The organism is Nitratireductor mangrovi, from assembly GCF_007922615.2.
Taxonomy (GTDB): Bacteria; Pseudomonadota; Alphaproteobacteria; order Rhizobiales; family Rhizobiaceae; genus Mangrovimarina; species Mangrovimarina mangrovi.
This window is the reverse complement of the sequence record NZ_CP042301.2, coordinates 4,605,647-4,718,567: the sequence shown is the minus strand read 5'-3', so window position 1 is coordinate 4,718,567 and position 112,921 is coordinate 4,605,647. Positions and strand designations below refer to the sequence as shown.

At 64.8% G+C, this 112,921-nt stretch carries 106 protein-coding genes, 1 tRNA gene and 1 other RNA gene (2 of these 108 cut by a window edge); 56 read left to right on the top strand and 52 right to left on the bottom strand.

The features are described 5' to 3' along the window. The 6 genes from lpdA to FQ775_RS23115 all read left to right on the top strand — a co-directional run. Nucleotides 1-650: the final stretch of a dihydrolipoyl dehydrogenase gene (gene lpdA, locus FQ775_RS23140; RefSeq protein ID WP_146297687.1), read on the top strand. Its footprint begins 748 nt before the window's first position; 650 of the gene's 1,398 nt are visible here — the last part of the coding sequence; its start codon lies off the left edge, out of view; its stop codon occupies nt 648-650. A gap of 336 nt (nt 651-986) precedes the next feature. Beyond that, on the top strand, nt 987-2,522 hold the full coding sequence (locus FQ775_RS23135; protein WP_246730413.1) for an ABC transporter substrate-binding protein: 1,536 nt from the start codon (nt 987-989) through the stop codon (nt 2,520-2,522). 74 nt (nt 2,523-2,596) lie between these two features. Next, nucleotides 2,597-3,577: an ABC transporter permease gene (locus FQ775_RS23130; protein WP_146297691.1), complete on the top strand. Its 981-nt coding sequence runs from the start codon at nt 2,597-2,599 to the stop codon at nt 3,575-3,577. Nucleotides 3,578-3,611: 34 nt separating this feature from the next. Beyond that, nucleotides 3,612-4,556 (top strand): ABC transporter permease, encoded by a 945-nt coding sequence (locus FQ775_RS23125; RefSeq protein WP_146297693.1) that lies wholly within the window; start codon nt 3,612-3,614, stop codon nt 4,554-4,556. Beyond that, complete coding sequence (locus FQ775_RS23120; RefSeq protein WP_146297695.1) at nt 4,553-5,608, top strand: ABC transporter ATP-binding protein; 1,056 nt, start codon at nt 4,553-4,555, stop codon at nt 5,606-5,608. The genes FQ775_RS23125 and FQ775_RS23120 overlap by 4 nt, the downstream gene beginning before the upstream one ends. Before the next feature lie 119 nt (nt 5,609-5,727). Further along, the gene (locus tag FQ775_RS23115; RefSeq protein ID WP_246730412.1) at nt 5,728-6,660 is read left to right on the top strand and encodes an ABC transporter ATP-binding protein; all 933 of its coding nucleotides are present in this window, start codon (nt 5,728-5,730) and stop codon (nt 6,658-6,660) included. A gap of 171 nt (nt 6,661-6,831) precedes the next feature. On the opposite strand, the gene FQ775_RS23110 is transcribed toward FQ775_RS23115, so the two are convergent. Further along, entirely contained in the window at nt 6,832-7,893 is a 1,062-nt protein-coding gene (locus FQ775_RS23110; protein WP_146297698.1) for an LLM class flavin-dependent oxidoreductase, read from the bottom strand. A gap of 500 nt (nt 7,894-8,393) precedes the next feature. Here FQ775_RS23110 and FQ775_RS23105 point away from each other — a divergent pair, with 500 nt between their 5' ends. The 4 genes from FQ775_RS23105 to FQ775_RS23090 all read left to right on the top strand — a co-directional run bounded on the left by FQ775_RS23105 (nt 8,394) and on the right by FQ775_RS23090 (nt 21,722). Further along, nucleotides 8,394-10,613: a FecR domain-containing protein gene (locus tag FQ775_RS23105; protein WP_146297699.1), complete on the top strand. Its 2,220-nt coding sequence runs from the start codon at nt 8,394-8,396 to the stop codon at nt 10,611-10,613. Nucleotides 10,614-10,636: 23 nt separating this feature from the next. Beyond that, nucleotides 10,637-13,477 (top strand): PKD domain-containing protein, encoded by a 2,841-nt coding sequence (locus tag FQ775_RS23100; protein ID WP_167813137.1) that lies wholly within the window; start codon nt 10,637-10,639, stop codon nt 13,475-13,477. Then, nucleotides 13,474-19,848 carry a PKD domain-containing protein gene (locus tag FQ775_RS23095; protein WP_167813134.1) on the top strand — a complete coding sequence of 2,125 codons (6,375 nt, stop codon included), beginning with the start codon at nt 13,474-13,476 and terminating at the stop codon, nt 19,846-19,848. The genes FQ775_RS23100 and FQ775_RS23095 overlap by 4 nt, the downstream gene beginning before the upstream one ends. Before the next feature lie 104 nt (nt 19,849-19,952). Further along, nucleotides 19,953-21,722, top strand: a complete 1,770-nt coding sequence (locus FQ775_RS23090; protein ID WP_146299813.1) for an adenylate/guanylate cyclase domain-containing protein — start codon at nt 19,953-19,955, stop codon at nt 21,720-21,722. On the opposite strand, the gene FQ775_RS23085 is transcribed toward FQ775_RS23090, so the two are convergent. Continuing rightward, nucleotides 21,719-22,204, bottom strand: a complete 486-nt coding sequence (locus FQ775_RS23085) for an OmpA family protein (RefSeq protein WP_246730218.1) — start codon at nt 22,202-22,204, stop codon at nt 21,719-21,721. The genes FQ775_RS23090 and FQ775_RS23085 overlap by 4 nt on opposite strands. Before the next feature lie 44 nt (nt 22,205-22,248). Next, nucleotides 22,249-22,890 (bottom strand): L,D-transpeptidase, encoded by a 642-nt coding sequence (locus FQ775_RS23080; RefSeq protein WP_146299815.1) that lies wholly within the window; start codon nt 22,888-22,890, stop codon nt 22,249-22,251. A 158-nt stretch (nt 22,891-23,048) separates the two neighbouring features. Here FQ775_RS23080 and FQ775_RS23075 point away from each other — a divergent pair, with 158 nt between their 5' ends. Next, nucleotides 23,049-25,730: a bifunctional acetate--CoA ligase family protein/GNAT family N-acetyltransferase gene (locus FQ775_RS23075; protein WP_146299816.1), complete on the top strand. Its 2,682-nt coding sequence runs from the start codon at nt 23,049-23,051 to the stop codon at nt 25,728-25,730. A gap of 57 nt (nt 25,731-25,787) precedes the next feature. On the opposite strand, the gene FQ775_RS23070 is transcribed toward FQ775_RS23075, so the two are convergent. The 6 genes from FQ775_RS23070 to FQ775_RS23045 all read right to left on the bottom strand — a co-directional run bounded on the left by FQ775_RS23070 (nt 25,788) and on the right by FQ775_RS23045 (nt 35,530). Beyond that, the gene (locus FQ775_RS23070; RefSeq protein WP_206064800.1) at nt 25,788-28,166 is read right to left on the bottom strand and encodes a TRAP transporter permease; all 2,379 of its coding nucleotides are present in this window, start codon (nt 28,164-28,166) and stop codon (nt 25,788-25,790) included. Between the two features lie 61 nt (nt 28,167-28,227). Next, nucleotides 28,228-29,280 (bottom strand): TAXI family TRAP transporter solute-binding subunit, encoded by a 1,053-nt coding sequence (locus FQ775_RS23065; RefSeq protein ID WP_146299817.1) that lies wholly within the window; start codon nt 29,278-29,280, stop codon nt 28,228-28,230. Between the two features lie 46 nt (nt 29,281-29,326). Next, nucleotides 29,327-31,009, bottom strand: a complete 1,683-nt coding sequence (locus FQ775_RS23060) for a sulfatase-like hydrolase/transferase (protein ID WP_146299818.1) — start codon at nt 31,007-31,009, stop codon at nt 29,327-29,329. A gap of 88 nt (nt 31,010-31,097) precedes the next feature. Beyond that, nucleotides 31,098-32,012 (bottom strand): LysR substrate-binding domain-containing protein, encoded by a 915-nt coding sequence (locus FQ775_RS23055; protein ID WP_206064799.1) that lies wholly within the window; start codon nt 32,010-32,012, stop codon nt 31,098-31,100. Nucleotides 32,013-32,120: 108 nt separating this feature from the next. After that, entirely contained in the window at nt 32,121-33,422 is a 1,302-nt protein-coding gene (locus FQ775_RS23050; RefSeq protein WP_146299819.1) for an FAD binding domain-containing protein, read from the bottom strand. Beyond that, nucleotides 33,419-35,530 (bottom strand): xanthine dehydrogenase family protein molybdopterin-binding subunit, encoded by a 2,112-nt coding sequence (locus FQ775_RS23045; RefSeq protein ID WP_146299820.1) that lies wholly within the window; start codon nt 35,528-35,530, stop codon nt 33,419-33,421. The genes FQ775_RS23050 and FQ775_RS23045 overlap by 4 nt, the downstream gene beginning before the upstream one ends. A gap of 269 nt (nt 35,531-35,799) precedes the next feature. On the opposite strand from FQ775_RS23045, the gene FQ775_RS23040 reads away from it, so the two are divergent. Continuing rightward, nucleotides 35,800-36,351, top strand: a complete 552-nt coding sequence (locus FQ775_RS23040) for a TetR/AcrR family transcriptional regulator (RefSeq protein WP_206064798.1) — start codon at nt 35,800-35,802, stop codon at nt 36,349-36,351. Between the two features lie 80 nt (nt 36,352-36,431). Here the strand turns inward: FQ775_RS23040 and FQ775_RS23035 are convergent. The 5 genes from FQ775_RS23035 to FQ775_RS23015 form a co-directional block, all read right to left on the bottom strand. Further along, nucleotides 36,432-36,508: transfer RNA gene (locus tag FQ775_RS23035), tRNA-Arg, on the bottom strand. 346 nt (nt 36,509-36,854) lie between these two features. Further along, complete coding sequence (locus FQ775_RS23030) at nt 36,855-38,345, bottom strand: sensor histidine kinase (protein WP_146299822.1); 1,491 nt, start codon at nt 38,343-38,345, stop codon at nt 36,855-36,857. Nucleotides 38,346-38,470: 125 nt separating this feature from the next. Then, nucleotides 38,471-39,901, bottom strand: a complete 1,431-nt coding sequence (locus FQ775_RS23025; RefSeq protein ID WP_146299823.1) for a dihydrolipoyl dehydrogenase family protein — start codon at nt 39,899-39,901, stop codon at nt 38,471-38,473. A gap of 48 nt (nt 39,902-39,949) precedes the next feature. Next, complete coding sequence (locus tag FQ775_RS23020; RefSeq protein ID WP_246730217.1) at nt 39,950-40,699, bottom strand: TVP38/TMEM64 family protein; 750 nt, start codon at nt 40,697-40,699, stop codon at nt 39,950-39,952. A gap of 10 nt (nt 40,700-40,709) precedes the next feature. After that, nucleotides 40,710-41,564, bottom strand: coding sequence for a DUF547 domain-containing protein (locus FQ775_RS23015; protein WP_167813133.1), 855 nt, complete (start codon nt 41,562-41,564; stop codon nt 40,710-40,712). Between the two features lie 314 nt (nt 41,565-41,878). Between FQ775_RS23015 and rpmH the strand changes: the two genes are divergently transcribed. The 3 genes from rpmH to yidC are packed head-to-tail and all read left to right on the top strand — an operon-like array spanning nt 41,879 to nt 44,193. Next, nucleotides 41,879-42,013, top strand: coding sequence for a 50S ribosomal protein L34 (rpmH, locus tag FQ775_RS23010; protein WP_146299826.1), 135 nt, complete (start codon nt 41,879-41,881; stop codon nt 42,011-42,013). A gap of 13 nt (nt 42,014-42,026) precedes the next feature. After that, nucleotides 42,027-42,392 carry a ribonuclease P protein component gene (gene rnpA / locus FQ775_RS23005; protein ID WP_246730216.1) on the top strand — a complete coding sequence of 122 codons (366 nt, stop codon included), beginning with the start codon at nt 42,027-42,029 and terminating at the stop codon, nt 42,390-42,392. Next, complete coding sequence (gene yidC / locus FQ775_RS23000) at nt 42,376-44,193, top strand: membrane protein insertase YidC (RefSeq protein WP_146299828.1); 1,818 nt, start codon at nt 42,376-42,378, stop codon at nt 44,191-44,193. The genes rnpA and yidC overlap by 17 nt, the downstream gene beginning before the upstream one ends. A 58-nt stretch (nt 44,194-44,251) precedes the next feature. Here the strand turns inward: yidC and FQ775_RS22995 are convergent, their stop codons facing one another. Further along, nucleotides 44,252-44,890 carry a TetR/AcrR family transcriptional regulator gene (locus tag FQ775_RS22995; RefSeq protein ID WP_146301957.1) on the bottom strand — a complete coding sequence of 213 codons (639 nt, stop codon included), beginning with the start codon at nt 44,888-44,890 and terminating at the stop codon, nt 44,252-44,254. A 100-nt stretch (nt 44,891-44,990) separates the two neighbouring features. On the opposite strand from FQ775_RS22995, the gene FQ775_RS22990 reads away from it, so the two are divergent. From FQ775_RS22990 to FQ775_RS22975, 4 genes are all read left to right on the top strand, one after another. After that, nucleotides 44,991-45,857 (top strand): NAD(P)H-binding protein, encoded by an 867-nt coding sequence (locus FQ775_RS22990; protein ID WP_146299829.1) that lies wholly within the window; start codon nt 44,991-44,993, stop codon nt 45,855-45,857. 11 nt (nt 45,858-45,868) lie between these two features. Continuing rightward, the gene (locus FQ775_RS22985) at nt 45,869-46,333 is read left to right on the top strand and encodes an anthrone oxygenase family protein (protein ID WP_146299830.1); all 465 of its coding nucleotides are present in this window, start codon (nt 45,869-45,871) and stop codon (nt 46,331-46,333) included. 65 nt (nt 46,334-46,398) lie between these two features. Beyond that, a complete protein-coding gene (locus FQ775_RS22980) occupies nt 46,399-46,938 on the top strand; it encodes a sigma-70 family RNA polymerase sigma factor (RefSeq protein WP_146299831.1) in 540 nt (179 codons plus the stop codon). Then, nucleotides 46,935-47,672, top strand: a complete 738-nt coding sequence (locus FQ775_RS22975) for an anti-sigma factor (protein ID WP_146299832.1) — start codon at nt 46,935-46,937, stop codon at nt 47,670-47,672. Before FQ775_RS22980 ends, FQ775_RS22975 begins: the two co-directional genes overlap by 4 nt. Nucleotides 47,673-47,695: 23 nt before the next feature. On the opposite strand, the gene FQ775_RS22970 is transcribed toward FQ775_RS22975, so the two are convergent. Together FQ775_RS22970 and FQ775_RS24220 are read right to left on the bottom strand one after the other, a co-directional pair. Next, the gene (locus FQ775_RS22970; RefSeq protein WP_146299833.1) at nt 47,696-48,490 is read right to left on the bottom strand and encodes a glutathione S-transferase family protein; all 795 of its coding nucleotides are present in this window, start codon (nt 48,488-48,490) and stop codon (nt 47,696-47,698) included. A gap of 36 nt (nt 48,491-48,526) precedes the next feature. After that, nucleotides 48,527-48,880, bottom strand: coding sequence for a cupin domain-containing protein (locus tag FQ775_RS24220; RefSeq protein WP_432420076.1), 354 nt, complete (start codon nt 48,878-48,880; stop codon nt 48,527-48,529). 207 nt (nt 48,881-49,087) lie between these two features. Between FQ775_RS24220 and FQ775_RS22960 the strand changes: the two genes are divergently transcribed. The 3 genes from FQ775_RS22960 to msrB all read left to right on the top strand — a co-directional run bounded on the left by FQ775_RS22960 (nt 49,088) and on the right by msrB (nt 51,553). Next, complete coding sequence (locus FQ775_RS22960; protein WP_146299835.1) at nt 49,088-50,116, top strand: LysR family transcriptional regulator; 1,029 nt, start codon at nt 49,088-49,090, stop codon at nt 50,114-50,116. 170 nt (nt 50,117-50,286) lie between these two features. Next, nucleotides 50,287-50,841, top strand: a complete 555-nt coding sequence (locus FQ775_RS22955) for a fasciclin domain-containing protein (RefSeq protein WP_146299836.1) — start codon at nt 50,287-50,289, stop codon at nt 50,839-50,841. Between the two features lie 196 nt (nt 50,842-51,037). Then, entirely contained in the window at nt 51,038-51,553 is a 516-nt protein-coding gene (msrB, locus tag FQ775_RS22950; protein ID WP_146299837.1) for a peptide-methionine (R)-S-oxide reductase MsrB, read from the top strand. Here the strand turns inward: msrB and yihA are convergent. The 3 genes from yihA to FQ775_RS22935 form a co-directional block, all read right to left on the bottom strand. Then, entirely contained in the window at nt 51,550-52,200 is a 651-nt protein-coding gene (yihA, locus tag FQ775_RS22945) for a ribosome biogenesis GTP-binding protein YihA/YsxC (protein WP_256378203.1), read from the bottom strand. The genes msrB and yihA overlap by 4 nt on opposite strands. Next, a complete protein-coding gene (locus FQ775_RS22940; RefSeq protein WP_146299838.1) occupies nt 52,197-52,835 on the bottom strand; it encodes a CatB-related O-acetyltransferase in 639 nt (212 codons plus the stop codon). Before FQ775_RS22940 ends, yihA begins: the two co-directional genes overlap by 4 nt. A gap of 220 nt (nt 52,836-53,055) precedes the next feature. Beyond that, nucleotides 53,056-53,541 (bottom strand): fasciclin domain-containing protein, encoded by a 486-nt coding sequence (locus tag FQ775_RS22935; RefSeq protein ID WP_246730410.1) that lies wholly within the window; start codon nt 53,539-53,541, stop codon nt 53,056-53,058. A 255-nt stretch (nt 53,542-53,796) separates the two neighbouring features. Between FQ775_RS22935 and argB the strand changes: the two genes are divergently transcribed. Further along, nucleotides 53,797-54,693, top strand: a complete 897-nt coding sequence (gene argB / locus FQ775_RS22930; RefSeq protein WP_146299840.1) for an acetylglutamate kinase — start codon at nt 53,797-53,799, stop codon at nt 54,691-54,693. 9 nt (nt 54,694-54,702) lie between these two features. Here argB and FQ775_RS22925 read toward each other — a convergent pair whose 3' ends face one another. After that, the gene (locus tag FQ775_RS22925) at nt 54,703-55,608 is read right to left on the bottom strand and encodes a DMT family transporter (protein ID WP_146299841.1); all 906 of its coding nucleotides are present in this window, start codon (nt 55,606-55,608) and stop codon (nt 54,703-54,705) included. Between the two features lie 104 nt (nt 55,609-55,712). Then, entirely contained in the window at nt 55,713-56,474 is a 762-nt protein-coding gene (locus FQ775_RS22920) for a GGDEF domain-containing protein (protein WP_146299842.1), read from the bottom strand. Nucleotides 56,475-56,610: 136 nt separating this feature from the next. Between FQ775_RS22920 and FQ775_RS22915 the strand changes: the two genes are divergently transcribed. Continuing rightward, nucleotides 56,611-57,324, top strand: coding sequence for a pyrimidine 5'-nucleotidase (locus FQ775_RS22915; RefSeq protein ID WP_146299843.1), 714 nt, complete (start codon nt 56,611-56,613; stop codon nt 57,322-57,324). A 39-nt stretch (nt 57,325-57,363) separates the two neighbouring features. Here the strand turns inward: FQ775_RS22915 and FQ775_RS22910 are convergent, their stop codons facing one another. Beyond that, nucleotides 57,364-58,203, bottom strand: a complete 840-nt coding sequence (locus FQ775_RS22910) for an LOG family protein (RefSeq protein ID WP_146299844.1) — start codon at nt 58,201-58,203, stop codon at nt 57,364-57,366. A 152-nt stretch (nt 58,204-58,355) separates the two neighbouring features. Between FQ775_RS22910 and dapD the strand changes: the two genes are divergently transcribed. From dapD to FQ775_RS22890, 4 genes are all read left to right on the top strand, one after another. Beyond that, nucleotides 58,356-59,210 carry a 2,3,4,5-tetrahydropyridine-2,6-dicarboxylate N-succinyltransferase gene (gene dapD, locus FQ775_RS22905; RefSeq protein WP_146299845.1) on the top strand — a complete coding sequence of 285 codons (855 nt, stop codon included), beginning with the start codon at nt 58,356-58,358 and terminating at the stop codon, nt 59,208-59,210. 72 nt (nt 59,211-59,282) lie between these two features. After that, nucleotides 59,283-59,633: a DUF805 domain-containing protein gene (locus tag FQ775_RS22900; protein WP_146299846.1), complete on the top strand. Its 351-nt coding sequence runs from the start codon at nt 59,283-59,285 to the stop codon at nt 59,631-59,633. Next, nucleotides 59,626-59,997, top strand: a complete 372-nt coding sequence (locus FQ775_RS22895) for a DUF805 domain-containing protein (protein ID WP_146299847.1) — start codon at nt 59,626-59,628, stop codon at nt 59,995-59,997. Before FQ775_RS22900 ends, FQ775_RS22895 begins: the two co-directional genes overlap by 8 nt. Nucleotides 59,998-60,008: 11 nt before the next feature. Then, a complete protein-coding gene (locus tag FQ775_RS22890) occupies nt 60,009-60,722 on the top strand; it encodes a hypothetical protein (protein ID WP_146299848.1) in 714 nt (237 codons plus the stop codon). A gap of 6 nt (nt 60,723-60,728) precedes the next feature. Here the strand turns inward: FQ775_RS22890 and FQ775_RS22885 are convergent, their stop codons facing one another. Further along, a complete protein-coding gene (locus FQ775_RS22885) occupies nt 60,729-61,760 on the bottom strand; it encodes a 2-dehydropantoate 2-reductase (protein ID WP_146299849.1) in 1,032 nt (343 codons plus the stop codon). Between the two features lie 123 nt (nt 61,761-61,883). On the opposite strand from FQ775_RS22885, the gene dapE reads away from it, so the two are divergent. Both dapE and FQ775_RS22875 read left to right on the top strand, forming a co-directional pair. Further along, nucleotides 61,884-63,080 (top strand): succinyl-diaminopimelate desuccinylase, encoded by a 1,197-nt coding sequence (dapE, locus tag FQ775_RS22880; RefSeq protein ID WP_146299850.1) that lies wholly within the window; start codon nt 61,884-61,886, stop codon nt 63,078-63,080. Beyond that, nucleotides 63,080-63,673, top strand: a complete 594-nt coding sequence (locus tag FQ775_RS22875; protein ID WP_146299851.1) for a transporter — start codon at nt 63,080-63,082, stop codon at nt 63,671-63,673. The genes dapE and FQ775_RS22875 overlap by 1 nt, the downstream gene beginning before the upstream one ends. Here the strand turns inward: FQ775_RS22875 and FQ775_RS22870 are convergent. After that, nucleotides 63,634-64,839 carry an MFS transporter gene (locus FQ775_RS22870; RefSeq protein WP_146299852.1) on the bottom strand — a complete coding sequence of 402 codons (1,206 nt, stop codon included), beginning with the start codon at nt 64,837-64,839 and terminating at the stop codon, nt 63,634-63,636. The two genes, FQ775_RS22875 and FQ775_RS22870, sit on opposite strands and share 40 nt — an antisense overlap. 48 nt (nt 64,840-64,887) lie before the next feature. Between FQ775_RS22870 and FQ775_RS22865 the strand changes: the two genes are divergently transcribed. Next, nucleotides 64,888-65,448 carry an Lrp/AsnC family transcriptional regulator gene (locus tag FQ775_RS22865; RefSeq protein ID WP_146299853.1) on the top strand — a complete coding sequence of 187 codons (561 nt, stop codon included), beginning with the start codon at nt 64,888-64,890 and terminating at the stop codon, nt 65,446-65,448. A 4-nt stretch (nt 65,449-65,452) separates the two neighbouring features. Here FQ775_RS22865 and truA read toward each other — a convergent pair whose 3' ends face one another. The 4 genes from truA to def form a co-directional block, all read right to left on the bottom strand. After that, the gene (gene truA / locus FQ775_RS22860) at nt 65,453-66,202 is read right to left on the bottom strand and encodes a tRNA pseudouridine(38-40) synthase TruA (RefSeq protein ID WP_146299854.1); all 750 of its coding nucleotides are present in this window, start codon (nt 66,200-66,202) and stop codon (nt 65,453-65,455) included. A gap of 5 nt (nt 66,203-66,207) precedes the next feature. Continuing rightward, nucleotides 66,208-66,711, bottom strand: a complete 504-nt coding sequence (locus FQ775_RS22855; protein ID WP_146299855.1) for a GNAT family N-acetyltransferase — start codon at nt 66,709-66,711, stop codon at nt 66,208-66,210. Continuing rightward, the gene (gene fmt / locus FQ775_RS22850; protein ID WP_146299856.1) at nt 66,708-67,643 is read right to left on the bottom strand and encodes a methionyl-tRNA formyltransferase; all 936 of its coding nucleotides are present in this window, start codon (nt 67,641-67,643) and stop codon (nt 66,708-66,710) included. Before fmt ends, FQ775_RS22855 begins: the two co-directional genes overlap by 4 nt. A gap of 89 nt (nt 67,644-67,732) precedes the next feature. Beyond that, a complete protein-coding gene (def, locus tag FQ775_RS22845) occupies nt 67,733-68,263 on the bottom strand; it encodes a peptide deformylase (RefSeq protein ID WP_146299857.1) in 531 nt (176 codons plus the stop codon). A gap of 102 nt (nt 68,264-68,365) precedes the next feature. Between def and FQ775_RS22840 the strand changes: the two genes are divergently transcribed. From FQ775_RS22840 to FQ775_RS22830, 3 genes are all read left to right on the top strand, one after another. Next, the gene (locus FQ775_RS22840) at nt 68,366-69,610 is read left to right on the top strand and encodes a DNA recombination protein RmuC (protein ID WP_146299858.1); all 1,245 of its coding nucleotides are present in this window, start codon (nt 68,366-68,368) and stop codon (nt 69,608-69,610) included. Between the two features lie 106 nt (nt 69,611-69,716). Further along, complete coding sequence (recR, locus tag FQ775_RS22835) at nt 69,717-70,322, top strand: recombination mediator RecR (protein ID WP_146299859.1); 606 nt, start codon at nt 69,717-69,719, stop codon at nt 70,320-70,322. A 47-nt stretch (nt 70,323-70,369) separates the two neighbouring features. Further along, a complete protein-coding gene (locus tag FQ775_RS22830; RefSeq protein WP_146299860.1) occupies nt 70,370-71,629 on the top strand; it encodes a lytic murein transglycosylase in 1,260 nt (419 codons plus the stop codon). A 112-nt stretch (nt 71,630-71,741) separates the two neighbouring features. Here the strand turns inward: FQ775_RS22830 and FQ775_RS22825 are convergent, their stop codons facing one another. The 4 genes from FQ775_RS22825 to ffs all read right to left on the bottom strand — a co-directional run bounded on the left by FQ775_RS22825 (nt 71,742) and on the right by ffs (nt 75,224). Further along, a complete protein-coding gene (locus FQ775_RS22825) occupies nt 71,742-72,743 on the bottom strand; it encodes an LLM class flavin-dependent oxidoreductase (protein WP_146299861.1) in 1,002 nt (333 codons plus the stop codon). A 121-nt stretch (nt 72,744-72,864) separates the two neighbouring features. Next, entirely contained in the window at nt 72,865-73,188 is a 324-nt protein-coding gene (locus FQ775_RS22820; protein ID WP_146299862.1) for a YbaB/EbfC family nucleoid-associated protein, read from the bottom strand. 19 nt (nt 73,189-73,207) lie between these two features. Beyond that, nucleotides 73,208-75,067, bottom strand: coding sequence for a DNA polymerase III subunit gamma/tau (locus FQ775_RS22815; RefSeq protein WP_256378202.1), 1,860 nt, complete (start codon nt 75,065-75,067; stop codon nt 73,208-73,210). A gap of 59 nt (nt 75,068-75,126) precedes the next feature. Beyond that, nucleotides 75,127-75,224, bottom strand: an RNA gene (gene ffs, locus FQ775_RS22810) — signal recognition particle sRNA small type. Nucleotides 75,225-75,429: 205 nt separating this feature from the next. Between ffs and FQ775_RS24085 the strand changes: the two genes are divergently transcribed. Beyond that, a complete protein-coding gene (locus FQ775_RS24085; protein WP_146299864.1) occupies nt 75,430-76,416 on the top strand; it encodes a hypothetical protein in 987 nt (328 codons plus the stop codon). A 14-nt stretch (nt 76,417-76,430) separates the two neighbouring features. Here the strand turns inward: FQ775_RS24085 and FQ775_RS24080 are convergent, their stop codons facing one another. After that, nucleotides 76,431-76,601 (bottom strand): DUF6471 domain-containing protein, encoded by a 171-nt coding sequence (locus tag FQ775_RS24080; protein ID WP_246730409.1) that lies wholly within the window; start codon nt 76,599-76,601, stop codon nt 76,431-76,433. A 284-nt stretch (nt 76,602-76,885) separates the two neighbouring features. On the opposite strand from FQ775_RS24080, the gene FQ775_RS22800 reads away from it, so the two are divergent. Further along, nucleotides 76,886-77,305 (top strand): HIT domain-containing protein, encoded by a 420-nt coding sequence (locus FQ775_RS22800; RefSeq protein ID WP_146299866.1) that lies wholly within the window; start codon nt 76,886-76,888, stop codon nt 77,303-77,305. Nucleotides 77,306-77,350: 45 nt separating this feature from the next. Then, on the top strand, nt 77,351-78,292 hold the full coding sequence (gene nudC, locus FQ775_RS22795) for an NAD(+) diphosphatase (protein WP_146299867.1): 942 nt from the start codon (nt 77,351-77,353) through the stop codon (nt 78,290-78,292). 6 nt (nt 78,293-78,298) lie between these two features. On the opposite strand, the gene FQ775_RS22790 is transcribed toward nudC, so the two are convergent. Genes FQ775_RS22790 through FQ775_RS22775 form a run of 4 tightly spaced genes read right to left on the bottom strand, consistent with a single transcriptional unit; the run spans nt 78,299 to nt 81,243 of the window. Next, complete coding sequence (locus tag FQ775_RS22790) at nt 78,299-78,610, bottom strand: DUF3240 family protein (protein WP_146299868.1); 312 nt, start codon at nt 78,608-78,610, stop codon at nt 78,299-78,301. A 13-nt stretch (nt 78,611-78,623) separates the two neighbouring features. Then, nucleotides 78,624-79,601 (bottom strand): sodium-dependent bicarbonate transport family permease, encoded by a 978-nt coding sequence (locus FQ775_RS22785; RefSeq protein ID WP_146299869.1) that lies wholly within the window; start codon nt 79,599-79,601, stop codon nt 78,624-78,626. A gap of 30 nt (nt 79,602-79,631) precedes the next feature. After that, nucleotides 79,632-80,492, bottom strand: coding sequence for a prephenate dehydratase (locus FQ775_RS22780; protein ID WP_146299870.1), 861 nt, complete (start codon nt 80,490-80,492; stop codon nt 79,632-79,634). Between the two features lie 22 nt (nt 80,493-80,514). Next, entirely contained in the window at nt 80,515-81,243 is a 729-nt protein-coding gene (locus FQ775_RS22775) for a 3-deoxy-manno-octulosonate cytidylyltransferase (RefSeq protein ID WP_146299871.1), read from the bottom strand. Nucleotides 81,244-81,407: 164 nt separating this feature from the next. Between FQ775_RS22775 and FQ775_RS22770 the strand changes: the two genes are divergently transcribed. From FQ775_RS22770 to FQ775_RS22730, 9 genes are all read left to right on the top strand, one after another. Next, nucleotides 81,408-82,112: a c-type cytochrome gene (locus FQ775_RS22770; protein WP_146299872.1), complete on the top strand. Its 705-nt coding sequence runs from the start codon at nt 81,408-81,410 to the stop codon at nt 82,110-82,112. A 142-nt stretch (nt 82,113-82,254) separates the two neighbouring features. Beyond that, on the top strand, nt 82,255-84,135 hold the full coding sequence (locus FQ775_RS22765) for an extracellular solute-binding protein (RefSeq protein ID WP_146299873.1): 1,881 nt from the start codon (nt 82,255-82,257) through the stop codon (nt 84,133-84,135). A 1-nt stretch (nt 84,136) separates the two neighbouring features. Then, nucleotides 84,137-86,002 carry an extracellular solute-binding protein gene (locus tag FQ775_RS22760; protein WP_146299874.1) on the top strand — a complete coding sequence of 622 codons (1,866 nt, stop codon included), beginning with the start codon at nt 84,137-84,139 and terminating at the stop codon, nt 86,000-86,002. Nucleotides 86,003-86,047: 45 nt separating this feature from the next. After that, on the top strand, nt 86,048-87,145 hold the full coding sequence (locus tag FQ775_RS22755) for a microcin C ABC transporter permease YejB (RefSeq protein WP_146299875.1): 1,098 nt from the start codon (nt 86,048-86,050) through the stop codon (nt 87,143-87,145). Then, the gene (locus FQ775_RS22750) at nt 87,145-88,296 is read left to right on the top strand and encodes an ABC transporter permease (RefSeq protein WP_146299876.1); all 1,152 of its coding nucleotides are present in this window, start codon (nt 87,145-87,147) and stop codon (nt 88,294-88,296) included. Before FQ775_RS22755 ends, FQ775_RS22750 begins: the two co-directional genes overlap by 1 nt. A 48-nt stretch (nt 88,297-88,344) precedes the next feature. Next, on the top strand, nt 88,345-88,593 hold the full coding sequence (locus FQ775_RS22745) for a type II toxin-antitoxin system VapB family antitoxin (protein ID WP_146299877.1): 249 nt from the start codon (nt 88,345-88,347) through the stop codon (nt 88,591-88,593). Continuing rightward, nucleotides 88,590-88,973, top strand: a complete 384-nt coding sequence (locus tag FQ775_RS22740) for a type II toxin-antitoxin system VapC family toxin (protein ID WP_146299878.1) — start codon at nt 88,590-88,592, stop codon at nt 88,971-88,973. The genes FQ775_RS22745 and FQ775_RS22740 overlap by 4 nt, the downstream gene beginning before the upstream one ends. Further along, nucleotides 88,970-90,604, top strand: coding sequence for an ABC transporter ATP-binding protein (locus FQ775_RS22735; RefSeq protein WP_146299879.1), 1,635 nt, complete (start codon nt 88,970-88,972; stop codon nt 90,602-90,604). Before FQ775_RS22740 ends, FQ775_RS22735 begins: the two co-directional genes overlap by 4 nt. Nucleotides 90,605-90,636: 32 nt before the next feature. Next, nucleotides 90,637-91,587, top strand: coding sequence for a 2-hydroxyacid dehydrogenase (locus FQ775_RS22730; RefSeq protein WP_146299880.1), 951 nt, complete (start codon nt 90,637-90,639; stop codon nt 91,585-91,587). Nucleotides 91,588-91,594: 7 nt separating this feature from the next. On the opposite strand, the gene FQ775_RS22725 is transcribed toward FQ775_RS22730, so the two are convergent. The 3 genes from FQ775_RS22725 to FQ775_RS22715 form a co-directional block, all read right to left on the bottom strand. After that, the gene (locus FQ775_RS22725; protein ID WP_146299881.1) at nt 91,595-92,455 is read right to left on the bottom strand and encodes a C40 family peptidase; all 861 of its coding nucleotides are present in this window, start codon (nt 92,453-92,455) and stop codon (nt 91,595-91,597) included. Continuing rightward, nucleotides 92,452-92,802: a MarR family winged helix-turn-helix transcriptional regulator gene (locus FQ775_RS22720; protein ID WP_146299882.1), complete on the bottom strand. Its 351-nt coding sequence runs from the start codon at nt 92,800-92,802 to the stop codon at nt 92,452-92,454. The genes FQ775_RS22725 and FQ775_RS22720 overlap by 4 nt, the downstream gene beginning before the upstream one ends. Before the next feature lie 72 nt (nt 92,803-92,874). Next, nucleotides 92,875-94,251, bottom strand: a complete 1,377-nt coding sequence (locus FQ775_RS22715; protein ID WP_146299883.1) for a leucyl aminopeptidase family protein — start codon at nt 94,249-94,251, stop codon at nt 92,875-92,877. A gap of 127 nt (nt 94,252-94,378) precedes the next feature. Between FQ775_RS22715 and FQ775_RS22710 the strand changes: the two genes are divergently transcribed. Continuing rightward, nucleotides 94,379-95,200: a tetratricopeptide repeat protein gene (locus FQ775_RS22710; RefSeq protein WP_146299884.1), complete on the top strand. Its 822-nt coding sequence runs from the start codon at nt 94,379-94,381 to the stop codon at nt 95,198-95,200. 120 nt (nt 95,201-95,320) lie between these two features. Next, nucleotides 95,321-95,788, top strand: a complete 468-nt coding sequence (locus FQ775_RS22705) for a hypothetical protein (protein WP_146299885.1) — start codon at nt 95,321-95,323, stop codon at nt 95,786-95,788. 74 nt (nt 95,789-95,862) lie between these two features. On the opposite strand, the gene FQ775_RS22700 is transcribed toward FQ775_RS22705, so the two are convergent. From FQ775_RS22700 to FQ775_RS22660, 9 genes are all read right to left on the bottom strand, one after another. Next, nucleotides 95,863-96,882, bottom strand: a complete 1,020-nt coding sequence (locus tag FQ775_RS22700; RefSeq protein ID WP_146299886.1) for a type II secretion system F family protein — start codon at nt 96,880-96,882, stop codon at nt 95,863-95,865. A 28-nt stretch (nt 96,883-96,910) separates the two neighbouring features. After that, entirely contained in the window at nt 96,911-97,924 is a 1,014-nt protein-coding gene (locus FQ775_RS22695) for a type II secretion system F family protein (protein WP_146299887.1), read from the bottom strand. Between the two features lie 21 nt (nt 97,925-97,945). Then, a complete protein-coding gene (locus FQ775_RS22690) occupies nt 97,946-99,445 on the bottom strand; it encodes a TadA family conjugal transfer-associated ATPase (RefSeq protein WP_167813124.1) in 1,500 nt (499 codons plus the stop codon). A 30-nt stretch (nt 99,446-99,475) separates the two neighbouring features. Then, the gene (locus FQ775_RS22685; protein ID WP_146299888.1) at nt 99,476-100,759 is read right to left on the bottom strand and encodes a CpaE/TadZ family protein; all 1,284 of its coding nucleotides are present in this window, start codon (nt 100,757-100,759) and stop codon (nt 99,476-99,478) included. 24 nt (nt 100,760-100,783) lie between these two features. Beyond that, nucleotides 100,784-101,494, bottom strand: a complete 711-nt coding sequence (locus FQ775_RS22680) for a CpaD family pilus assembly protein (RefSeq protein ID WP_146299889.1) — start codon at nt 101,492-101,494, stop codon at nt 100,784-100,786. A 17-nt stretch (nt 101,495-101,511) separates the two neighbouring features. After that, a complete protein-coding gene (locus tag FQ775_RS22675) occupies nt 101,512-103,080 on the bottom strand; it encodes a type II and III secretion system protein family protein (RefSeq protein ID WP_146299890.1) in 1,569 nt (522 codons plus the stop codon). Further along, entirely contained in the window at nt 103,077-103,889 is an 813-nt protein-coding gene (gene cpaB, locus FQ775_RS22670; RefSeq protein ID WP_146299891.1) for a Flp pilus assembly protein CpaB, read from the bottom strand. Before cpaB ends, FQ775_RS22675 begins: the two co-directional genes overlap by 4 nt. Before the next feature lie 149 nt (nt 103,890-104,038). Next, entirely contained in the window at nt 104,039-104,560 is a 522-nt protein-coding gene (locus tag FQ775_RS22665) for an A24 family peptidase (RefSeq protein ID WP_146299892.1), read from the bottom strand. A gap of 143 nt (nt 104,561-104,703) precedes the next feature. Then, entirely contained in the window at nt 104,704-104,880 is a 177-nt protein-coding gene (locus tag FQ775_RS22660) for a Flp family type IVb pilin (protein WP_146299893.1), read from the bottom strand. Nucleotides 104,881-105,271: 391 nt separating this feature from the next. On the opposite strand from FQ775_RS22660, the gene FQ775_RS22655 reads away from it, so the two are divergent. The 3 genes from FQ775_RS22655 (at nt 105,272) to FQ775_RS22645 (ending at nt 107,099) form a co-directional block, all read left to right on the top strand. Continuing rightward, on the top strand, nt 105,272-105,712 hold the full coding sequence (locus tag FQ775_RS22655) for a pilus assembly protein N-terminal domain-containing protein (RefSeq protein ID WP_146299894.1): 441 nt from the start codon (nt 105,272-105,274) through the stop codon (nt 105,710-105,712). Between the two features lie 142 nt (nt 105,713-105,854). After that, nucleotides 105,855-106,433: a TadE/TadG family type IV pilus assembly protein gene (locus FQ775_RS22650; RefSeq protein ID WP_146299895.1), complete on the top strand. Its 579-nt coding sequence runs from the start codon at nt 105,855-105,857 to the stop codon at nt 106,431-106,433. Nucleotides 106,434-106,475: 42 nt separating this feature from the next. Next, a complete protein-coding gene (locus tag FQ775_RS22645) occupies nt 106,476-107,099 on the top strand; it encodes a TadE/TadG family type IV pilus assembly protein (RefSeq protein WP_246730213.1) in 624 nt (207 codons plus the stop codon). A gap of 36 nt (nt 107,100-107,135) precedes the next feature. Here the strand turns inward: FQ775_RS22645 and FQ775_RS22640 are convergent, their stop codons facing one another. Then, nucleotides 107,136-108,065 (bottom strand): phosphate/phosphite/phosphonate ABC transporter substrate-binding protein, encoded by a 930-nt coding sequence (locus tag FQ775_RS22640; protein WP_146299896.1) that lies wholly within the window; start codon nt 108,063-108,065, stop codon nt 107,136-107,138. 128 nt (nt 108,066-108,193) lie between these two features. Here FQ775_RS22640 and FQ775_RS22635 point away from each other — a divergent pair, with 128 nt between their 5' ends. The 4 genes from FQ775_RS22635 to rpsT all read left to right on the top strand — a co-directional run bounded on the left by FQ775_RS22635 (nt 108,194) and on the right by rpsT (nt 111,630). Continuing rightward, complete coding sequence (locus FQ775_RS22635; RefSeq protein WP_146299897.1) at nt 108,194-109,432, top strand: phosphopentomutase; 1,239 nt, start codon at nt 108,194-108,196, stop codon at nt 109,430-109,432. Then, nucleotides 109,425-110,318, top strand: a complete 894-nt coding sequence (gene mutM / locus FQ775_RS22630) for a bifunctional DNA-formamidopyrimidine glycosylase/DNA-(apurinic or apyrimidinic site) lyase (RefSeq protein ID WP_146299898.1) — start codon at nt 109,425-109,427, stop codon at nt 110,316-110,318. Before FQ775_RS22635 ends, mutM begins: the two co-directional genes overlap by 8 nt. A gap of 115 nt (nt 110,319-110,433) precedes the next feature. Beyond that, complete coding sequence (locus tag FQ775_RS22625) at nt 110,434-111,207, top strand: enoyl-CoA hydratase (RefSeq protein WP_146299899.1); 774 nt, start codon at nt 110,434-110,436, stop codon at nt 111,205-111,207. 156 nt (nt 111,208-111,363) lie between these two features. Then, nucleotides 111,364-111,630: a 30S ribosomal protein S20 gene (gene rpsT / locus FQ775_RS22620; RefSeq protein ID WP_146299900.1), complete on the top strand. Its 267-nt coding sequence runs from the start codon at nt 111,364-111,366 to the stop codon at nt 111,628-111,630. Between the two features lie 505 nt (nt 111,631-112,135). Here the strand turns inward: rpsT and FQ775_RS22615 are convergent. Beyond that, on the bottom strand, nt 112,136-112,585 hold the full coding sequence (locus FQ775_RS22615; protein WP_206064919.1) for a hypothetical protein: 450 nt from the start codon (nt 112,583-112,585) through the stop codon (nt 112,136-112,138). Between FQ775_RS22615 and dnaA the strand changes: the two genes are divergently transcribed. Further along, nucleotides 112,484-112,921: the start of a chromosomal replication initiator protein DnaA gene (dnaA, locus tag FQ775_RS22610; protein WP_146299901.1), read on the top strand. The gene runs 1,095 nt beyond the window's last position; the window shows 438 of its 1,533 coding nt (coding positions 1-438); the start codon lies at nt 112,484-112,486; its stop codon lies off the right edge, out of view. The genes FQ775_RS22615 and dnaA overlap by 102 nt on opposite strands.

Sequence of the window (112,921 nt, the reverse complement as noted above, 5' to 3'; positions counted from 1 at the left end):
TTTCCTATTCGAACGGCGACGGGAAATCCGACACCGTCAGTGCCGACAAGGTTCTCGTCACCGTCGGCCGCAAACCCGCGACCGAAAGCTGGGGGCTCGAGGAACTCGATCTCTCAATGGACGGACGCCATATCGCGATCGACGAGCATTGCCGCACCTCGATGCGCGGCGTCTACGCCATCGGCGACGTCACCGGCGAACCGATGCTGGCCCATCGCGCTATGGCGCAAGGGGAGATGGTGGCCGAGATCGTCGCCGGCAAGAGGCGCGCCTGGGATCGTCAATGCATCCCGTCAGTGTGCTTCACTGACCCCGAAATCGTGTCAGCAGGCCTCTCGCCGGAGGAAGCTGCCGAGGCGGGGATCGACGCGCGCAGCGCGATCTTCCCGTTTCAGGCCAACGGGCGGACGATGACGCTCGGGCGCGAGGACGGCTTCGTACGGATCGTGGCACGAGCCGACAACCATCTCGTCATCGGCATTCAAGCCGTAGGCGCGCAGATTTCCGAACTGTCGTCCTATTTCGCGCACGCGATCGAGATGGGCGCCCGGCTGGAGGACATCGCGCAGACCATTCACGCCCATCCGACCCTTTCCGAGGCGGTGCAGGAAAGCGCGTTGAGGACGCTGGGCCATGCCCTCCACATCTGAGATCCAGGCCTTGCCTGCCTCCGTTCACACGACGCAAATTCGATGCTTCTTGCGCGAAGAATCTGCACATGATGGTCAAAACGCGCATGAGATGTTCGATATTGAAGGCCAAGCCGCACTCACCGGCGGAGCGATGACGGTCTGATATCACAACATGGCTTGCAGGTTGTGCACGTTTTCTGAATAGTGCGCGCCAAGAGCATTCATTCGAAAACGACAATACGATCGATGCTCGACAATGGGAGACGATACACAATGAGCACCGTAACTTTCACACGCCACCTTCGTGCGCGCGGCCGCTCGGCCGTGCTCGGAGCTGCGGCAACCGCCTTGCTGATGGGTTCGACAGCACAGGCCGAGACGCTGCGCTTCGCCTTTCAGGGCACGCTCAACGCGCTCGACCCCTATTCGCTCAACGAGACGTTCACGCTGGGCATGCTCGGCAATGTCTATGAAGGCCTGACCAAACGGGACAAGGATCTGAAGATCATTCCTGGCCTCGCCGAGAGCTGGGAAACCGTCGATCCGCTGACCTGGCGCTTCAAGCTGCGCGAGGGCGTGAAGTTTGCCAATGGCAACGACTTCAACGCTGACGACGTCATCTTCTCGGCCGAACGCATTCGCGCCGAGACGTCGGACCTGAAGACGCGCATTCCGGCCGATTCGACCTGGACCAAGATCGACGACTACACCGTGGAGGTGAAGCTCACCTCGCCGAACCCGATCCTGCACTACGAGTGGGATACCTGGTACATCCTCGACAAGGAGTGGGCGGAAGCCGAAGGCGCTGTGACCCCGGTCTCGGCCCGTGACACCAACCCCGGACCGGCCGCGTTCAAGGCCAATGGCACCGGCCCGTTCGCCATCGACAGCCACGAGCCTGGCGTGAAGACCATCTTCAAGCCGAACGAAAGCTGGTGGGGCACGCCGGAACACAATCTGACCGAGGTCGTGTTCACGCCGATCGCGGCCGATGGAACGCGCGTTGCAGCGCTTCTGGCCGGCGACGTCGATCTGGTTGACCCGGTACCCGTGCAGGACATCCCGCGCGTCAACGCGGACCCGAATACCGAGGCGCTGACCGGACCGGAACTGCGCGTGATCCATCTCGGATTCAACCAGTTCCGCGACGAACTTCCGACGTCCGACGTCAAGGGCAAGAACCCGTTCCGCGACGTGAACGTGCGCAAGGCCTTTTACCAGGCGATCGACATCGAGGCCATCAAGGCCCGCGTCATGCGTGACCTTGCCACGCCGGTGCCGCTGCTCATCGCCAACGAGTTGTTCGCCCATTCCGGCGACTTCCAGCGGCTGCCCTTTGATCCGGACGCCGCCAAGCAACTCCTGGCCGATGCCGGTTATCCGGACGGCTTCACGGTCGCGATGGACTGCCCGAACGACCGCTACGTCAACGACGAAGCGATCTGCCAGGCGGTGGTTTCGATGCTAGCGCGCATCGGCGTGACGGTGAACCTGAACGCCCAGCCGAAGGCGCAGTATTTCGCCAAGGTGCTGGCGCCGGGCGGCTACGACACCGACTTCTACCTGCTCGGCTGGACGCCTGGCTCGTTCGACTCGTGGAACGTGATCACTAATCTCGCCGGGTGCCGCGACGAAACCGGCAAGGGCGGACCGTTCAACCTCGGCGGCTATTGCAGCGAGGAAGTGGACGCGCTTGCGGCCAAGATCGTGGTCGAGAACGATCCCGCGACCCGCGATCAGCTGATCAAGGAAGCCTATACAATCATGACGAACGAGGTCTCGCACATCCCGATGCACCAGCAGTCGCTGGTCTGGGGCAAGCGCAAGAACATCGATATCGTCCAGCGCCCTGACAACCAGGTCCTGTTCTACTGGGCCAACGTCAACTGACGCAGCAGCAAATGCTCGAGCACCCGCGCGCCTGACGTGCGGGTGCTCCGCCCGGCCTTTGGGGGCACTTTTTCATGATCGCATTCGCCATCAGGCGACTTGTGCAGGCGCTCGGCGTCATGCTCGTGGTCGCGCTGATCTCCTTCCTCATGTTCCGTTTCGTCGGCGATCCGGTGAACCAGTTGGTCGGCGTCGATACCTCTCCGCAAGAGCGCGAGGCGCTGCGCCAGGCGCTCGGGCTAAACGATCCGGTACTGGTCCAGTTCAGCCGCTTCATCCAGAAGGCTGTGCTGCTCGATTTCGGCATCTCGTATCAGTTCAAGCAGCCGGTCGCAGCGCTGATCGCGTCGCGCCTGCCGGCCACGCTGGAGCTTTCCTTCGTGTCGGCGCTGTTCGCACTTGTCGTCGGTGTTCCAATGGGCGTCTATACCGGCCTCTACCGTAACACCTTTCTGGCCCGAAGCTTCCTCTCCATCAGCCTGATCGGCGTCTCGCTGCCAACCTTCCTGATCGGCATTCTGCTGATCTTTGTCGTCTCGGTGAACCTCGGCTGGCTGCCGTCCTTCGGCCGGGGCGAGACGGTGCGCATCGGCGGATTCTGGTCAACCGGGCTCCTGACCAAGTCGGGGCTGCAGTCGCTGATCCTGCCCTCCATCACGCTTGGCCTCTTCCAGATGACACTGATCATGCGTCTGGTACGCGGCGAGATGCTGGAGGTCCTGAGGACGGACTACATCAAGTTCGCACGAGCGCGCGGGTTGTCGCGGCGCGCCATCAATTTCGGCCACGCGCTCAAGAACACCCTGGTGCCGGTGATCACCATCACGGGCTTGCAGCTCGGCTCGATCATTGCCTTCGCCATCATCACCGAGACAGTATTCCAGTGGCCTGGCATGGGACTCTTGTTCCTGCAAGCGGTGCAGAACGTCGATATTCCAATCATGGCAGCCTACCTGCTTCTGATCGCGTTCCTGTTCGTGGCGATCAACTTCATCGTCGACCTGGCCTATGTCGCGGTCGACCCGCGCATCCGGCTCGGCGGCGCCGCGAGCTGACCTCATGGCAAACGTTCCTGCTGAAGAGGCCGTCATGAAATCGGTCCCCGAAGAGCCCAAGGCGCCGCCCGGCCGGCTCGCCCGCATTTTCGATTCCGACCTGTGGTACTCGTTCAAGCGTTCGCCCGTCACGGTCGTCTCCGCGGTCGTCACGCTGGCGCTGATCCTTTCCGCCCTGTTCGCGCCGCTGATTGCGCCGCACAACCCGTTCAACCCGGCAACCATCTCGATCCTGGATTCCTTCTTTCCTCCAGCATGGATGGACGGCGGCGACCGGCGCTTCCTGCTCGGCACCGATGATCAGGGGCGCGACATCCTTTCGACCATTCTGTACGGCATGCGCGTTTCGCTGGCGGTCGGCTTCGCCAGCGTCATCTTCGCCATGGTAGTCGGGGTCACGCTCGGGCTGCTAGCCGGCTATCTCGGCGGAGCCGTCGATTCGATCATCATGCGCATCGCCGACGTGCAACTGACCTTCCCGGCCATCCTGATCGCGCTTCTGATCAACGGCGTTGCGCGGGCGATGGCAGGTCCGCAGTCCTACGACAACGTCGTTCTTGTCGTCCTCGTGCTCTCTATCGGACTTTCCTTCTGGGTGCAGTACGCGCGCACCGTGCGCGGCTCGGTGTTGGTCGAGGCCAACAAGGAATACGTTCTTGCCGCCCGGCTGATCGGGCTCAGGCCGTGGACCATCATGTTCAAGCATGTGCTGCCCAACGTGCTCGGCCCGGTGCTGGTGATTGCGACCATCAACCTGGCGCTAGCCATCATCACCGAGGCGACGCTCTCCTTCCTCGGCGTCGGTGTGCCGCCCACCGAGCCGTCGCTCGGAACCCTGATCCGAATCGGCAACGACTTCCTGTTCTCCGGCGAGTGGTGGATCACCATGTTCCCCGGCTTCACCCTCGCCGTCCTGGCCCTCGCCGTGAACCTGCTGGGTGACTGGCTGCGTGACGCGCTCAACCCGAAGCTCAGATGAAACCAACGCTTTCCGTTCGCAATCTCAGGGTCGAAATCCCGACACGCCGCGGCGTGCTGACGGCCATTGACGACCTGTCATTCGACATCGCGCCCGGCGAGGTGTTGGGCATGGTCGGCGAGTCCGGTGCCGGCAAGTCGATCACCGGCTCGGCCATTATCGGCCTGCTGGAGCCGCCCGGCAGGGTCGCTGCCGGTGAAATCCGCCTCGGTGGCGAGCGGATCGACAATCTGCCGCCTGACCAGATGCGGCGTATTCGCGGCCAGCGCATCGGCATGATCTTCCAGGATCCGCTGACCAGCCTCAACCCGCTCTACCGGATCGGCGACCAGCTCACCGAAACGATCCTCACCCATGAGCGCATTTCGCAGCGCGCAGCCCGCGCCAAGGCACAGGGTCTGCTCGAGGAGGTCGGTATCCCGGCCGCCGGCGCGCGCCTTTCGTCCTACCCACACCAGTTCTCCGGCGGGATGCGGCAGCGGGTGGTCATCGCTCTGGCGCTCTGCGCCGACCCCGAACTGGTGATCGCCGACGAACCTACCACCGCGCTCGACGTGTCCGTGCAGGCGCAAATCATAGCGCTCCTCAAGCGGCTCTGCGCCGAGCGTGGCGCTTCCGTGATGCTGATTACCCATGACATGGGCGTCATCGCGGAGACGGCCGACCGAGTCTGCGTGCTTTACGCGGGGAGGCTGGCCGAGATCGGTCCCGTGCGCGAGGTGGTGAAGAAACCCCAGCACCCGTACACGCACGGACTGATGTCGGCGATCCCGTCACTGGCCGGCGATCCGGACGAAAAGCTCGCGCAAATCCCGGGCTCGATGCCCCGGCTTGGTGCGATCCCTCCTGGTTGCGCCTTCAATCCGCGCTGTCCCTATTCGTTCGAGCGCTGCCACGGCGAGCGGCCGGGCATCTATTCGGGCGGCGCGAGCGATGCGGCCTGCTTCCTGCATGATGGCGATGCCGTGCTCGGTGCGCCGGCCGAAAAGGTCGGCGCGGCCCGCGCCGCCGGCATAGTGGTGCCCGACCAGGCTCGGGAGGCCGCCGGATGAGCGTCCACGCTCCAACAACAGCTGTCCAGACACCTACAAAGAGCCCGTCAGGCGAAACCCTCGTCGAAGTTTCCGGTCTTCGGCGCGTCTTCGACCTGTCAAAGCCGTGGCTGAACAGGATGATCGAAGGTGGCGGCCGCGTCTCGCTGACCGCGGTCGACGGCGTCGACTTCGCCATCAGGCGCGGCGAGACCTATGCGCTGGTCGGTGAATCGGGGTCGGGCAAGTCCACCATCGCCAAAATGGCGGTTGGACTGCTGCCCCCGTCAGCGGGTTCGGTGACGATCGGCGGCACCGATGTCTGGGGCGAACAGAGCGCCGACGCCCAACGCCGGATGCGACGCAAGATTCAGATGATCTTTCAGGATCCGTTCGCCAGCCTTAATCCGCGTTGGCGTGTCCAGGCGATCATCGAAGAGCCGATCAAAGCGTTCAACCTGCTGCCCGACGCCAAGGATCGCACGGCGCGCGTTGGCGAACTCTTGACCCTGGTCGGCCTCGACGCGCGCGACGGCCAGAAATTCCCGCACGAATTCTCAGGCGGCCAACGCCAGCGTATTGCGATCGCGCGCGCACTCGCCTCCGACCCCACCTTCATTGTCTGCGACGAACCAACCTCGGCGCTCGACGTGTCGGTGCAAGCACAGGTGCTAAACCTCCTGCGCGACCTGCAGGAGCGTTTCGGGCTGACTTACCTCTTCATCAGCCACAACCTCGCCGTCGTGCGTCACGTGGCAACGAGGGTGGGGGTGCTTTATCTCGGACGTCTGGTCGAAGAGGCGCCGGCCCGCGAGCTTTTTGCCGAGCCCAAGCACCCCTACACGAAGATGCTGCTCGACGCGGTGCCGGACATCGAGATGGAGGGCAAGGACCGGCAGGCCATTGCCGGCGAAATCCCGAACCCCGTCAACCCTCCGCCGGGCTGCCATTTCCACCCGCGCTGCCCTTTCATCATGCCGCATTGCTCTACCGACATTCCGCCGCCGCATGCCGTGGGCAACGCGGTCGCCCGTTGCCATCTGTTTGCGGAAGGCGCGGGAACAAACGACTGACCGATCGCAGCCGGGACAAATCGCTGCCAGAATTGATCTGACTCGACTTGTTGTCTGAAGCGCCTGCGCTCGGATAGCAGCCAAAGGTCCGCAAATGCCCCCGCCTTTGCCCAACCTGCCAGGAAGCGCGAGAGGGTACGGAAGCCAGACGAAGATCTTTCCCCTGCCCTTCTACACCGCGCCATCCTTCGGCACCTTGGCCGCCGCCGCCTTGCGCACCTCCGGGGCAACTCGTGTCCCAAACAGTTCGATCGCCTTCATCAGCTTCGCATGCGGCATGACGCCGATCGCCATCTGGATCAGAAAGCGGGTGAAGCCGAAGACCTCATGATTGGCGAGGATCTTGTCGGTCACCTCGGCGGGGCTGCCGACGAAGAGCGCGCCACGCGGCCCGCGCGAGGCATCAAACTCGGCCCGGCCGCCCGGTGACCAGCCGCGCTCGCGCCCGATGCGGTTCATGACCTCGGTCACCGGTGGATAGAAGGTGTCGGCAGCCTCCTCGCTCGTTTCGGCGACGAAGCCATGCACGTTGATGCTGGTCGGCAGTTGGTTCGCGTCATGACCGGACTGCGTTGCCGCCCGTCGGTAGAGCTCGAAGAGTGGCGCGAAACGGTGCGGCTCGCCGCCGATGATGGCGAGAGCCAATGGCAGCCCCAGCATGCCGGCCCGTGCGACCGAATTGGGCGTGCCGCCGACCGCGATCCAGACCGGCAGCGGATCCTGGAGCGGGCGCGGATAAACGCCGCGCCCGTCGATTGGTGGCGTATGCTTGCTACCGGGCCAGTTGATCTTCTCGTCCTCCCGCAGTTGCAGGAGCAAGGCGAGCTTCTCCGCGAACAATGTGTCGTAATCGTTGAGGTCGTATCCGAACAGGGGGAACGACTCGATGAAGGAACCGCGCCCCGCCATGATCTCGGCCCGGCCGCCAGAAATCAGGTCGAGGGATGCGAACTGCTGGAAAACACGGATCGGGTCGTCAGAGGAAAGGACCGATACCGCGCTGGTGAGGCGGATGTTCGTGGTTCGAGCCGCGGCCGCGGCCAATATGATCGCCGGAGCCGAGGCCACGTACTCCGGCCGATGATGTTCACCAAGTCCGAAGACGTCGAGGCCAAGCTGGTCGGCAAGCTCGATCTCCTCAATCAGGTTCCGAATGCGCTCGGCAGGATCGGTACGCCTGCCGGAGACCGGATCGAGGCCGGCGTCGCCAAAGGTGTAAAGCCCCAACTCCATTCGCCTGCCTCCTGCGCGACCCCGTAGATACGTGCGCGGCGACCGCTGCTCCAGATCGTTGCGGTGAACAGTCCATCTCCGTCTTCGACGCGGCCACCGGCTCTTTCCACACCCGAAAATTGCATCGGCCAGCGTCCTGCAGTCAAACGCGCCAAATCCGTGCCAACTTGGCACAGAATGGAAGAGAAGATCGTCAAATAGCTGATTCTATTGGCGAAGGGTTGCCAATATGGTTAACATTCGGTTGACTGAATACTGGTTTGTGGTGTCGGCGCGTTGCGTGGGTGGGATTGATTACTACGCCGGTCCTGAAAATCGGCGACGCTCCTGAGAGAGATCGTCGCACGGGTCTGCGGTGCGCCAGCGTTCTGTCGCGCCTGGTGGCGTGTGTCGCCGTTTCGGGTGCGTTGTGCGCGCCGCTACAGGCACAAGCCATCGTCGATATTCCCGTCCCGCCGGCTGCGGACGAAGGTTTCGTGACCGTCCGGTTCGAAGCCGGAATGAGCTTGCGCAGCCTGGCAGCGCAACATCTCGACGACCCGGACCTCTGGCCGATCATCCTGCGGCTCAACGGCATCGACGACATCGCCACTATCGCTCTCGGCCAGGAGCTCCGCCTCCCCGGTTCCCAGGTTGAACTGGCGGCTTCCGCGCTGGAGGCTTCGCTGGGCGAAATCCAGAAGGCTAACGAGGCCGGTGCGCAACTCTTCGCGCCGATCCTGATCCGGAATGCGATCGAGTTCCGCGATCAGGCGGTTCTGGAGAACCGCGACGGCATCTACCACGAAAGCATCGCGCTCTCGTCGAAGTCGATCAATCGCGCCGAGGCGGCGCGGACCACCAGCGAGCAGCGACGCGACGTGGAGGCCGAGGCGCGGCTGAGCGACCGCCAAGGCTGGGTGGAGGGACAGAAAACCAGCGAGAACAGCTGGAGCGAACGCGAACTCAATGCGATCCTCAACGAGCAGGAAAAACTGCGCACGCTGTCGAGTTCGACCGCGCAGGTGGTGTTCCGCGATGCAAGCCGGCTACGGCTCAATGCCAATTCGCAGGCCGTGATCCAGCGGATGCGCGTCGATCCGCTCAAGCGCCGCGAGGAAGCGCAGATCAGCCTCGTCGAGGGCGATTTCTATGCCCTGCTCGCCACCGAGAGCAACCGCAACCGGCTCGAAGTCAACCTGCCCAATGTCGAGGCCAAGATCGATTCCGGCAGTTTCTGGGTCAGCCAGGACGAAAGCGGCGCGAAGTTCTCCAACTATGATGTGAAGCCGGTCGCGATCATCGCCGGTGACGAGACGCTTGTGCTCGGCCGCAACGAGGGCGCGGTCGTCGGCACCGGCCAACGTCCTGACCGGAAGATCGCCGTCATCGACCGCGTAACGCTCGATCAGCCCCAGGATGGCGACGTCCTGTTCACCGGTAATGTCCGTCTATCCTGGCTCGCCATCGACGCGTCGGCCTATTGGCTCGAGCTTGCCCACGATCCCCGCTTCGACCGCATGGCTGACAGCCGTACCGGCATTTCCGGCACCAGCCTCGATGATCTCGACCTGCCGCCGGGCACCTACTTCTGGCGCGTGGCGGCGCTCGACGCGGTTGGTCTGCGTGGCCCCATGAGCATCGCGCGCAAGTTCGAGGTGCGCACCGACGACCTGCCGCCCTTCCTGCGCATCAGGACACCGCAAGGCGGCGCCGTTCTGCGCGAGGCTCAGGTGACGATTTCCGGCGAAACGGAGGCTGGAGCGGCGGTGTTCGTCGGCAATGCTGCCGCAGATGTCGACCGAGACGGGCGCTATTTCTTCACCGTCACTGCCGAGGAGGGCGTCAACGAGATCAGCGTGACCGCGCGCGATGTGGCCGGCAACGAGACGGTCCGCACCGTCGCCTTCGCCTACATGGCCGATGCGCGGCGCGAGATCGCCTATGACGAAAGCCTGCCGCGCGACGAGAGCGGCCGGTTCCTGACCGCGACGGACCAGCTCACACTGTCGGGAACAGCCGCCAGCCAGGCTCGCATCACCGTGCGCGACATCGCCGGCACCTTGCGTTCGGAAACCTATTCAGACGCTGAAGGCCGCTTCGCGCTCAACGTCCCGCTGCTCTCGCCAGACGAGGAACTTGCGCTGAGCGTCACCACGGCATCCGGCTACGCATATGAGGAGGCCATCAACGCCGGCATCCGCCATCGCCCGCCGGTGATCGCCCTCGACCGGCCTGTGCCCGCGGTGACAGCCGAGCCTGTGCTCAACCTGGCGATCGCGGCAGAGGCCGGGACACGCTACAGCGTCAATGGCAAACCCGGAACGCCCGATGTGTCCGGAATCGGCTTTACGATCGAACTTGCCGAAGGCCCCAACCAGATCGAGATCGTGGCGACCAATCCGGTTGGCTTGGTCAGCATCGAAAAACGACGGGTGATCCGTGACTCGCTCAGCCCGGAAATGACCGCCAACGAGATCGCGGTGGAACAGCGCGGGACGGGACAGGTGGTCACGATGCGTATCGAGGCTCGCGACGGCACCGGCCTCGCAAAGACCGCCAGGGTCAGGCTCAGCGGGCCTTCCGGCGCGCGCGAGGGGGTGTTGCGCTATAACAGGGCTCGCAAATCCTATCTCGGCTCCGTTGAACTCCCCTCCGGTGGGAGCGAGGGCGACGTCAAGCTTGAGGTCGAGTTGGCAGACGTCGCCGGCAACACGAACAGCCTGGAGTTCTCGCTGTGACCGGCAGTTTCCGAAAACGCGACATGTACAGGGCCGCGCTGCTGCTCGCCGGCGCCGTCACGACGACCGCCGGTGCGCAAGAGATGGGTAACGCCCATCCTTATCTTGTGACGTTTGGCAGTGATGCGGTTCGTCAGGAGGGCGACCACGACTTTTCGCAGCTGTTGCGGTTTTCGGTGCCGGCGGATGCGGGTCGGGTCTATGTGCGGGTGTTCGACGCCGACACCGGCGGCGCGCATGACGAGATGCAGGGCAGCGCCGGCACGAACGTGCGCTTCAGCCTTTATGGCGACGGCGCGCAGACGCGGCTTTGGCGCGACGATGACGGCGTGGTGCAGGAGACGGTCATCGGCGAGGCGCTGGGCGCAATGGAGTTCGGCGCCGACAAGGAGGCCGACGACCGCTGGCTGACGCTGTTTGCCGCCGATGCCGAAAGCGGCTCGGAGGAAGCCGGCGGCCGCCGCGGCTTCATCGTCGCGGTCGAGGGCCTTGCCGGCAATGACGGCAACGTCTTCGACATCGCCGTCAGCAGCGAGGACGGCTCCAACCGCGCCCCGGACGGGCTGTCGCTTTACACCTACATGCCGACCTTCCAGGTGCCGCGCGGGCGCGAGATGGCCGAGCTTCGACTGGAACTGCCCGAGGGCGCGTCGAGCCTGGCGGTGGAGAACTTCGATGCCGCCGGCGGCAGGCTCGCCTTTGCCGGCCGCTTCCGCTCGCAGGCGATTGCGGCGTCGGGCAAGAGCGAATGGAAGCGCGAGACGATCGCACTCGAACCGGGCGAGGCCGGCGGCATCGCCTCGCTGACGGCGGCCAATGGCAGCGAGATCCCCAACGACCTGACGCTGTTTGCCGGCATTGCCGACAATGGCGCCGATCCCGCCGGGCAGCCGGTGGCGATCACCCTGCCGATCCGCGCCTTCCCGCCCAACCGGCGACCCGAGACCGCGCTGTCGATCACCCCGCTTGCCTGCCGGCAGACCGGCTTCGATGCATCGGGCTCGACCGACCCGGACGGCGGCGACCTCTCCTTCCGCTGGCGGCTGGGCGCTGACGGCGACTGGCTGGAGGGCGCGACCGTCACCGCCGACTTCGACAGCGACGGCGTCAAGCAGGGCCGGCTGGAGGTGTTCGACGCGTCCGGACTGGTCGGCAATGGCCGTGCGAGCGAATTCTCCTTCTTCGTCAAGCCGAAGCCGGTGGCCGCGCTCGAGGCGCCGGCGCTGGTGGCCGAAGGCGCCGCCTTCACGCTCGACGCCACCGGCTCGACCAGTCCGGCGCTGCCCAACGGCAACCGCATCGCGCACTACCGCTTCGACATGGGCGACGGTACCGTCATCGAACAGGCCGCCGGCGAGGCCGGTTTCGGAATGCCGAGCCACACCTACCGCAAGCACGGCACCTATACCGTCACACTCACCGTCACCGACGCCGCCGGCCACCCTTGCAACACCGACACCAAAACCGCCGAAATCAACGTCAACGCACCTCCAGTCGCAAATGCTGGACGGAACCGGCGCATAACGACCGGAGAAATCCACGCATTCGATGCCCGGCTGTCGCATGATCCCGACGGGACGATCGTCTCCTATCTGTGGGATTTCGGCGATGGCACCAACTCGGCCGCGCCCGTGATCGACCATGCCTACCACTATCCCGGCACCTACACGGTCCGCCTGACAGTCCTCGACGACTCGGCTTTCGAGAGCGGCAAGGGCATCGATACGATCTTCGTCACCGTCGAGGACGCCCCGAACCAGAGACCGGTTGCCAACGTCGGCGGCGATCGGACTGTAGAGGCCGGTGCGCCACTACGGTTCGACGGCACCGGCTCCATCGACGAAGACGGCGAGATTCTGCACTATAGCTGGGATTTCGGCGACGGGACCGGGTCCGACCTGCCGGTGGTCGAGCACACCTACTGGGAGCCGGGTATCTACGCGGTCAGCCTGTCCGTCGACGACGACAGCGCCAGCGCCAACGGACAGTCCGTCGATTCGGCGATCATCACCGTCATTCCCGCCGAGAACCGGCAGCCCGTGGCGACCTTTCCGGCCGAGTTCTCCGTCAACACGTTCCGGCCGCTACGGCTCGACGCCAGCGCGGCCAGTGACCGTGATGGTTCGGTCGTACTTTACGCTTGGGATTTCGGCGACGGCACGACGGGCATGGGCCCGGTAGTCGAGCATCTCTACGCCGCTCCCGGCACCTACCAGGGACGTCTGACGCTCGCCGACAATGGCCTGCCGGAGCCGCAAACGGTTTCCTTCGACTTCGCGGTGATTGTCGCCGACAAACCCAATCAGGGGCCCACCGCCACCATCGAAGCGCCAGCCGAGGTCATCGCCGGCGACGAGGTGGTCTTCGACGCGGCGCGCTCCAGCGATCCCGGCGGCAGCATTCTCGGCTACACTTGGGATCTGGGTGACGGCAACCGATCCTCAGGAATCAAGGCGCGCCACGTCTACCAGTTTCCCGGCACCTACCGGGTATCGTTGACCGTAGCCGACGACGGTCCCGTCGAGCCGCTGTCGGCCCAAGACAGCGTCGAGATCACGGTCAGGCCCCGCCCCAACCAACCGCCGGTCGCGGATGCCGGCCAGTCGATGACGGCGACGCGGGGCGAAATCCTGCGCTTCGACGGCTCGGCTTCTGCCGATCCGGACGGCAACATCCTCGACTATGCCTGGGATTTTGGCGATGGCGGCCGCTCCTCCGAAGCCCGGCCGCAACACGCCTTCCACGACAGTGGCACGTTCACCGTGCGGCTCACCGTGACCGATGACGGCGACACGCCCCTGTCAGCCGACGACAGCGTCACGGTGATCGTCTCGGACGGCGAAGTTGAGGATGGCGCAAAATGACCGCTCCTCTCGCGAGGGCCCTGTTCGCCACCCCGCTCCGTCGCAATGCGGCGCTGTTTGTAGCGGGAATGCTTTCGGCGCTGGCGCCGATCATCATGGTCGTGCACGGCGATGCCATTCGCAGGCACCTGCCGAGCATCGTGGCGCTGGCAAAGAACGGTTTGCTCGATCCCGCCCATCCTTATCTTGTGACGTTTGGCAGTGATGCGGTTCGTCAGGAGGGCGACCACGACTTTTCGCAGCTTTTGCGGTTTTCGGTGCCGGCGGATGCGGGTCGGGTCTATGTGCGGGTGTTCGACGCCGACACCGGCGGCGCGCATGACGAGATGCAGGGCAGCGCCGGCACGAGCGTGCGCTTCAGCCTTTATGGCGACGGCGCGCAGACGCGGCTTTGGCGCGACGATGACGGGGTCGTGCAGGAGACGGTCAGCGGCGAGGCGCTGGGCGCAATGGAGTTCGGCGCCGACAAGGAAGCCGACGACCGCTGGCTGACGCTGTTTGCCGCCGATGCCGAAAGCGGCTCGGAGGAAGCAGGCAACCGGCGCGGCTTCATCGTTGCCGTCGAGGGTCTTGCCGGTAATGACGGCAACGTCTTCGACATCGCCGTCAGCAGCGAGGACGGCTCCAACCGCGCCCCGGACGGGCTGTCGCTTTACACCTACATGCCGACCTTCCAGGTGCCGCGCGGGCGCGAGATGGCCGAGCTTCGACTGGAACTGCCCGAGGGCGCCTCAAGCCTGGCGGTGGAGAACTTCGATGCCGCCGGCGGCAGGCTCGCCTTTGCCGGCCGCTTCCGCTCGCAGGCGATTGCGGCGTCGGGCAAGAGCGAATGGAAGCGTGAGACGATCACACTCGAACCGGGCGAGGCCGGCGGCATCGCCTCGCTGACGGCGGCCAATGGCAGCGAGATCCCCAACGACCTGACGCTGTTTGCCGGCATTGCCGACAATGGCGCCGATCCCGCCGGGCAGCCGGTGGCGATCACCCTGCCGATCCGCGCCTTCCCGCCCAACCGGCGACCCGAGACCGCGCTGTCGATCGCTCCGCTTGCCTGCCGGCAGACCGGCTTCGATGCATCGGGCTCGACCGACCCGGACGGCGGCGATCTCACCTTCCGCTGGCGGCTGGGCGCTGACGGCGACTGGCTGGAGGGCGCGACCGTCACCGCCGACTTCGACAGCGACGGCGTCAAGCAGGGCCGGCTGGAGGTGTTCGACGCGTCCGGACTGGTCGGCAATGGCCGTGCGAGCGAATTCTCCTTCTTCGTCAAGCCGAAGCCGGTGGCCGCGCTCGAGGCGCCGGCGCTGGTGGCCGAAGGCGCCGCCTTCACGCTCGACGCCACCGGCTCGACCAGTCCGGCGCTGCCCGAAGGCAACCGCATCTCGCACTACCGCTTCGACATGGGCGACGGTACCGTGATCGAACAGGCCGCCGGCGAGGCCGGTTTCGGAATGCCGAGCCACACCTACCGCAAGCACGGCACCTATACCGTCACACTCACCGTCACCGACGCCGCCGGCCACCCTTGCAACACCGACACCAAAACCGCCCAAATCAACGTCAACGCACCTCCAGTCGCAAATGCGGGGCCGGACCTGAAGGTCGCGACCGGCGAGAAGATTGTCTTCGACGCCGGCCCTGAAACCGGCGTGGATGGTGACAATCATCGCTTCACCTGGGACTTCGGCAACGGCAAGGGCGCAGACACGCCCAAGGCGGAGCATAGCTATGACGACCCTGGCACCTACACGGTTCGCCTGAAGGCGGACGACGGTCGCGGCATCGAAAACAGCGTCGCCGAGGATATGGCCAGGGTGTTCGTCAACGCTCCACCGCTCGCCGATGGTGTCACAACACCGGGCCGTCTTGTCGCCGGCATGCCGGGCGACTTCGATGCTTCCGCGGCGCTCGATCCGGATGGCCGGATCACGGCTTATGCGTGGTCGTTCGGCGACGGCACGAGCGGTGACAAGGCCCAGTTGCGTCACTCCTTCGCGGAGGCTGGTACCTACGAGGTCACCCTGGCGGTCACCGACGATTCCGGGCTTTCCAACGGCACGACGGAAATCCGCCGAACCGTGACCGTGGTCGAGACCGGCAACGAGCCGCCTGTCGCGGAAGGTGGCGGCGAGCGCGAGGTGCTCGTCGGAGAGGTAGCCGCCTTCGATGCGTCGGGTTCGCGCGACCCGGACGGGTCGCTGCTCTCCTTCCGTTGGGATTTCGGCGACGGTACAACCGCGGCCGGCATTCAGGTCGATCATGTCTACCGCACAGCGGGCACCTACCGGGCAACGCTTACCGTCATGGACGATTCCGGCAGGGAAAACGCTTCGGCCAGCACCAGCTTCGATGTCGTGGTCTCCGATCCGGCCAACGCATCGCCAGTGGTTCATGTCGGTGGCGACCGCGCAGCTTTCGTCAATGAGGTGCTCGACTTCGATGCGGTCGGAACGTTCGATGGCGACGGCAACATCGTCTCCGTCGAGTGGAGCTTCGGCGATGGCGCGCGTGCCTCCGGCTTCCGTGCCCGCCATTCGTACAAGAAGCCTGGCGAGTACCGCGTGAGTGTTCTCGTACGCGACGATTCAGGACGGCGCGGCGCCGTCAGCGAGGCCAGCTTCACGGTCACCGTGACCCATCCTTACAACGAGGCGCCGGTTATCGACCTGCACTCCGAACTGACGATGGAAACCGGCATTGCCGCTGTCTTTGACGCCTCGGGTGCGATCGACCCGGACGGGCAGGTCACTCGATACCGCTGGGATTTCGGCGACGGGACCAGCGCCGAGGTTCCGGTCATCGCACACAGCTATGCAACGCCAGGCACCTACTTCGGCAAGCTGACGCTGGTTGATGATTCCGGCCTTGAGAACGGCGTCAGCGAGAACCGGTTCGTCGTATTCGTCGAAGAACGGCGCAATACCGCACCGGTTGCGGTCGCAGGGCCCGACCGCACGGCGAAGGTCGGCGAGAGGATCGATTTCGACGGCGGGGCCTCGTCGGACACCGACGGCAACCTCATCGCCTACCATTGGGATTTCGGCAACGGAAAAAGCGCAATCGGTCAGCGGCGCTCGATCGTCTATTTCGAGCCCGGCAGCTACGAGGTCACTCTGACAGTGACCGACAGTTCGGGGCAGAACAATGCCTCGGCAATCGATACCCTGATCGTAACAGTCGGCGATCGTCCCAACAGTGTGCCGGTGGCGGCGGTCGAAGACGACCGCCCGGCGGCAATCGGCGAACCGGTCCGGTTCTCAGGCGGCGGTTCCTCGGACCCCAACGGCAACATCCTTTCCTATGAATGGGACTTTGGCGATGGCGAACGAGCGAGCGGACGCGAGGTCGTGCATGCCTATGCGAAGTCAGGAACCTACCGTGCTCAGTTGACGATCCGCGACGATTCCGGCCTCGCCGACGGGCTCTCAAGCGCTATCCGCACCATCACCGTCAACGAACCCCCGATCGCCGATGCTGGACCGGACCAGCATGTCACCGCCTCCGCGGTCACGTTCGACGCTTCGAGATCGGTCGACCCTGACGGGCGAATCGCCAGCTATCTTTGGGACTTCGGCGACGGCAGTTCCGCCGCAGGAGAACGGGTCACCCACGTCTATGGCAATCCGGGCACCTATCGGGTGAAACTGGTCGTCGAAGACGCGTCAGGCACCATCCGCAACACGGCCGAAGACGAGATGAGCGTACGCGTCAACGCGCTCCCGGTCGCCGATGCTGGCTTTGATATCGTCGCCGCACCGGGAGAAACGATCACGTTCGACGGTCGCCGTTCGAGCGATCCCGACGGCAAGATCGCCACCTGGTCGTGGGATTTCCGTGACGGGACCCAAGCCGAAGGCGATATTGTCGAGCACGCCTTCGCCGCGCCGGGCCTTTATACAGTGGAACTGACAGTGCGCGACGACAGCGGCCACGACAATGCCACCGACTTCTCGCAGATCCTCGTCACCGTGAACGCGCCTCCGGTCGCCGATGCCGGCCCGGACATCTCGGTTGCCCCCGGCCAGTCCTTCACGCTTTCAGCCTCACGCTCCATGGACAAAGATGGCGACATCGCCGACTGGCGATGGGACGTGCAGGCCAGTGACGACATTCTCATCGGCGAGCAGGTGGACTACAGCTTCGCCGACCCGGGGATCTACACGATTTCGCTGACCGTGACCGACGACAGCGGCGCGGCCAACAGCACGGCGAGCGACGAGGTCATCGTCGAGGTCAACCATGCCCCGGTGGCCGAGGCAGGACGCGACATCTTCAGCGAGGCGCTGCGGGTAGTTCTCGACGCAAGCGCTTCCGCCGACGCCGACAATGACGGCCTTTCCTACCTCTGGGATCTGGGGGACGGCAACATTGCGGAGGGAGCGCAGGTCGAGCACACCTATCTGACCGGCGGCATCTATCCGGTAGTGCTGACGGTCAATGACGGGCGCGGGCTTGCCAACTCCACCGGGCGTGATGCGCTGACGGTGCGGATCAACCGGCGTCCGACGGCCGCTGCCGGCGACAACCGGCGCGCCTGCGTCGGGGACGTCCTCGTGTTCGACGGCAGTTCCTCCGTCGACCCCGACAACGGGCTCCTGCGCTACAAATGGGACTTTGGCGACGGTGATGCCGCCGAGATCGTGAACCCGACGAAGACGTTCGAAACGCCGGGCACCTATCGGGTGAAGCTTGAAGTGGCGGACGAATCGGGACTTGCCAACGATCGCCATACCGACGAGCTGCTGGCAACCGTCCTGCCGGCGCCGGTCGCCGATGCGGGCGAGGACATGAAGGTATGTGCCAACACCACGGTTCGGTTCGACGGCACGAAGTCGACGGATATCGACGGGGTGGTCAACCGTTTCAGCTGGGACTTCGGCGACGGCCGCACCGGCGGCGGCGACCGGCCAGAGCACGTCTTCGAACAGGCTGGCACTTACCGCGTCACCTTGCAGATCGAGGGCGACAACCTGGGCTTCTGCTCGCCGCTCGCGGATGACGAGATCACAGTGACGGTGCAGAGCGCACCGCGCGCCGTCATTCAGGCACCGAGGGCGGTGGCCGCCGGCGAGGAGGTCGTCTTCGACGGCACAACCTCGTATGTCGAAGACGCGCGCATCGGTGGCTACTTCTGGGATTTCGGCGATGGCGAGACCGGACAAGGCGCGGTCGCTCGCCACGTTTTCGAAAGACCGGGCACCTATCACGTGCAGTTGCGCGCCGACACCGCGGCGGAACAGGGTGGTTGCGCAAGCGCCGCGACCACCCACGTCCTGACCGTCAATTCGGCCCCGATTGCCGATGCCGGCGGCGATCGGACGGTCGAGGTCAACCAGCCATTGGTGCTTTCGGGCGCGGGGTCTCAAGACTCGGACGGCGGCATCGCCGCCTATGAATGGGATTTCGGCGACGGAAACTCGGCGAGCGGCGTGGACGTGCTTCATATTTGGCGTCAGCCGGGCCGCTATCGCGTCGCGCTTACCGTTTCGGACGGCACAGGCCTGTCCAACGAGAGCAGCACGACTGCGATCTGGGTCGACGTCGCCGACGTCCCGAAAACCGCGATCACCTCGCCGGACGTCGCGTGTGCGGGCGAGGCGGTGGACTTCGGCTTGGCAAACCTGCCGCAAAGCGTCGATCCCGCGACGATCGCATGGTCGTTCGGCGACGGTGAAACGGCCGCCGGCGCGGCGACACGGCATGCCTACCGCCGTGCCGGCACCTATAGCGTCGGCGTTTCAGGCACGCTGGAGCGCGCGGGCCAAACCGTCATGACACCCCTTGCCAAGCGGATCGTGGTCAACCGGCCGCCGGTTGCGATCGCGGAAGCGGAGCGCAAGGCCTGTCCCGGACACGAATTAGGCTTCGACGCCACCAAATCCTTCGACGCCGATGGCGCAATCGACAGCTACCGCTGGGATTTCGGCGACGGCGACACTGCGGAAGGCGCCTCGGTCGCACACCGTTTTTCGCAACCGGGTACCTATCGCGTTCGCCTGACGGCTACGGACAATTCGGGATCGGCGTGTGCGGCGGGGGTCCAGGAGTTCGACGTCTTCGTCAATGCCGCGCCGGTGGCCGACGCCGGACCGGATGTCGATATCTTCATCGGCGGCGCGCATGACAATCTCGTGCTCGATGCGGGTCGCTCCACGGATGCGGACGGCGATGCGCTCAGCCACTACTGGAGTCTCTCCAACGGCTTTGAGTTCGACGGCGAAAAGGCCCGCGTCGAGTTTGATCAGCCTGGCACCTACATCGCCACCCTGACCACGAACGACAATCACGGCCTGGCGTGCAGCGAAACGACCGATCAACTCACGATCGAGGCAGGGCCACGGTCGCAATCCTCGTCGATGCTCGCGGACTAGATTGCTCGGGCGATTCATGGCATCGGTTGGGCGATCCAGAATTTGGTTCTGTCGCAATTCCGGGCGTTTCCGGACCACCGGAATTGCCTCGGCCGGGGGACCGCATGCGGCTGAACCTGCGCAGCAAGATGCTCCTTTTCGCCGCCGTCATCGCGGCGCTGCCGCTGCTGGTCGCCGGCCAGTCGATCATCCGCGTAGCGCGCGACGAGCTCAAGAGTGCCGCCAACGAGCAACTGGCGGCAACCGCCAATCAGTTGGCCGACGAGTTCAACGATTTCTTCGAATATTCGCTGTTCACGCCACTCGACCTGATCCGCAATTCGCTCGGCGGCGACAAGCTTGGCTTCGAAGAAAAAATCGTGATCCTGAAACAGGGTATCGCCGACCTGCCGGACGTGGTTGCATTGCAGGTTGACGTAGAAGGGCTGCCACGACCGATCATCGTTGCCCAGGAGGCCTATTTCAACAAGCTCAAGGCGCATTTCGAAGCGCCGATGGACATCCTGCGCGTCGAATCAGAAGCGGTGGGGGCTGATGCCACAGCGTCTCGTGCGGCAAGCGGGTTGGCCTATATCGGTGAGACCGGCGACTGGCTGGCTGTTGCCAGCCTGCCGGTTCCGCAAGGGATCGGCGGCCGCACTGCGGTCCTGCATGCGCGCATCAATCTCGCGCGCCTGAAGAACGTCATCGCCCACCACCCCTTCGCGAGGACTGGAACCATCCATGTTTTGAACAGCGAGAAAACCGTGGTCTTCGCGACGACCGACAGCGCCTATGGTCATGAAAGCGTCGAGCGGAAGGCGCTGGACATGCTCGCCAACCGCACCGGTACGATCGCGGTGGAGCCTTTCCCGCTTGCCGATGGTTCCATTTCGCTCGGCGCCATCACGATCCCGCGCGCATTCCCGTGGGCGATTGTGGTCGAGAAGGCCGAGCGCGACGCATACGCCCCGGTATGGGACATGATCCGCAATCTTGGCGTCTGGCTCGCCATAGGATTGGCGGCTGCCCTTGCCGGAGCGCTCGTTTTCGCGCTTGGCATCTCGCGGCCGATCCTGAGGATCGGCTCGGCTGCGACGGAGATCGCCAAGGGCAATCTCGACATTCGCGTCGAAGGGGTGCGCTCGCGCGACGAGATCGGCGATCTCGCAGGACGCTTCAACGACATGATCGTGCAGTTGAACGAACGCTTTGAGTTGCAGAAATTCGTCTCGCTCGGAACGATGAAGGCGATCCAGGGCAGCGACGAGCGCACTGTTTCACTTGGCGGAGAGCGGCGCCGGGTGGCGATGCTTTTCGCCGATATTCGCGGCTACACCGCCTTTTCGGAAAACCGGGAGCCCGAGGTCGTCGTCGCCGTCCTCAACAGCTACTTCCAGCGCCTGGCTGACCTGGTCGTGGCGCATCATGGCGATATCGACAAATATGTTGGCGACCAGATTATGGCCGTTTTCGGCGGCCAGCGCATGGCGAAGCATGCGGTCGAATGCGCGATCGCCATGATGACGGCAATGGACGAGATGGAGGGTGAGTCCGGCGCGGACCTGCAGATCGGCATCGGCGTCCATGTCGGCGAGGTCGTGGTCGGAGCGATGGGCAGCAGCCAGCGCAAGGACTTCACCGTGCTTGGCGATCACGTCAACCTGGCCGCGCGGCTTTGCTCGCATGCCGACCCTGCGGTAACGCTTGTCTCCCGCGAGGTCCTGGACGAGCTGCCCGAAAAACTCGCGAGCCGCGCAGCCAAGCTCACGCCCATCAAGGTTAAAGGCAAAACGCGACCGATCGAGATTTTCGGCTTTCACGGAAGCGGAGGAGGCGCCCCCGCCGCCGGCCAAACAGAGGCCGACCAGGCGCAGGTCGGCGACGCGGGTTAGGCCGCGCCGTCCTTTTCCTCGCGCAGATTCGAGATGACGCGCCGATTGGCGACCTTGCAGGCCTTCTGCGGGCAGTCGCGGACGATACGCTCCTTGCCATACCCCTTGGCCCACATGCGGTTGCGATCAATCCCGCCCGCGGCCAGGTAGTTCATCACGGCTTCGGCTCGCCGAGCTGAAATGTCGACCTGCGCGGCATCGGAACCGGGATCATCGGAGAAGCCCTGCAACTTGACCAGCCAATGCGGATATTTCTTCAGCCATTCGATCTGCTTGTCGAGCGTGAAGCGGGCGGTGCTGTCCAGCGTGGCCGAGCCCTCGGCGAAATAGGTTCGCCGGCCAACATTGAGGATGAAGTCCTCCTCGCTCCCCGGCGCGATATCAGCGAAGCCGGAAGCCGGCGCGTTGGTAACGTCGGGCGTGGCCGTCTGGAGCGTGTTCGATGTGCTGCAAGCGGTCAGAAAAAACAGCGCGCCCGCCATGCAGGCGGCGCGCGCAAGTTGATATGCGATCTTCATGGACCGTGTCAGCCCTTCTTCTGAGGCGCCTGATCGGCAATGTGGGGCAGAACCTGCGCGAAAGTGCCAACCGGGCAGCGCTGGTAGAGGTCGATCACGTCCTCGTTGAACATGCGAATGCAGCCGGAGGAAACGTCCTGCCCGATACTCCACGGCTCCAGCGTGCCATGCAGGCGATAGCCGAGGTCGGCCCCATCGCGATAGAGGTAGAGTGCGCGTGGGCCGAGCGGATTGTTCGGCGCTCCGCCCGCCACGAATCGCGGCAGATCCGGCTTGCGCTTGAGCATTTCGGGAGGCGGCACCCATTGCGGCCAGATTGCCTTGCGGTCAATCGTGGCGCGTCCATACCATTTGAAGCCTTCGCGGCCGACGCCGACGCCATAACGCATCGCCGTCTTGTTCTCCACCACGAGGTAGAGGAAATGGTGGATGGTATCGACAACGACCGTGCCGGGCGGCTCCTCCGAGAAGAACTTCACGATCTGACGTTGCCATACCTTGTTGATCTTCTGGAAGTTCGTGCGCCTGTAGGTAACGCCGTTGTCGACCGCGGTACCGGCGAAATAGGAAGAGGCCGCTTCCGCGGGCAAGGCGGCCGACAACGAAACCGCGGCCCCGCCGGCCAGAACGTCCCTGCGCGTGAATTTCATCGGCAGCCTCCACCCCATGACGCAGCGTCAGGATTATAGTTAAGAAATCACTGACGTCCACTTGCACGATGTGCCGGGCAGTGCTTGTCGTCAAACCGCTTCATTCTAACGTCAACTCCACGGCATACTCGCCAGCTGAAAAACCCGGAGGCAAAACCTTGACGATCAGGAACCTCGAATACGCCGTGGACCCGAAATCCGTTGCGGTGATCGGCGCATCGATCCGCGACGGCGCCGTCGGCAAGGTGGTGATGGACAACATCCTGGGCGGCGGTTTTTCGGGCAAGGTGTTTCCGGTCAACCCGAAGTATGACGAAGTCGCGGGGCTGAGATGCTATCCTGATGCATCCTCCCTGCCCCAAGCGCCGGACCTCGGCGTCATCGTTACGCCGCCGCAGACAGTGCCGGGGATCATTTCGCAGTTGGGCGAGAAGGGAACACGTGCGGCTGTGGTGATCACGGCCGGGCTGACACGCGAAAACGGCTTGCGCCAGGCAATGCTGGACGCCGCAAGGCCACATCTCTTCCGAATAATCGGACCCAACACGCTCGGACTGATGCTGCCGCCTGCGAAGCTCAATGCCGGCTTCTCCCACATGGCGCCGAGCGAGGGCAACATAGCGCTCCTGTCGCAGTCCGGCGCCATCGCCACCTCGCTGATCGACTGGGCGGCGGAAAACAATCTCGGCTTCTCCCACGTCGTTTCGCTTGGTGACATGGCAGATGTCGACGTTGGCGACTGGCTCGACATGCTGGCCGGCGATCCCCGCACCGGCACCATTATCATGTACCTCGAGACCATCCCCGAGCCGCGCAAATTCATGTCGGCGGCCCGCGCCGCCGCGCGCATCAAGCCGGTCATCGCAATCAAGTCCGGTCGCCACGAAGCCGCGGCCAAAGCCGCGGCTACCCACACGGGAGCCCTTTCGGGCGCCGACCGGGTGGTCGAGGCTGCATTGCGGCGGGCAGGAATCCTGCGCGTGAAGGGCCTTGCGGAATTGTTCGACGCGGCAGAGATCACGGCGCGCTTCGCACCGCTCGGGCGGTCACGCGTCGGCGTCGTCACCAATGGCGGCGGCGCCGGCGTCCTGTCGGTGGACCAATTGGCCGATTGCGGCAGCGAATTGGCCGGACTTTCGACACAAACGATCGAACGCCTGAACGGCGTGTTGCCACCGACTTGGTCGCATGCCAATCCGGTCGACATCATTGGCGACGCATCACCGGAGCGTTATCGCGACGCGGTCGCGGCTGTTGCTGCTGACGACGGCGTCGACGCCGTCCTGGTGCTTACCTGCCCGACCGGGCTTGCATCGCCGACGGACGCAGCTCGCGCGGTTGCCGACCTCACCACCAACGGTCGAATCCAGGGTAAGCCGATTCTGACCTGCTGGCTGGGCGAACACACGGCGCGCAAGGCCCGCGCCATTCTGCAGGACGCAGGGGTGGCGAGCTTCGCAACACCGGCAGACGCCTCTTCAGCCGTCTCCTATCTCAGCGATTGGTCGCGGGCGCAACGGGCGTTGACGCGCGTCCCTGCTGCACGCCAGCAGCACGAGAACGGCGCCCGGGAAACAGTCGTCGAAATCTTCAGCGACGTCGCGCGGGAACGTCGCCGCATGTTGACCGAACCGGAGGCCAAGGCGGTGATCGCCGCCTACGGCATTCCGGTGCCGACGACGATCGTTGCATCGACGCCCGACGAGGTCGAAGCCGCCGCCGCAAAGATTATCAACGAGGGCAGCAAGGTGGTGGTGAAACTGCTCTCGAAGGCGATCTCGCACAAGTCGGATGTCGGCGGCGTGGTGCTCAACCTCGAGACGCCGTCCGGAGCGCGTGACGCCGCCGCCGGCATCGAGCAACGGGTTCGCGACAAGGAGCCGGACGCAGACATCCATGGCTACGCGGTGCAGCCGATGATCGTGCGCAAGGGCGCGCAGGAACTGATCCTCGGCGTCAGCGGCGATCCCATTTTCGGGCCCGTTCTGCTTTTCGGTTCCGGCGGCGTGTCGGTCGAAGTGGTCGATGACACAGCGATCGCCCTGCCGCCGATCGATGACGTCCTGGCCGGCGACCTGATCGACAGCACTCGGATCGGCCGCCTGCTGGCCGGTTATCGCGACCGCAAGCCGGCCGACCGGGCCAGGATCATCGACGCACTTGTCGGCCTGTCGCGGATGATCGTCGATTTCCCCTGCCTGGTCGCGGCGGATATCAATCCGCTGCTCGCCGACGCGGACGGGGTCGTCGCGCTTGATGCCCGCATCGAGATCGACCCGGACAAGGTCGAGATCGAAGGACCAAACCCGGCCATCGCGATCCGCCCCTACCCGGCCGGCTGGTCGAGCGAGATCGCGACCGCTGGGCGGGGTTTCGAGATCCGTCCGATCGAGCCGGCAGATATCCGCTTCTACCCGGATTTCCTCGCCCGTATCTCCGCCGATGACATCCGGCTGCGTTTCCTGGCGCCGCGTCGGCACTTCTCCGACGAGATGCTGAAGCGCCTGACCCAACTCGACTACGACCGCGACATCGCCTTCGTGGCGCTCGATGAGGAGAGCGAGGAACTGGCTGGTGTCGGGCGCCTTTCCTTCGAACCCGACAAGGCCAGGGCCGAATTCGGACTTTTGGTTCGTACCGATCTGCAAGGGCACGGGCTGGGATGGGCGCTGCTTGAGCGATTGATTTCCTTCGCGCGCTCGGAAGGTACACGCGTGGTCGAAGGCGCGATCCTGGACGAAAACGAGAAAATGCTGGCCATGTCCCGCGAGGCCGGTTTCAGCATCGAACGCCACCCGAGCGAAAAAGGCGTCTCGCTCGCCCGGCTTGTCCTGGACTGAAGGCTGCGTCGAGACCTGAATGCCATGCGAGCGAGCACAGGTCGCGTACGCGTACTCTCAACTCTCGCCGACGTCGATCGGCGTTGAAGGGCGGGACTTTGTGGCCGCGCCAGGCGAGACACCGTGGTGCCACGCCACCAGAGCTGCCGCCATGAGAAGCGCAATGCCATGGATCATCGGGCTCGCCGCCATGACGAGGGCGGCCAGTGCCAGCCGGAGGATGACCTCGGTACCGCCCATGCGTCGCCGGTCGAAGCGGGCGAGCGCGCTCGCCAGCAGGTAAAGGGCCACCACCAGACGGCAGGCGATCCAGAGCAGAGCCAGCCAATCGATACCGGGCGCGTAGCCCGCAAGGAACGTGCCGGGGGCGCTGGCGGCCGGATCGTATTTCGCCGCGTCGATCAGCAGCAGTTCCGGGTAGAAGGCAAAGACGAAAGGCAGCACAAACATCACGATACCCGCCCGCACGGCAGCAAAGCCCGTCGCCATGGGATCAGCCTTGGTGATCGAGGCGGCCGCGAAGGCTGCGACCGCGACGGGCGGCGTAATGGCGGAGGCGACGGCGAAGAAGAAGATGAACATATGCGCGGTGAATATCGCGATGCCGAGCCCGACGATCACGGGCCCCATCAGGAGCGCGACGTTGATGTAAGCCGGCACGGTCGGCATGCCCATGCCGAGCAGCACGGCCATGATCATCGTGACGAAGAGCGCGGCGAACAAAAAAACGGCGGTACGGTCGCCCTCGGCACCGAACTCGCGCAGCCAGTTCAGGATGTCGCGCGCGATGAAGCCGGAAAGGCCGGTGAAGTTGAGGCAGAAATCGATTACCGACACGGCCAGGAACATCAGGTAGAGCGTGCTGATCAGGATGCCGGCCGAGGCGAAGGCCTCCAGCAGACGCGACGGGCGCGCGCGGATTTCGCGATCAAGGAAGAACAACGCGGCCAGCAGCGCCGTCGCCCACCAGCCCGCCGAACCGGCGTCGCCGGCCGAGTTCTGTACCAGCTGGAATAGCCACGGCAGATCGACCGCGCGGCACGAACCGTTCTCGACGATGCGCTCGATACCGACCATCGCTGCGATCGGGCCACAGCCGATCGCTTCCTTCGGGGTCACCAAAAGAAACAGGATCAGAAGAATCGGTGCGAAGATCATCACCAGATGCAGCGAGTCTTCGCGCGTCAGCTGCATGTCCGGCGTCGCTTCGCCGACCGCCTCGATGCCCTGCTTGCGGGCCTGGAAGACGACCGAGAGGAACAGGCAGCCGAAATAGGCGAATGCGGGTATGACGGCTGCGATGATGACTTCGCGGTAGGGTACCACGGTCATCGCGGACAAGACGAAGGCGGCCACGCCCATCACCGGCGGCATGATCTGGCCGCCGCTTGATGCCGCTGCTTCGACGCCGCCGGCAAAGGTCCTGGAAAAGCCGCGCTTGAGCATCATCGGAATGGTGAGCACGCCGGTCGACAGCACGTTGACCACCGGCCCGCCCGAGATGGTGCCGAACATTGCCGAACTGACGATCGCCGCATGCGCCGGGCCGCCGCGTAGCCGCCGGGTCCACAGGAAGGCGACCTTGATCAGCGAGCGCCCGCCCGCCGAAATGCCGAACAGCGAGCCAAGCACGATATAGGGAAACACCGTGTCGAGCAGGATGCCCATGAAGCGACCGAGCAGGCCCTGCGCATTATTGACGAGGATGTCCTCTACGTTGGGCCGACCGTCGATCAGTTGCCGCGGTTCCGGGCCGAGCTTGGTGATCAGGTACTTGTTCATGTCCTCGGCGCCGAAGAAGTACCAGACGAGCACCGTGACAAGCGTGTAGGCGGCAATGGCGATCGCCACCATTACCAGCGGGAAACCCCAGACCTTGACGTTGTAGGCCAGAAACACCGCCACGCTGGCGCCAACGACGGCGAATATCCAGATGCCGAGCGTGTTGATGCAGGCGGGATCGTCGACGGTTTCCGGAATCGGCAGGCCGTAGAGTTCGGCAAATTCCTTCTCTTCCTCCAACGCCTTGGCAATCAGTTGAGCTCGCTCGCCGGTGTACTGGTCGATCAGGCAGACCGAGTCGATCTCGATCAGATAGGACAGTGCAACCGCGATCGCCGCTGCGACGAGCGCCACGTCCATGGCGATGCTGGCAAGGCGGATCGGCCTGCTGCGGTCGCGGAACTGCCGCAGAAAGGAATGGTTGAGAGCCACCACGACCATCATCAGCACGAAGGCGAGCGGGTAGAGGTATTCGTAGGGGAAGCGACGGATGATGAGATCCGGCCTTCCGGTCACGTCGCGCGCCAGTTGATCCAACCCAGGTATCGACGGGATGGTATGCAGGAGGCCGATCGCCACCAGCAAAAAGCCAATAGCGGCCGCGGCCCGGTGCGCCCAGCCCGGCTGGTGTTCGTTGTCGCTATCGGTGCTCACGGCCGCCGGCCCCTTTGAACGGACGGGGAAGCCCGGACGCCTGCACGCCCGGGCAGCAATCCTACCTGGCGCAGTCGGGCACCGTGTAGCCGGCCTCTTCCCAGGCGGCGATCGCACCGGGATGGTATTTCAGGCTGAGCGCACCACAGAACCCCGACGCCTTTGCGTCGAGTTTGCCGAGATTGATGTTCTTGGCGTAGGGCGCCTTTGCCTTCAACTCATCCATGCTCGCGATATAGGCGGCGGTGATCTTCTTCACGAGATCGGCGTCCATGTCCTTGTGGACAACGTCGGTAAAGGCGGTGCCCATGCCGCGGAAGACCGCGTCCTCCGAGATCAGGCTGACATCCTGGTCGGGAGCGTAGCCCATGTCGCCGAACGCGACCTCGATCGGCACGTTTCCGGGCGCCGCGAGCAGCTTCTGGAACGCCTCGCCCTCATAGATGTCCTTCGGCGTGGAGACGATGTTCACCTTGCCTGCCGACATCGCCACGATGACCCGTTCGGAGGGGAAAGTCAGCGGGATCACGAATGCGTCAGCGGACCCGTCGACGAGTATGTTGGCAAGCTGGCCCCAATTGGCCTGCAGGCCTTTATAGTCTTCGCCGTCCTTGTATCCGGCCGCCATCTGGATGGCCTGGCGGGCATTGACGAGCGCGGCGCCACGCGGCGGCCCGTTGAAGACTGTCTTGCCCGCGATGTCCTTCCAGGAGCGGATGTTGCTGCTTTCATGCGCGAGCAGACCGTAGGCACCGGCGTTGTAAGGCCCGATCGCCCTCAGATTGGCGGCCAAGGCAGCACCGTTCTCACCCTGTTTTGAGAAAGGCCCGCGGCCCTTCTCGAGCAAGAAATGAAGCACCAGGGGCATCGCGGAAATGTCGGTCTTGCGCTCGGCTACGTTCAGGATCGAGTTGGTGAGCGTCTGCCCCTCCTGCACCTGCAGGCTGGCGATGCCATCCTTGCCGAGCACGTCGGCCAGATGAGTGATGGAAAGGTGAGGCGAATTGCCGGGGCTCGACGTCTCCGCGGTCAGATTGACTTGGGCCTGCGCGGCGCCGGCGAAAAGGCACGCGGTCAGCGCAACCGCCAGCGTGCTGAACTTCCTCTGTAGCATGGCATTCCTCCCGATTTCTTCGTTCGTTTGCGTTGGTTTTGTCCGCTCAGGCGGCGTCGGTATCGGAGCGGCGCCCGCCTTTCCGCGCTGCCTTTCTGCCGCGGTAGTTCACTGTCAATTCGAGCGGGATATCGTTTTCGTCGTAGACACCGATGATGACGCCGCGCCGGCGCGCCTGCTTGCGCATGTCCTCCAGTTGCGCGGCGCTGCGGGTGGTCCGTTGTGATGTCCGGCGCGCCCATTCGAACAGCTTGTCGTAGAGGCTGGCGATGATGTTTGCGTGCTCGTCCGAAGTGCCGAGATCGACCAGTTCGTCCGGGTCGTTCTTCAAGTCGAAGAGAATGGGGCGGAAGCCGCCCTCGCAGTGGACCAGCTTCCATTCCTTCGTCGCCACCATGAACATGACCGCCTCGCGCACGCCAAGGCCAAGGCGGTCAGCGAGCGGCGACGCAGAGTAATCGTACTCGCAGATCACGTAGTCGCGGCCGGTATCCTTCGCCCGGCCCTGGATCAGCGGCAGCAGCGAACGACCTTCAACGACATGGTCGGGCACCTCGCCGCCCGCGACCTCGATGAAGGTCGGCACGAGGTCGATGCACTCGACAAGCTCGTCAAACACCGTGCCGCGGGTGGCGTCCGCCTGCTCGGATGGATCGTAGATGATCAGGGGAACCCTGGTCGAGGTGTCGTGGAAGAAGGTCTTCTCGCCCATCCAGTGATCACCGAGGAAATCGCCATGATCGGAGGTGATCACGATCATGGTGTCGTCCATGCGGCCGGTCCTCTCGAGCCAGTCGAACAGGACACCCATCTGGTCGTCGGCCTGCTTGATGAGTCCCATATAGGCCGGGATCACCGCCTCGCGCACGTCCTCGCGGCTGAAGGCCTCGCCGACCGGATTGGTCATGAAGCCCTTGAGCACGGGATGCGCGTTGTCGAACTCGGCCTGCGCCCTGACGACAGGCAGCATGTGATTGGGCCCGTACATGCTCGCATAGGGTTCCGGCACGATGTAGGGCCAGTGCGGCTTTATGTAGGAGAGATGACACAGCCACGGCCCTTCCGCCTGGCTCATGAACTCCATTCCGCGACGCGTCAGATAGGGCGTTTCACTATCCTCTTCAGCTATGTTTGCGGGTTCGGCCGAATTCTTCAGGAACCAGCCCGACAGCACGTTGCCGGTCGCATCGATGCCGGAGTTGGCATAGTCGTGCCACGGGTTGTCTCCCTCGTAACCGCGCTCACGCAGATAGTCGTTGTATTTCAGCGCGCCGCGATCATCGTAGAACCCGTCCGGACCTTCCGGGCGCATGCCGTCGTCGCGCTCAAAGACATCGAAACCGCATTCGGCGACGCGCGCGCCGATCAGGCTGTCCGGCTCCAGGCCGAGCCGTGCCATGCCCTCGGCATCGGCCATCATGTGCGTCTTGCCGACCAGCCAGCAGCCCATGCCCGCCTTGCGCAGGTGATCGCCCATGGTCATTTCGCCGACCTTCAGCGGTATGCCGTTCCAGGAGGCGCCATGGCTGTGCACGTAGCGGCCGGTATAGGTCGACATGCGCGACGAGCCGCAGATTGGCGACTGGATGTAGGCGCGCGTAAAGCGCACACCGCGCTCGGCCATCCGGTCGATATTCGGCGTCTTCAGATGCGGGTGGCCATAACAGCTCAGATAGTCCCACCTGAGCTGGTCAAACATGATGAAAAGGACGTTCTTCGCCTGCCGCATACCTCCTCCCAGATGCTGCTAATTGGAAAGATAGTCGTCCGGTGGTGAGCAGGGAAATAATAGTTGCGATTCTGTCATAACGAATCCGCTATGGCATCGCGTAGATTGCTGCCTCCTCCCGGATCACCGATGCCAGGGCCGCCGCGGCCGGATTGATCTCACGACCGGACGCAAACGACAGTCCGACCGAACTCACCATTTCGTCCGTCGCGATGTTGAGACGCACGAGACGCCGGTCGCCCAGTTCCGGGCGAACGGCGCCCAGTGGAATGCACGCGGTCGCATCAGCACGCGCCAGATAGGCCCGCACGAATTCGAACAGGATGCTTTCGATCTTGTTGGAAAACTCCGCAAGCCCGTGCGCGACCGTGAACTTGTCGAGTTCGGAGCGGATGATCGTGCCCGGCGGCGGCACCAGCACGAGGCCCGCATCGATATCCCCCAGCGTCACCTCGGGACGGCCCGCCAGCGGATGATCGGGATGCGCCACGAAAACCAGCGGTTCGGAATAGAGATGCTCGAAGCTGACCCCTTTCAGCCTTTCCGGCGAGAAGAGCCGGCCGAAAAGAAAATCGACGCCGCCTTCCTGCAGGTGGTCGATCAAGGCGCTGGTGGGAAAGAAGACGACACGAACGTCGGTGCCGGGGAAATTTGCTTTGAAACGCGCGATGGCGCGCGGCGCCACCGTTCGAGCCACGTTTGGGAGCACGCCCATAGTTACGATCTGCGCTCCACGCGGCTCCTGTGCCTGCCTTATGCCCTTGCTGATCTGCGACAGGCCGACGCCGACATGGCGCATGAGGATTTCGCCGGCGCTCGTCAGGACGAGCCCGCGGCCAGTGCGCTCAAAAAGAGCCCCGCCGATTTCGTCTTCCAGCTCACGCAACGTGCGCGACAGCGACGGCTGCACCGTGTTCAGCGCCTGTGCGGCGCGGGTGATCGAGCCATGTCGCGCTACCTCGACGAAGCAGCGCAAGTGCCGCATCCTGATCCGATTGTCCATGCAAACCCCGACACCGACCGTCGGGCGTCAGCTTAGTGCGTGAGCGCGAACTGTCGCAACACGGGTTGCAGGCGCGATCACCGCGTCCGACGTAGCGAGGTCTGACGATCAACCTGCATCCGCCACCGTTCTGACGGCCTCGATCAACAGGTTCGCAGCTACTTTGCGCCGGTAGGCGGCGGTGGAGCGGTAATCGTCGATCGGGGCGATCTCGGCATCGAGTGTCGCTCGGACCCTCCATTCCAATTCCGACGTCAGGCGTTCGGACGTCAGAAGCGCGGTCGTTCGCTCGCAAGTCATTGGGACGGGGCCGACGGCGCCGAAAGCCATCTTGAGCGCACTGATCCGCCCGCCCTCCGGCCGGGCGACTAGCGCCATTGAAACCTTGGAAATTGCCTGAGCGCGGCGCGGACCGACCTTGCGGAAAATCTGGACTGTGCCGCGTGCGGGCCAGGGAACGCTGACGTTGACGATCACCTCTCCTGGCTGCAGTGCCGTCTTCCCGGGCCCAACCAGAAAATCACCGAGCGGCAGAACGCGGCGGTGCGACCGCCGGGCGAGGACGATTTCGGCGCCAAGCGCCATCAGGACAGGCAACCCGTCCCCGGCCGGCGAGGCGGTCGCCAGGTTGCCGCCAATCGTGCCGGTGTTGCGGATCTGAGCGCCACCTATGGTGGCAGCGGCCTGGGCCAGCATAGGCAACTTCTCGGCAATCGCCGGATCAGTGAGAATATCCGACCACGTCACCAGCGCGCCTATCGAAAGACGCTTGTCGAGTTCACGAACCATCGTCATTTCGTGGTCGGATATCCGGGTCAGGTCGAGAAAGGAGCGCCCATGAAGATCGTGCTCATGCCGGACCAGAAGATCAGTCCCGCCGCCAACGGGTATCAGCCCCGGATCGTCGCTCAAGAGTGCCAGGGCCCGCTCCAGGGTGATCTCCGGCCTGGGCCTGGTTCGAGGGAGAGGCCCTCCTTCGAGCCCCTCGAGCGCAGCGCGAATTTTTGCATAGCCGGTACAGCGGCAGAGATTGCCCTCCAAGGCGGCTGTCAGTTCGCGAGGCGGAGGCGATGCGAAATGACCCGCCGAAGCCATGACGATCCCCGGCGTGCAGAATCCACACTGGACCGCACCCCCGGCGGCGAGCGCCTGGGTGATCCGCGAACCGAGCGGCGTTTCGGCAAAGGCCTCGACGGTCACGACCTCGCGGCCGGCGACACTGCCGGCCAGTTGCAGGCAGGCGCAAACCGGAAGTCCGTCGACCAGGACTGTGCACGCGCCGCATTCCCCCTCCCCGCAGCCGAGCTTGGCGCCCTTCAGATCGAGATCGTCACGCAGCACTTCGAGCAAGGTACGATGCCACGCATCCTGCACGGCATGTGAGACCCCGTTGACGGTCAGAACGCTCATGACCGCTCCTCCAAGGCATCAAGGATGGCTTCGGCGCGAACCGGGAAGCTCGCGAATCTCTTGCCGGTGATCTGTCGCAACGCGTTGGCGACGGCCGGCGCCACAGGCGTCAGCCCCAGTTCGGCAATGCCGCGGACACCCAGTGGATTGGACGGCTCGGGCGTGGAAACAAGTACCGTCCGCATCCCGAGCGGCACATCGCGAATGGTCGGGATGATATAGCTCGAAAGGCGGCCATTGCTGACGCGACCGTCGACCAGATGAAGGTCCTCGCTGAGCGCAAAGCCGAGCCCCTGTGCGAAGCCGCCTTCGATCTGGCCGGTCACCCCATCCGGATTGATGACGATACCGGGATCGAGCAGGGTTTCGGCTTCTTCCACGCCAACCTCGCCAGTCGTCGTGTCGATGCAAAGGCGCACCAGTTGCACCCCATAGGCGTAACCGACATGCGGCACCCCGGTCGTGAGCGCGCCAGCGAACTGTGGGGCAAAATGGGCAATTTCTTCGATCAAGCCGTTTTCTCCGGCCGCCATCCGATCGCGGACCCGTTCGGCGGCGAGCTTCACCGCGGAGCCCGTGACCGCCAGGGAGCGGGAGGCATTGGTCGACCAGGCATTGGCGTTGTCGGTCGTGCCATGTGAAAGCCGGATCGCCGCCATGTCGCAACCAAGCGTGCCGGCGGCGATTTGCAGGAAGGCGGTGAGATTGCCTTCGCCAAGATCGGGTTGCGAAAGATCGAGCGTGAAGCCGCCATCCATGTCGCGCACGAGGCGCACGGAGGAGCCCGGCTCGGCGCCGGGTCCGAGCCCGAAGCCTTGCCAGACGAAGGCGACGCCGGTCGCGCGACGCTTCGACCCCGACACTTCCGCGGGGCGGCGCAGGTTGCTCGCCAGCGCGCGTCCGGCGAGGCCGTCGAGCGTCACATCGCTCGACACGACATGACCGGCCCCGGCCCGGTCGCCCTTGCGAAGGAGGTTGCGGCGACGGAATTCGATCGGGTCGAGGGCCAGCCTATCGGCCAGTTCGTCCATCGCCTGCTCGATGCCGAGGATTGCTTGCGGGTTTCCGAAGCCGCGAAAGGCCGAGGCGTTGCCATTGTTGGTATGGGCTACACGTCCCCGGATGTGTGACGCCGTGAACCGGTAGGGTCCTGACGCGTGCTCGGCGGCAAGTGCCATCACAGCGGGGCCCAGCGTCAGATAGGCGCCGGTATCCGCCAGCATGTCCGCACGGAACCCCGTCAACGAGCCATCCTTGGCGGCTCCCGCCTCGACGGTGACGTCGAAGCGATGCCTTTTGACCGAATACTCGATGCTTTCGGAGCGGTCGTAGACCATGCGGGCCGGGCGCCCGGTCGCTTGCGCGACGAGAGCGATCGCGGCCTGAACGTTAAGATCTTCCTTGCCGCCGAAGGCGCCGCCCATGGGCGGATGACTGACCCAGACGCGGGCCTCCGGCAGGCCCAGGATGGCGGCGATCTGGCGCCTGTCGGCGAAAGGATTCTGCCCACCGCAAATGATGGCAATGCGGCCCTGTGTGTCGAGATAGGCGATGCCGGCCTCGGGTTCGATATAGGCATGCTCCTGCCGACCGGTCGAATAGGTAAGGCGCACCCGATGAGCGGATCGTGCGAGCGCAGCATCGACGTCGCCGAATCCGAACTCCAGTTCGTGACACAGATTGCCCTTCTCCGTGATCTGGGGTGCGCCGGGTTCAAGAGCGGCGACCGCGTCGAAGACGGCGGGCAGATCGTGGTATTCGACCTCGACAAGGCCAAGTGCAAAGCGCGCCTGCGCTTCCGTTTGGGCCGCAACAATGGCAACAGCGTCACCAGCGAAACGGACACGCTCGGAGCAGAGCACAGGCTGGTCGTCCGCCATCAGGCCGAACCCGTTGAGGCCAGGAATGTCGCGATGTGTCAGCACGCAGGCAACACCCTCGGCCGCGGCTGCCTCGGCCGTGGCAAGCCCAAGTATTCGGGCATGGGCGCGGTTGGCGCGCAACACCTTCACATGGAGCATGTTCGGCATCGAAAGATCGGAGGGATAGGCAAAGCGGCCGCACGCTTTGTCGACGGCATCCCACTTGACCGCGGAGTTGCCGATCATTGTTTCCCACCTCGGCCCCGCGAAGCCGGCACCTGTCGCTGTTCGGCGGTTGCCTGTCGACGGTCGAAGAGGTCTGTAGGACGGGCGGGGCCAACGCCCCCGTGTTGCGCGAATTCAGAAGGCTTTCTCATCGGGCTACCTGAGATAGGTCTGCGACATCATTAATCGCTACGCTACGTATCGTTGTCAATAGACAATGTTCGAGCCGGAACTTTGGGCTATAAGCGTGGCTTCTGGATTCGGTGACGAGCAATGGGTCGGCGATGATCGTGAAAGCAGCAAGCAGAGGGCGCAAACGCAGCAGTTCGGCGACCCATGCGGTGTGCGCGGCAGCACTGCTGCTGGCCCGGCAACTCGGGCCCAACCGGGTGACTATCGAAGGCATCGCCGCCGAAGCCGGCGTGGCCAAGACCACGATCTACCGGCGCTGGCCAAACGCGGCCGCCGTCGTCATGGACGCCTTTCTTGCGGAAATCGAGCCGCTGATTGCCTACCGACGGGGCCACTCGGTGGCCGAGACGCTACGAAACGCGCTGACCGACTTTGCGAGAGCGCTCGACCCCGGCCGACGCGACCTGTTGCGCCATATGATCGGGGCGGCACAATCCGATCCCGACCTGGCGCGCGCCTTCTGGGACAACTGGATCCGCCCACGGCGCGAGGAGGGACTGGCCGCGATTGAGGCAGGCGGGCTGTCGCGCGACGAAGGAGCGTTGCTGCTCGACCTCGTCTTCGGGGCATTCTACTATCGCCTACTGATCCCTTACGCTGAAATCGACGACCCTTGGATCGATGCGCTGGTGCGCAAGGTTTGTCCGTAACGACGCGGAGCGAGCGACTCGCCCTCCGGCGGCAGCGAGCGCACTATCGGCCTAAGCTTTTGTGTTTGCTACGGAAAAAATGGCGCGCCCGAAAGGATTCGAACCTCTGACCCCCAGATTCGTAGTCTGGTGCTCTATCCAGCTGAGCTACGGGCGCACACGGGGCCGAGATGGTCGCGGCCCTGCTTCGCTGACCGGAAACCCGACCGCGAGCGAACCCGCTACCTAATGAAGGCCAGCGCGAAAAGCAAGCCGCGGAAATCGAATTCTTTGCCCGGCGGTTTGGTCAGTTCATAGCGATCGCAGCGCCGTCGCGGCTCGTTGTTCGGGTGCATGCCGACCATCCGAGGACGACAGGCCGGAACCATGTCGCGTGTCGACAGCGGCTGTTGGGCACGACCGGGAGTCGGTCAGCACTTGGACCCGAAAGAGCGATCCGCGCGGCGCGCAGGATCTCGACGGCGGAACCAGCGCGCGTTGACGGCCACGGGAACCGCGTCAGCTCAGGCGGGCCGGCGCATCGACTCGCGCGCGGCCTCGAGGCGAACTGGCTGGTCGGGAATGGTGATCGCGAACAGCGTATGCCCACCGACGCTTTCGACGAGCTCGATGTTGCCGCCGTGGGCGCGCACCAGTTCGTGCGCGATGGCAAGGCCAAGCCCCGTGCCGCCGCTGCGGGCGGCACCACGGAAGGCAGCGAAGAGGTTTTCGCGCGCCTTGGGCGGCAGACCGGGGCCAGTGTCCTCGATGAAGATGCGGCTGACGCTGCCCTCGCGCTCGGCCGACACCGTCAGTCGGCTGACCACGGCTTCCTCGGCGTTGCCCGACATCGCCTGAACGGCGTTGCGGCACAGATTGTTGAGAATGCGGAAGAGCTGTTCGGCATCGGCGTCCACCTCGAGGTCTCGGGCGACCGCGTTGACGAACTCGATCCGCGAGTCAGGTTCGATGGCGAGAAGACCTTCGACCTCCTCGACCAGGGTGCGCAGCCTGATAACGCGTCGCGTCGGCGGCGATTCGTGGGCGCGGCCGTAGGAAAGCACGCGCTCCGTGTAGTCGACGGCACGGTCGATGGTGCGAACCAGCTTGGGAGCGAACATCTGCACCGCCGGATCCTTGAGCGTGCGCAGCCGGTCCGACATCAACTGTGCAGAGGCGAGGATATTGCGCATGTCGTGATTGATCTTGGACACCGCCAGCCCGAGGTCGGCGAGGTGCTTCTGCTCGCCGAGCGTGTGATGCAACTGGTTCTGCATAACGGCGAGTTCACGCTCCGCGATGCCGATCTCGTCTCGCCGCGCCGACGGTCGGATGATGCGCCCGGGATCGTCCGGCGCTGCGGCAAAGGCGCTCATCGCCGTGCGCATGCCGCGAATTGGCCTGATCATCAGCGCGTGGATCGCGAAGAAGACCAGCCCGGCGGTGATCAGCGAGATCAGCAGCGACAACACCGCGACATTGCGCGCATAAACGAACATCGCCGCACGCAGCTTCCTGTCGGGGATGATGATCTCGAAATCCATCGGGCTGTCGCCGACCTTGCCAAACACCCTCAGAACGCGCCCGCCGCCATAAAGCATCGTATCGAGCGCGCCGCCGATCGCGGCGACCGGGCCGACGGCGCTTGGCGTGATGTGCTCGTCGACATCGGGCGGCATGTCCGACATCACAAGGAGGCGCGACACGCCCGCATCGCGCACGGCGATCGCCTTGGCCCCCAGCGCCATCAGGACGTCGTTGCGCAGGTTCGCCGGCAGCTCGATCTGGTCGCTTTCGACAAGTGGCACGCTGGCCGCCGCCGCGGTCGAAAGGCGCTCCTCGAGCCAGCGCAGCCGAAAATTGGCGATGGAGGGGATGAAGATGAGAACCTCGGCGATCAGAACCGAGACGATCGTCAACAGCAGCAGCTTGGTCGACAGCCGGTAGGGCCACGGCACCTGGGTCGAGGCGCCGCCCGCCGCCGGCTGTTCCGGAACTTTGTTCCCGGACGTCATCGCTTCGCGTCAGCCTCCGTCAGATCACCGGCGTCCGTTCCACCGCTCGCCATACTCCGCGAGACACCGAACGAGTTTGAGCCCACCAGAGTGGTTCCCAAACTGGGTGTCAATGGGGCGGATATTCAGCCGAACAGGCGCAGGAATGCAATCAGCCTGCGCACCCAGAGCTTGCGGGTCGCGGGTGAAAAGAAGGCAATAGCCGCGCGCTTGCCGATTTCGCTCATGGTTGGATAGGGCGGCACATAGGCGGTAACGTCCCTCAGCTTCAGGCCTTTGGTGAGCGCCAGCGCCCAAAAATTGATCATCTCGCCGGCATTGGCGCCAACGATCGTGACGCCCAGCAAGCGCCCGCGCTTGTCGGCGATCAGCTTGATGAATCCGGAGGTCTTGCGCTCGGCCTGGGCGCGGTCGTTTTCCGCATAGGGCCAGCGCAGGATGCGGAAATCACGCCCCGCCTTCCTTGCCTCCGCCTCAGACAAGCCGACTTGCGCAAGTTCGGGGTCGGTGTAGGTGACCCATGGGATGATCGAGCGATCCTCACGCGCCGGCAGGCGAAACAGCATCGAACGAATGACAAGGCCCGCATGATAGCCCGCGACATGGGTAAACTGCAGGCCGCCGGCGACATCGCCAATGGCATAGGCACGCCGATTGGACGTGCGCAGCTTGGCGTCAACCTTGATGCCCTTGCGGTCATGCTCGATTCCGGCCGCATCGAGCCCGAGGCCATCGACATTGGCGGCGCGGCCCACGGCGACCAGAAGATGGGTTCCGTCGATCGTATCGGGCTCGCCATCAGCCGTTTCAACCTGAACACGTACCCCGGTCTTGCCGCGTCTCTCCACGGCTACCACCTTGGTGTTTTCACGAATGTCGACGCCCTCGGAGCGCAGCCTGTCGATCACCAGCGCGGCCGCTTCCGGGTCATCCTTGCCGAGCACGGAAAAGGCCTCCACAACAACAACCTCCGCGCCGAGCCGGCGATGGGCTTGCGCGAGTTCCATCCCGATCGGCCCGCCGCCGACGATGATCAGCCGCCGGGGCTTCCGGCTCTGCTCGAAGATCGTTTCATTGGTGAGGTAGTCGACCGTGTTGAGGCCCGGAATCGGCGGCACCAGTGCCGACGAACCGGTCGCAACGACGAAGCGCCGGGCGCGAATTTCGTATTCTGCGGCCGCCACAGTGCGCGCATCGGCAAAGCGGGCCTCGGCCTGGATCACCTGGACGCCGAGCGCGGTGAACCGCTCGACCGAATCATTTGGCGCGATCGCGGCGATGACGGAACGAACGTGGCGATTGACGGCCTTGAAATCGACTTGAGGATCGACATCAGCGATGCCGAAAGCAGATGCATGCCGCATTGCCTCGGCCTGCTTGCCTGCCGCGATCATCGCCTTCGACGGGACGCAGCCATAGTTGAGGCAGTCGCCGCCCATCTTGCCTTTTTCGATCAGGACGACCGAGACGCCGAAGGCGGCTGCGGCCGCAGCGACCGACAGGCCGCCCGACCCGGCGCCGATGACGCAGATATCGGGCTTCAAGACAGTGGTCATTGGGATTCCTCGCTCGTCGCGCGCCGGCCTGGGCATGGTTCGGCCCGGTCAGCCGCGTCCGCCTCCGAGCTTCCTTACGACGGTCGGGATTAGCGCAACAAGGGCCAGCGCCAGGAAGGCCAGGGTGATTTCCGGTGTGACGAGATCGCGCAATGACACTTCGCGCCCAGCCTCGCGAGCGGCGACGAGCACGCTGTCGAGGCCCTGGCCCAGCCATGCATAGGCGAAAGTGCCGGGCAGGATGCCAATGAACGTCGCAGCGACATATGTGCGCAACCGCACCTCGAAGAAGGCGGGCGCGATGTTGATGATCCAGAAAGGAAAGATCGGCGCCAGACGCAGCACCAGCAGATAGCCGAAGGCGTCGCGCTCGAAACCGTCGGCCAGCCGGGCGACGCGCGATCCAAGCTTCTTGTGCAGGATATCCCCGAATGCCGTTCGCGCAGCGACAAAAACCACAGTGGCGCCGAGCGTAGCGGCAACGGCGACGACGACCCCCGCTACGAGCCAGCCGAACAGCAGGCCCCCGAAGATGGTGAGAACCGAGGCTGCCGGGAAGGAGAAGGCCACCGCTAGGGCGTAGACGAGGAGGAAGCCGAAGAGCGAGGCGAGATAGTTCTTGTCGACGAAGTCGAGCAGGAATTCCCTGCTCTCCGCGAGATAGCCGAGGGAAAGGTATTGGTGCCAGCCCATGGCGTAGCCAAAGGCGAGCCCGGCAACGACGACGGCAAGCGGCGCGAAGCGTTTGACCGTGCCCCCGCTGCCTTCTTGCCGCTTCTCCTCGCTGCGGCCGGTCATCATCGTTTCCTCAGACATCGTTGAGCGACCAGTCATAGTCATAACCGCCCATCTCGGCGGCGCGAATTGCTGCCGCATGCGGTTTTGTGGCGAACGCCGTCCAATGGCCTTTCAGGCGGCCCCACCCTCCGAAGTCGTCAGCATACCAGGAATAGATTTTCGAAGCGGTTATCCTGCCGCGGGCGACAGCGACACCGCGCTCGTGATTGACATAGGCGACGGCGTTGTCGCGCATGAGCCGGCCGACATTCTCGCCGGTGAAGGCTGTCACGGCGAGGTTGGGGCACGAATAGGAGGCGCAGTTGAGCGCATAGTGGCTCATCGGGTCGTTGAAGAGCGGCCGGATGATCCGGTGCTCGATGTCATCGAGCGAAAGCGGCGTCTCTTCGACGCTGACCAGTTCCTTTGACCAAGGGCCGCGCCCGAACAGACCGCCACCGCCGAGACCGATGTTCTTGATCGTGGCGACCGGATAGTGGTCGAGGACAACATCCAGCGTGACCGCGTTGTAGAGGTTGATCCAGAAGGCATGCGCTGCATCAACCGAGAAGCGCGACGGTGTCGCCGACTGCAACGCTGCGACATATGCCTTCAGCGGGCCGTGCCCATCGCGCTTGAAGCCGGCATAGTCAACACGGTTGTAGCCGGCGCCGTCCGGCTTGACGAAACGAGCCAGCAGCGGAGCATATGCACCATGGTCGTAGCCGCCAACCCCGCGTGGCCTGAAGTGCTCGAGCGGCGCGGCTAAGGCGCCCGTCGGCAACACCAAGCTGGCCAGGGCCGACAGCGCGCCGGTGAGGAAGGTTCGCCTGGGCAAGGACTGACCGGACGTCACACGGTCGATGGATTCGCTCTTGATCGTCACGCGTCCTCGTAACACTCGTTTTTGAAGCTTGCTTTTTCCGACTTGGCCCACCGTGCGTAACCAAACAACCGCCTCGCAGGCGTTCTCACCGTCTATTGACCCTAGATTGCCAGGAGCTCACCCTTTCGTGAGGTCGCCCACGTGGTCGCCCATCCCCGGCTTGGCGTTGACTTCGCCAGGGCGTGTCCCTATAAGCCGCCGCACGATCGGGTCAGCCGCCCCGGCGCCTTTTGTGTGTGCCCTCGGCATGGCCCCGACGCTCCTGCTCTGAAGAGACAGAACCAAGAAGGGCCGCACGCCGCGGTATCAAATAAATGAAGCGTACCTATCAGCCTTCGAAGCTCGTTCGCAAACGCCGTCATGGCTTCCGTGCCCGCATGGCCACCAAGGGCGGCCGCCGCGTGGTCGCCGCACGCCGCAACCGCGGACGCAATCGCCTTTCAGCCTGAGCGGTTTCGACTGTTGGCCGAAAATGGGCGATCGCGGCCTCCCGAGCGGCTGCGCAAGCGCGCTGACTTCCTGGCCGTGCGGCGGGGCGAAAAGCGGCGCGGGCGCCTGTTCATGCTCGAGGTTCTCGATCGCGGCGACGACGCGCCGCCCCGGCTCGGCCTTACTGTGACCAAGAAGACCGGCAATTCGGTGGTGCGCAACCGGATTCGCCGGCGGCTGAGAGAAGCCGTGCGCGTCCATGCCGCTGATGACATGGAAGCCGGCAAGGACTATGTGATCGTCGGGCGCCGCGAGATCGCCGCCGCGCCGTTCGACGTGCTGAAAAGCGAACTTTCCCGACGAATGCGCGGAACCGTTCCTGATGGAAAACAATCGTAATTTCTTCATCACGATCGCGCTGTCGATCGTCATCCTGACGGTCTGGCAGGTGTTCTACGTGAACCCGAAGATCGAACGGCAGCGGGAACAGGCGCGCATCGAGGCCGAAGCCGTCGCCGAGCGCGAGCAGGCGCAGCAAGGCGCGGATGGCACCGGGATTGCCGGACCTGCCCGGGCACCGGGCGGCGACATACCGGGCGAGGGTGTTGAGGCCGACGGTCAGAAAGGCCGCCCTGCGGCCGTGTCGGCCGACGGCCGCATCAAGATCGATACGCCGCGGCTGTTCGGCTCGATCAACCTGACCGGCGCGCGCATCGACGACCTCGGTCTCAGGGACTACCGGCTGACGGTGAAAAAGGACTCGCCGAACATCGAGCTTCTGAACCCCTCGCAATTGCCGGAAGGCTACTACGCCGAAGTCGGCTTTGTCGGGAGCGACGCGACCGGCGACGTGCCCACCTTCAATACGGTGTGGTCGGTCGAGGGCGAGCCGGTGCTGACGCCGGCAAACCCTGTGGTGCTTACCTACGAGAACGACAAGGGATTGGTTTTCCGGCGCACGATCGCGGTGGACTCCGACTACATGTTCACGTTCTCCGACACGATCGAAAACAGGTCCGGCAACGCGGTGTCGCTGAGCAATTATGGTCGCGTGACCCGGTTCGAGAAGCCGCAGACGACGGGCATCTACGTTCTCCACGAAGGCCTGATCGGCGTTACCGGAGAGGAAGGCCTGCAGGAGATCGACTACTCGGACGTCGAGGAGGACGGCAAGATCATCCCGTCGAAGTCGAATGACGGCTGGCTCGGAATTACCGACAAATACTGGGCTGTGGCGATGGTGCCGTCGGGCAAGCAGCAGTTCCAGCCGCGCTTCGTCTACAACAGCGACGGACGCCCTCGCTACCAGGCCGATTTCCTTGCGGACCCGATGGTGGTCAATGCGGGCGAGACGGCGACGCTGGAAACCATGGTGTTCGCCGGCGCCAAGGAAGTTTCCAGGGTCGACGCCTACGAGCAGGAGCGCCAGATCCGCCAGTTCGACCTTCTGATCGACTGGGGCTGGTTCTACTTCATCACCAAGCCAATGTTTTACCTGATCGACTGGCTCTACAAGTTGCTCGGCAATTTTGGCGTGGCCATCCTTGCGACCACCGTCATCGTCAAGCTCATCTTCTTCCCGCTCGCCAACAAGTCCTACAAGTCGATGGCGAACATGAAGAAGGTGCAGCCGAAGATGCTGGAGATCCGCGAAAAATATGCGGACGACAAGATGAAGCAGCAGCAGGCGATGATGGAGCTGTACAAGACCGAGAAGATCAATCCGGTCGCGGGCTGCTGGCCGATCCTGATCCAGATTCCGGTCTTCTTCGCGCTTTACAAGGTGCTCTACGTCACCATCGAAATGCGGCACGCACCGTTCTTTGGCTGGATTCAGGATCTGGCGGCGCCGGATCCGACCTCGATCTTCAACCTGTTCGGGCTGCTGCCCTACGACGTGCCGTCATTCCTGCTGATCGGCGTTTGGCCACTGATCATGGGCGTCACGATGTTCCTGCAGATGCGCATGAACCCGACGCCGCCGGACCCAACCCAGGCCATGATCTTCAACTGGATGCCGGTGGTCTTTACCTTCATGCTGGCGACGTTCCCGGCCGGCCTTGTCATCTATTGGGCCTGGAACAACTTCCTGTCGATCCTGCAGCAGGGCATCATCATGAAGCGCCAGGGTGCCAAGATCGAACTGTGGGACAATCTCGCCGGACTGTTCAAGAAAAAGCCCAACCAGCCGGCCGAATAGGAACTACCACCTTGGGACGGCCCCGGCGGTTGGCAGGCCTTCTTGTTTCGGCGCCCGCTCACGCGGCGAGTAGTTCCCTCACCGCCATATCCTTGTACGCCTCCACCAAGCGGTCGCCTTCGGCACGGCCGACCGCGAGCGCCAGCCGCATGGTCTCCTCGCCAAGGTGCATGACCAACAGCGACTTCGTCGCAAGCCTCGCTTGGTCGGCACCCGGGAACAGCCTCTCCAGAACCGACGCGAGCACCGCGGCGTTGGCGCGGCTTTCCTCGACCTGCAGCGCGCTCAACTGCTTGTCGGCCTGCGCCCCGGACCAGATGTCGCGCATCGCCGGTTCGGCGAGGAACATCGCATAATAAATGTCGATGAGGTCGAAGAAGGCTGTTCGCAAGCCGTCGCTGTCGCGCACGCCGGACAGTTCTTCCTCGATGCAGTCGCGGCTTTGCGCATTGCAACGCTCCACCAAGGTGGCGAGGATCGCGCTCTTGTCCGGGAAGAACTGGTAAAGCGAGCCGATCGACACATCGGCGCGCGCTGCCACATCGCTCATTTTCAAGGCGTCGCTGCCCTGCTCGGCGATGAGCTCGGTAGCAGCGGCCAACATGCGCTCGAATCGCTCCCGGCTGCGCTGCTGCACCGGCGTCTTGCGCGGTGACGGTGTGATCACGGCATTTTTCCCGGCTGTGGGCCCGCTCATTTTCTCTTCGCTCTCGATTCGATTTGCCGCTTGACAATCATAATATGAGGATTTATCACATTTGCAAATGTGAGGATTACTCATCTTTTAGGAGAGCGAGATGACACAGAGCACACAGAACCCGATCCTGCTCATCGGCGGCAACGGCAAGACCGGCCGCCGCGTCGCTGAAGGCCTTGCCGCGCGCGGCAGGCAGGTACGCATCGGCTCGCGGTCGGCATCGATCCCCTTCGACTGGGAAGACCGCGCAACCTGGCCGGCAGCACTGGAAGGCACCTCCGCCGCCTACGTGACCTACTATCCGGACCTCGCCGCCCCCGGCGCACCGGAAGCAATCGCGGCCTTCGTCGAGACCGCGCTGGCGCAGGGAGTAAGGCGCATCGTGCTGTTGTCCGGTCGCGGGGAGGAGGAAGCACAACGCAGCGAGGACATCCTCAAGGCCTCGGGTGCCGATTGGACGATCCTGCGCTGCAGCTGGTTCAACCAGAATTTTTCGGAAAGCTTTCTGCTCGATTTCGTCAAGGCGGGCGTCATAGCGCTCCCGGTCGGCAGCGTGCGGGAACCTTTCGTCGACGCCGAAGACATTGCCGACGCCGCCGTTGCCGCGCTGACCGAGGACGGTCACATCGGTCAGCTCTACGAATTGACAGGGCCGCGCCTCCTGACCTTGTCGGAAGCGGTAGCCGAGATCGCCGAAGCCACCGGACGCGATATCCGCTTCGCAACGATCTCGCCCGGGGAATTCTCGGCAATGCTGGCGTCTGAAGGGGTGCCAAGCGACATGATAGCGCTCCTGATGATGCTGTTCACCGAGGTGCTCGACGGGCGCAACGCCTATCTGACCGACGGCGTGAAGCGAGCGCTCGGACGGGAACCCAAAGGTTTTTCGGCCTATGCGCGCGAGACGGCAGCGACCGGCGTCTGGAAAGTTGCGGCCGAACCCGCCGTTGCCGGCAACGATCGTTGAGGGAGATACCAATGACCATTCTCGTCCTCGCCGCCCTGCTCGGTTCCGCGCTGATGGGCGGGCTTTTCTTCGCCTTCTCCACTGCGGTCATGGGCGCTCTCGGCCGGCTCGAGCCGGCCGCGGGCATCGCTGCCATGCAGCGCATCAACGAGGTCATCCAGAATCCGGTCTTCTTCCTCGCCTTCTTCGGTCCGGCGCTGCTTGCGATCACGATCGGCGTCGCCGCGTTGGCCGGATGGTCGGAGGGGCGCGGCCTGCCGCTCATCGCAGGCTCGGTGATCTACCTCACCGGGATCATCGCAGTGACAGTTCTCTTCAACGTGCCGATGAACAACGCCCTTGCCGCGGCCGATCCAGCGAGCGCCGAAGGCGCGCGCATATGGGCCGACTACCTCGCCCGCTGGACCGCGTGGAACCATGTACGAACGGTGGCCGGGCTCGCCGCGACGGCCTGCTTCGCGCTCGGCTTGCGGTAGTACCAACATGCCATACGCACGGGTCGTCATTGCAAATACGCGACGCCACGCTAGTTTGGTCGCGCATGACGCCGCATGACATCACCAAGCTGATCGTTCGCACCTCGATGAAGGACCGCGGCGCCTTTGATTTGCTTTACCGGCAAACCAGCGCGAAACTCTTTGGCGTGTGCCTGCGTGTCTTGAGGGACAGGGCGGAGGCCGAGGAGGCGCTGCAGGAGGTCTACGTCAAGATCTGGACCAAGGCCGACCGCTTCGCTGTCTCCGAGCTGAGCCCGATTTCCTGGCTCGTTGCGGTGGCGCGCAACCATTGCATCGACCGCCTGCGCGCTCGCCGACCCACGGCGGCGGCACTGGACGAGGCAACGGAAGTGAGCGACCCCAACCCCGGCCCGGAAGCAATGGCTGTCGCCAGCGGCGAACGCCGGCGCATCGACGATTGCCTGGACGAGCTCGATGCCGACCGGGCGGCGGCGGTACGTGGCGCCTATCTTTCCGGCGACAGCTATGCCGACCTTGCGACGCGCCATGGCGTGCCGCTCAATACGATGCGGACATGGCTGCGACGCAGCCTGTTGAAACTGAGGGAATGTCTGGAGCGATGAGCGCTGCCGACGACGATGGACGCGAACTGACGGGCGACGAGGCGCTCGCGGCCGAGTATGTGCTCGGCGCGCTCGACGATGCCGATCGTCGCGCGGCCGCGCGACGTGTCGACAGCGACCCGGATTTCGCGCGCCTCGTGGAAGGCTGGGAGGAGCGCCTGTCGCCAATGGCGGCGAACTACGAGCCGGTTGAAGCGCCTGCTTCGACGAAGCAGGCGATCGACCGGCGCCTGTTCGCCGGCAATGCGACACAGGCTCCTGGCAGCGATCGCACCGCGCCGGGCGGTTTCTGGGCAAGCCTCGCGCTCTGGCGCGGCATTGCAGCGGCGGCGCTTGCCGCCTTCCTGATCGCCGTCGCGCTTCCGCTGCTTGCTCCCGAGCCCGCCGCGCCGCAGCGCGAGCGCCTTGTCGCCTCGCTGGCGCCGCAGCAGAGCGACGTCCACTACTTCGTGGTCTACGACGCCAGCGAACGCGACATCGGGCTCTCGCATGTCACCGGCGCGCGCGACGAGGGCCGCGACTTCGAGCTCTGGGTCATCGAGGGCGGCAATTCGCCGGTCTCGCTCGGCATCATCCCGGCCGGTTCGAGCGTGCATCTGGCTGTGAGCGACGACTTGCAGCGCAAGATCGGCGCGGGCGCGGTCTTCGCCATCAGCCTGGAACCGGCCGGCGGCTCGCCTACCGGACAGCCGACCGGTCCGGTCGTGGCAGCCGGCAACCTCCACGAGGTCTAGAGGCAGGAATCAGCCGCCTCACTTCAGACCAAACCCAGTTCCGCATCGCTTGCCGACGATCCGTACTTGGCTTGCGGCGGCCATGGTCTATTGCGCCAGCCGGGATCGAACACGAAGCTTGATCTCGTGCGGCCCGGCAACAGTGCGCCGTTTCCCGCACCTTGCGCATAGTCGTAATAAAGCTTGATGATTTCCTCGCGGGTCACCTGTGCGGCAGCCGGCTCCGCCAGACAGGCGTCACGCCATGCGCGAACCCGTTCGAGACCGTCTTCGGGCAGCGCGAAGCCTTCGTAGTACTCAAGAAACCAGAAACGCATGAACATGGGGGTAAACACCGTTTCCGCGAGCCCGAAGCGATCGAACAGAAACGGTCCTTCGGGACTGTACTTTCGCAGGAAACTGTCCAGATCGCGGTAGTGTCCGGTCATCTTCTCCAGGAAGGTCTGCCTCGCCGCGCGATCCTGGTTCATGACGAAGAGATAGCCCGTCGTCGTAAACGGCCCTTCTCGCGCGATGAGCATGTTCTCGACCGCGCGCTCGTAGGGATCGCTGCGCGCGACCGGCCGCTCGGTGTACCGGTCCTCGAGATAGTTCAGAATGACCAGGCTCTCCTTGATGATCCTTCCCTCCTCCGTCTGCAAGACCGGCAGGGCAGTTGTCCCGTCCGTCAGTTCGAGCAGCCAGGTCGGGCGCGGAACGGTGATGTCGACGACGGAAAAATCCACTCGATCAGGTATGCCTTTCAGTTCCAGCAGGATTTCGAGGCGCTGCGAGAACGGGCAGACGGGAATGTGGTAGACGACGGGCTTGCGGGACATGATTGGCTCGAACCTCATAGCGACTTGCGGGCGATGTCAGAGTGCAGCCAATGGCGGGCCGACAAACTCCAGCCCGTAGCCCTCGGCGATCTCGCCGATCCGTGCCATGTCCCCGGGTATGGTCAGGGCCTCGCCGGCCACGTCGAGGAAGAAGCCCTCGAAACCGCCGGGCGTCAGCACCGCAAGGTTGCGTCCCGGCTCCGGACCGATGACTTGGAATGTGTGCGGCACGCCGCGCGGCAGGAAAATCGAACTGCTCGCGGCAAGCATCGTCGTGCTGCCATCCAGCCAGAATTTGTAGGTTCCTTCGAGGACATGGATCACCTCGTCCTCGTTGCGGTGGACGTGGATCGGCGGTCCTTCCCCGGGCGGTACGATGCCTTCAAACATGCCGACCGCCCCGGACGTATCCGCCTTCCTCAACTGGATCAAATATTCGGTACCTGCCCAGGCGAACCATTCGTTGCCATTGATGGCGGCTCGTGTCGTGGTATCCATGTCCGGTGTCCTCGGCTCTTTGCTCCAACCTCTGAACGACGGTAAGGCAAAGGAGGAGGAGCGCTGAAATCGAAAGATGCGATAACGTCCATAAGACCAATGAATTTTTCCGGTATCGATCTGAATCTCTTGCGCATTTTTGATGCGATGATGCAGGAGCGTTCGACGACCAGGGTGGCTGAGCGAGTCGGCCTCAGTCAGCCGGCGGTCAGTTCGGCCCTCGGCCGGTTGCGTCATATTGCCGGCGACGAACTCTTCATCCGGGAAGGGAACCGCATGGTTCCGACCACCAAGGCTGAACTCATGCACGCACCGGTGCGCGCAGCGATGGCCAGGGTGGAAGACGCTTTCGATGTCGCCATGCCATTCGACCCGCCACGCGCGGAACGAACTTTCCGCATTCTCGGCTCCGACTATTTTTCGACCCTGATCATGCCCTCCCTCGCCGCGGCCGTGCATGTCCAGGCGCCGCGAGTCGTTCTCCAGATGCTCGACATGCCATCGTCAGAGGTCGTTCCAGCCCTGTCCGATGGCCGTGTCGATCTGGCCTTCAGCCCTTCGACCATCGAGCCGCCCGACTACATCCGCAAGCAAACGCTGTTCCATTCCTATATTGTCGCCGCGGCGGCGAAGGGAAACGAGCGGCTGCGCGATGCGGGGATTGCGGCCGGCGAGCGCTTGCCGGCCGAGCTTTATTGCGCGCTTCCACACGTGGTCATGTCGATGGACGGCTCGCGTCGGGGAACAATCGACACGCCGCTGGAGGATCAGGGGCTATCGCGGTCCGTCATGCTGACACTGCCGCATTTCCACGCCGTGGCGTCGGCCGTTGCATCCAGCGACATGGTGGGCAACCTTCCGGTTCACTACGCCCGCCTCGTTGCGCCGCAGATGAACCTTGAACTTTATCTGCCGCCGTTCGACCCGCCCATTATCGATGTCAATCTCTACTGGCACCGACGGCACGACAGTGACAGCGCCAATTCCTGGTTGCGCACAATGATCCGGCGGATCTCCTCTTTTGCGGACGAGGCCGACCCACAAGACCCCGTACTATGCACAGCGTTGCACGAGAGGCGCAGTACCACGGCGGTGGCGGAAAAGGCACCGCTGGGCACGGGAAAGTAAACGCCAGAAGCCGCCTTCCACGTTTGCGCCATGCCTTCTCGCGGAAAACGGACGGGGCGCCTGCCGTCACATCAGACATTTTCCAGCGCCGCCTGAAACTTCGCCCGACCATCTCCCGTGACTCCCGTCGCCCGCCCCGGAAGGGGCCAACCAACAGGGAGTTTCAAGACATGTCACGTTCCAAGATCGTCGCCCTCACCGCCGCCTTTACGATGGCCGGTGCCGCATCGTTCGCCATGGACAATCCGATGGTCGGCGGCGCACCGATGTACGCCGACAAGAACATTGTCGAGAACGCCGTCAATTCGAAGGACCACACTACGCTGGTTGCCGCCGTCAAGGCCGCCGGCCTGGTTGAGACGCTGCAGGGTCCGGGCCCGTTCACCGTTTTCGCGCCGGTCAATGCCGCGTTCGAAGAGTTCCCCGACGGCACCGTCGATACGCTGCTGAAGCCCGAAAACAAGGACCAGCTTACCAAGATCCTCACCTGCCATGTCGTGGCCGCGGACGCCATGTCGGACGCGATTGGCCAGATGATCAAGGATGATGGCGGTAATCACCCGGTCAAGACCGTGGGCGGCTGCATGCTGCAGGCCAAGATGGATGGCGACAACATCACGCTGACCGACGAAAACGGCACCGTGGCCACGGTGACCATCGCCGATGTCGACCAGTCGAACGGCGTCATCCACGTCATCGACAAGGTGCTCCTGCCGAAGGCTTAAGGCGCCGAAACCGGCCGGCCGCGCGGGTGTCCCTCCGGCAATCCACATTGGAGCGCGGTCGTGCCGACCCCGCGTCCCCGGACATGTTCCGGGGACGCGGGTGCATACGGTGGACACGACGCCTTGAGCGTTTCAAGCCGAGTTGATTTCTTCGTGAACCAACAGGCCGTTAGCCTGGCTGGCAAAGGAGAGTTCCATGTTACGCCGAAAGTTTCTCTATGGCGCTGCCGGTCTCGCCGTGATGGCGGGATTTTCCCTGGCTGCTCGCCGTCGGCTGGCGGGTGATGCCATGGCCATGGACGGTGAGGATTTCGAGATCACAAAGACCGAAGCCGAATGGCGCAAGATCCTGACCGACAACGAGTTCGCCGTGCTGCGCGAGGAAGCCACGGAGCGTGCCTTCACCAGCCCGCTAAACGAGGAGAAGCGCAAAGGCATCTTCCATTGCGCCGGCTGCGATCTGCCGCTCTACTCGTCGGAGGTGAAGTACGATTCCGGCACCGGCTGGCCAAGCTTCTGGGAATCGCTGCCGAACGCCATCGGCACCAAGGAAGACAATTCACTGTTCATGACCCGGACTGAATGCCACTGCCGCCGCTGCGGCGGCCATCTCGGCCACATCTTCAACGACGGCCCGCCGCCGACAGGCAAGCGCCACTGCATCAACGGCATCGCGCTGAATTTCAAGCCGGCCGCGTCAGGCTCCGGCTAGGCGCTACTTGCCGCGCGCATGATCGCCGCGCGCAAAGCATCCAGACCCATGCCCTTCTCGGCCGAGGTCGCCAGCACCTCGGGAAAAGCCGCCGGTCGCTTGAGTATCCTGGCGCCGGTCTCGCCGACGAGCCTGTCGACCGCGGGCGGCTTGATCTTGTCCGCCTTGGTCAGCACGATCTGATAGGACACCGCCGCCTTGTCGAGAAGGTCCATCACCTCGTCGTCGACCGTCTTGACGCCATGGCGTGCGTCGATGAGCAGATAGACCCGCTTCAGCGTCACACGACCGCGCAGATAATCGAAGACCAGCCGGGTCCAGTTCTCGACCACGGGTTTCGGCGCCTTGGCGAAGCCATAGCCCGGCATGTCGACGAGCGCGAGCGGCGGCAGATCGGCTGCCGTGCCGGCATAACCATCCGGAACGAAATAGTTGAGTTCCTGCGTACGCCCGGGCGTGTTGGATGTCCGGGCCAGCCCCTTGCGGTCGACAAGCGCGTTGATCAGCGACGATTTGCCGACATTGGAGCGCCCGGCAAAGGCGATCTCCGGCGGCCCTTCCGGCGGCAGGAACTTCATCGCCGGCACGCCGCGGATGAAGACCCAATTGCGCGGAAAAGCCGGCCCGGGATGAAGGCTCTCGTTCACTCGGCTCGTTCCAGTCTGTCGAGATCGGTTCCAGAGATGGCATCGATGTTGCGGGTCACCTTGTCAACCGGCCAGTCCCACCAGGCCACGGCCAGAAGCCGCCGGGCGGTCTCCTCGTCATAGCGCATGCGCACGATGCGGGCCGGATTGCCGGCGACCACCGCGTAGGGAGGCACATCGCTGCCAACGACGGCGCGCGCGGCGACGACCGCGCCGTCGCCGATGGTCACGCCCGGCATGACAAGTGCCTCCATGCCAAACCAGACATCGTTGCCGACTACGGTGTCGCCGCGATGTCCGGCGGCCAGGACCGCGGGATCGAAGGCGTCGCGCCATGCCCCGCCGAAGATCGGAAACGGAAAAGTCGAGAAACCTCGCATGTCATGGTTGGCGCCGTTCATGATGAACCGGGTGTTGGCGGCAATGGCGCAATAGCGGCCGATCACCAGCCGGTCGCCAACGAAATCGAAATGGTAAAGCACATTGTGCTCCTCGAACCGCTCCGGGCCGAGAGGATCGTCGTAATAGGTATAGTCACCGACCTCGATGGTCGGCCGGGTGATGAGGTTCTTCAGGAAAGCCGTGCGTGGATGAAACGGCAACGGGTGCGTATTGTCGGGATCGGGCGCATGCATGAAGGCGTCTCCGGCAGTCGGAATGAAATGCTCAGGGTGCAAGACAAAAGATCCGCCCCGGCGCATCAACGCCGTTTCTTGCGGATCAGTGCACCTTGTTCATCGACCTGCGCTCCCGGAAAGAAGGCGTCTTCTTAACGTCGCAATCTCGAACCGTCCACGAAAAAAAGCCGGAGCCCGTGAGAGCTCCGGCGCGTTGCGAGACGGTTCGACCGTCGTGCTACTTCGGAAGCAGAACTTCCTCGACGACGTGGATCACACCGTTCGACTGGTTGACGTCAGCGATCGACACCTTGGCCGCGCCGCCGCTCTCATCGAAGATGTAGATGCTGTTGCCCCTGACCATAGCGGTCAACGCGTCGCCGCTCGCCGCCTGCATGTTGTAGCGGCCGCCATTGGCCTTGGCCTTGCGCATGAGGTCGGCGGCGGAAAGCTTGCCGGGCACGACATGCGCCGTCAGCACCTTGACCAGGGTATCCTTGTTCTCGGGCTTGAGCAGCGTCTCGACGGTGCCGGGCGGCAGTTGGTCAAAGCCGTCATTGACCGGCGCGAACACCGTGAACGGACCCGGGCTCTGCAGGGTCTCGACCAGGCCGGCAGCCTTGACGGCTGCCACCAGCGTAGTGTGATCCTTCGAGTTGACCGCGTTCTCGACGATGTTCTTGTCGGCGAACATCGGCGCGCCACCGACCATGGGATTGTCCATGGCAAAGGACGTGGCGCCGGCGAGAAGGACGATCGCGGTGGCGATGATGCCCGTGCGCATCGGTTTCATGAACGTTTTCTCCTCTGTTGGTTTGCCGTCAGGCGACGGGAGAAGCCACGCCGTTCTGAGAATGGAGTTTCGACGCTCACCGGAATGTGAAGACAGTACGCGAAACCTGGCGGCATTCCGGATGATTGCCCCTTGCCGGCATTCCCGCTATGACCGGCGCTCGGTCCACACCCAGACAGGTATCCGATGACGAGCGACATCGCCGCCACCGCCGGAGAACAGGCACGTCTTCTCTCGGCCGCCCTGCCCTTCATGCAGCGCTACGAGAACAAGACCGTCGTGGTGAAATATGGCGGCCATGCCATGGGCGACATCGAGCTCGGTCGCGCCTTCGCACGCGACATCGCGCTGCTCAAACAATCCGGCGTCAACCCGATCGTGGTGCATGGCGGCGGACCGCAGATCGCGGCGATGCTGAAGAAAATGGGGATCGAATCAAAGTTTGAGGGCGGCCTGAGGGTCACCGACGAAAAGACTGTCGAGATCGTCGAAATGGTGCTCGCGGGTTCGATCAACAAGGAGATCGTCGCGCTCATCAACGCCGAGGGCGAGTGGGCGATCGGCCTGTGCGGCAAGGACGGCAACATGGTCTTCGCGGAGAAGGCGCACAAGACCATGGTCGACCCCGACTCCAACATCGAGCGGGTCCTTGATCTCGGCTTCGTCGGCGAGCCGGTCGAGGTTGACCGGACGCTGCTCGATTTGCTTGCGCGCTCGGAGATGATCCCGGTGATCGCACCCGTGGCGCCCGGACGCGACGGCCATACCTACAACATCAACGCCGACACATTTGCAGGCGCGATCGCCGGTGCGGTCAGGGCTTCGCGGCTGCTGTTCCTGACCGACGTGCCCGGCGTTCTCGATGCCGACAAGAATCTGATCGACGAATTGACAGTCAGCCAGGCGCGCGAACTGATCGCCGACGGCACCATCTCGGGCGGCATGATTCCCAAGGTGGAAACCTGCATCGAGGCCATTGAGCGCGGTGTGGAAGGGGTCGTGATCCTCAACGGCAAGACCCCGCATTCGGTACTGCTGGAACTGTTCACCGAACACGGCGCCGGCACGCTGCTCGTGCCCTGACGCCGGGCGTCACCCGACGGCGAGCAGCAGCAATATCCCACCGACGATCAGCAGGCAGCCGGCGACCTCCATCAGGTTGATACGCTCGCGGAAAAAGAACACGGCGGAGGCGAAGGTGAAGATCATCTCCACCTGCGCCAGCGCCTTGACCACGGCTGCCTGCTGCAGGGTCATCGCCATGAACCAGCCGAACGACGCCGAGGCGCCGGCGAGCCCGACGATCAGCGCCGGCTTCCAGGCACGCGCGATGCGGCCGATCTCGGCACGATCCTTCCAGATCATCCACGCGGCCATGATCAGGGTCTGGAAAAGGATCACCCAGGCGAGTGTGATCGCCGCCTGCATCATGAAGTTCGGGCCGCCCAGCGCCAGGGAGGCGGCCCGGTAGGCGACCGCCGTCACGCCGAACAGCGTTCCTGAGGCCAGTCCGATCAGCGCGTTTCGGCTCGCCATGGAGGTCAACAGCGCGCGCCAGCTCAACGGCGTGTGCGCGACCGAGATCAGCATGACGCCGAAGACACTGATCGCGATCGCCGCGAGCACGCCGGCCGATACCCGCTCGCCCAGGAAGATCAACCCGAAGATCGCGGCCTGCGCCGGCTCGGTGCGCGAATAGGCTGTTCCGACCGCGAAGTTGCGGAAGGAGAACAGGTAGATGAGGAGAAAGGTCGCGGCGATCTGGCCGACGCCGCCGGCCAGCATCCACAGTATGAAGCGGGCGTTGACGGCCGGCAGTTCATAGCCGACGCCGAGATGCAGCACGGCGACGAAGATCAACGCAAACGGGGCGCCGAACCCGAATCGCACAAAGGTCGCCCCGGTGGTGCCCATGACGCCCTTCAGGTGCTTCTGCATCGCCGAACGCACGTTCTGCAGGAACGCCGCGGCGATGGTGATCGGTATCCAGAGTTCCAAGACAACCCCTCTCGAAAGAGGAGCGATCTAGGCCGACGGGCAATCGTAGCGCAATAGGCCAGGATGACCGCGCCAATCGCGACGACACACCTCGGTTAACGTGATCAGGCTGCGGCGCGGTCGTCGCTGTCGTCGGCGACTACCCTGTTACGGCCGGCGCGCTTGGCGCGATAAAGGCGCCTGTCGGCGATCCGCAGGATTTGCGGGATCGTCAGATCCTCGGTGAATACCGCGACCCCGATCGATACCGACAGCGGTTCGTCGCGGCCCGCCGGCGCAAAGCCGATCGCCTCGACGCTGCGCCTTATCTCCTCGGCCACGACCTCGACCGCCTCGCCTCGGCAATCGGGGACATAGGCCGCGAATTCCTCCCCGCCGATGCGGCCGACGATGCTGCCTCGTGGCGGCGCCCTCAGGATCGCGGCAGCGATCTCGACCAGCGCCGCATCGCCTATCTGGTGTCCATGCGTATCGTTGATACGCTTGAAGTGGTCGGCATCGATGATCAAGAACGCGCCCGAGCCGCCTTGCGCCTGCTCGGCCCTGATGGCGTCGAGGAAACTTTCGCGGTTCAGCATGCCGGTCATGGCGTCGCGACTGGCGCGTTCGGCAAGCCGCGCATGCGCCTCGGCCAGGTCGGCATGCGCGCGCAGCAGCGAGGCATTCGCTTCCGCCAGCCGCCGGCGTTGCCGGAAGTTGTAGGCGCTCGCGGGCCATGCGATCAGCAGCGGGCAAAGGATCGACATTGCCAGCCCGTTGCCGTCCAGCGTCAGGCCCTGCACCGCCATCACCGTCGAAGCGACGAGGACCGATGCCACGGCCGATCCCACGGCGACAAGACCTGACCTGACAAGGATCGAGTGCATGAAGTTCTCCCCACCCGATCGGAGCTTGCCATGGTCGGCTGAAATTCGCGTATGGATATTGGCTAAAATTTGAACCACCGTCGCGTCCTGCTCGCCGGCGACTGGCAAACTCGAAGGAAAATGCGATAAGCGCGCAATGACCCAAGCACCCCGACCGGAAGAATTCTCGGACATCAACAATTGGGTGTTCGACCTCGACAACACGCTTTACCCGCACCATTCGAACCTCTTCGCGCAAATCGACGTGCGCATGACGTCTTATGTTTCGGAATTGCTGGAACTGCCGTGCGAGGACGCACGAGCGGTACAGAAGCAACTGTACCGCGAATACGGCACGACGCTGAACGGACTGATGGCAAGGCATGGCATTGACCCGGACGACTTCCTGCAGAAGGTCCATGATATCGACTACTCACATCTGGAGCCGGACCCGGCCCTTGGCGCCGAGATCCGCAAGCTGCCGGGCAGAAAGTTCATCTTCACCAACGGTGACCGGCGACATGCCGAACGCACCGCGCGGCAGCTCGGCATTCTCGATCACTTCGACGACATCTTCGACATCGTGGCAGCCGACCTCGTGCCCAAGCCTGCCCGCGAGACCTACGACAAGTTCACCGCCTTGCACCGCGTTGCCGGCGCCGATTCGGTGATGTTCGAGGATCTGGCGCGCAACCTTTCGGTGCCCAAGGCGCTTGGCATGACCACTGTGCTGATCGTGCCGCGCAATTTCGAGCCGACCTTTGCCGAAATCTGGGAACAGGACCCTGATAAGGAGGACGACGTAGACTACGTCACCGACGACCTCGCCGCCTTCCTTGAAGCGGTCAATCGCGGTCGCGCAAGCGCCTGACCGCGCAAGAAGCGCGCAGATCCTCGCGGCATATGGCCGTCAGATTTCGTAGAAATTCCGGATGTGCTGCCACGCCTCCTCAGCCGTGTCGGCGTAGTCGATAATGTCCTGGTCGCCCGGGGAAATCGTGCCTTGCTCGGCCAGGAACTCCAGGTCGACGGCGCGTTCCCAGAAAGCGCGTCCGAACAGGATGACCGGCACACGTTCCATGCGGCCAGTCTGGATCAGCGTGAGGGTCTCGAAAAACTCGTCCATCGTGCCGAAGCCGCCAGGGAAGATCGCGACAGCCTTTGCGCGCATGATGAAATGCATCTTGCGGATCGCGAAATAGTGGAAATTGAAACACAACTCCGGCGTCACATAGGGATTGGGCGCCTGCTCGTGCGGCAGCACGATGTTGAGGCCGATCGTCGGGGCTCCGACATCGACCGCGCCGCGGTTTCCCGCTTCCATCACGCCGGGCCCGCCGCCGGTAACGATCACGAACTCGCGATAGTAGGAGGCGGCGGAGTGCTCCGAGCACAGCCGCGCGAACTTGCGTGCTTCTTCGTAGTAGCGGCTGTTTTCCTCGAGGTTTCTCTTCTGGGTCTCGTTCTTGGCCGCCCAGGCCGGGCCACCCGGCTCGGGAATGCGGGCGCCGCCGAACAGGATCACGGTGGAACGGATACCACGCTCCGCGAGCGCCATCTCCGGCTTGAGTAACTCGAGTTGCAAACGTACCGGCCGCAATTCGCGCCGGGTCATGAAGTCGTCGTCGTCCCAGGCCAAACGGTAGGCGGCTGAGCGGGTCTGCTCGGTATCGGGCACGCTGCGCGAGCGCTCGAGATCCTCGTCGGAATGCGCCAGCGGCGTCCAGCCACTCTTGTCCATCGGATTCATGATTGTCTGGTCCCCGAACTGTGTCGCTTTGCGCGCCGCGGATGACGCGGGCGCGATTGACCCTCCCAAGGCGTTGACATAGGTTCCGCGCGACTTGCCGCCAGCCTATGGCTACAGCCTATCCCTTAATACGACGTGTAACGGAGCCCTCGATGCAAAAGCACGACCTCGCCGCCCTCGAACGGACGATCGACAAGGCTTTCGAGGAACGCGACGGGATCAATGCCGAGACGCGCGGCGAGGTTCGCGACGCTGTCGAGGCATCGCTGCAGATGCTCGACCGCGGCGAGGCGCGAGTGGCGGAACGCGGCGCGGATGGCACGTGGCATGTCAACCAGTGGCTCAAGAAGGCGGTGCTACTTTCCTTCCGGCTCAACCCTATGGAGGTCATCAAAGGCGGCCCGGGCGATGCGGTCTGGTGGGACAAGGTACCGTCCAAATTCGACGGCTGGTCGGCGAACGAGTTCGAGAAGGCCGGCTTTCGTGCCGTGCCCAGTGCAGTCGTGCGCCGTTCGGCCTATGTCGCGCCAGGCGTTGTGCTGATGCCATCCTTCGTCAATCTCGGCGCCTATGTCGATGCCGGCACGATGGTGGATACTTGGGCCACCGTCGGCTCGTGCGCCCAGATCGGAAAGAACGTGCACCTTTCGGGCGGTGTCGGAATCGGTGGCGTTCTTGAGCCTATGCAGGCTGGCCCGACTATCATCGAGGACAATTGCTTCATCGGCGCGCGCTCGGAAGTCGTCGAAGGCTGCATCGTGCGCGAAGGATCCGTGCTTGGCATGGGCGTCTTCATCGGCAAATCGACCAAGATCGTCGACCGCGAGACGGGCAAGGTCTTCTACGGCGAAGTGCCGCCCTATTCGGTCGTGGTCGCCGGTACCATGCCCGGCAAGAACGTTCCGGGAGAGAACTGGGGTCCCAGCCTCTACTGCGCGGTCATCGTCAAGAAGGTCGATGAAAAGACCCGGTCAAAGACGTCGATCAACGAGCTTCTGAGAGATTGACCTTTTCGTCCATTCCACACTCGGTCTAACATCGCCGTCTGGGGCTTGTTCTTTCCCGAGGGGGATTTCGACATGGACTGGAAATATCTTCTGACCAGCTTTGAAGGCCGTATCAATCGCGCCAAGTTCTGGGCCGGCGTCGGCGTGTTGTTCGTGGCCGGGCTGATCGCGACCGGCCTCGACATAATGCTGGGAACGCAAAGCGCCAACGGCTTCGGCATCTTTTCGGGCATCATGACGCTGATTTCGATCTACCTGGCGTGCGCCCTCTACGCCAAGCGCTGGCACGACCGCAACAAGAGCGGCTGGTGGACGCTGATCGCGCTGGTTCCGTTGATCGGCTTCTTCTGGATCCTGATCGAACTTGGCATCCTGGAGGGCGACAAGGGCGACAATCAGTACGGACCGGATCCGCTTGCCTGACATCCAGCAACTCTACTGGCTCTTCTTCAAGGTGGGCGGCCGGATCAGCCGCGCCGCCTATCTGCTCGGAGGCTTGCTGGCCAATCTGGTTCCAGCCTTCCTGCTCTACCGCTTCGTTCTTGCCCAGGAGGAAAGCCCCGAGAGCGGCGCCTGGGCGCTGAGCTTTTTTGCGGCCGGCCTCGTCTGCGTCTGGGCGATCTTCGCGCTCAGCGTCAAGCGGCTGCATGATTTCGGAAAACCCGGGGTGTTCGCAATAACGCTTTTCATTCCAGTGATTTCCTACATCGCCTTCATCGCTTTCTGCCTGATACCGGGCGATCCGGGCCCCAACCGGTACGGCGCGACCAGCAATTCGCCGCATTAGGGCATCCGCAGATGCCCTATCGCAGCCTCGATCCCATGCAGATCATCGCAACCGCGGAGGTTCTTCAACGCCGCGTCAGCGAACGGTTTCCCGAAGCCGGGCTGTCCAAGGTGGCAAACGAACTGGTCGCGCTTGCGCGAGACCTCGCCGATGGCGCGAAGGCGCTCGAGGCTCCGATCTGGTGGCTGCGCATCATCATCGGTCTTGTCATCGCCCTGGGCGCGTCAGTGTTCCTTTTCGTCGGCACGATCCTGTCCTTCGACCGCACGCCGACTGGCGCCTTCGACTTCGTCCAGGGACTGGAGGCCTCCATCAACACGCTGCTGCTCGCCGGCCTCGGGCTGATATCGCTGGTCAGTGCCGAGGAACGCATCAAGCGCAAGCGCGTGTTCAGGCAGTTGCACGGGCTACGATCGATGATCCACGTCATCGACATGCACCAGTTGACGAAGGATCCGGCGGCGCTCAAGGCCGGCGTTCACCGCACCAAGAGTTCGCCGCGGCGCGATCTGAGCCCGGGCGACCTCGCCCGCTATCTTGACTATTGCTCGGAGATGCTGTCGATCACAGGCAAGCTGGCCGCGCTTTTTGCGCAATCGGTCAACGACAATATCGTCGTCGACGCCGTCAACGACATCGAGGCGCTGGGCACCAACCTGTCGCGCAAGATCTGGCAGAAGATCATGCTGATCGGCGAAACCGGGCTCGTCACCAAAAGCGACTAGCGCGACCTAGCGGCGCGCCGGCCGGAGCGCCGCCGGGTCGAGGTTCGGCGACCCTTTTGCTTCCGTTTCCGCTTGCCGGATCGCGGCCATGACCGCACGATTTGCCGGCGCGGAGAATCCATGCTTCTCCGCCAGCGCGACGACGGTGCCCTGGAATTCGTCGATCTCGGTCGGACGACAATTTTGCAGGTCCTCCCACATCGAGGAACGCGCGGCGGGATCGACCGCCAGCATCTGCCTTGCGACACGCCGGAACAGAAAATCTGGCAATTTGAGGAGCATCGGCAGAACGGACGGGCGAAGCCGGCCGATCTTCGCCGGGCGGACGCCAGCCGCGTTCATCGCGGCAAGCGCCTCGGCCATCTGATCGGCCAAAAGCACTCGCCAGCGCCGGTCGGCCAGTTCCTCGGCCAGCGGCCGGCCCGAGAGGGCATTGAGGGCGTTGTTCAGGTTGACCAGAAGCTTGCCCCATAGAACGGCATCCATGTCCCGCGCCTCGCTCGCGGGAAGGCCAGCGACATCGAGCAGGGTTGCAAGGCCGGGTGCCTCCGCCCCGACCAGAATGGTCCCCTCCGTGGCGCGGTGAAAGGCCGGCGGGTTCCTACCCGCGAGATCGGGAACCACATTGAATGGCACCATGCCGGCCACCACGGTGAACCTGCCCGCGAGTCGCTCGCGCAAGACCTCCTTGTTGCCGACGCCGTTTTGCAGGCTCACAACGACCGCGCCGTCGCGGCCGTGCCGCGCGATCAGTTCCGCGGCCTCCGCCGTCGCGCCACTCTTGACGGCGACCAGAACGACGTCGGTGTCCCGGAGCGCCGTACCGGCATCGCTGGTCGCTGAGAAAGACTCCGGCGCCGCGTGCCGCTCCGACCCGTCGAGATCTCGGATGGTCAGGCCGACACTGGTAAGGCGCGAGACGATCCGCTCACGTCCAAGGAAGGTGACGTTCCGCCCCGCCAGCGCGAGGCAGCCGCCGGCATGGCAGCCAATGCTGCCGGCTCCCGCGATGGTGATGCGTGTCTTGGGATCGAACATCCTGCCTCCGCCTCCCTGAATGAGGCACGCCGCATTTGTCCCCGTCAAGCGAGCGGCAGCAGATCGCCAAGGGCGCGTTCGCACGGCGTGACAGCAGCCCGGGTTTCGACTATCCATCCGCCCATGCATGCTGCCTCCGATCCGGTCGCCAACCTCCAGACACTCATTCGCTGCCCCTCCGTGACCCCGGCGGAAGGCGGCGCGCTCGCCGCGCTGGAGGCGATGCTGAAACCGCTTGGCTTTGCTATCGAGCGTCCGGTTTTCTCGCAGGATGGAACGCCGGACATCGAAAACCTCTATGCCCGCCTTGGAAAGCAAGGCCCGCATCTGGCCTTTGCCGGCCACACCGACGTGGTGCCTGTTGGCGACGAAAATGCCTGGTCGCATCCGCCTTTCGCGGCCGAAATCGCCGGCGAGGAAATGTTCGGGCGCGGCGCCGTCGACATGAAGGGTGGCATCGCATGCTTCGTGGCAGCGATAGCCCGCTTCCTCGACCAACGTGGGGGTCCGCCCGGTTCGATCTCGCTCATCATCACCGGCGACGAGGAAGGTCCGGCGCTTAACGGCACGGTAAAGCTGCTGGATTGGGCGGCAGCGAAGGGCGAGACATGGGACGCCTGTGTCGTCGGCGAGCCAACCAATCCGGGGCGGCTCGGCGACATGATCAAGATCGGCCGCCGCGGCTCGCTCTCGGGGCGGGTGCGGGTTGCCGGCACCCAGGGCCACGCCGCCTACCCTCACCTTGCCGACAACCCGGTGCGCGGCCTTCTGATGCTCTCCGAGGCGTTGCTCTATCCCGCCTTTGACGACGGCACGAGGGACTTCCAGCCGACCAATCTCGAGATCACCAGCATCGATGTCGGCAATCCCGCCACCAATGTCATCCCGGCCGCGGCCAGCCTCGCCTTCAATGTCCGCTTCAACGACCGATGGACGGCCGAGAGCCTGCAGGCGGAAATCCACAACCGCCTGGACCGCGCGGCGCGACGCAGGAAGCTCAGGCCCGGACGCCGCGAGCCGGTCCGCTTCGAGATCGAATGGAACGAACGCCCGAGCCACGTCTTCCTCACGCGGGACGTCAGGCTCATCAAGCTGATGTCGGAAGCGGTGGAGGACGTGACAGGCCGCCGGCCGGAGCTTTCGACCTCCGGCGGCACATCGGATGCGCGCTTCATCAAGGATTATTGCCCGGTGGTGGAGTTCGGGCTGGTCGGCCAGACCATGCACATGGTCGACGAGCGAGTCGCGCTTGCCGATCTCGAAGGCCTGACCCGCATCTATGAGCGCCTGCTGGCCCGCTGGTTCGAGAAGGGCGCCTGATGCCCTCGGCGGAGGAAATTCAAAGCTATCTGGTGGGTGCCTGGCGGTTGATGAACGGCAAGCCCGAGGCGATCCGCATGTTCGACCTTTCGGCCGACGGCTTCTGGAACTCGTTCTATGCCATCCTGATCGCCGTTCCGGCCCTGACGGTCGGCTGGGCGACCGTCGCCAGCGAAGTCGGAGACGGCACCGGCGGACGCGTCGCCACGGTTGCGCTGCTCGGCGTGATCGACATCGCCACGTGGGTGCTGCCGCTGGTCGCCTTCGCGTTCCTGTCGCGCCCGCTCGGCGTCGGCGACCGCTTCGTCGCCTACGTGGTCGCCGGCAATTGGGGCTCGGCGCTGCTGGTCTGGATCATGCTGCCGCCGGCGCTCATCCGGCTGGTCTTTCCCGGCTGGCAGGACGCGGCGACCCTGCTCTCGATCGCCGTCTTCGTGGTGTCGCTGGCACTCACCTGGCGGCTTACCAACGCGGTCATCGACCGCGGCGCCGCGCTCGCCACCGGAGTCTTTGCGCTCATGCTGGCGATGTCGATCGCGGTGCTCGTTACGCTTCAGGGGCTGTTCGGCATCGAGGTGCCGGCAGCCGGCTGACGCACAAGCGCCGCCAGCGCGGCAATGATCATCAGCCCCGCGGCAAGCATGGCGGCGGCCGCAAAACCCCAATCCGCATAGACAGGTCCGAAGCCGGTCGTCCCTAGAAATACGGCGAAATAGGTCACCGCGCTGTTCAGCCCCATGATCGTGCCGCGTCGGGCCGGATCGATGGCAGCCAGCCGCATGACCAGGACGTTGAGGCCGAAATGGTTCACCAGTCCCCAGAAGAAGACGATGCCGATGATGGCCCAGTAAGAACCGCCTGCGACAGCCATTGCAACATAGATCGCGCCAACCAGCATATAGGCGAGCGGCATGGCTCGACGCGGCCCCATTCGATCGATCACGCGGTCAAGGAAGGCGGCGCTGCCGAAACCCAGACCGTAGGATACGGCAAGCAGCCCATTGGCGCTGACAGCGTGGCCGAGGCCGATCACCAGATGGTCGCCGAGATAGCCGTAGATCCCGTAAAAGGCAGCCATGAAGGCGCAGCACGCAACCAGCAGCGGCGCGACACCCGGAATCGCCAGCGCCTGAAGTGGCGGCGGTGCCACCGTGCCCGAGCCCGCGTCGTCGTTCCTCGACAACGCCATTGCCGCGAAGGCTGCCAGCGCCAGGAACGCGACCGCCGCGAAGACGGCACGCCAGTGGACAGCATCTGCGATGACGGCCGACAGCGACACGCCGGCGACCATGCTCAGGGTCCAGCCGGTCAGTACCACGCCAATGGTTTCGCTTTCGCGGCCGCGCGGCGCGATCGCTGCGGCGGTGGCGTAGATGGCCGGCAGGGCTACGCCGGCGGCAATGCCCGCGAGCAGTTGCGCGACGACCAGCATCATGACCGTTGGCGCGGCAGCGCTCAGCAGAAGCGCCAACGCGAGCAGTGCGAGGGCATGGCGCAGCACACGATGCGAACCGATGCGATCGATGTGCCGCGGAAGGAACAGCGCGCTCGCCGCTGTCGCCAATCCGAAACCCGCCGACGCGGTCATCACGGCGGGGACCGAAACACCAAATCCCCTTGCGACCTCCGGTGCGATCGGCCCGAGCGCCAGCGAGTTGCTGCCAACCACGGCGACGCAAGCGGTCAACAGGAAGGCCTTCCGGGGAATGGCTTGCGGCGCCGAACCAGCAGGGAGGAAAGCTTGATCTATCTTCGACATGAGGGCATCATGACCGAACAATCTTCAGCAACAACTGGAATTTGCAGAATGAACGTAAAAACAGATGGCATTCGGCAAAAGCCGGAGGCGGGGCGGACTCTCGATGCCACCGACCGAAAAATCTTAGGCCTGCTGGTGGAGGACGCGACGCTCAGCTATTCGGAACTCGGCGACCGGGTGGCACTTTCGCCACCTGCCGTGCATGAGCGTGTCAAGCGCCTGCGCCGTTCCGGCGCCATACGCAACACCGCCGCGCAGATCGACGCGGAGGCCGTCGACAAGCCGCTCCTGGCCTTCGTTCATGTCGATACGCATGGCTGGGGCAAGACGCCGGAACTGATCGCCATTTCGCAGCATCCCGAAGTCGAGGAAATCCATTCGGTCGCCGGCGACGCCTGCATGCTCTTGAAGGTGCGGACGGCAGGACCGCACGCGCTCGAAGGGCTTCTGGCGCGGCTCTACGATACGCCGGGCGTGTTGCGGACACGCAGCTACGTGGTGCTTTCGACCTACCTGGAACGGCCGGTACAGCCAGGTCGGACCGAACACTGGCCCAAACCGCGCGCGGCACTCGGCCGGGGTGTGCCGGAGGAGCCTGCGACACCGTGAATGGTCAGTATCTGTAATCGACCTGCATGAGACATAGCCCGCCGGGTGGAGCCACCGGACCGCACGCCTTGCGGTCGCGCGCTTCGAGCGCCGCCTCTACATCGTCGGCCGTCCAGGCACCCTCGCCCACCCGTTTCAGCGTGCCGACCATGGAGCGCACCTGATTGTGCAGGAAGGAGCGCGCCGAGGCGCGGATCTCGATGCGCTCGCCATCACGGGTCACGTCGAGCCGGTCGAGTGTCTTTTCCGGGCTTTTTGCCTGGCAGTGGATCGAGCGGAAAGTCGTGAAGTCGTGGCGACCAACAAGGCGTTGCCCGGCGTCGTGCATCGCCGCCGCGTCGAGCGCCCTGGCGATCTGCCACGCCTTGCCCCGATCAAGCGCCAGAGGCGCCCGGCGGTTCACGATCAGATAGCGGTAATGTCGCGCAATGGCCGAAAAGCGGGCGTCGAAATCGTCCGGCACGCTCATGGCTGAAAGGATGGACACGGTCTCGCCGGCCATGGCGAGGTGCGCGTTGGTCGCGTCGCGCACCGTATCGGCAGGCCAGTCCTTGCCGAGGTCGAAATGCGCGACCTGGCCCAGGGCGTGCACGCCGGCGTCGGTTCGCCCGGCACCGCGGAGGCTGACCTCCTCAGCGCAGAAGCCGGCAATCGCCTTTTCGATCGCACCCTGCACGGAAGGCTGGTCGGCCTGGCGCTGCCAGCCAGCATAGGCGGCGCCATCATATTCGATATCGATGCGGTAGCGCGGCATAGGCCTCAGGTGCCGGCGAAGGCGCGCGGATAGACGAGCCGACCCGTCGGCGGCGCCTCGTCGTCCCATGCAACCGCCTGCAGCGCTTCGCATTGATAGTCGCTATCGAAACCGCGTGCGCGCTCATGCGTGTAGCCGAAGCGGCCGTAGTATCCGGGTTCACCAAGCACCACGCTGAGTGTCTCGCCTGCCTCGCGCAGCAGCCGGTGCCCTTCCTCGATCAGCGCCGAACCGATGCCGCCACCCTGGAAATCCGGATAGACGGCAATCGGTGCCAGGGCGACCGCGGCGAACCGGGCTCTCTCCGTTTCGACGTGAAGTCGCGAAAACAGAACATGTCCGAGGATCGCGCCGTCCCGCTCGGCCACCAGTTCGAGGACCCGGTCACCATCCCAGACGATCCGTTCGACCAGTTCGGCCTCGTCGCGGCGACCGAACGCGGCCTGCTCGAGCGCGAAGATCGCGGTGCGATCGGCATCGGCTGCCTGGCTGACGGTGATCTTGCTCACGTTATTTCGCCCCCCTCACCGACATCGACGCCGCGCAGGAACGCCTCCGCGGGCATCGGCTTGCCGCCGGCGCGTTGCAGTTCGACCAGGCGCACCGCACCCTCGCCGCAGGCTACCCTGAGGCCGGCATCGAGTACCTGACCAGATAGTCCGTGCCCTTGCGCAAGCGTCGAGCGGAGAACCTTTACGCGCTCATGCTTGCCGCCGATCGGCATTTCGCACCAGGCGCCCGGCAACGGCGACAACCCGCGAATATGGTTGTGCACCTCGGTGGCGGGACGCGCCCAGTCGATGCGGGTCTCGGTCTTGTCGATCTTGCGCGCATAAGTCACGCCTTCCTCCGGCTGCGGCGTTAGCGTCAGCGTGCCTGCTTCGAGTTGCGCCAGCCCCGCCACCATCAATTCGGCTCCCTCGGCTGCGAGTACATCATGCAGTTCGCCAGCAGTCATGTCGGGACCGATCGGCACACGCCGTTGCAATGCCACTGGTCCGGTGTCGAGACCGGCCTCCATCTTCATCACCATCATCGCGGTTTCGCTGGCGCCGGCCATGATCGCGCGCTGGATCGGCGCGGCGCCGCGCCAGCGCGGCAGGGCCGAGGCGTGGCCATTGAAGCAGCCGAGCCGCGTACCGTCGAGGATGGCGCGCGGCAGAATCTGGCCGTAAGCGACGACGACGGCGACATCCGCGCCCAGATCGACAAATGCCCGCTGTTCGTCCTTGTCGCGCAACGTGTCCGGGGTACGGACTTCAACGCCCAATTCCTCGGCGGCGCGATGCACCGGCGACTTCGTCAATTCGAGCCCGCGCCGCCCGGCAGCGCGCGGCGGCTGGGTATAGACGGCCGCGATCTCATGCCCGGCAGCCGCGACAGCCCTGAGCGTCGGCACGGAAAAGTCCGGCGTCCCCATGAAAATGAGGCGAAAAGTCATGCGTACCCGTCCGGCCTATCCAGAGATGGCGCCCGCACAATCGGCGCGCCGCACGCTTCAAACGGCTTTAGGAGCCTGACGTCAAGTTTCTATCCGACCATACGGCCGGACGGGCGCTCGCGGGCCAGCTTGCGAAACCTCTTCACCACCATGTCGCGCTTCAGCCGCGACAGGTAGTCGATGAAGAGCACGCCGTTCAGATGATCGATCTCGTGCTGCAGGCAGGTCGCGAGCAGGCCCTCGGCCTCGATCTGCCTTCTCTCGCCGTCGATGTCGACGTAGTCGACCGTCACCGCAGCCGGCCTCTCGACCTCGGCGTAATAGTCGGGAATCGAGAGGCAGCCCTCCTCATAGGTCGAGCGCTCATCGGCGGAGGCAACGATCTCGGGGTTGATGAAGATGCGCGGCTCGCGCGGCTCTTCCTCCTTGGAGACATCGATCACAAGCATGCGCAACGGTTCACCGACCTGGATCGCGGCAAGTCCGATGCCCGGCGCGTCATACATGGTCTCCAGCATGTCGTCGGCAAGCTTCCTCACACCCCCGTCGACGCGCTCCACGGGCTTGGAGACCTGGCGCAGGACGGGGTCGGGCAAAAGGATGAGCGGCTTGAGCGACATGGCATTCAGGTAGTCGGTGGCTTGTAGGGCGTCAACTGTCGCGATTCATCCTGTTCCTGTTTTGATCTTCTGACCCGGTACCGAATCGGCTAGGGTCGAGTGATGGATCAGCTTCTGCCAATCTTTTCGGCCCCGCTCGCCCAGCTGGGCAACTCGACGATCACTGTCGGCCATGCGCTTGTAGGCGGCGCGGCTGTTCTCGTCCTGCTTCTGGCAGGACTGGCGATTGCCTTGTGGCGCAGTGCGCGAGCCCGCACCCTGGCTGCGGCCGAAGCCGCTGAACATGCCCGCGCGGCGGAAGCGCGCATGGCCGAGATCACCCGTGCGCAGTCCGAGATGCAGGGCCGCATGGCGACCATTGCCGACGTCTTCGGGGCGCGTCAGGGCGAGCTCAACAAGGCGATTTCGGACCGGCTCGACTCCATGACCGGGCGTCTGGGCCAGTCGATGAGCGAGCAGGCCCGAGCCACCCACGAAAGCCTCTCGAAGCTGCAGGAGCGGCTCGCGGTCATCGACACGGCACAAGGCAACATCCAGTCGCTTGCCGGCCAGGTGGTGCAACTGCAGCAGATTCTCGCCAACAAGCAGACCCGCGGTGCCTTCGGCCAGTCGCGCATGGAAGCGATCATCGCCGACGGATTGCCGTCGAGCGCCTACGAGTTCCAGGCCACGCTTTCCAACGGCAACCGTCCCGACTGCCTGGTCAGGATGCCGAACGATGCGCCGTCGCTGGTGATCGACGCCAAGTTTCCACTGGAATCGTGGAACGCCATCCGCGCCGCCGCCGACGCCGAAAGTCCCGATGCCGAGAAGCAGGCGACACAGGCCTTCCGGCGCGACATCGACGTGCATATCAAGGCCATCGCTGACCGCTATTTCATTCAGGGCGAGACGCAGGACACGGCGTTCATGTTCGTGCCGTCGGAATCGATCTTCGCCGAGATCCACGAGAATTTCGAGGCGCTTGTGCAGCGCGCCCATCGCGCCCGCATCGTCATCGTGTCGCCGTCGCTCCTGATGCTGTCGATCCAGGTAATCCAGGCGGTGCTCAAGGATGCCCGCATGCGCGAGCAAGCGCACCTCATTCAGGGCGAGGTGGTGCGGCTGATGGAGGATGTCGGCCGGCTCGACGACCGGGTGCGCAAATTGCAGGCGCATTTCTCGCAGGCGAACCGCGATATCGACATGATCCTGACCTCGACGGAAAAGGTCACCAAGCGCGGCCAGAAGATCGAGGCGCTGGAATTGGGCACCGTCGAGGGCGAAGGAGAAAGTCGCGGGGTCAGCCAGGTCGCGGAAACCAAGTCCGGGTCGCTAAGGCTGCGGGTCGTCGAGGGCGACGACTGACCGTGACACCGGCCGCCAGTCCGACGCGCGGCGCCGGTGTCGCTTTTGGCCAGAACGGATGCGGTCGCCGCTTCAATCCGCGACCGATTGGCCTTAGACATTCGCCATGTCGAAACGAATCGCCGGCCCAGAGATCGAACGCCTGATCCAGCTGCTTGCCAAGGTGCCGGGCCTCGGGCCGCGCTCGGCGCGACGGGCGGCGCTGCAACTGATCAAGAAGAAGGAACAGCTGCTCTCGCCGCTCGCGGCGGCGATGGCAGAAGCGGTCGACGCGGTGCGCATCTGCTCGAACTGCGGCAACGTCGACACCTGCGATCCCTGCACGGTCTGCACCGACCCGCGCCGCGACGGCGCCACCATCATCGTGGTCGAGGACGTTGCCGATCTCTGGGCGCTGGAACGCGCCGGGGCCATGAATGCGCGCTATCACGTTCTGGGCGGCACGCTGTCGCCGCTCGACGGCATCGGCCCCGACGAGCTCAACATCAAGGCGCTGATCGACAGGGTCGCCGGGGGCGGTGTGAGCGAACTGATCCTGGCCGTCAACGCCACCGTCGAAGGCCAGACCACCGCGCATTACATCACCGACCAGCTCTCGGGGCTCGAAGTGCGCGTGACCCGACTCGCCCACGGCGTTCCGGTCGGCGGCGAACTCGACTATCTCGACGAGGGCACGCTGTCGGCGGCACTGAAATCGCGGACAGCGTTTTGAGGATGGTCCCGGATTTGACTGGCTTCGAGCGGATCGGCCAGACTGTCATGATGCGTTCTCAGACACCATTTTCCCGCCTGCCGGCACTCTTGGCGCTCGTGCTGGTCTTCGTTGTCTCGCTTGCGGCCCCTTCCCTCGCCGCCTCGATCGGCCAGCAGTTCCGCGCCTGGCTCGAAAGCGATCTGTGGCCGGCTGCCAAGACGAACGGCGTGTCGCGACAGACCTTCGATGCGGCCTTCGACGGCGTTTCGCCTAATCTGAAGCTGCCCGACCTCGTCCTGCCCGGCCAGAAGCCGACCACACCGAAGGCGCAGCATCAGGCCGAGTTCCGCTCACCGGCGGTCTATTTCGCCGAAAACACGGTCCGCGGCGTGACGGCCGGCGGACGGTCGCGCGCCGGCAAGCATCGCCAGACATTGGCTGCGATCGAAAAGCGCTACGGCGTGCCCGCCGGCATCATCCTCGCCATCTGGGGGCGCGAATCGGCGTTCGGCCGCGCCAAGATCCCGCACGACGCCTTCGAGGTGCTGGGCACCAAGGCGTTCCTGTCGACACGCAAGGACATGTTCCGCGTCGAGGTGCTATCCGCCCTGGTGATGGCCGAGCGCGGCAGGATTTCACCGAGGGCGATGAAATCGTCTTGGGCCGGCGCGCTCGGACAGCCGCAATTCCTGCCGAGTTCCTATCTGAAACATGCCGCCGATGGCGACGGCGACGGGCGCATCGACATCTGGAGTTCGGAGGCCGATACGCTGGCCTCGATCGCCAGCTACCTGCGCAACCACGGCTGGGTGACCGGTCGCGACTGGGGCTTCGAGGTGACGGTGCCGGACGGCGTTTCCTGCGCGCTAGAAGGACCGGACCGGGGCCGAAACATTTCGGATTGGGCGGCAATGGGCATCGAGCGCGTCGGCGGGCGACCGTTTCCCGATCACGAGGCGCGCGGGGTCGGATATCTGATGATGCCGGCGGGGCGCCACGGCCCGGCTTTCATCGTGACGCCGAACTTCTACGTTCTCAAGGAATACAACGAGAGCGACGTCTACGCGCTGTTCGTCGGGCATGCCGCCGACCGCATAAGCTATGGCGACAAAGGCTTTTCGGGCTCCTGGGGCAAGGTCGGAGGGCTCGATCGTTCCGACATTTCGGCGATGCAGCGGGGCCTGGAGCGGCTTGGCCACGATGTCGGCGGGGCGGACGGGCTTGCCGGGTTCAAGACGCGGCGCTCGATCGGAAAATGGCAGGAAAACAACGGCTTGAAGCCGACCTGCTTCCCGGACGCGGCCCTGGTGCGCGCCCTGCGCTGAGCCCGGAAGCTGCGGTTCGGCACCGCGATTTCGGGCCGGAAGCCGCGGGTTTTCTGCCGGAAAATCGCAAAAATCCGGGGATTCGGAACCCGAACTCCGAGGTTTCAGGACCTCAGGCGGCGTCGGCCAGCGCCCGCCGGACGTCGGCCAGGATCCCGAAGGATTTCAGCCGCGCGGCATGATCGAAAATGTTACCGGTGACGATCAGTTCGTCGGCCCCGGTGCGGGCGGCAAAACCGGCGATTCCGGTTCGCACCGTCTCGGGCGAGCCGACCACGGCGCAGGAAAGGGCAAGATCGAGCATCGAGCGGGCGGCCGGGTCGAGCGTCTCCTCGTAATTGGCGACCGGCGGCGGCAGCTTGCCGGGACGGCCGGAGCGCAGATTGACGAAGGCCTGCTGCTGCGAGGAGAAGAGCAGCCGCGCCTCCCCGTCGGTGTCGGCGGCAAAGACGCTCATGCCGAGCATGACGTAAGGCTTGTCGAGCTGCGCCGACGGCTCGAAACGCTCGCGGTAGATCGCGACCGCGCTTTCCAGTTCCGCCGGCGCGAAATGCGAGGCGAAGGCATAGGGCAGGCCGAGCGCGGCGGCGAGCTGCGCGCCATAGAGGCTGGAACCCAGAATCCAGATCGGCACGTCGAGACCGGCGCCGGGCACGGCACGCACGCGCTGGCCTTCCTCGGCGGCGCGGAACCAGCCGATCAGCTCGACGACGTCCTGCGGAAAGGCGTTGGGGTCGGCATTGAGCCCGCGCCGCAGCGCGCGGGCGGTCGCCATGTCGGTGCCGGGCGCGCGGCCGAGGCCGAGGTCGATGCGGCCGGGATAGAGCGCGGCCAGCGTGCCGAAGGCCTCGGCGACCATCAGCGGCGCATGGTTGGGCAGCATGATGCCGCCGGCGCCGACACGGATGGTCGAGGTCGCGGCGGCGACCTGGCCGATCACCACTGCGGTCGCCGCGCTGGCGATGCCGGGCATGTTGTGATGCTCGGCGAGCCAATAACGCTCGTAACCCCATTTCTCGGCATGCCGGGCAAGGTCGAGCGTGTTTTTCAGCGACTGCGCGACGTCGCTGCCTTCGGCGACGGGCGCGAGGTCGAGAACCGAAATCGGGATCATTCTTTCACCTTGCCTCAGCACGAGGGGACCGCGGCCGGCGCCAACCGAGCCAACGACGAGCGCGAGGCCCACCCGAGGGCTTCACGCGTCACATGCGAATCCGGCGTCGACCGGGTCCGGATCAGAACGGCAGCTTGAAGCCGGGCGGGATCGGCAGACCGGCGGTGAGTTCCTGGGTCTTCTTCTGCATCATCGCCTCGGCCTTGGCCTTGGCGTCGTTGTGGGCGGCGAGGATCAGGTCCTCAAGGATCTCGACGTCGTCCTCCTTGAACAGGGACGGGTCGACCTTGAGCGCCTTCATCTCGCCCTTGCCGCTGAGCGTGACCTGCACGAGACCGCCACCGGCCTGGCCGGAGGCCTCCATCTCGGCGATCTCCTTCTGCATGGCCTCGAACTTCGCCTGCATTTCCTTGGCCTTGCCCATAAGGCCCATCAGATCCTTCATCTTGCCGTTCCTCAATTGGTCAGGATTCGTCGTCTTCGTCGTCGCCGGGCGGCGGCGCGGGCGCCATGTCGTCCTCGGCCGCCTCCGGAATGCGCACGTCGATGATGCGCGAGCCGGGGAAGCGCGACAGGATGGCGGCCACCTCGGGGTCGGCGCGGGCGTCGAGGATGGCGCTTTCGCGCTTGCCGGCCTCGATCTCGGCGATGGTGTCGCCGCCGCGCTCGCGCGACAGCGACACGATCCAGCGCCGCCCGGTCCATTGCTGCAGCTTGGCGGTGATGTCGCCCAGAAGCGTCTTGGGCGCCTCCTCGGTGAGGCTGACCTCGAGCCGGCCCGGCTCGATCTTCACCGGCCGCACGCAGCGCTTGACCAGCACCTTGAAGGCGAGGTCGCGATGACGGTCGGCCAGCGCGGCAATGTCGGCGACCGAAGCGACACGGACGGTCTCGGCTGCCGGTTCCGGCTCGGGCGCGGCCGGGGGCGGCTCGAATTGCGGCGACGGTTCGGACGCGGCCAGCCGCAAGGTCGCAGCGCCTCCGCCATTGCCGGATGCAACCGGCGTACGCTCGGCGACCGCCCTGACGCCGCCATTGCCGGACGGCTGGGGCGCGCGGCGCGGCGCGGCGCCCGCCGGGACGGCAGCATCGCCGCCGGCCTCGAGCCCCTTCAGCGCCTCGTCGAGCGTCGGCAAGGTGGCGGCGTGCGCAAGGCGGATCAGCACCATTTCGCCGGCATTGACCGGACTGTTCGAGCCCTGGACCTCGGAAATGCCCTTCAACAGCATCTGCCAGGCACGCGACAGATGGCGCACGGAAAGCGCTTCGGCGAATTGCGGGCCGCGCGCGCGCTCGTCCTCGGTGAGCGAGGGATCGTCGGCCGCCTCGGGCACGTATTTCAGGCGGGTGACGAGATGGGTGAATTCGGCAAGGTCGACCAGCACCACCGCCGGGTCGGCGCCGGCGTCGTACTGGGCGCGGAACTCGCCGAGGGCCTCGGCGATCTCGCCGGCCATCAGCTTTTCGAACAGGTCGATGACGCGTGCCCGGTCGGCGAGGCCGAGCATGCCGCGCACGGTTTCGGCGGTGACGCGGCCGGCGCTGTGGGCGATCGCCTGGTCGAAGATCGACAGCGCGTCGCGCGCCGAACCCTCGGCGGCACGGGTGATCATGGCGAGTGCTGCGTCGTCGGCCTCGATCTGCTCCTTGCCGGCGATGTCGCGCAGATGGCCGACCAGCACGCCGGCCTCGATGCGGCGCAGGTCGAAACGCTGGCAGCGCGACAGCACGGTGATCGGCACCTTGCGTATCTCGGTGGTGGCGAAGATGAACTTCACATGCGGCGGCGGCTCCTCCAGCGTCTTCAACAGGCCGTTGAAGGCCTGCGTCGACAGCATGTGGACCTCGTCGATGATGTAGACCTTGTAGCGCGCCGAGACCGGGGCGTAGCGGACCTGCTCGATGATGTCACGGATGTCGTCGATGCCGGTATGGGAGGCGGCGTCCATCTCGACCACGTCGACGTGCCGGCCCTCCATGATGGCGCGGCAATGCTCGCCCTCCCCGGCAAGGTCGATCGAGGGCTGGTCGACGGCATCGGTCTTGTAGTTCAACGCGCGGGCGAGAATGCGGGCGGTGGTGGTCTTGCCGACACCGCGCACGCCGGTGAGCATCCAGGCCTGGGCGATACGGCCACTGGCGAAGGCGTTGGTGAGGGTGCGCACCATCGGCTCCTGGCCGATGAGGTCGCGGAAATCATGCGGGCGGTACTTGCGGGCGAGAACCCGGTAGGGGCCATCCTTCCGATCGGCTGTGCCGGCCTCGCTCATCGTTCGGTGTCGCTCCGTCTGCCAGTCTGAAACGCGGGCCGGCGGCCCCTTCAAATCTCGCGCGGCGGGGTGGCGGCGTCAATGCCGCGCCGGGGCCGGGCGTGGATGAAAAGGCGGGAGGCTGGCACGGTGACCCGTGCCGTGGCTCGTTAGGGCTGCTTCCTTCCGGACCTGACCCGGTTGGCGAGTGGCTCGTCCACCACCAACCTCCCGCGCCCCATATCGTCAATCCGGACGCCGAATGCAAGAGGTTCGGGGGATTCTGTATGGTCCGGTGTCGCTTCCAGCTGCTTCGCGGACACGTTCTCCCCGGCGTGGAGAGGGGCGCGATGGCAATTTCTGGCACGAATGGATTCGGGCCTTGTTCAACACAGGCCCTGATCCTTCACTCTTAGGGCGGTCCTCAAGAAAGGACTGTGCTATGGGTAGGCATTTGGAAAGCGATCCCTAAATTAGCTGGATTCATTCTGCAACTAGACGGCCCGGTTTTGCGGGCCCACGATTCTGAGGAGGACGCGCGGACTGGTTTGTCCTTCGGATACCTCGTTACCATCGAAGAATACGTCGACGCAAATTTCGCTACTGAGTTCTTTATCTCTATCTCTGACAAATCTGTAACGAGCATAAGCATAAATGATGAATCTAGCTTTAGCACGGCGAAGAAGATCCAGATCATCGTCACAGGCAAACATAGTACCGCATTCGAGAGGTGCACCGGGCGGAATCATTATTGGATTCGCCTCAGGGTTGTTAAATATCGGAATAAATTCTGGTATTTCATCGTTCATTCCAATTATTCTATTTGTTACGAATACTTCAGTGTCGCAAGCTGGCGTCCGCCCAAAATTTTGGAAAAACAAGGTAATACCAAGAGCCTCTTTTGCGATGAATCCGTCAAATTGTACGTTTTGCGCGTTCACTTTCCTGAATTTGTGCGAGTAGAGCAGCCATGGACGAAGGTCGTCGTCTCCGATTTGCTTCGTAACGACCACTGTCTCCTCAGCAGCCTTAGTGGCGCCCTTCGCTTCTTCGACGGCAGCGCCTGCGTACTGGGCGGCATCTCGCGTATGGATCAGCGTTCTCCAGATGAGAACCACGCCAATGGCAGTGAGGAGGGCAGACACGGCGGCGGCAATGAACATCCAGAAAGTCCAAGTCGCCATACTCTCTTGGGCTTCCAGGTCGGCCTTATCGCGGCGGCGTGCTTCCTCAGCTGCTATCTTATCTTCCTCGGCTATCAGATCGCGAATAGCGGCTTCGATGCCTTGGATCGCGGGCAGAAGGTCCGGGGTGTTATCCGGTTCTGGGGCGGGATTCTCTTGGCGTGCGGAAGTAGCTTCCTGCTGTTGGCCGGCGGGTTCGGGCTCGCGTTGGGGGGCGGACTGCTCAAGCTCCTGAGCTAGCCCTGGGGAGACACCTAGTCCAATTGCAATTGCCGCGGTCCAAGCGCGGTTAGACATTGGAGCATGAAGGCGGCGGTGAACTTGCCACGGCTGACCTTGTTCCTCAGGTTGCGTTCGTCCTCTTGCACCCCAATGGATTCCAGCCTTTCCAGCAATTGTGAATAGGTGACGGTCCGTTTCGCCATCTCCACGCGCATTATCCACCGCGCTTTGGCCTGCCGGACACGTACTTCGTCTGTCGCACATCCCCGCGGCGGAGGCGATGAGCTCCCGGCTGGCTACAGGGCCTGTAGCGGCTCGCAGTTCGGCACAAGGGGCGGGCACGGAACCGCCTGTACCCCCCACCCCTCCCCATGAGGGAACTTTCAGCGCCGCGCGCGCCAGCGAATCGACCCACAAGCGCGCGGACACCCTTGCGGGGGGAACGGGCACCCTCTAGCCTCTCTCCCGTGAATGCGGGGAAACGCCCATGATGAGGGGGCACAGGCGCGGCTTCGAACTCGACCGGAAGCTCAACAGCGAAAGCGAGCCGGTGCTGTGGCTCGGGCTGTGCGAATTGCGGGTCATGAACGACAGCCGCTGGCCATGGCTCATCCTGGTTCCGCAGCGGCCGGACGTGGAAGAGCTGTTCGAGCTGACGCCGCTCGACCTCACCATGCTGACCTTCGAGATCAACCTCGTCGCCCAGGCCTTGAAGGACACCACCGGCTGCAGCAAGATCAACGTCGCCACGCTGGGCAATGTTGTGCGGCAGCTGCACGTGCATGTGGTCGCGCGCTCCGAAAACGACGCGAACTGGCCGGGCCCGGTGTGGGGTCACGGCCTGCGCACGCCCTACCGGCGCGAGGACCTGCACCAATTTGTGGAAACCGTGCGCCGCGCGCTGTAGGTTCCTTCACCGTCCGCCCGCAACCCTCCAGGAAACCGCCTCCGCATGTCCTTTCGCCTGTTCGAAGCACCCGAGCGCGAGCCGAGCCAGTCTGTCGGCTTCGCCGGCAACGAGATCGACCGCCAGTCGGAACACCGCAGCGACGACAGCGCCGAGGCGGCGCTAGCAGAGCCGTCCTGCCGCATCCTGCTGATGCGCGGCGGCCGCGCGCAACTGCGCGGCAACGGCCAGGGCTTCAGCGCCTGGCACACGGCCGACGAAGCAAGGGCGCTCGCCGCGAAGCTGCGACACGCGGTACTGCTCGGGCGCGACCGCGACGGCCCAATCGTCGCCGCGCCGGGCGGGCTGGAGCCGGACGACCTGCCCGAGACGATCAAGGCGATCGACTACCGCTCGATCTACATGCAGGGCCTGCTCGACACGCCGACGCTGGGCGCGCTGGCGCAGGGCGCCGCACTTCTGGCGTGGAACCACAACCACCGCTTCTGCGGGCGCTGCGGCACGGAAAGCGACATGCGCGCCGGCGGCTACAAGCGCGCCTGCCCGAAATGCGGTGCCGAGCATTTTCCGCGCACCGATCCCGTCGTCATCATGCTGGCGGTGACGCCCGACAGATGCCTTCTGGGGCGCAGCCCGCACTTCATGCCGGGCATGTATTCCTGCCTCGCCGGCTTCGTGGAGCCGGGCGAGACGATCGAGAACGCAGTGCGGCGCGAAACCTTCGAGGAGTCGGGCATCAAGCTCGGCCGCGTCGTCTATCACGCCAGCCAGCCGTGGCCGTTTCCCTATTCGCTGATGATCGGCTGTTTCGGCGAGGCGCTGAGCGAGGAAATCAACGCCGACGCCGCCGAACTGGAGGATTGCCGCTGGTTCACGCGGGCGGAAACGCGGCAGATCGTGGCCGGCACCCATCCGGACGGCGTGCTGGTGCCGCCGAAGATGGCGATCGCCCACCATCTGATAAAGGCGTGGGCGGAAAGCGACTAGCGCCGTTCAGAAACGCTCGGCCCGGATCACCTGCGTGTCGGTGACGTTGACAAGGCCGATATGGCGCTCAACGACCGACAGCACCGCCTCCAGCAGGGCCGGCAGCCTGTCGGGGCCGACGACGCAGACGACCGCCACCATGCCCTGCGCCCTGCCGACCTGGCCGTCGCGGCTCCAGCGCCCGGAGCGGCCTGAGCCGCCGCTGACCGGCAAGACGGTATAGCCGGTGACGCCATTGTCGATCAGGATGTCGGTCAGCCGGTCCTCCATCACCGCCTCGATGATGATCTCGACCCTCTTGGCCTCGTGCATGAGCATGGTCCTTCTCCGATCAGGGGCCGGCAAACGAGCTCGCCGCCAGAATATAGAGCGGAATGCCGACGGTGAGGTTGAACGGAAACGTCACGCCCAGCGCCAGGGTGAGGGAGAGGGCCGGATTGGCCTCCGGCAGGGCCACGCGCATGGCAGCCGGCACGGCGATGTAGGACGCCGAGGCGCATAGCACCATCAGCAGCACCACGCCGCCGACGGACAGGCCGAGGAGCTGCGCCACGACGAAGGCAAGGGCGGCGCCGGCGAGCGGCATCAGGAAACCGAAGGACAGGACACGCACCGTCAGCACGCCCCGGCTCGACAGCAGGCCGCGGCCGGCGACGAGACCCATGTCGAGCAGGAACAGACACAGGACGCCCTTGAACGGGTCCACGACGAAACCCCTGATCTCGGCCAGCCCCTTCTCGCCGGTGAGGGCGCCGATCGCGAAGGCGCCCATCAGGAGCACGATCGAGCCGTTGAACAGGATCTCGCGCCAGACCTTGGGACCCATCTCGCCGCCGCCGCCGAAACGCGCGGCAAGCCACAGCGCCGACAGGATGGCCGGAGCCTCCATCACGGCGGCGACCGCGACCATGTAGCCCTCCGGCTCGAGGCCGCTCGAAGCCAGCAGCGTGTTGGCGGCGACGAAGGTGACGATCGAGATCGAGCCGTAATGGGCGGCCACCGCGGCCGCGTCGATCGGCGACAGCCTGGCGAGCGCGCGCAGCAGGAAAAATGCCAGGAAGGGAAGCAGGAGCGAGAGCAGAAGGCCCGCCGCGATGGTGGCGAACAGGCGCAATTCCGGGCCGTGCCCGGCGACACTGGCGCCGCCCTTGAAGCCGATCGCGAACAGCAGGTAGAGCGACAGCCCCTTGGCGATCGCCTCGGGAAAGGAAAGATCCGAGCGCACGAGCGCGGCGGCGACGCCGAGCACGAAACTCAACACGATCGGCGACACCAGATTCGATGCCGCCAGGGAAACGGCGTCAGCCATAGCGCCCTCCCCCCATCAATCCTCGCCCCGTCAATCCTCGTCCTCGCTCTGGGTGGCGCGGAAGGGGTGGGCCTCGTAGACGCCGAGAACGCGCACCTCGCGCGAGAAGAACTGCAGCTCCTCCAGCGCCAGCGCGACGTTGCGGTCGTCGGGGTGGCCCTCGATGTCGGAGTAGAACAGCGTCGAGAAGAACTTGCCGCCGAGCTGGTAGCTCTCCAGCTTGGTCATGTTGACGCCGTTGGTGGCGAAGCCGCCCATGGCCTTGTAGAGCGCGGCCGGCACGTTGCGGACACGGAAGATGAAGGTGGTCATCATCTTGGCGCCGGGATCCCGGCGCTCGGCCCACTTCCTCGACTTGGAGAGCACGACGAAGCGGGTGACGTTGTTGTCGGTGTCCTCTACATCCTCGCCGACGATCTTGAGCCCGTAGAGATCGGCCGCCAGCCGCGGCGCCAGCGCGGCCCGGGTGGGATCGCCCTCCTCGGCGACGAGGCGCGCGGCACCCGCCGTGTCGCCGGCCACGACCGGCTTCCAGCGATGGCGGCGGATGATCTTGCGGCACTGGCCGAGCGCGTGGATGTGGCTGTAGACGGCCCTGATGTCGTCGCGCGAGGCCGAGGGCAGCACCATCAGCTGGAAATGGATCGGCAGGAAATATTCGCCGACGATGTGGAGGCGCGAATCCGGCAGCAGGTGGTGGATGTCGGCGACGCGGCCGGCGATGGTGTTCTCGATCGGGATCATGGCGAGTTCGGCCTTGCCGGTCTCGACCGCGTTGAAGGCGTCCTCGAAGGTCGGGCACGGCAGCGGCTCCATGGCGGGAAACATGTCGCGGCAGGCGGTGTCGGAATTGGCGCCGGGCTCGCCCTGGAAGGCTATCTTTGCGGTCATTGGCGGTGTTCTTTCTCGATCCTCAGGCAGAAAGCAGCGCGCGGGCGCGCTCCAAATCGGAAGGCGTGTCGACGCCGAGCGGCACGGCCTCGACGATGCGGGCGTCGATGCGCATGCCGGCCTCGAGCGCGCGCAGCTGTTCGAGGCGCTCGCGCTTTTCGAGCGGCGACGGCGGCAGGGCCACGAAGCGCTCGAGCGCGGCGCGGCGATAGGCGTAGATGCCGACATGGTGGTAGAGCGGGCCCTTGCCCCAGGGCGCGCGGGCCCGGGTGAAATAGAGCGCGCGCAGGCGGTCGCCCGAAAGCGGCGCGCCGACGATCTTGACGACGTTGGGATTGTCCTTCTCGGCCTCGTCGGCGATCTCGACGCCGAGCGTGGCGATATCGGTTTCCGCGTCGGTGAGAGGATCGAGCACGGCGCGCACGGTCCCGGGCGCAATGGTCGGCAGGTCGCCCTGCAGGTTGACGACGGTCTCGACCCCGGCGCGCGGATCGAGGGCCCGAAGCGCCTCGAAGATGCGGTCGGAGCCGGACTGGTGGTCGCCGCGGGTCATCACCGCCTCGTGGCCATGGCGGCGCACGGCGGCGAAGACCTCGTCGCTGTCGGTGGCGACGACGGCGCGGCCGAGGCCGCTTGCGGCGGCCCTTTCGGCGACATGCACGATCATCGGCCGGCCGGCGATATCGGCGAGCGGCTTGCCCGGCAGCCGGGTGGAGGCCATGCGGGCCGGGATGAGCACGAGAACGGACATGAAAACCGCAAAAGTGGCAAAAGGTCTCACTTGGAATGGCCCTTATATGTGTTGCAAGGCCGCGGCAAAAGACCTAGACCCGTTCGCGACAATTCGACCGGCGACGGCTGGTCCGACCGCCGCCCGAGGGCCGCGCGGTCCCTGGATTTCGGGAGCTTCGGCCAATGGATTCATTCGAACTCAACAAGCTGCTTGGCGGCCTGCTCGCCGCCGTGTTCGCGGTGTTCACGATCGGCATCGTGTCGGATTCGATCTTCGCCAGCCCGGCGCCGGACCAGTTCGGCTATGCGATCGAGGCGCCGGAGGAAGATGCAGGCCATGGCGGGCCGAGCGAGCCGCAGGTCGAGCCGATCGCGGTCAGGCTGGCGTCCGCCGACATCGGCGCCGGCGAAAGTCAGTTCAAGAAGTGCCAGGCCTGCCACACGGTCGAGAACGGCGGCGCCAACAAGGTCGGCCCGAACCTCTGGGACATCGTCAACCGGCCGGTCGCCGGCCATGAGGGTTTTGCCTATTCGGGCGCGATGACGGAGTTTGCCGAAGGCGGCTCGGTGGTCTGGGATTACCAGCATCTCGACGACTTCCTGGCCTCGCCGAAGGGATTGATCAGGGGCACGGCGATGGGCTTCGCCGGGGTCAAGAACCCGGCCCAGCGCGCCGACCTGATCGCCTATCTGCGCAGCCTTTCGGACAACCCGGCGCCGCTGCCGGAAGCGCCGGCAGAAAGTGAATCGGCGGCCGCCGAAGGCGCCGACGACACGTCGACGGCAGCGCCGGCCGAGGACAAGCCGGCCGCGACGGGGGCCGAAGCGGCGGACGAACCGGCGGCGGAAGACGCGGCCGAGGAGGCCGAAAAGCCCGCGGCCGAATGACCAAATTGTAATCTCGCCACCACGAAAAAGCCGGGTTCCGCCCGGCTTTTTTTGTTAGCCTTGCGCAAAACCGGCCCGTCGGGCGTTTTCATCGGCCGCGAGCGGCCTATGTTCGACGGCAACGAGAAACAAAGGGGAAGGCATGAGATCACACGCGGCACGTCGCGCGGCTTGCCTCGGCGCCGCCGGGCTCATCCTGGCATTTGCGACCAACCTCCCGGCGGCCGAGGAATGGCACACCACCACCTCGCTGATCGGGGAATCGAAATATGGCGACGACTTCGCCCATTACGACCATGTCAATCCCGACGCACCGAAGGGCGGCACTCTCAACTCGGTAACGCCGGGCACCTTCGACAGCTTCAACCCCTTCATCGTGCGCGGAACGGCGGCGGCAGGGCTGAACTTCTTCGGCGGGCTGTTGTGGGACACGCTGATGCAGCAGTCGGTGGACGAGCCGGGTGTCAGCCACCCGCTGATCGCGGAGGCCTACAAATATCCGGAAGACTATTCGTCGGCGACCTACAGGCTCGACCCGCGCGCCAGATGGCATGACGGCGAGCCGATCACGGCGGAAGACGTGGTGTGGAGCTTCGGCGTGCTGAAGGAGCACAGCCCCAACTTCAACCGCTATTTCTCCAGCGTGGAAAAGGCCGAAGCGGTCTCTGAGCGCGAAATCCTGTTCACCTTCGACCAGACCGGCAACCGCGAGCTGCCGCACATCCTCGGCGACATGCCGGTGCTGCCGAAGCACTGGTGGCAGGGCACCGACGCCAAGGGCAAGGCGCGCGACGTGACCCAGCCGACGCTGGAGCCGCCGCTCGGCTCGGGCGCCTACAAGATCGAGAGCTTCCGCCCCGGCGCGGAGATCATCTGGGAGCGGGTCGAGGATTACTGGGCCGCCGAGCACCCGGTGAATGTCGGGCGCAACAATTTCGACCGGCGGCGCTACGTCTACATCCAGGACCAGAACGCCGAATGGCAGGCCTTCACCAAGGGCGGGCTCGAAGACCTGCGGCCGGAAAGCAGTTCGCGGCGCTGGTCGGTGGAATACAACTTTCCCGCCTTCGAGGCCGGCGACGTGATCAAGCGCGAGTTTCCGACCGAGCGCGGCGAGCCGATGCAGGGCTTCGTGCTCAATCTCAGGCGGCCGCAGTTCCAGGACCGCAAGGTGCGGCAGGCGCTGACCATCGCCCTCGATTTCGAAAGCATGAACCGCAACCTGTTCTACGGAAAGAACACCCGCACCGACAGCTATTTCGAGGGCGGCGAACTGGCCTCGTCCGGCCTGCCGCAAGGCCGAGAACTGGAGATTCTGGAAGAGTTCCGCGACCAGCTGCCGCCGGAAGTGTTCACGGAAGAATTCAAGCTGCCGGTCTACGATTCGCCGCAGGCCGAGCGCCAGCACCTGCGCCAGGCCGTGAAGCTGTTCGCGGAGGCCGGCTGGGTCATCAAGGGCGGCAAGCTGGTCAGCGAGAAGACCGGAGAGCAGTTCAGCATCGAGTTCCTGGGCCGCAGCCCGACCGACGAGATCATCACCGGCAGCTATGTGGCGACGCTGCGCAAGCTCGGCATCGACGCCTCGCTGCGCATCGTCGATCCGACGCAATACATCAACCGCGTGCGCGGCTACGAGTTCGATTCGGTGACCGGGCAGTTCGCGCAGTCGCTGTCGCCGGGCAACGAGCAGCGTGAATTCTGGGGTTCGGTGGCGGCTGACCAGCCGGGCTCGCGGAACCTCGCCGGGATCGAGAACCCGGTGGTCGACGCGCTGGTCGAGAAGGTGATCTACGCCAGGGACCGCGAGGAACTGATCGCGGCCACGCACGCGCTCGACCGTGTGCTGTTGTGGAACTTCTATGTCGTGCCGCAATGGCATCGCCCGGTGCTGTGGCTTGCCTACTGGAACAAGTTCGGCATTCCGGACGAGCAGCCGGGTTATCTCGGCGCCGACATCGATTCCTGGTGGATCGACCCGGAAAAGGAAGCGGTGCTGGCCAAGAAATATTCGAGCCAGAACTGACATGGCAGCGCCCCTCGAACGCCGGGAATTCCTGACGCTCGCCGGCGCCGGGCTGGTGGCACCGCTGCTGCCCGGGCCGGCCCTGGCGGAGAACCCGACCGGCCAGGCGCTGCACGGACTTTCCGCTTTCGGCGAGCTCAAATACGCGGCGGGCTTTTCGCATTTCGACTATGCGACCCCGGACGCCCCGACCGGCGGCACCTTCAATTTCGCGCCGCCGAACTGGGGCTTCAACCAGAACGTCCTCACCTTCAACACGCTGAACAGCTTCGTGGCGCGCGGCGACGCGCCGCCGCGCATGGAGCTCTGCTTCGATGCGCTGATGACGCGGGCGCTCGACGAGCCGGACGCGATCTACGGACTTGTCGCGGAAGGCGTGACGATATCGGAGGATCGCAACAGCTTCATCTTCGCGCTGCGGCCCGAGGCGCGCTTCCACGACGACACGAAGCTGACGGCGCACGACGTCGCGTTCACCTACAATCTATTCAAGGACAAGGGCCATCCGAGCCTGCAACTGCCGCTCACCCACATGACGGAAGCGGTGGCGCTGGACGACCACACCTTCCGGCTCGGCTTTTCCGGCGAACAGTCGGACCGCACGATCCTGTCGACTTCCGTCTTCCCCATTCTCTCCAAGGCCTTCTACGAGGCCAACCCGTTCGACAGCTCCGAACTGAGGCCGCCACTGGGCTCGGGCGCCTACAAGGTGGGACGCTTCGAGCCCGGCCGCTGGATCGAGTATGAGCGGGTGGAGGATTATTGGGGCCGCGACCTGCCGGTCAATCGCGGGCTCGGCCATTTCGGCCGCATCCGTATCGAGTTCTACATGCAGCGGCAGGCCGCCTTCGAGGCCTTCAAGAAGGGAGAAGTGCGCTATAGGCAGGAATTCACATCGCGGGTGTGGGCGACCGGCTACGATTTCCCGGCGCTCAACGAAGGCAAGGTGATCAAGCGCGAGTTTTCGTCCGAACTGAGGCCGTCCATGCAGGCCTGGGCGCTCAACCAGCGGCGCGAGCGTTTCCGCGACCCGCGGGTGCGCGAGGCGGTCGGCCTGTGTTTCGACTTCGAATGGACCAGACGCAACCTTTTCTATGGCTCCTACGAGCGATCCGACTCCACCTTCGAGCGGTCCGACTACAAGGCAGACGGCCTGCCATCGGCTGAGGAACTGGCGCTGCTGGAGCCGCTGCGCGGACAGATCCCGGACGAGGCTTTCGGCGAGGCGGTGACGGCGCCGGTTTCCGACGGCAGCGGCCGCGACCGCAAGCTGCTCGGCCGCGCCGCCAAGCTGCTTGCCGAGGCGGGATGGAAACGCGAGGGCGGACTGGTGCGCAATGCGAGCGGGCAGAGCCTGCCGCTCGAGATGCTGGTGCGGGATCAGTCCTTCGTCCGCGTGAACTCGCCATTCGTGGACAACATGCGCGCCATCGGCATCGACGCGTCGGTGCGGCTGGTCGACGCGACGCAATACCAGGCGCGGCAGATCGATTTCGATTTCGACATGATTGCGCTGGCCGCCTCCTTCAGCGCGACGCCGACCGGCGACGAACTGATGCATTATTTCCATTCGCGCTCGGCCGGCCTCAGCGGCTCGCGCAACCTGCCGGGAACGGCGGACCCGGCCGTCGACGCTCTGATCGGCATCGCGGAACGGGCCGCCGACCGGCAATCCTTCACCGTGGCGATGCGGGCGCTCGACCGGGTCTTGCGCGCGCGGCGCGACTGGATTCCAAATTGGCATGCGGCGAATCACCGGGCCGCCTATTGGGACATGTTCGGCTTCAAGGAGCCGAAGCCCGATTACGGCTTTCCGGTCGAGACATTGTGGTGGGTCGACCCTGACAAGGCGAAGGCGATTGAATAGACGAAACTGTGCGCGATCGATGCCGCCAGTGGGGATCCGCGGCTAATGGGCGCCTATATCCTCAGACGCCTGCTCCTGATGATCCCGACGCTGTTCGGCATCATGGCGGTCTCCTTCACCGTGATCCAGTTCGCACCGGGCGGCCCGGTCGAACAGGTGATCGCGCGCATCACCGGCCAGGGCGACGCGACCGACCGCATTTCGGGCGGCGGCGCAGATTCAGGCAATCAGGACTTCGATGCCGGCGGCGAGTTCTCGTCGAAATATCGCGGCGCGCAGGGGCTGGACCCGGAGTTCATCAAGCAACTGGAAGTGCAGTTCGGCTTCGACAAGCCACCGCTGGAGCGCTTCTTCAAGATGCTGTGGGACTATGCGCGCTTCGATTTCGGCGAGAGCTTCTTCCGCGACATCTCGGTGCTCGACCTGATCCTGGAAAAGATGCCGGTCTCGGTGTCGCTCGGGCTGTGGATCACGCTGATCTCCTACCTGATCTCGATCCCGCTCGGCATCCGCAAGGCGGTCAAGGACGGGTCCACCTTCGACATCTGGACCAGCGGCATCGTCATCATCGGCTACGCCATTCCGGGCTTCCTGTTCGCCATCCTGCTGATGGTGCTTTTTGCCGGAGGATCGTTCTACGACTGGTTCCCGCTGCGCGGGCTCGTTTCCGACAACTGGCATGAACTCTCGTGGCCGGAACGCATTCTCGACTATTTCTGGCACCTGACATTGCCGCTGACGGCGATGGTGCTGTCGGCGTTCGCGACCAACACGCTCCTGACCAAGAACTCGTTCCTGGACGAGATCCGAAAGCAATATGTGATCACGGCGCGCGCCAAGGGGCTGACGGAGCGCCAGGTGCTTTACGGCCACGTCTTCCGCAACGCGATGCTGATCATCATCGCCGGCTTTCCGGCCGCCTTCATCTCGGCCTTCTTCACCGGCTCGCTGCTGATCGAGAACATCTTCTCGCTCGACGGGCTCGGCCTGCTCGGCTTCCGCTCGGTGCTTGACCGCGACTACCCGGTGGTGTTCGCCAACCTCTACATCTTCTCGCTGATCGGACTGTTCGTCAGCCTCATTTCCGACCTCGTCTACACCTGGATCGATCCGCGCATCGACTTCGAGCGGAGGGACGTGTGATGCAACGCGCCGTCACCTCGCCCGAGGCTCGCGCCATTCCGCCCGGCCGGCGGGGTGGCTGGCTGTCGCCGCTCAACCAGCGCCGCTGGCAGAACTTCAAGGCCAACCGGCGCGGCTACTGGTCGCTGTGGATCTTCCTGGTGCTGTTCGTGCTGTCGCTGCTTGCCGAGTTCATCGCCAACGACAAGCCGATCATCGCCTCCTACAAGGGCGAAATCCTGCTGCCGGTGCTGATCGACTATCCGGAGGAAAAATTCGGCGGCTTCCTGGCCGTCACCGACTACCGCGACCCGGTGATCTTCGAGGAGATCGAGGCCAATGGCTGGCTGATCTGGCCGCCGATCCGCTATTCCTACCGCACGGTCAACAACGAGATTCCGGAAGCCGCGCCGGCCAAGCCGTCCTGGCTCTACGACCGCGAGACGCGCTGCGCGCGCTATCCCGACGGGGCTGAGGACCAGAGCTGCACGCTCGGCAACTGGAACTGGCTGGGCACCGACGACCAGACCCGAGACGTTTTGGCGCGCGTCATCTACGGGTTCCGCATATCGGTGCTGTTCGGGCTGGCGCTGACCTTCTGCTCGGCGATCATCGGCGTGTCGGCGGGCGCCGTGCAGGGCTATTTCGGCGGCTGGACCGACCTCCTGTTCCAGCGCTTCATCGAGATCTGGGCGTCGATCCCGGTGCTCTACCTGATCCTGATCATCGCCGCCGTGCTGCCGCCGGGCTTCTTCATCCTGCTCGGCATCATGCTGCTCTTTTCATGGGTGGGCTTCGTGGGCGTGGTGCGGGCGGAGTTCCTGCGCGCGCGCAACTTCGAATATGTCAACGCGGCGCGGGCGCTCGGCGTGCCCAACCGCACCATCATGTTCCGCCACCTCCTGCCCAATGCGATGGTGGCGACGCTGACCTTCCTGCCCTTCATCCTCAACGGTTCGATCACCACGCTGACCTCGCTCGACTTCCTCGGCTTCGGCCTGCCGCCCGGTTCGGCATCGCTGGGCGAATTGCTGCGCCAGGGCCAGCAGAACCTCACCGCGCCGTGGCTCGGCATGTCGGGCTTCGTGGTGATCTCGCTGATGCTGTCGCTGCTGATCTTCATCGGGGAAGCGACGCGCGACGCCTTCGATCCGAGAAAGACATTCAAGTGAGGTCTGGACCGTGGCATAAAATGTCGTTTCTCTACCTCTGAGGCCGCAATGGGAATGAACATAAAAAGCGAGCGAGCGCATCGGATGGCGAAGCGGCTTGCGCGGCAGACCGGGACGACCGTCACGGCGGCCGTGGAAGTGGCACTCGAGGAGAAGCTGGCTCGCCTTGAGCGTTCCATGGACGTCGAAGCAAAGTTCCAGCGGATCAAGCGGTTCGTCGATGCCTTGCCGGCGCCTCCGCCCGGGCTGACCAGCGATCACTCCGATCTCTACGACGATCGCGGTCTGCCGATATGATCGTCGACGCTTCAGCCGTCCTTGCGGTCCTCGTGCGGGAACCGGAAGCGACCGACTTCATGCGTGCCTTTGCCGCTGAAAGCGAACATTCCATATCGCCCGTGAACTACCTGGAAGCATGCATGAGACTGATGAAGCGCGACGAGGATGTCGCTTCCGTCGACGAGCTCATGGCGCTCTCGAACATCAGGCTCGCTGATGTCACCGCCGACCAGACCTATCTCGCGCGCCAGGCCTACGCGCGTTTCGGCAAGGGCAACCACGAAGCGAGGCTCAATCTCGGCGACTGCTTCGCCTATGCACTCGCCAAGGCGCGCGGCGAGCCGCTGCTGTTCAAGGGCGACGACTTCCGCAAGACCGACGTCGAGGCCGCACTTTGACGGAGAAAGCGCCCCTGATCTCGGTGCGCGACCTCTCGGTCGCCTTCGCGCAGGACGAGCGCGAGAACCTTGCCGTGGACCATGTCTCGTTCGACATCGGGCCGGGCGAGACCGTGGCGCTGGTCGGCGAATCCGGCTCCGGCAAGTCGGTGACGGCGCTGTCGGTCCTGAAGCTCCTGCCCTACCCCGCCGCCAGCCACCCCTCCGGCCAGATCATGTTCGAGGGCGCCGACCTGCTGTCGACCGGCGAGAAGCAACTGCGCAAGATCCGCGGCAGCAGCATCACCATGATCTTCCAGGAGCCGATGACCTCGCTCAACCCGCTGCACACGATCGAGCAGCAGATCGGCGAGGTTCTGTCGCTGCATCAGGGCATGCGCGACAAAGCCGGCCGGACCCGCACGCTGGAACTGCTGAACGAGGTCGGGATCAGGGAGCCGGAAAAGCGCCTCGGCGCCTATCCGCACCAGCTTTCCGGCGGCCAGCGCCAACGCGTGATGATCGCCATGGCGCTGGCCAACGAGCCGAAGCTGTTGATCGCCGACGAGCCGACGACGGCGCTCGACGTCACCGTGCAGGCGCAGATCCTCGAACTGCTCGACCGGCTGAAGAGGAAGAACGGCATGTCGATGCTGTTCATCACCCACGACCTCGGCATCGTGCGCCGCATCGCCGACCGGGTCTGCGTAATGACCAAGGGCAAGATCGTCGAGGAAGGCCCGACCAGGGCGATCTTCGAGGCGCCCAAGCACGACTACACCAGGCATCTGCTGGCGGCGGAACCCAAGGGCAACCCGCCGGCGATCGACACCACCTCGGACGCGGTGATGCGCGGGCAGGACGTGAAGGTCTGGTTCCCGATCAAGCAGGGGTTCCTGCGCCGCACGGTCGACCATGTGAAGGCGGTCGACGGGATCGACATCACCGTGCGCGCCGGCGAGACCGTCGGCGTGGTCGGCGAGTCCGGCTCGGGCAAGACGACGCTGGGTCTGGCGCTCAGCCGGCTGATCTCGTCGGAAGGCAAGATCAGCTTCAGCGGGCGCGACATCGACGCGCTGTCGTTCAAGGACATGCGCCCGCTGCGGCGCGAGATGCAGATCGTGTTCCAGGATCCCTACGGGTCGCTCAGCCCGCGCATGTCGGTCGCCGAAATCATCGAGGAAGGGCTGGCGATCCACGAGAAGGGGCTGTCGGCGGAGGAGCGCGACGAACGCGTCGTCGACGTGCTGCGCGAGGTCGGGCTCGATCCGGAAACGCGCTTCCGCTACCCGCACGAATTTTCCGGCGGCCAGCGCCAGCGTATCGCGATCGCCCGGGCCATGGTGCTGAAGCCGAAATTCGTCATGCTGGACGAGCCAACCTCGGCGCTGGACATGAGCGTGCAGGCGCAGGTGGTCGACCTGCTGCGCGACCTGCAGAAACGCTACGACCTCGCCTATCTGTTCATCAGCCACGACCTGAAGGTGATCCGGGCGCTCGCCAACGAGGTGATCGTGATGCGCAACGGCAAGATCGTCGAGGCCGGGCCGGCCGAGGCGATTTTCGAGCGGCCGCGGACCGACTATACCAAGGCCCTGATCGCCGCCGCATTCGACATCGCCACCGCACCGAGCGGCGTGGTCAGCGAATAGCCGGACCCCACGCAAACGGACACATCCGCCTCATGCCTGATACCGACAAGGGCCGCATCCTGCTTTCGGTGACCGGGTTCGACCCGCGCCGCTGGTACGAGCTTTTCGCCGTGCGCCGGCCGGTGGTGCTGGAGCCGGAGGGTGCCGCCGACCCGACGATCCACTACGCGGTGGTGTGGAAACAGCGCCCCAACGTGCTGGCGACGCTGCCCAACCTGAAGGCGATCTTCTCGATCGGCGCCGGCGTCGACCATCTCTTCGCCGATCCGGGCCTGCCCGACGTGCCGATCGTCAGGGTGGTTGCCGACAACCTCACCCAGTACATGACCGAATATGTCGTCTGGAGGGTGCTCGACCATCACCGCCAGGGCGCGCTCTACCGCTCGCAGCAGAAGCGCAAGGTCTGGCACGAGGCGCCGCAGCCGGCGGCAGACGCGGTGAGCGTCGGCATCATGGGGCTCGGCGAACTGGGCAGGGCCGCGGCAACGGCGCTGCTGGCGCTCGGCTTCCATGTCAACGGCTGGAGCCGTTCGGGCACCCGCATGGATGGCGTGACGACGTTCAGGGGGCAGGACGGGCTCGACGGCTTCCTGGCCGCGACCGACATTCTGGTCGTGATTTTGCCGCTGACGCCGGCGACGCGCGGCATCATCGACCACCGGCTGCTTACGAAGCTCAGGCGCGACAACCCGCTCGGCGGTGCGGTGCTGATTAATGCCGGGCGCGGCGGCCTGCAGAAGGATGCCGACATCCTGCGCGCGCTCGACGACGGCACGCTGAAAGAAGCGAGCCTCGACGTGTTCGAGACCGAACCGCTGCCGGAGCCGAGCCCGCTTTGGGGTCATGAACGGGTATTCGTCACGCCGCACGCGGCGGCGACGTCCGATGCGGCGCATCTGGCCGGGCCGATGCTCGACCAGATGGACGCCTGCGACCGCGGCGAGCCGCTCAGGCATCTCGTCGATCGCGAGGCGGGCTACTGATCGCGCGCTACGGACGGCGAACGCAAGTCGGCCGGCCGTAGAGATAGCCGATGCGCTCGACCGCGGCGGAAAGGCTTTCGCGGGTGACGGCCATGGCATGGCCGCTGGCGTGGACGATGGAGTCGGGGCCGTCGACGATGGCGACGTGGCCCTTCCAGAAAACGAGGTCGCCGCGCCGGACATTCGCCATCTCCGGGCCCGGATCGATGCGTTCGCCGATGGTGTCGGCCTGCATGTCGGTGTCGCGCAGAACGATACGGCCGGTCATGCGCAAGGCAAGCTGGACAAGGCCGGAACAGTCGAAACCGAAGGCCGAGGTGCCGCCCCACAGATAAGGTGTGGTCGCGAAACGCTCGGCTACGGCAACGTAGTCATCCTCGAAAACATCTAGGGGCGCGAGGTGAGAGGCGACGATCGCGCCCCCGTCGGACAGGAGCGCGAAACGTGTGCCACGGGTTTCCGCCTCGCCGATGACCGCGACCCGCGATCCCATCGACAGCGCCACGCGGCGCGGGCGCTTCATGTCGGGCTCGCCATAGACGAAGGTGCGCGGGACGACGACATGGTGCGTCGGGTCTGCGGCCGGCGTGGCAAGCGCGGGCTGATCGATGTAACCGACATAACCGTCGTCAGCCGCCTGGACCCAGGCGAAACCGTCGCCTCGGTCGAAGACGGAGACGTCGAGACCGAAAAGCAGCTGCGATTCGACGCCCGACGAAGGATCTGGGCGGGCGAGCATGTCGGCGACGGGCGCGCCAATGCGCATCGGCGTGCCGGCGACGAAGCGGGCGGCCTCGACCCGGCCCTCAAGACGGGCGTCGGCGAGGTCCGGCCGATAGGCGTGCAGGCGGCGATCGAGCGCACTCACAGCGGCAACTCCCGTCCGGCTTCAATGATCACGTCGCCCAACCGCTCGACATAGAGAGCGCCTTCCACCGTGCGTTTGACCAGCACGTTGCGCTTGTCGGCCTCGTCGCGATGGCGGCTGACCAGCTTCAGCGCCCCCATCGAATCGAGCGCGCGGGTGATGACCGGCTTGGTGACGGCAAGCTTGGCGGCCAGACCGCGCACGGTGTGCGGCGGCGGGTCGAGATAGATGGTCAGGAGGATCGCGGTCTGGCGCACGCTGAGATCGGGCTGCTCGTCCCGCACCTCGGCGAGCGCAACCTGCTGCCAGAGCCGCAATGCCTGGCTCGGACGCATGACGACAGACACTTTCGCCTTGCCTCGCAAGGTTTGTTACGGTTCCGTATCATTCAACCGCGAAACCGGCTGAATGGCAAGTGCTCAGCCGGTGTAACGCTCGGACAAAAGCCGTTCCAGGGCGCGGATGCCCTGCGCCTCGCCGCCCGCCGGGCCGTGCGGACGGTCGGAGGGGTTCCAGGCAAAGATGTCGAAATGGGCCCAGGCGGCGGCGCGTTCGACAAAACGCTTCAGAAATAGCGCCGCAGTAATCGACCCCGCAAAGCCGTCGGTGGTGACGTTGCAGAGATCGGCAACCCTGGAGGACAAGTTGGCATCGTAAGGCGCCCAGAGCGGCATGCGCCAGAGCGGGTCATCGGCAGCGTCAGCGGCGGTCGCGATGCCGGCGGCCAGCGCGTCGTCGTCGGCGTAGAAGGGCGGCAGATCCGGGCCGAGCGCGACGCGCGCCGCGCCGGTCAGCGTCGCCATGTCGATCAGCAGTTCCGGCGCCTCCTCGTCGGCGAGCGCCAGCGCGTCGGCAAGCACAAGGCGCCCCTCTGCGTCGGTGTTGCCGATCTCGACCGTGAGCCCCTTGCGGCTCGGCAGCACGTCGCCGGGACGGAAGGCGTTGCCGGCAATGGCGTTTTCCACAGCCGGGACCAGAACGCGCAGGCGCAGCTTCAGCCCAGCCGCCATGATCATGGACGCAAGGCCCATGACGTTGGCGGCGCCGCCCATGTCCTTCTTCATGTTGCGCATACCGCTGGCCGGCTTGATGTCGAGGCCGCCGGTGTCGAAGCAAACGCCCTTGCCGACCAGCGTGACCTTCGGTGCGGATTTCGGACCCCAGCGCATGTCGAGCAGGCGCGGCGCCTCGGACGACGCGCGGCCGACCGCATGGATCATCGGGAAATCGGCCTTCAGGAGCGCGTCGCCTTTGGTGACCGACACGGCTGCCTTGTGGCGGCGAGCCAGATCGCGAAACGCCTTTTCGAGCGCGTCGGGGCCAAGGTCGTTGGCGGGCGTGTTGACGAGGTCGCGGGCCAGCGCGACGCCCTCAACGACTCGCTCGACGCGGGCCCGGTCGGCGCCAGCGGGGACCACGAAGCGCAGCGCGGCCCCGGGCTTGCCGCCATAATCGGTGAAGCGATAGGCGCCGAGCAGCAGGCCGGTCAGCGCGCTGCCGGGGTCCTGTGGCGGGTTGGCGAAATACCAGTCGCCGGCCGGCAGGTCGCGGGCAAGCCGGCCGGTCGCCAGCGACGAAAACCCGCCCCTGCCCTCCGGAACGCCGAACAGCGCGCCGGCCACGCCGCCCTTGTCGTCGGGATAGAGCAGCACCTTGCCGCCGTCGGCCGAATAGCCGTTCGCGCCGGCCCATTCGAGGACCCGCGGGTCGAGGCTTGCCGCCTCAAGCTCGCCTTTTCGCACCAGATGGACCGGCCGCGCGCTGGCGGTCTTGCGGGAGATCAGTTCGACGGGCATGCGCTTTTTCCTGTTGCCGCGAAGGCCTCGCAGCGGGCGTTTCTTAACCGTCCGTTAGGGTTAACGGAATACTTCTTCGAGCTAGCCGGCCCGGCCTGGAAGCCGGCGCGCGAGACGGAGTCAAGGCATGTTCACCAAACGCGATGCGAACGCAACCGGCAAGCGCTGGCTGGGGACCGCACTGGCGGTGGTGCTGGCCGCAAGCCTCGCCGGATGCGCCAACTCGCGCATGACGACCGGCTCGATCAACCGCGATTCCGGACGCGCCGTCGAACACATGTCGGCACAGGAGCTCGAACGGGCCGCCGTGTCGCTGGGCGACGCCTATGCCAAGGCGCCGACCGACAAGGCGATCGCGACCCGCTATGCAAGCGTCCTGCAGATGATCGGCAAGACCGATCAGTCGCTGGCGGTGATGCGCAAGCTCGCCATCGCCCATCCCAAGGAACGTTCGGTATTGGCCGCCTACGGCAAGTCGCTGGCCGCCGCCGGCGAGTTCGAGACGGCCCTCGATGCCATTCGCCGCGCCCAGACACCGGAATATCCGGACTGGAAGCTGTTTTCGGCGGAAGCCGCCATCCTCGACCAGCTCGGCAATTCCAACGAGGCCCGCACGCTCTACCGCAAGGCGCTCGACCTGAAGCCGGACGAGCCGTCGGTGCTTTCCAATCTCGGCATGTCCTATGTGCTGGAGGGCGACCTCAGGACGGCGGAAACCTATCTTCGCAAGGCCGTGGCGCAGCGCAACGCGGACAGCCGGGTGCGGCAGAACCTTGCCCTCGTCGTCGGCCTGCAAGGCCGCTTCGAGGAGGCGGAAAAGCTGGCGCGGCAAGAGCTTTCGACGACGCAGGCCGAAGCCAACGTCGCCTATCTGAGGTCCATGCTGGCGCAGCAGAATGCCTGGAACCAGCTGAAGGACGAGGAAGGGAAGAAAAAGGCGGCGAACTGAGCGCCGTGTTCCCCTTCCCGCCCCTGTTGAAATCCACGCCGAAAAAGATCTGAACCTTTTCGTCCCTTGCAGCGACCAAGTGACTGCAACGCTTGTTCGCAACCAAGGAAGGGATACGAGATGTTCAGGAACCTGCTTTCGATTTTCACCGCCATCACGCTGGCGATCGGCCTTGCCACGGCCATGGCGGCGCCCGCCGCCGCGCGCGACGGCGCCAACCTCAACCGCGAAACCAATGACGGCGTGCAGAAGCTGGGCCGCGAACTGAAGGTCATCGGCACGCCAGCGCGGACCCGCGCCAAGATCATCTCCTCGGTCGGCCTGGCGGCCGGCACGGCGGTCGGCGAGGTCTCGACCACGGTCGTTACCTGCATCGCCTGGTGCTTCGGCGTCGACACCGGCTACAAGCCGGGCGACATGTCGAAGAAGGCGTGGAAGGGCTTCAAAAAGATGTGGGGCATCAAGGAAAGCCCGCCCAAGGCGCCGAAGCCGGTGCGGGTGCGCCCCAGCTACCGCGAAGGCCCGGTGCTGCGGCGGGCCAATACCGGCATGGGCACACATATGGGCTATATCGCCATCGATCGCTGAGCGACCGCCACACCTTCAGGAAAGAAAGCGCCCCGCGGTGGCCCGCCGGGCGCTTATTCGTGGGGCCGGTGTGCCTACTGGTCGCCGGAGGACTGGCTGGCCTCGCCGAAAACGCCCTGCTGGGAGAACTGCATGATCGCGGGGCCGAGAATGACGGCGAACAGAACCGGCAGGAAGAACAGGATCATCGGGACGGTCAGCTTCGGCGGCAGCGCCGCGGCCTTCTTCTCGGCCGCATTCATGCGCATCTCGCGGCTTTCCTGCGCGAGCACACGCAAGGCATGGGCGATCGGCGTGCCGTAGCGCTCCGCCTGGATCAGCGCCTGGCTGACGCTCTTCACCGATTCCAGCCCGGTGCGGCTCGACAGGTTCTCGTAAGCCTGGCGGCGTTCCTGCAGAAAGGAAAGCTCGGCATTGGTGAGCACCAGCTCCTCGGCCAGTTCGACCGACTGGATGCCGATCTCCTCGGCGACGCGGCGGAAGGCCGCCTCGATCGACATACCCGATTCCACGCAGATCAGCATCAGGTCGAGGGCGTCCGGCCAGGCCGTCTGGATCGACTGCTTGCGCTTGGTGGCGCGGTTGTTGATGTAGATGATCGGCGCGTAGAACCCGCCATAGGCGCAGATGATCACAAAGAAGATCTTGATCAGCAGCGGCTGCTCGGCCAGGCCGCCCAGAACGAAGACGTAGAGCAGGCCGAGAACCAGCCCGACAAAAGGCAGCACCAGCCTGAAGAACAGGAAGCGGGTCAGCGGGTTTTCGCCGCGGAAGCCGGCGACCTTCAGCTTGGCAAGCGTGGCCTGGTCGACCAGCGCGCGCTTGAGGTCGAGGCGCTCGACGACGTCGCGCATGCCGCCGCCCTGCTGCTCGCGCAGGCCCTTGCGCTTGCGATCGGACTCGGCTGCGAGGCGGGCACGCTGCTTGGCGCGCAGTTCGTCGCGCTCGAGCGCAACCGACTTCATGCGAGCCTTGAGTTCGTTGCCGCCCAGCGCCGGCATGGCGGTGAAGACGGTGGCGAACACGGCAATGGCGACCAGCAGCCCGATCAGGAAGGACGGTTCGAGTATCGCTTTGACGATCTGGTCGGTCATCGGGCGGCCCTTGCGTTCGGCTCTTCGGTCATATGTCGAAGTTCATCATCTTCTTCATCACGAAGATGCCGACCGACATCCACAGGAGCGAGATGCCGAGGACCATGTGGCCGGTGCTCGTGACGAAAAGCGGCATGATGTAGTTCGGGCTCGTCAGGTAGACGAGGAAAGCGACGATGAAGGGCAGCGCGCCGATGATGGCGGCGGATGCCTTGGCCTCCATCGACAGCGCGCCGATCTTGGCCTTCATGCGCTTGCGGTCGCGAAGCACGCGCGACAGGTTGCCGAGCGCCTCGGAAAGGTTGCCGCCGGCCTGGCTCTGGATCTGGATGACGATGCCGAAAAAGCCGGCCTCCGGGCACGGCATGGTCTCGGGCATGCGCAAGGTGGCTTCGGGCAGGGACAGGCCAAGCTGCTGGGCCTCGACGATGCGGCGGAACTCGCCGCGTACCGGCTCCTGGGCCTCGTTGGCGATCAGCCTGACGCCGTCATTGATGGGAAGGCCGGATTTCACGGAGCGCACGATGATGTCGAGTGCGTTGGGAAGCTCGTCGAGGAACGCCTTCACCCGGCGGCTGCGGAAATAGGCCAGCACCCAGCGCGGCAAGCCGATGGCGCCGGCGATGAGCGCCCCCGGCACGGCCCAGATCGGGGCGCCGGCGAAGAAGGTGGCGATGGCCAGGAAAAGGCCGGCGATGGCCGAATAGATGTAGAAGGTCTGCACCGACATGCTGAGCCCGGCCTGCTTGATCTGCCCCTTCAGCGGGGGCTTGCGCATGCGGGTGTCCTTGGCCTTCTGGCGCTCGTCGAGCTCCTTCAGCGAATCCTGCACCGACTTCCGGCGCTTGGCCGCCTCGGCAAGCCGGTCGCGCGAGGCCTTGACGACATTGGCGTCGGTCTCGGCCTTCTTGACCTCGTCGAGGCGGCGGCCGGCCTTGCGCTCGTTGGCGATGGTGTTGAACATGAAGGCATAGGCGACCGCGCCGGCGCTGAGGCCGGCGAGCAGGATGATCGCGATCACCGTCGTGTCCAGTCCGAACATCGATTCAGCTCCCCACGCCGATCATCCGACCTGCTTTTCCATCGCCTCGAGCGAGTTCGCCAGCCGCGCCTCCTCGCCGTAGTAGCGGGCGCGGTCCCAGAATGCCGGGCGACCGACGCCGGTCGAGACGTGGTTGCCGAGAATGCGGCCGTTCTGGTCCTCGCCATTGATGTTGTAGAGGACGAGATCCTGGGTCACGATCACGTCGCCCTCCATGCCGATCACCTCGGTGATGTGGGTGATGCGGCGCGAACCGTCGCGCAGGCGCTGCGCCTGGATGATGACGTCGACCGAGCCGACGATGATCTCGCGCACGGTGCGCTGCGGCAGCGTGAAGCCGCCCATGGCGATCATCGATTCGATACGGTTGAGGCATTCGCGCGGCGAGTTGGAGTGGATGGTGCCCATGGAGCCGTCATGGCCGGTGTTCATGGCCTGCAGGAGGTCGAACACCTCCGGGCCGCGCACCTCGCCGACGATGATGCGCTCGGGCCGCATGCGCAGGCAGTTCTTGACGAGGTCGCGCATGGTGATCTCGCCCTCGCCCTCGAGGTTGGGCGGCCGCGTCTCGAGCCGCACCACATGCGGCTGCTGCAGCTGGAGCTCGGCCGAGTCCTCGCAGGTGATGATGCGTTCCTCGCGGTCGATATACTGGGTCAGGCAGTTGAGCAGCGTCGTCTTGCCCGAGCCGGTACCGCCGGAGATGACGACGTTGCAGCGCACCCGGCCGATGATCTTCAGAACCTCGGCGCCTTCCGGCGAAATGGCGCCGAACTTGACCAGCTGATCGAGGGTCAGCTTGTCCTTCTTGAACTTGCGGATGGTGAGCGCGGTGCCGTCGATCGCGAGCGGAGGCGCGATGACGTTGACACGCGAGCCGTCGGGCAGGCGCGCGTCGCAGATCGGGCTCGCCTCGTCGACGCGGCGGCCGACCTGGCTGACGATGCGCTGGCAGATGTTGAGAAGCTGCTGGTTGTCGCGGAAACGCACCGGCGTTTCCTCGACCTTGCCGTCGACCTCGATGTAGACCCGCTTGGCGCCATTGACCATGATGTCGGCGATCTCGTCGCGCGCCAGAAGCGGCTCAAGCGGGCCGTAGCCGAGGACGTCGTTGCAGATGTCTTCGAGCAGTTCCTCCTGCTCGGAGATCGACATGGCGAAATTCTTGATCGCGATGATGTCGTTGACGATATCGCGGATTTCCTCGCGCGCCGTCTCCGGCTCGAGCTTGGCAAGCTGCGACAGGTCGATGGTGTCGATCAGCGCCGAGAAGACCTGGCTCTTGGTGTCGTAATAGCCTTCGCTCTTTTCGCGCTGCGGACGGCTGGCGGCGCTGACCGTGGACGGCGGCTCCGCGCGGCGCGGCTGCGACGCCTGCGGCCTGGGCGCAGGCGCGGCCTGGCTCGGCTTCGGCTCGGCAGGCGCCTTGGGACGTTCGGGCGCCTCGGCTACGGCCGACGACGACGCCGAACGTGGCGGCTCGACACTCCCTGGCCCTTCACTACCTCTTCGTCCAAACATGTCCCAAGCACCCGTTTCGCAGGATCGCGGCTATTTCTTCGCGCGCAGCTTCGCGAGCACGCCGGCCAGCCCCGACTTCGCTTTCGGCTTGATCTCGCTGCGCCCGGTGAGGACATGGGCGATGTCGGAGATCGACTTCACGATCGCGTGCTGGGCATCCATCTCGCCAAGCATGCGGCCGTTGTTGGAGGCGTTGCCGAACAGCTGCGCGTCGAACGGGATGATCGCCATCGGCGTCAGCTCGAGCGGTTCGGCGAAATCGTCGGCGGAGATCTCGGGCCGCTTCGGCACGCCGGCCTGATTGATGATCAGGTGCGGCGGCTTGTCGTTGGGCCGGAGCTTCTTGAGCGTGTCGACGATGTTCTTGGTGTTGCGCAGGTTGGCGAGCTCGGGCGTCGCCGTGATCACCACCTCGTCGGCCTGGGTCAGCGTGCTGCGCGTCCAGGCGTTCCACACATGCGGCACGTCGAGCACGAGCAGCGGAGCCGACCGCTGGGCAATGTCGATGATCTGCGAGAAGGCTTCGGCGTCGAAATCGTAGACGCGGTCGAGCGTCGAGGGTGCGGCCAGCAGCGACAGATGTTCGGAACACTGCGCCAGAAGGCGGTCGAGATAGACCTCGTCGATGCGCTCGGGCGAGAACACCGCCTCGGCGATGCCCTGGGCGGGGTCCTGGTCGAAATTGATGTTGGCGGTGCCGAAAGGCAGGTCGAGATCGGCCACAACGACGTCGGAGCTGAAGGCCGACGACATCATCCATCCGACATTGTGGGCGATCGTCGAGGAGCCGACGCCGCCCTTGGCGCCGACGAAGGCGATCGACTTGCCCAGCGGCTCGGCCTCGGGGTCGACGAAGATCTGCGAGATGATCGCCACGATGTCGGCCAGCGACACCGGCGCGACCACATATTCGGAAACGCCGGCGCGGATCAGTTCGCGGTAAAGCCAGACGTCGTTGTAGTGGCCGATGATGATGACCTTGGTGGACGGGTCGCAGACATCGGCAAGGCGCTGCAGGGACTCCAGCATCTCCTTGGGCTCGGCGCGCGATTCCAGCACGATCAGGTTCGGCGTCGGCGCCGAGGTATAATAGTCGAGCGCGGCGTCGAGCCCGCCCATGTGCACCTTGAGGTGGGTCTTGGCCATGCGACGGTCGTCGGCCGCGCGCTCGATCGGCTTGGCGACGCTCTCGGTCTCGCAGAACGCCTGGATCGAGATGCGCGGAATGGGGCGCAGGGCGTTCAGTTGCGAGATTTCGCCGTCGGTGATGTCGGCTTCCGGCTCGCCTTCGCTTTCATACGCAAGGTTGTTCATCATTCTCGCCTCTCAAGGGCCGCCTCAGAACTGGACGACCGGGTCCCACTCGGTCTGACGCGCCTGGTAGTCGTCGATCGCAACACCACGGTTGGCGGCGTCGATCTCGGTCTGCTCGCGCGGGCCGAGCAGGTCGGACGGGTTGGCAAGCTGCGCGGCCAGGTTGTTCTGGTAGGCACAGCCGAAATTCGCGTAGTGCTTGTTTTCGCGCGTGCGCAGCATGTCCTCGGGCCAGCGCCCGCACTGGCCGACATGGGCCTTCATGCGACCGTAGATGAGCCTGATCGGCGCCGGCTGCTCGGGCGCGCCTGCATCGTAGGGCACCGTGATGACGCGGCCCGACGGCACGCCCTTGCGGTACATGTGCTGGGCGATCTCGTAGGCGGCGGAGCTGGCGGCGGCCGAATTGGCCGCGTTGGCCGGCACCATGATGCTGATGACGGCGCCGCCGTCGTGGTCGTAGTTGGAGACGTAGCCGTCGACGGCGACACGCTGCACGCGCGTCATGCCATGTTCGGAGACACCGACCGGCAGGTCGAGAACCTCGTCCTGTTCGGACACGATGATCGGGTGGTTGGTGCGGTAGTCATCCGGCACCGAGCCTACCGTGATCGAGTCGCGCTTCCAGGCGCATCCGCCGAGCAGGGCGGCCGCGGCCACCATGACGGCGATGTTGCCGGTGATGCGGGTGCTCCGTCTTGCGCCGGCGGAGTAGTAGAGGGTGGCTCTGCGCATGAGACGATCCTTCGCGATCACTTGTAGATGTAGCCGACCACGCCGTGGTAGCGGCCCTTGGGCAGATCGGTCTTCATCGTGCCGTAGACACGGTTCACGCGGCCGAGGAACATGCCGGCGCCGTCGCTGGCGGCGTTGAAGTTGTCGTCGGGCCGGGCCAGCTGCTGGCGGGCGACCGGGCGGGAGAGATAGGGCGTCACGATGATGACGAGTTCGGATTCGTTTCGGATGAAGTCGCGGCTGCGGAACAGCGTGCCGAGCACCGGCAGCTTGGACAGCCCCGGCATACCCGAGGACACCTGGCGGATGTCGTCGCGCACCAGCCCGGCGATCATCATCGAGCCGCCGGACGGCAGTTCGACCGTGGTGTCGGCGAGGCGCTTGCGGATCGACAGAAGGTTGGTGGCGTTGTTGCGGCCGCCGGAGCCCAGGGCCACCGAGCCTTCCGTGGTCGGCTCGGAGACCGAGGTGCGCACCTTGAGGCTGATGCGGCCCGGCGAGAGCACGACCGGCAGGAATTCGAGCCCGATGCCATATTCGAGCTTCTCGATGTCGTAGGTGATCTGGCCGTTTTCGGCGTCGACTTCCTGGCCGGAGATCAGATTGAACTCGCCGCCGACGCGGAACAGCGCCTTCTCGCCGGAAATGGCCGTGAGCGTCGGCTCGGCGAGCGTCTTCATCACGCCGGCCTGTTCCATCGCGTTGAGGTAGGCCGAAAGCGTGCCCGAGCCGAACGCCGTGCCGAGATTGAACTGCGACCCGGTCAGCTGCTTGCCGAGACCGGAGATGTTTTCGCTGATCGACCCCCAGGTGATGCCGTCGGACGTGCCGGAACCCAGGATGTTGACGCCGAGCTGCTTCATCACCACGCGGCTGACCTCGGCGACCGTGACCTTGAGGGTCACCTGGTCCTCGCCGATGATCTTGATCAGGTTGACGATCTGGCTGACCCGGCGCTCCTGGTCCGGGTTGTTGATGTCGACGCCGCCGCCGTCGGTGGGCGCGGCTGCCGTCTGCGAATACTGGCCGGTGGTTGCCTCACCACCGGTAACGAAGATCTCGGCCAGCCGTGCCGCGCGCGCCGCGTCGAGCGGCGTTTCGACGGTGCCGGTCAGGACCACGTTGTCGTTGAGGAGTTCGACCGTGATGTCCGAGTTGGGAATGAAGCGCTGCAGATATTCCTCAAGGCCGGCGACATCGCGCTCGATGGCCAGATCGAGGCTTGCGATCTGCTCGCCATTGGCGCCGAAGACATAGATGTTGGTCTCACCGACCTGCTTGCCGAAAAGGTAGATGCGGCGCGCGGTGCGGGTCACGGCGTCAGCGACCGTCGGATTGGCGACCAGGATGTCGTAGGCATCCTGCGGCAGGTCGATGACGATCGACTTGTTGAGGCCGAGCTTGATGCGCTGGCTGGCCGACGATGTCGAGCGGACCTTTACGCCTTCGGCGTGGACCGCGACGGAGCCAAGCAGCGCCGGGCTCGCCAGTGAAACGGCCGTGATCGCGATCAGCGACGCAGCGAGCCTGCCCACGGTGCGGCGCACGGGCGACCGTCCGGGCAGCGTGTTGTTGTGCGACGTCATTTGCGCGCTCCCACTTCAGAAACTTCGCCGGATTTGATGAGCCTGACCGTGCCCTTGCGGCCGTTGCCGGAGACCAGGTAGTCGGCCTCGGTTTCCTGCTTTTCCTGCGCGTCCTTGATCGAGCGCAGGGACAGCGTCAGGCGGTCGGCAAGCTGCTGGGCGACGGTGATGATCTCGGCCTGCTGCGGCGTCAGCTCCAGCGTCGCCGTCTCGCCGACCTTGACCTTGTTGCCCTCCTCGTCCTCGCGAATGGTCTGGTCGATCGCGAGCACGCGGATGTTCTTGAGGATGGTCTCCGTCACGAAGCCCTGGGTGCCGCCGCTTTCGGCGCGCCGGGTCATGATGACATCGACATAATCGTTGGGAAGAATGAAGCCGCCGGCCGAGGTGTCGGCCGAAATCTGGGTGGCGATGGCGCGCTTGCCCGACGGCAGGATCGCCGACATGAAGCTCTGGCCGGCGCCGATCAGCTTGGAACGCCGCACCGGCTCGCCGGCATACATCGGCAACCGGGCGATGGCGCCCTTGAGTTCTTCTTCGGCGTTGGCTTCGGCGTCGCGCGTAATGAAGCCTTCGGCCACCGCGTCGCGCGGCCAGTCCTGCCAGCGCAGCTGCTTTTCGATGGGCTGTCCGACCGGAAGGTCTTCGGAAAGAACCAGGACCTCGGTCAGGGGAATGGCCGGCTGGCGCGGCCCGGCATCGGCAACCACGATCGGCGCCGGCGCCGTTGCGAGGTTCTTGGCGATGTAGCCGGCGACGCCGGCTGCGACGACCGCGACCCCGAGAATGATCAAGCGTGAAGTGTTCATCGACCCGCACCTTTACCCGGCGATTTGCATTCACCGGACCCGACAATGGGGGCGCAATCGTCAAATTAGGGTTAATGCAATGCTTACGATCGTACTTAATTTAAGGTTTATGCATTGCCGGCGGGCGGGCCGGCATCCCGCCCCTCAGATCAGCTTCCGGAAAGGCGGCCAAGCGCCCACAGCATCAGCGGCGACTGCATATAGGCGGTGAGGCCGCCCAGTCCCAGCGCGATGCCATAGGGAATGCCCACCTTGCGGTCGGCAAAATGGCGCAGCATCACATTGTTGACCGTGATGTCGGCGAACGGCGAAGAGCGGTAGAGCAGGATCAGCAGGGTCAGCCCCCCGCCAAAGACGGCGGACATGACCAGGTAGACGACCAGGGTCGGCTCCAGCCCCATCCACAGCGCGGTGGCCGCCATCAGCTTGGCGTCGCCGCCGCCCATGCCGCCGATGGCGAAAAGCCCGAAGGTAACCGCCAGCACCGCCGCCATGGCGGCAAAATGCAGCCCGTATTCCGCCCAGCTCATGCCCGTCAGCGGGGCAAGCACCGCGAATGCCGCCACGAGCAGAAGCGAGACGCGGTTGGCGATCGTCATCGACATCATGTCGGAGACCGCCGCAAAGGCCATGCAGAACGGAAAAACGACGAAGATGGCGGCTTCGATCATCATGGCCTCGGCGGTTCAAACGCGAAATCCTAGTGCGGACCCGCTTAAGCAATGGTGAAAAGCGGCCGGCGGGTTAACAAAAAGAAAAGGGACCGCCCGGTGGGGCGGTCCCTTTCAGGCCATCGCTGGCCAACGCTGCGAGATTACTCGGACTTGTAGTCCAGGTCCTTGGCGATCTCGGTGAACTGCGTGTCGAGCGCGGTGCCGAGCAGGCCGGCGCCGGTCATGATAGCAACGGCGATGAGAGCGGCGATCAGGCCATATTCGATGGCGGTCGCGCCGGATTCGTCTTTCACGAAACGTGCAAAAAGCTTGGACATTCGAGAGCTCCTACTCCACGTGTTTACAGCACAGCCCGTCAACAATTTTTTCTGCGTTGATCGGATGCACGAACACTACGGGGAAGCTCTTTCGATCGGCTTAAAAAACAGACTTACCGATTTCCTAACCTGTGCCTCGGTCATCTGTGGTTAATGATGGCATAAGCGGCGAAGCAAAATTTTCTTCTCCTGCCCACGCGTGTAAGACAGCACGCGCGCGAGGGTATACTCGATTTCCGGCAACAGCCTTAAACACTTTGCCGCGCTGGATCCGGCGGCCACCGCCGCTCCCCTGCGGTTTTCGCCGAGTCCGCCCACGCCCCGTGGCCGCTTAACCGAAGATTCACCAATCCGCTTCATCTTTCGGAAAGTACGCAGGTGGAGAGACCTCATGGCGCGCAACGCGACATTCCGTGGCCGATACGGCCTGACAAGCGTCCTGGCGGCGGGATTGCTGGCGCTCGGCGTCGGCCAGGCCATTGCCGAGGGCGGCATCTCGATCCTGATGAACGAAGCCAAGATCGTGAAGCTGGCGCGACCGGCCGACACGATCGTGGTCGGCAATCCGCAGATCGCCGACGCCTCGGTACAGGACGCCACGACGATCGTGCTCACCGGGCGCGGTTTCGGCGTGACCAACCTGGTCGTCCTCGACGTGGACGGCGCGCCGATCGTGGACGAGCAGATCTTCGTGTCTCGGCAGGACGCAAGCTCGGTGCGGGTCTATCGCCGCGCCGACGTGCAGACGCTTTCATGCACGCCTTATTGCGAGAGCTCCTACAAGAGCGACGCGGAGCGGCTTTCCGAAAGCGAGATGAGCGCCAGCCAGTAGCGCCATCCGGCTCAGGGCGGGCGGCAGCGTTAACGCGCGGCAAACGCCGCCGCGCCAATTTTCATCGTCGTCAAAACGGGAATTCAACCGCCCTCGTTTATGTTCGCCGCGAGACTGCAATGGGGTTGGCAGGAATCGGGCCATGAAAGAGAGCAGCAACGCCTCTCGCAAGGGGGAAGACCGCAGGAAGCGCCGCGGCCTGTTCGGCCGTTTCGCGCGCAACCGCGACGGCGCGGTGGCCATCGAGTTCGTGGCGCTGGCGATCCCGTTCTCGCTCCTGGTGTTCGCCATCCTTGAAAGCTGCATCTCGTTCGCGGCGCAGCAGGTGCTGACGACGGCGACCGATCGCGTCGCGCGCCAGCTTCGCACCGGCCAGATCAAGGCCGCGACCGTCACCGAATCGTCGCTGAAGGCAGCGATCTGCGACCAGCTCGAAATCATCGTGGCCGCCGGCTGCCCGGGGCTGGAGGTCGACCTGCGCGAATATGCGACCTTCGAGGATGCAGCCAAGGAGCGCGTCAAGCTGACCGCGGACAAGGACATCGATACCAGCGACTTCGACGTCGATCCCGGCCCCTCGCTCAGCAAGAACATGCTGCGCGTCTTCTACCGCTGGCCGGTGATGACGGACTTCATGCGCAAATCGGTTTCGAACCTGAAGGACGGCAAGACGCTGCATTTCGCCACGGCGACCTGGCAGAACGAACCGTTCGACGACTAGCCGGCAACGACCCGAAACAAGCGACAGGGAAAGGGACTGGATATGTTGGGGCAACAGGCCGGAACCCGCTGGCACAAGGCCGCGACGGAGCTTCTCGCCGCGCTGTGGCGCGACCGCCGGGCGGCGGCCGCGATCGAGTTCGCGTTCATCGCGCCGGTGCTGCTCGGGCTCTACTTCATGACAATGGAGACCTCGCAGGCGATAGAAGCCAACAAGAAGACAGGACGCATCGCCAGCATGGTCGCCGACCTGGTAACCCAGCAGCAGCAGATCACCAAGGCCGAGATCGACGCGATCATGAAGATCGGCGGCTCGGTGATCCAGCCCTATAACCGCACCAAGCCGACGATCTACCTGACGGCGATCGAGATCACCGACGAGGATACGCCGAAGGTGAAGGTGGCATGGTCGCGCAAGCTGGTGAACGGCACCGCGTCGAACCATCTCACGATCGGTTCGACGACGACGGTGCCCGAGAAGCTGAAGATCAAGGGCACGTTCCTGATCCGCGGCGAGGCCGATCTGGACTACAAGCCGGTGATCACCTGGAGCGCGCAACAGAAGACCTCGCTCGGCCTGGCCGCTGCCTTCGACAGCATCTCGATGGGCGAGGATTATTACCTGCGGCCGCGCATGAGCCAGAAGGTCACCTGCATCGACTGCTGACGCCAGTGCTGTTCATCGTTTTTACAGTCGAACGGCTCATTCGCCCTCGGGCGAGGGCTGCGCCGGGGCGGGGAGCCAGCCGCCCAGCGCCTCGACGGCGGCCTCGTAGTCGTCGTGGCCGGCCCTGAGGAAGCCGCCCTGGCGCTCTTCCTCCAGGAGGTCGTAGACGTCCGGATCGGCGAGCTTGAGCCCGGTCAGGAACCTCTTCAGGATATCCTTGGCCTCCGGCGGCAGATCGGCGCGCACCGCATGCGGGCCGAAACGCACCGACTGCGAGGTCCAGACGATTTCCATGTCTCCGGGCGCCACGCCCATTGCCGCCAGACGCGCAAGCGTGCCGGCGTCAGGCCCGCCGACACGCTCCGGCGCCCAGCCGTAAAGCCCGTCGATCTCGCCTTCCGCGAACATGCGCTCGGCCACCGACATCGAACCGACGCGAACGATCTCGTCGTCGGGCCTAGCACCGGCCGGCCTGGCCTGGGGGCCGGCGAGGCCCGGCAGGAGGTCGGCGACCACGCTTTGCGGAACGGCGGCGATGCGCCGGCCTTCGCCGCCTGCATCCGCCTTCGCCACGATCAGCACGGCGCGGAGGCCGGACGTGCCGTCTTCGGAGATCGGCGCGGCCAGCGGCTCGACGCAGCCGCAGCGACGCCAGGCGGCCGCATAGGCCGTTGCCGAAAAAATCGCATACTGGATGCGGCCGCTCGCCTGGGCGTCGATAAGCGCGGCGAAATCGCGGGCGACGAAGATATCGACGGGAATGCCGAGGGCATTGGCATAGGCGCGCTCGATCGCCGACGCGCCCGGCACGACGGCGCCGGATCCGGGCCTCGCCAGCATGCCGATCCGCAGCGTGCCGACCTCGTCCTTCCACCCGGCATGGGCTACGGGAGAGCCGAGCAAAAGCAATGCGGCCGCGCATGCCGCCGCGACCTGCCTCCGCATCTGCGATCCCACCCGGTTCATGTCCGTCCGCCCTGGTCCGATTCGCGAATCTGACAGCGCGACCTTGCCGTTTGGTTTCCGGTTTGCCAATTGGCCACCGCCCAACTAAGTGTCGTGGACGACGCAGACCCTGAGGATTGTCCTTCGAAATGCCGCGCGCCTTCCTGTTCGTGCTCGATTCCTTCGGCGTCGGCGGCGCCTCCGACGCCGAGCAGTTCGGCGACGCCGGCGCCAACACGTTCGGCCATATCGCTGCGGCCGCCGCACGCGGCCAGGCCGACCGAGACGGGTTGCGCCAGGGGCCGCTGCGCCTGCCCAATATGCTCAAGCTGGGACTGGCCGAAGCGGCATTTGCTGCCAGCGGCCAGATGCCGGCGGGCGTGGAGCGGCCGATCCCGGAAGGTTTCTTCGGAGCCGCCGAAGAGGTCTCGAAAGGCAAGGACACGCCGTCCGGTCACTGGGAAATCGCCGGCCTGCCGGTGCCGTTCGACTGGGGCTATTTCCCCGAAACCGTGCCGACCTTTCCCGCAGAACTCACCGAGGCGGTGATCCGCGAGGCGAAGCTGCCGGGCATCCTCGGCGACTGCCATGCCTCCGGCACCGAGATCATCGCCAAGCTCGGCGAGGAGCATGTGCGGACCGGAAAGCCGATCTGCTACACCTCGGCGGACTCTGTCTACCAGATCGCCGCGCATGAGGAGCATTTCGGGCTCGAAAGGCTTTACGAACTGTGCCAGATCGTGCGCCGGCTGGTCGACCCGCTCAATATCGGCCGGGTCATCGCGCGGCCCTTCGTGGGCGCGTCGGCCGCCGATTTCGAGCGCACCACCAACCGCCGCGACTACGCCGTTCCGCCCACCGAGCCGACGGTACTGGACCGCATCACCGAGGCCGACGGCAAGGTGATCGGCGTCGGCAAGATCGGCGATATCTTTGCGCACCGCGCCATCTCGGAAGTGCGCAAGGCGGCCGGCAACATGGCGCTGTTCGACAAGGCGCTCGGCGCCATCGAAGACAGCCGCGACGGCGATCTGGTTTTCGCCAATTTCGTCGATTTCGACACGCTTTTCGGCCACCGGCGCGACGTGGCGGGCTACGCCGCCGCGCTCGAGGCATTTGACGCCCGGCTGCCGGAGGCGCTGGCGCGGCTGCAACCAGGCGACCTCTTGATCCTGACCGCCGACCATGGCTGCGATCCGACCTGGCGCGGGACCGACCATACACGCGAGCGCGTGCCGGTGATCGGCACTGGACCCGGCCTGGCGCCGGCTGCCCTCGGCATCCGCCCGACCTTCGCCGATATCGGCGAGACCGTGGCGGCCCATCTCGGCCTGGCGCGTGGCCACCACGGCACCTCCTTCCTCGACACGATCCGCCCCGATGCCTGAATTGCCGGAGGTCGAGACCGTGCGCCGCGGTCTGGCCAAGGTGATGGAAGGCGCAAGGATCGTCTCGGTCGAGCAGCGCAGGCCGGACCTGCGCTTCCCGTTTCCGCCACGCTTCGGCGAACGCCTGCAAGGGCGCACCATCGGCGGGCTGGCGCGGCGGGCGAAATACCTGCTTGCCCATCTCGACGACGGCCTGACCCTGATCAGTCATCTCGGCATGTCGGGCTCGTGGCGCATCGAGCGCGATGGCGGCTCCGAACTGCCAGGACGCTTCCACCACGAGCGTTCGACGGCGCGTCCGCATGACCACGTGGTTCTCCGTCTGGAGCCGACGGCCGGCGGCCCGGCCCGTGTCATCTTCAATGACCCGCGCCGTTTCGGCTTCATGCTGTTCGCCGAACCGGGGAAACTCGGCGAACATCCGCTGATGGCGGGGCTCGGGGTGGAGCCTACCGGCAATACGCTGGACGGCGCCCTGCTGGCCCGGCTTTTCCGCGACCGGCGCGCGCCGCTCAAGGCAGCGCTCCTCGACCAGCGGCTGATCGCCGGGCTGGGCAATATCTATGTCTGCGAGGCGCTGTGGCGGGCCAAGTTGTCACCGCTGCGGGCGGCGGGCAGCATCGTGCCCAAAAGCGGCCGTGCCGGCGCGGCCAGCGAGCGGCTGGCGACCGCCGTTCGCGAGGTGATCGCCGATGCGATCGCGGCCGGCGGATCTTCGCTGCGCGACTATCGCCAGGCCGACGGCGAACTCGGCTATTTCCAGCACAGCTTCTCCGTCTACGATCGCGAGGGCGAGGCCTGCCGTCACCCGGGCTGCCGGGGCACCGTCATGCGCACGGTGCAGTCCGGACGCTCAACCTTCCATTGTGTGTCTTGCCAGCGCTGATGCTTCGCTTCGCTCCTACAATTGCAGTCCGGCAGAACAAATGGGATGCCAATGCCGGGCCCGAACCGCTACGCTTGATCATCTCGACGCAATCGCCCCGGAGGAGTTTCCCAACATGGCCTATGAAACGATCCTAGTCGAAACGCGTGCGCGGGTCGGCCTGATCACGCTGAACCGGCCCAAGGCGCTTAACGCGCTCAACACCACCGTGCTGGCGGAGGTGATGGCCGCCCTGGAGGCGTTCGAGGCGGATGCCGGCGTCGGCGCGATCGTGATCACGGGATCGGAAAAGGCGTTCGCGGCCGGGGCCGACATCAAGCAGATGCAGTCGATGAGTTATGTCGACGCCTTCATGGCCGACTTCTTCGCGGGCTGGGAGGCGCTGTCGCGCATCCGCAAGCCGGTGATCGCGGCCGTGGCCGGCTACGCGCTCGGCGGCGGCTGCGAACTGGCGATGATGTGCGACTTCATCATAGCGGCCGACAACGCCAAGTTCGGCCAGCCCGAGATCACGCTCGGGGTGATGCCCGGCATGGGCGGCTCACAGCGGCTGACGCGCTTCGTCGGCAAGTCCAAGGCGATGGACATGTGTCTGACCGGACGGATGATGGACGCCGAGGAGGCGGAACGCTCGGGCCTGGTGTCGCGGGTGGTGCCGGCCGGCGAACTGATCGAGGAGGCGCTTGCCGCGGCAACAAAGATCGCCTCGTTCTCGCTGCCGGCGGTTATGATGGCCAAGGAGGCGGTCAACCGCTCCTACGAGACGACCCTTTCGGAGGGCCTGCGCTTCGAACGCCGGGTGTTCCACTCGATGTTCGCCCTGGACGACCAGACGGAGGGCATGTCGGCCTTTGTGGAGAAGCGGACGCCGAATTTCCGCAACCGCTGAGCAGGCGGTTTTTCGGGCGGCGACAGGCGTTGACGCAGGCCGCAAGCTGAACTATAAGCCGCCGCAATCGAGGCGGCCCAGCGGCCGCCCGTTTGTATTCGTGCCTGCCGGAACGCCGGACTGGCACCAGAACGCCAGAACAACGAGAGAGGCATCATGGCCAACACCACTTCGGCCAAGAAGGCGACGCGCAAGATGGCGCGCCGGACCGCGATCAACAAGAACCGCCGTTCGCGCGTGCGCAGCTATGTGCGCAAGGTCGAGGAAGCTTTGGCGGCAGGCGACAAGGCCGCGGCCACGGCCGCGTTCGACGCCGTCCAGCCGGAACTGATGCGTGCGGCCACCAAGGGTGTCATGCACCGCAACACGGCCTCGCGCAAGGTATCGCGCCTGGCACAGCGCGTGAAGGCCCTGCAGGCCTAGCGGACCCGCCCGAACAGGGCACGCCAAACGCGAAACGATTGACCAGCCCGGCAACCCAGCCGGGCTTTTTTCTTTTGCCGACAGACACTTGCCGGACATGTCGAAGTGGGCGAAAAAGGGGCAACGCGTTCATTTGCCGGCATCGCCGTTTCGCATGCTGACACAGGGTGACAGCGAGCCGGACACACATGCGCTCGGCGCATCAAAAAGACAACAAAACCAAGAGCTTGCCAGAGGTATTCGACGGGCCGCGTCCGAGCTCGGAGGACCGGCGGCGACCTCGACATGTCAAGCAAAAAAATAATGTATTTTTAGATAGCCGACGACCGAAGAAGAGGCTTCGGACAAAGGGATTGATTCATAACAGTTTATGCGTTGCCTGCCTTGCCGGGCGAACACGCCGGAGCCGCCAGAGGCGTCCAAGAGATTAAAAAACCCTTACCGCCGCCCTTGCTCTTCAACCGCCACATTTTGTAATGTCGGTCCATCGGAAGGGACAGGGCCGTCAGGCCTCAATACCCAGAAAAATTGCCGCTTGCGACGCGGGGGCGTTTCCCGCGAGCGGGAAGGTCGTGCCCTTTCGACGCGCCGGTTCGCGGGCGTGAATCTGGTTGAAGAGTGACGAGGATCGGTCCGGCGGCAGCGCCGGCCAGGGGAACTTTTTGACCATCGGCAGGCACTTCGACGCGTCCGCGCGCCGGGGGAAAACGGGGACGGGCTGACCACGATGCGGTCGGTTGTATTCGAGTGAGGTGGCGCTCGGGCCGTTTGGCCCGGTCGTCTGAACGAGGACATGCGCGGCGTTGCGCCGCGCATGACGGGAATACATTGCCAAATGAAAAGGGAAAACGGGATGCAAGGCGGCTTGGAAATGGGGAGAGCGGCGGCGCTCCCCTTTGTTCAATTCAGAAAGGGAGACGATGAGGTGAGCGGGGGCGCCGGGGCGCACGAGCAATTCGAGCGCGTCAGGGTGCAACTGCGCGCGCAGCTGGGCCTGGAGGTCTATTCGAGCTGGTTCGGCCGCATGAAGCTTGCCGAAGCCGCGCGGGGGCTGGTCCGCCTGTCGGTACCGACTGCCTTTTTGCGTTCCTGGATCAACAGCCACTACCTGGAGCTGATCACGGATCTCTGGAAGCGCGAAGATCCCGCCCTCATGCGGCTCGAGATCGTCGTGCGCAGCGCCACCCGCAGCACGCGCAGCACGCCGGAAACCGAGCCGGCGCCAGCCCGCAACATCACACGGTCGTCGCAGGCAACGCTGGCGAGCGGAACCGCCGTCAGCACCAAAGCG

Excerpts from the sequence above, each read along its gene's own strand:
- FQ775_RS23135 (WP_246730413.1), top strand. The coding sequence starts at position 987 with ATGGGTTCGACAGCACAGGCCGAGACGCTGCGCTTCGCCTTTCAGGGC.
- FQ775_RS23130 (WP_146297691.1), top strand. The coding sequence starts at position 2,597 with ATGATCGCATTCGCCATCAGGCGACTTGTGCAGGCGCTCGGCGTCATG.
- FQ775_RS23125 (WP_146297693.1), top strand. The coding sequence starts at position 3,612 with ATGAAATCGGTCCCCGAAGAGCCCAAGGCGCCGCCCGGCCGGCTCGCC.
- FQ775_RS23120 (WP_146297695.1), top strand. The coding sequence starts at position 4,553 with ATGAAACCAACGCTTTCCGTTCGCAATCTCAGGGTCGAAATCCCGACA.
- FQ775_RS23115 (WP_246730412.1), top strand. The coding sequence starts at position 5,728 with ATGATCGAAGGTGGCGGCCGCGTCTCGCTGACCGCGGTCGACGGCGTC.
- FQ775_RS23110 (WP_146297698.1), bottom strand. The coding sequence starts at position 7,893 with ATGGAGTTGGGGCTTTACACCTTTGGCGACGCCGGCCTCGATCCGGTC.
- FQ775_RS23105 (WP_146297699.1), top strand. The coding sequence starts at position 8,394 with ATGAGCTTGCGCAGCCTGGCAGCGCAACATCTCGACGACCCGGACCTC.
- FQ775_RS23100 (WP_167813137.1), top strand. The coding sequence starts at position 10,637 with ATGTACAGGGCCGCGCTGCTGCTCGCCGGCGCCGTCACGACGACCGCC.
- FQ775_RS23095 (WP_167813134.1), top strand. The coding sequence starts at position 13,474 with ATGACCGCTCCTCTCGCGAGGGCCCTGTTCGCCACCCCGCTCCGTCGC.
- FQ775_RS23090 (WP_146299813.1), top strand. The coding sequence starts at position 19,953 with ATGCGGCTGAACCTGCGCAGCAAGATGCTCCTTTTCGCCGCCGTCATC.
- FQ775_RS23085 (WP_246730218.1), bottom strand. The coding sequence starts at position 22,204 with ATGGCGGGCGCGCTGTTTTTTCTGACCGCTTGCAGCACATCGAACACG.
- FQ775_RS23080 (WP_146299815.1), bottom strand. The coding sequence starts at position 22,890 with ATGAAATTCACGCGCAGGGACGTTCTGGCCGGCGGGGCCGCGGTTTCG.
- FQ775_RS23065 (WP_146299817.1), bottom strand. The coding sequence starts at position 29,280 with ATGCTACAGAGGAAGTTCAGCACGCTGGCGGTTGCGCTGACCGCGTGC.
- FQ775_RS23060 (WP_146299818.1), bottom strand. The coding sequence starts at position 31,009 with ATGCGGCAGGCGAAGAACGTCCTTTTCATCATGTTTGACCAGCTCAGG.
- FQ775_RS23055 (WP_206064799.1), bottom strand. The coding sequence starts at position 32,012 with ATGGACAATCGGATCAGGATGCGGCACTTGCGCTGCTTCGTCGAGGTA.
- FQ775_RS23050 (WP_146299819.1), bottom strand. The coding sequence starts at position 33,422 with ATGAGCGTTCTGACCGTCAACGGGGTCTCACATGCCGTGCAGGATGCG.
- FQ775_RS23045 (WP_146299820.1), bottom strand. The coding sequence starts at position 35,530 with ATGATCGGCAACTCCGCGGTCAAGTGGGATGCCGTCGACAAAGCGTGC.
- FQ775_RS23030 (WP_146299822.1), bottom strand. The coding sequence starts at position 38,345 with ATGACGTCCGGGAACAAAGTTCCGGAACAGCCGGCGGCGGGCGGCGCC.
- FQ775_RS23025 (WP_146299823.1), bottom strand. The coding sequence starts at position 39,901 with ATGACCACTGTCTTGAAGCCCGATATCTGCGTCATCGGCGCCGGGTCG.
- FQ775_RS23020 (WP_246730217.1), bottom strand. The coding sequence starts at position 40,699 with ATGACCGGCCGCAGCGAGGAGAAGCGGCAAGAAGGCAGCGGGGGCACG.
- rpmH (WP_146299826.1), top strand. The coding sequence starts at position 41,879 with ATGAAGCGTACCTATCAGCCTTCGAAGCTCGTTCGCAAACGCCGTCAT.
- yidC (WP_146299828.1), top strand. The coding sequence starts at position 42,376 with ATGGAAAACAATCGTAATTTCTTCATCACGATCGCGCTGTCGATCGTC.
- FQ775_RS22995 (WP_146301957.1), bottom strand. The coding sequence starts at position 44,890 with ATGAGCGGGCCCACAGCCGGGAAAAATGCCGTGATCACACCGTCACCG.
- FQ775_RS22990 (WP_146299829.1), top strand. The coding sequence starts at position 44,991 with ATGACACAGAGCACACAGAACCCGATCCTGCTCATCGGCGGCAACGGC.
- FQ775_RS22985 (WP_146299830.1), top strand. The coding sequence starts at position 45,869 with ATGACCATTCTCGTCCTCGCCGCCCTGCTCGGTTCCGCGCTGATGGGC.
- FQ775_RS22980 (WP_146299831.1), top strand. The coding sequence starts at position 46,399 with ATGACGCCGCATGACATCACCAAGCTGATCGTTCGCACCTCGATGAAG.
- FQ775_RS22975 (WP_146299832.1), top strand. The coding sequence starts at position 46,935 with ATGAGCGCTGCCGACGACGATGGACGCGAACTGACGGGCGACGAGGCG.
- FQ775_RS22970 (WP_146299833.1), bottom strand. The coding sequence starts at position 48,490 with ATGTCCCGCAAGCCCGTCGTCTACCACATTCCCGTCTGCCCGTTCTCG.
- FQ775_RS24220 (WP_432420076.1), bottom strand. The coding sequence starts at position 48,880 with ATGTTTGAAGGCATCGTACCGCCCGGGGAAGGACCGCCGATCCACGTC.
- FQ775_RS22960 (WP_146299835.1), top strand. The coding sequence starts at position 49,088 with ATGAATTTTTCCGGTATCGATCTGAATCTCTTGCGCATTTTTGATGCG.
- FQ775_RS22955 (WP_146299836.1), top strand. The coding sequence starts at position 50,287 with ATGTCACGTTCCAAGATCGTCGCCCTCACCGCCGCCTTTACGATGGCC.
- msrB (WP_146299837.1), top strand. The coding sequence starts at position 51,038 with ATGTTACGCCGAAAGTTTCTCTATGGCGCTGCCGGTCTCGCCGTGATG.
- FQ775_RS22940 (WP_146299838.1), bottom strand. The coding sequence starts at position 52,835 with ATGCATGCGCCCGATCCCGACAATACGCACCCGTTGCCGTTTCATCCA.
- FQ775_RS22935 (WP_246730410.1), bottom strand. The coding sequence starts at position 53,541 with ATGGACAATCCCATGGTCGGTGGCGCGCCGATGTTCGCCGACAAGAAC.
- argB (WP_146299840.1), top strand. The coding sequence starts at position 53,797 with ATGACGAGCGACATCGCCGCCACCGCCGGAGAACAGGCACGTCTTCTC.
- FQ775_RS22920 (WP_146299842.1), bottom strand. The coding sequence starts at position 56,474 with ATGCACTCGATCCTTGTCAGGTCAGGTCTTGTCGCCGTGGGATCGGCC.
- FQ775_RS22915 (WP_146299843.1), top strand. The coding sequence starts at position 56,611 with ATGACCCAAGCACCCCGACCGGAAGAATTCTCGGACATCAACAATTGG.
- FQ775_RS22910 (WP_146299844.1), bottom strand. The coding sequence starts at position 58,203 with ATGAATCCGATGGACAAGAGTGGCTGGACGCCGCTGGCGCATTCCGAC.
- dapD (WP_146299845.1), top strand. The coding sequence starts at position 58,356 with ATGCAAAAGCACGACCTCGCCGCCCTCGAACGGACGATCGACAAGGCT.
- FQ775_RS22900 (WP_146299846.1), top strand. The coding sequence starts at position 59,283 with ATGGACTGGAAATATCTTCTGACCAGCTTTGAAGGCCGTATCAATCGC.
- FQ775_RS22890 (WP_146299848.1), top strand. The coding sequence starts at position 60,009 with ATGCCCTATCGCAGCCTCGATCCCATGCAGATCATCGCAACCGCGGAG.
- FQ775_RS22885 (WP_146299849.1), bottom strand. The coding sequence starts at position 61,760 with ATGTTCGATCCCAAGACACGCATCACCATCGCGGGAGCCGGCAGCATT.
- dapE (WP_146299850.1), top strand. The coding sequence starts at position 61,884 with ATGCATGCTGCCTCCGATCCGGTCGCCAACCTCCAGACACTCATTCGC.
- FQ775_RS22875 (WP_146299851.1), top strand. The coding sequence starts at position 63,080 with ATGCCCTCGGCGGAGGAAATTCAAAGCTATCTGGTGGGTGCCTGGCGG.
- FQ775_RS22870 (WP_146299852.1), bottom strand. The coding sequence starts at position 64,839 with ATGTCGAAGATAGATCAAGCTTTCCTCCCTGCTGGTTCGGCGCCGCAA.
- FQ775_RS22865 (WP_146299853.1), top strand. The coding sequence starts at position 64,888 with ATGAACGTAAAAACAGATGGCATTCGGCAAAAGCCGGAGGCGGGGCGG.
- truA (WP_146299854.1), bottom strand. The coding sequence starts at position 66,202 with ATGCCGCGCTACCGCATCGATATCGAATATGATGGCGCCGCCTATGCT.
- fmt (WP_146299856.1), bottom strand. The coding sequence starts at position 67,643 with ATGACTTTTCGCCTCATTTTCATGGGGACGCCGGACTTTTCCGTGCCG.
- def (WP_146299857.1), bottom strand. The coding sequence starts at position 68,263 with ATGTCGCTCAAGCCGCTCATCCTTTTGCCCGACCCCGTCCTGCGCCAG.
- FQ775_RS22840 (WP_146299858.1), top strand. The coding sequence starts at position 68,366 with ATGGATCAGCTTCTGCCAATCTTTTCGGCCCCGCTCGCCCAGCTGGGC.
- recR (WP_146299859.1), top strand. The coding sequence starts at position 69,717 with ATGTCGAAACGAATCGCCGGCCCAGAGATCGAACGCCTGATCCAGCTG.
- FQ775_RS22830 (WP_146299860.1), top strand. The coding sequence starts at position 70,370 with ATGATGCGTTCTCAGACACCATTTTCCCGCCTGCCGGCACTCTTGGCG.
- FQ775_RS22825 (WP_146299861.1), bottom strand. The coding sequence starts at position 72,743 with ATGATCCCGATTTCGGTTCTCGACCTCGCGCCCGTCGCCGAAGGCAGC.
- FQ775_RS22820 (WP_146299862.1), bottom strand. The coding sequence starts at position 73,188 with ATGAAGGATCTGATGGGCCTTATGGGCAAGGCCAAGGAAATGCAGGCG.
- FQ775_RS24080 (WP_246730409.1), bottom strand. The coding sequence starts at position 76,601 with ATGGCGAAACGGACCGTCACCTATTCACAATTGCTGGAAAGGCTGGAA.
- FQ775_RS22800 (WP_146299866.1), top strand. The coding sequence starts at position 76,886 with ATGATGAGGGGGCACAGGCGCGGCTTCGAACTCGACCGGAAGCTCAAC.
- nudC (WP_146299867.1), top strand. The coding sequence starts at position 77,351 with ATGTCCTTTCGCCTGTTCGAAGCACCCGAGCGCGAGCCGAGCCAGTCT.
- FQ775_RS22790 (WP_146299868.1), bottom strand. The coding sequence starts at position 78,610 with ATGCTCATGCACGAGGCCAAGAGGGTCGAGATCATCATCGAGGCGGTG.
- FQ775_RS22785 (WP_146299869.1), bottom strand. The coding sequence starts at position 79,601 with ATGGCTGACGCCGTTTCCCTGGCGGCATCGAATCTGGTGTCGCCGATC.
- FQ775_RS22780 (WP_146299870.1), bottom strand. The coding sequence starts at position 80,492 with ATGACCGCAAAGATAGCCTTCCAGGGCGAGCCCGGCGCCAATTCCGAC.
- FQ775_RS22775 (WP_146299871.1), bottom strand. The coding sequence starts at position 81,243 with ATGTCCGTTCTCGTGCTCATCCCGGCCCGCATGGCCTCCACCCGGCTG.
- FQ775_RS22770 (WP_146299872.1), top strand. The coding sequence starts at position 81,408 with ATGGATTCATTCGAACTCAACAAGCTGCTTGGCGGCCTGCTCGCCGCC.
- FQ775_RS22765 (WP_146299873.1), top strand. The coding sequence starts at position 82,255 with ATGAGATCACACGCGGCACGTCGCGCGGCTTGCCTCGGCGCCGCCGGG.
- FQ775_RS22760 (WP_146299874.1), top strand. The coding sequence starts at position 84,137 with ATGGCAGCGCCCCTCGAACGCCGGGAATTCCTGACGCTCGCCGGCGCC.
- FQ775_RS22755 (WP_146299875.1), top strand. The coding sequence starts at position 86,048 with ATGGGCGCCTATATCCTCAGACGCCTGCTCCTGATGATCCCGACGCTG.
- FQ775_RS22750 (WP_146299876.1), top strand. The coding sequence starts at position 87,145 with ATGCAACGCGCCGTCACCTCGCCCGAGGCTCGCGCCATTCCGCCCGGC.
- FQ775_RS22745 (WP_146299877.1), top strand. The coding sequence starts at position 88,345 with ATGGGAATGAACATAAAAAGCGAGCGAGCGCATCGGATGGCGAAGCGG.
- FQ775_RS22740 (WP_146299878.1), top strand. The coding sequence starts at position 88,590 with ATGATCGTCGACGCTTCAGCCGTCCTTGCGGTCCTCGTGCGGGAACCG.
- FQ775_RS22730 (WP_146299880.1), top strand. The coding sequence starts at position 90,637 with ATGCCTGATACCGACAAGGGCCGCATCCTGCTTTCGGTGACCGGGTTC.
- FQ775_RS22715 (WP_146299883.1), bottom strand. The coding sequence starts at position 94,251 with ATGCCCGTCGAACTGATCTCCCGCAAGACCGCCAGCGCGCGGCCGGTC.
- FQ775_RS22710 (WP_146299884.1), top strand. The coding sequence starts at position 94,379 with ATGTTCACCAAACGCGATGCGAACGCAACCGGCAAGCGCTGGCTGGGG.
- FQ775_RS22705 (WP_146299885.1), top strand. The coding sequence starts at position 95,321 with ATGTTCAGGAACCTGCTTTCGATTTTCACCGCCATCACGCTGGCGATC.
- FQ775_RS22700 (WP_146299886.1), bottom strand. The coding sequence starts at position 96,882 with ATGACCGACCAGATCGTCAAAGCGATACTCGAACCGTCCTTCCTGATC.
- FQ775_RS22695 (WP_146299887.1), bottom strand. The coding sequence starts at position 97,924 with ATGTTCGGACTGGACACGACGGTGATCGCGATCATCCTGCTCGCCGGC.
- FQ775_RS22690 (WP_167813124.1), bottom strand. The coding sequence starts at position 99,445 with ATGTTTGGACGAAGAGGTAGTGAAGGGCCAGGGAGTGTCGAGCCGCCA.
- FQ775_RS22685 (WP_146299888.1), bottom strand. The coding sequence starts at position 100,759 with ATGAACAACCTTGCGTATGAAAGCGAAGGCGAGCCGGAAGCCGACATC.
- FQ775_RS22680 (WP_146299889.1), bottom strand. The coding sequence starts at position 101,494 with ATGCGCAGAGCCACCCTCTACTACTCCGCCGGCGCAAGACGGAGCACC.
- FQ775_RS22675 (WP_146299890.1), bottom strand. The coding sequence starts at position 103,080 with ATGACGTCGCACAACAACACGCTGCCCGGACGGTCGCCCGTGCGCCGC.
- cpaB (WP_146299891.1), bottom strand. The coding sequence starts at position 103,889 with ATGAACACTTCACGCTTGATCATTCTCGGGGTCGCGGTCGTCGCAGCC.
- FQ775_RS22665 (WP_146299892.1), bottom strand. The coding sequence starts at position 104,560 with ATGATCGAAGCCGCCATCTTCGTCGTTTTTCCGTTCTGCATGGCCTTT.
- FQ775_RS22660 (WP_146299893.1), bottom strand. The coding sequence starts at position 104,880 with ATGTCCAAGCTTTTTGCACGTTTCGTGAAAGACGAATCCGGCGCGACC.
- FQ775_RS22655 (WP_146299894.1), top strand. The coding sequence starts at position 105,272 with ATGGCGCGCAACGCGACATTCCGTGGCCGATACGGCCTGACAAGCGTC.
- FQ775_RS22650 (WP_146299895.1), top strand. The coding sequence starts at position 105,855 with ATGAAAGAGAGCAGCAACGCCTCTCGCAAGGGGGAAGACCGCAGGAAG.
- FQ775_RS22645 (WP_246730213.1), top strand. The coding sequence starts at position 106,476 with ATGTTGGGGCAACAGGCCGGAACCCGCTGGCACAAGGCCGCGACGGAG.
- FQ775_RS22640 (WP_146299896.1), bottom strand. The coding sequence starts at position 108,065 with ATGAACCGGGTGGGATCGCAGATGCGGAGGCAGGTCGCGGCGGCATGC.
- FQ775_RS22635 (WP_146299897.1), top strand. The coding sequence starts at position 108,194 with ATGCCGCGCGCCTTCCTGTTCGTGCTCGATTCCTTCGGCGTCGGCGGC.
- mutM (WP_146299898.1), top strand. The coding sequence starts at position 109,425 with ATGCCTGAATTGCCGGAGGTCGAGACCGTGCGCCGCGGTCTGGCCAAG.
- FQ775_RS22625 (WP_146299899.1), top strand. The coding sequence starts at position 110,434 with ATGGCCTATGAAACGATCCTAGTCGAAACGCGTGCGCGGGTCGGCCTG.
- rpsT (WP_146299900.1), top strand. The coding sequence starts at position 111,364 with ATGGCCAACACCACTTCGGCCAAGAAGGCGACGCGCAAGATGGCGCGC.